Source organism: Neptunomonas qingdaonensis (assembly GCF_900113275.1).
GTDB lineage: Bacteria > Pseudomonadota > Gammaproteobacteria > Pseudomonadales > Balneatricaceae > Neptunomonas > Neptunomonas qingdaonensis.
The window spans coordinates 1-115,343 of the sequence record NZ_FOOU01000005.1 but is presented as its reverse complement, the minus strand read 5'-3'; the positions used below and the strand labels follow the sequence as shown (position 1 = coordinate 115,343).

Here is a 115,343-nt window from a genome sequence, read left to right as displayed (position 1 = left end):
TCATATAAGAATCTTACATATCAGATGCTTACTGGTTTGTTGATTCTATCGGCCTTAATATCGACAGCTTAGTGATATTGTTAATTAATTACAGATGGCCGTAAATGACCAGTGGGCTGGTAACAGCAATTCCCGTAATACCTGAGAAATTCTACTTAATTCAATAGCCAGCTCTTTTTGAAGACAGCTTTTATGAGGACAGCTTTATGAGTACAGGCCTGCAGGAACAGATTGATCTAATTACTGATTCACTTGAGAAAAGCTCTGAGAGCGGAGCTGCCTGCTTGCTTGAGTCCATGTCACCAGCAGAAATATCCCGCGCTATTGAATCGCTTCCCGGGGATTTGAGAGACCCTTTGTGGGCACAGGTGCCGCGCTTAAAAAAAGGTGAAGTGCTGCTGGAGCTAAAGGGCGATTTACGTAGGAGCTTAATTAAGCAAACGGATGAACAAGAGCTGATCGCGTGTTTGTCGGTCATGCAAATGGACGAAATTGCCGATCTGGATGATGATCTGCCGGTGTCGGTGGTGAATGCCATGGTGACGGCAATGGACGTTCACCGCCGGGAACGCTATGAGCAGGTTAAACTTTACCCTGATGATGTTGCGGGCGGGTTGATGGATGTAGACGCCACTGCTGTACGCGGTGATGTTACCCTTAATGCGGTTTTACGTTATTTACGCCGCTTGCGGCAGCGCGAGGGCTCCCTACCTGAGCATCTTGAAAGCCTGATGGTCATTGATAGGCATAACCGGTTTATGGGGATTCTTCCTTTGAGCCTGTTGGTCTCATATGACTTATCGACAACCGTGAGTGAAGTCATGTCGCCTGACGTTGTAGGTATTAAACCTATGACCCCGAATGTTGAAGTGGCGCGAATCTTTGAAGATCACGATTTGATGTCAGCCCCCGTCATGGATGATGAAGGCTATCTTGTGGGGCGTATTACGGTAGATGACGTTATCAATGTGATGCGTGACCAGGCTGATCGTGAAATATTAGGGCGTGCCGGTTTAGATCAGCATGAGGATATGTTTGCGCCGGTAATCAATAGCTCGGTGCGCCGTGCCTTGTGGCTCGGCATAAATCTGCTGACGGCCTTTTTAGCGGCGTGGGTAATTGGCTTATTTGAAGGTTCTATTGAGAAAATGGTAGCGTTGGCCGTGCTGATGCCGGTGGTTGCCAGCATGGGTGGTGTGGCGGGGAGTCAAACCCTGACCCTGGTAACGCGAGGCATGGCGCTGGATCAAATTAGCCGGCGCAACGTATGGAAGTTAGCAGCGCACGAACTCACTATCGGTTCGCTTAATGGACTCTTTTGGGCCGGCGTGGTGGCCGCGATTGCATACTACTGGTTCAATGATCCGATGCTGGGTATGGTCTTTGGCGCAGCTATGTTGATCGTTATTTTTACCGGCGCCTTAGTCGGCACCTTTATCCCGCTGATATTGAAACGAATGGGGATTGATCCAGCGTTGGCGGGGGGTGTAGTGCTGACAACAGCGACCGACGCCATCGGCTTTTTTGCGTTTCTCGGCTTAGCCACTGTCATGTTATTGTAACGCCGCAAGAATCAATAGAGATAAACTACCTTTAAAGGGCACTGATCGGTGGTAGAAAAGCTGTTTTATAAGTCTTATTGGTTAGGCAAGTACTTCGGTAATCGATTTGAAGAGGTCCGTTTAGACGATGCAGGCCTTGTACTGACGTCTACCTATCAAGCGCCAGTCATAGTCGCCTGGTCGGATGTCAGCAGTCTTGTCAGACATACGCCAGGCATCATATTCGACACGGTTGTCTTTGAGTCGGCGGGTCAGAGAATATCCGTTGGATGGTTACATAAAAGCAACGCAATATCTTTGGCAAGGTTATTTACAGAACAATATTACACCCACCATTCTGACTGCGCTGCAAAAGCACTGGGAAAAATATCCAGCTATCTGCAAAAAAGCGGCTATCTCAGAACAAGTCACTGTCGCGCTATTCGTGACTTTGTCAGCACAGCGTTACTGGAAATACCGTCGTCCTCTGAGGCGTTAAGTCTGCCCAATACCAGCAAGGATATTTTCGCTCAGCTTAAACAATGGGCCGAGTTAGATGCTGCGATGATCGACGACATAAGAGCGCGCTATGTCGTTGAGCAAAAGCAGTGCTACCAAGCGCTTTTCGACAGGATTGAATCGAACCCGTTAACCGAGAAACAGCGTGAAGCCTGTATCATTGATGATGATAATAATCTTGTTTTAGCCGGTGCCGGCACGGGTAAAACCAGTACCATGGTGGGCAGAGTCGCTTACCTGTTAGACAGTAAGCAGGCCAGCGGCCACGAAATTTTAATGCTCGCTTTTGGTAAAAAGGCCGCACTGGAAATGCGTGACCGGGTCTCTGAAAAGTTGACTGATACATCCGTCAGCGCATGGACATTTCATGTATTAGGCCAGATGGTTATTTCAAGCGTGGAAGGTCAAAAACCGGCTATTTCGCCCTTAGCAACAGATGAAAAGCTGCTGAATAATCAGGTAAATCAATGGTTTTCAGACTTACTCGAGAAACCCGACTATAAAGAATCAACCCTGAAGTATTTTGAAAAACACCTTTTCCCAGAAGCCAACCCCTTCGATTTTAATACCCAGGGGGAGTACTTCAACTATATCCGGGCAAATGAAATAAGAACGCTGAAGGGCGAGGATGTGACAAGCTTTGAAGGATGCCTCATTGCCAATTGGTTGTTTGCTATGGGAATTGAATATAAATACCAACCATCCTACCTCGAAAGCAATGCCAGAACGCCTGATTTTAAACAGTATAAACCTGATTTTTACCTCACTGAGTTTGGCATCTATATTGATCACCTGGGTATCGACCGAGAGGGAAACACAGCGCCTTATATTGATAAAGAAAGCTATCACGCGGGCATTCAGTGGACACGTCAGCTACATAGTCAACACGCCACACGACTGATTGAAACATACCACTATGAACAGCGCGAAGAATGTTTGTTATCCAATCTGGAATCAAAATTAGCGAGTTTGAGGGTTGTGTTCGAGCCTTTGCCCGCTGATTCGGTGTTACACACATTGCGTGAGTTTGGAGCGATTGATCAGTTCTCTGTCTTACTCTCGAGCCTGTTAAAGCGTTATCGCGCTAATTGTTATATGCCAGGCGAGTTAGAGCGATTAGCGGATCATTTAGAAACAACTGGCCAGCTAAAAGCAGCCATGGATTTACTCAGACCTATCATTGAACGTTATGAGAATTTACTGGCATCAAACAACGAAATCGATTTTGAAGATATGATTGCTAAAGCCATTGGTTACATTGAAGAGGGAGCATTCACATCGCCGTGGTCGTATATTCTTGTTGATGAGTTTCAGGATATATCCCAACCCCGTGCGCGACTGGTTAAGGCATTAAGAGACTCCAGAAAGGGTACATCCGTGTTCTGTGTAGGAGATGATTGGCAGGCGATTTATCGTTTCACGGGCAGTGATGTAGGGCTCACCACCGGTTTTGAGTCTTTGTTTGGGCCTACTCAAACCACCTCGTTAGATAAAACATTCCGGTTTAACAACAGTATTAACGATGTGGCTTCACAGTTTGTTATGCAGAACCCATCTCAGGTGAAGAAGCAGATCACGACACATAACCTTGTGCATTCGCCTGCTGTGTCGCTGGTAATGAAGCCCATCACAAATAATGGAATACTCAAACACCTCATTGAGATACTTCAGAATATATCAGGCATGGCCAGGCAGGGGGCTTGTGTCTACTTACTCGCCAGATATCACTTCAGGTTATTAGAAGCAGATCAACTGGCACAGCTAAAGCGTTCGGTTCCGGCGCTTAAGATTGAGCAACATTCGTTTCATGCATCTAAGGGTAAGGAAGCTGATTACGTTGTCATCCTCGGACTGGATAATACGAAAAATGGATTTCCTTCACGCAAGCTGATCGATCCTCTTTTAGAGGTGTTATTGCCGACAGAAGAACCCTACCCGGATGCGGAAGAAAGGCGTTTGTTCTACGTAGCCATGACGCGTGCCAAACATCGCTGCTACCTGCTGACAGACATGAACAAAACATCGGACTTCGTAAAAGAATTATTGGCAGATAACTACGCGATTGAACTCAATGAATTCTATACCGAAGCATCTCAGTTAATGGCGCCAGAACATGAGTGCCCATCCTGCAAAACAGGTAGACTCGTCAAGAGGAAAGGGCCTTATGGTTCTTTTATCGCCTGTAGCAATTATCCACTTTGTCAGCATAAAAAGAGTACTTGTCCGCAGTGTTCTGCTGACATGGAAACATCAGGTCGGTTTAGCGTTTGCCTTAATCATGAATGTGGTGGATGGGTACCACTATGCCCGCAATGTGGTGGGGATTTAAAGCATCGGGAAGGGCGTTACGGGAAATTCTGGGGATGCAGTAACTACAGATCGCAAGAGCCCAGTTGTAACCATAAAGAACAGGAGATTACCTATTCTTAACATGACTGAACTCTTAACTGACCTCTTAACTAGTCACTAAACTGACAACACATACTTGCTGAGTTGAATGAGTTCCCAGCTCAGCAAGGTGTGGGGTGTCAGGTCTGGACGGAACGAATACAGGTTAGCGCTTTGATTTACCTGCGCCGTAATGTTGTTTACCTTTTCGGCCCTTCGCTCTGCCTGATCGCTTATCATCAGGTTTAGTCGCCAGTTCGAATTCAATTTTACGCTGATCCATATCGACCCGCACAACACGGATATTAATGCTATCACCGATACCAAAGCTGGTGCGGGTGCGCTCACCCACTAAACGCTGCTGGGCTGCATCAAACTGATAATAATCGTTGTTCAGAGAAGTCACATGTACCAGGCCTTCGATCAGCGTATCGTCAAGCTCAATAAACAAGCCGAAGCTGGTCACACTGCTGATTACACCGCCAAAAGTATCACCGACATGATCCTGCATATATTCGCATTTCAGCCAGGCTTCTACGTCCCAGCCAGCTTTGTCGGCTCGACGGGATACCCGCGAGCAATGATCTGCCATCGACTTCATTTTATCCAGATCGTAGGGGTAGCTTATGCCGACCTCTAAACGCGTGGCACTTTTAACCCGGTGTACTGAATCCGAGCCCCTGCCGGTTACCTTCTTCAGTGCCCGCTGCAAGATGCTACCACTCTCACTACGGCGGATGACCGAGCGAATGGCGCGGTGAACTAACAGGTCAGGATAACGCCGAATCGGTGAAGTAAAATGAGCATACGCGGGATAAGCAAGGCCGAAATGCCCCTGATTATCTGCACTATATTCCGCCTGGCTAAGCGAGCGAAGCATCATCATGCGAATAACCTGAGCGTCGTTACGCTCGTTAATGCCGCGTAGCAGAAGGTCATAATGCGCAGGTGTGGGTTTATCACCACCCGACAGATTAAGGCCTCTCTCACCGAGAAATTCACGTAGATTAGTCAGCTTCTTTTCACCGGGACCTTCGTGCACCCGATAGAGGGCAGGCAGGTTTAACTTTTCCAGAAATTGAGCCGTCGCCACGTTAGCGCAAAGCATAAACTCTTCGATCATCTTATGCGCATCGTTACGAATAACCGGCACTATCTGATCAATTTTTCTGCCTTCGGTAAATTTGAATTGGACTTCCTGTTTTTCAAAATCGATCGATCCGCGCTTAGTTCGGGCCGTTCTTAATATGGCATAAAGTTGATGCAAGGCATGAATATGTGGCACGACAGCATGATGCTTCTTAGCAACCTGTTTACCGACGCCCTGTTGCGGAGACGATAACAAAGCGCCTACCTGATGATAGGTGAGGCGGGCATGTGAGTTAATGACGCCTTCGGAAAATTTATAAGCGGATATTTTTCCACTGCGACTAATCGCCATTTCACACACCATGACTAATCGATCGACATGGGGATTGAGCGAACATAAACCATTGGAGAGTACTTCCGGTAACATCGGCACCACATGACCTGGAAAATAGACCGAGGTGCCTCGCTCTTCAGCTTCCTGATCCAGGGCGCTATTGGGTACGACGTAATGTGAAACATCAGCGATAGCTACATATAAACGCCAGCCACCGGATTTTCTTTTTTCACAGTAAACAGCGTCATCAAAATCCCGGGCATCTTCACCATCGATGGTGACAAAGGGTAAGTGTCTCAGGTCAGATCGATGAAGTTTATCAGCGTCTTTAACCACATCCGACATCGCCTTAGCTTCATCTAATACAGCCTGCGGCCATTTATGCGGAATGCCATGGCTACGAATAGCGACATCGATTTCCATGCCAGGCGCCATTGAATCACCAAGGATTTCAATAACTTTACCTTCAGCGTTAAAGCGATTACACGGGTATTCGGTTATTTCTACGGTAACGTATTGGCCTACCTGCGCACCGTTTAGCTGGTCATCTGCAATATCAATCTCGTTACGAATACGGCTGTTTTCAGGCTGTAAAAAATAATCACCTTCTTCATGTACTAAACGGCCGACAATCTGAGATGTATTTTTCTCGAGAATATCAACAATCTGTCCTTCCTGGCGGCCACGACGATTAACACCGCTGATAAGAATACGTACCTTGTCACCATTAAAAACTTTAAGCATCTGGCTATCATGTAGGTAAATATCATTACCCGCACCATGCTGTGCCATAAAGCCAAACCCGTCGGGATGTCCGATGACGAACCCTTCAACAAAATCTTCAGCGCGTAACAAGCTATAACCATTTCTAGGGTCGAAAACTAACTGGCCATCACGCTCCATCGCCCGAAGACGCCGTCTTAAGGATTCTTTATCATCACTACCGGACAGCTTTAACAGCTGGCTGAGTTGATCCCGATCCAAGGTTTTGCCTGGTTCATCGAGCAATCCCATAATATATTCCCGACTGGGAATCGGATTGCTGTATTTGTCATAATCGGCGGCATTAATTGCCTGTTGTGAGTCTTTGCTCATATATCTCTCAAATAAAGACAGCCTTGTATTATTTCGAACAGTTACTCAATCTTTAATCTGGATAGATCTCAGTCATAACAGGGCAATACGCAGGCGGTTATCACTCAATTTAGTCGAGTGAAAAAAATTGTATTCTGCTGATCATTTCTTATTCTGTACTTTTTCGGGCTGAATCTAGCCTAATCTCAACACGGTAACTAAACAAGGCGCGTGTGAGCGGACATATGAAAGAACATAAACAATCAAGTTAGCGAAAAAATAAGACGGGAATTTAAAACGGTGATACGAGGATACTAACGAGTAATACAACGATAACAAGTGGTTAAAATGCGCTTTTTCTAGGCTGGGTATCACTATATAGAGTTACTGCGCTTTGTCAATGAAACAGCTTTTTTAGGTGTTTATTGAATTACACTCAAGCTGATTGTTTAAGCTCTTTGCAAAAGATTAAACCTTTCGGGTAAATGATACGGAGCAGTGTATGAAATTGAAGGAGAAAATACGTCTGATTATTGCCGTAGCGATAATTTTTGTAGTCCTGGACGCTGCAGTGATTGCCTATATCTATTTTCAGAAGTGAATCGCCATTAGGTCTTTAGACACTTGTCAGCCGTCTTCCACACTAGTTTTCATACTTATACGCAGCATACCTAGGGTTAACTGAGGGGCAAGCTTGTTGTTGGCGGTGTGTAGCCTCAAATAATGGCTGAAGGGTTTTTAGTAAACCAGTGGCGATTTAGTTAACCATTCAAGCATCTTCCTCATGCATTTGTCCATCGATCAACATCATTTGCTCAACAGACGCCTCATCATGTTTTGCCAGCCTATAGCTGCCATTAAACATATATTCAAGGAAGATGCACTCTCCATCAGAGGCCTCAAGATGTTTGAGGACTTCAGGTGGTAATTCCACCCCCAACCCAGTGCCGACAGGTAGTATCTTAAGCTCAATCATGATGGTACTCCTCTTTTATAAGCGTACATTTAAACGACAGTCGTCATTTCAAACAGAACGTAGCTCTCTAAATTAGGTACTGTCAAATTAACACGAGCTACGAGATAATTCAAAGAGGAATTCATCCCTGTCTGAGTACAAACGCCATCGTTTTCCGTCAGAAATTCCGGGGACAGTTTACTTAACCAAGCCTACTTTAAGGAATTAAGTAAACTGTCCCCGGAATTCAAAAAATGTTTTACAAATTTCTTACAAAATCGATAACTTTATCTGACTTTCTTCTGTCTGCTTGAACGTAGAGTAAATACAGCGGTGGTTTTGATCCACTATACTCACAATTCAGGAACTTCATCATGAACACTCAAATAGAAAAACCTATGATAAGACGAATAGTACGGGCATTCGGGTTTGTTTTACTGAGCCAGCTACCGATTCTGGCGCAAGCTAATCAGGTGAATTTGAATATTAATCTGGCCACCCCGGTGATGGAGGCTGAGCAAAGTCACAGGGCTTTTATAAAAGTTTCTTTGGAAGGCTTTAAACAACAGGATAAACAGGCACGCATACCTGCCAATGTTGCCATTGTGTTGGATAAATCTGGTTCAATGGGTGGTGATAAAATTAAGTATGCCCGCGAGGCAGCTATTATGGCGATTGAACGACTTGATGAGCGGGATATTGTTTCAGTAGTTAGCTACGATTCTAAAGTTCAGGTGGTCGTGCCTGCGACTCAGGTACGTAATCATCAAGCCATTTATAACGCGATCCGTAATATTCATGCAAATGGAAATACAGCGCTGTTTGCCGGCGTTAGTAAAGGTGCGAATGAACTACGTAAGTTTCTGAGCAGAAATAAAGTCAACCGGGTTATTTTAATGTCCGATGGTTTAGCCAATGTAGGGCCTCAATCTGCTTCTGAATTGGGTGAGCTAGGCGCTTCGCTGGCGAAAGAAGGAATTAGTGTAACCACTATTGGTTTAGGGCTTGGCTATAACGAAGATCTAATGACCCGATTAGCCGGCTTTAGTGATGGTAACCATGCGTTTGTTGAGAATGCCGAAGATCTGGCGTCAGTTTTTCAGTATGAATTCGGTGATGTTCTCTCAGTGGTAGCTCAGGGGGTTAATATAGAAATCCGCTGCCGAAACGGCGTAAAGCCCATTCGTCTGCTGGGTCGGGAAAGCCAGATTATTGGTAACCGGGTAACAACCCGATTGAATCAGCTGTATAGCCAGCAGGAGAAATTCGTTATTCTTGAGGTTGAGGTTCCTGAGCAACAGGCTGAAACAGAGCTTGAGCTGGTGGCAGTTAATGTCAGCTACGATAATTTGTTTACTCAACATCAGGAAAGCTTATCCGGCCAAAGTGTTGCCCGGTTTAGTCGTTCTAAGCAGGAAGTCAAAGCTGCCCGCAATGACAAGGCATTTGAAGATGCTGTTGAGCAGGTCGCTAATGAATTTAGCCGAAATGCCATTGAAGCCCGTGATAGTGGTGACTTAGAAGGGGCGAAGAAGATCCTTCAGGATAGCGCATCCTATCTGGGTTCTCAGGCAGAATCGCTCAGCTCTCCGCGTTTGCAGGAACAAAAAGTGGAAGCCTTAAAAGATGCGGATGCATTGGAAACAGAGCAAGACTGGAATAAGCAACGTAAAGAGTTGAAAGCACGACAGTATAAGCGAGCGACTCAACAAACGTATTAATACATCTACACCTAAAATATGTCATCGGAATGAACCTGTGAAAAGACGAACGCCGCTAATTCTAGCTGTCATTATTGCACTGCCACTATTGTTGCTAGCGTGGTTTGGCGTTCGTTTTCAACTGGATCAACAACAGGTAGCGGCACATCAATTAAGCAATCTGGTAACCAGTCGATTACAGAGTATTGATCAGCAGTTTCAAGAACATTTTTCCCGGCTGCAACAGCATTTCATCCTTCGGGCAGCATCATTGCAGCGGGAAACAGAAGGGCATTATAACGTTGATAGCGTGCGCAATTTCATTAGCCAGTCGGCTGTGGTAAAGCAAGTTTTTGTCTTATCCAAGAGCGGAGAAAGACGCTATCCCCCTCAAGATCAGCCGTTGAATCAGCAAGAGCAGGATTTTGTAGAATTAACCCGTCATCTGTTGAGCGAGCCCGAGCGTTTTACTATGCCTGTTCTGGACCCGGCTCCTCCTCAGCGTGTTGCTAATCAGCGTTATTCCGGAGCGAGAAATGATGAGATACAGAGTGCCAGGTTGAGCAGCTCCGTCTCTGAAAAAGCGGGTTTCAGTGCGGATTCTTCAATTTCGGAGTTATCTACATCTGTAAAAGAGCACGCAGCAGACAGGCCTCATGGTTGGATTGCTTGGTACGCTGAAGCGGGGTTGCAACAGATCTTCTGGTTACAAGATAGCGACGGTAACATTGTCGGCTTTGCTCTGAATTTATCACGCCTTCTATCTGATTTGATTAGCTTATTACCGTCTAGCTCTGTTGCAGGCTCCGGTGTCAACGCTGAACAGGAAAATGACAGTGAAATTCGCCTTATTAATGACCGAGGTGAGCTTGCCTATAGCTGGGGGAGTCAAGACGCTGGCCCAGAGGCAGAAGCTGGCAAGAAACCGTTGCAGACCCTGTTTTTGAGTCACCCTTTGGCCAGTTGGCATCTTGATTACTATACCGCTGGCTTACCGACGCTGATAACGGGTTGGCTGGGGTTGTTCGCATTATTACTCTTACTAGCCATAGGTTTGTCTACTCTGGCTTATTTGCTATATCGCGAACATAGCCGCGAGCTAAGAGTGGCAGAACAACGGGTAAATTTTGTAAACCAGGTCTCTCATGAGCTGAAAACCCCCCTTACCAATGTTCGTTTATATACTGAGATGCTTGAGCAGGAACTACCCGAGGAGGAGGTGGTTGCACAGCGTTATCTGGGAGTGATTGGAAGTGAAGCCGCCAGGTTGTCGCGTCTGATTGAAAATGTACTGAGCTTCTCACGGTTGAAGCGTGAGGGCGCGAGCATCAGGTATCAACAAGGTGTAGTTGATAAATGTATAGAGCAGGTTGTTGAGCTATTTACGCCGGTTTTGAACTCACGAAAATTAAAGATACGTTTTGTCGGTAAAGCTAGCCAGTTATGCCATTTTGACAGTGAAGTGTTGGAACAGATTTTAAATAACCTGCTGAGTAACTGTGAAAAGTATGCAGCGGATGGACAGTTTGTTGATATCAGTAGCTGGCAAAAAGAGAGTTCAGATAGCTTATATAGCTATATCCGGATTAGCGATTTTGGCCCGGGTGTACCCGCAAATGAATCTGAAAGATTGTTCGAACCATTTTACCGAGGCAGCGACAAGCTGACTGAGGGCGTTAGTGGTACTGGTATAGGGCTGGGGCTAGCGCGTGACTTGGCCAGGGCTCATCAGGGTGACTTGATTGTGGAGCAGTCAGCCCCGACGGAGGATGTATCGGGAGCCAGCTTTTTACTAACCTTGTTTACGCCCATTGCGTTAACAACAACGAAGGCAGTATCAACAATGATGGCTGATAAACCGGATGACTAGACGGAAAGCGTTATGAAACTGTTAATTGCTGAAGATGATTTACATATTCGCCAAGGTCTGGCGACTTTACTCGAGTCTGAAGGTTATGAATGTATAGAAGCGGCAGATGGAGATGAGGCGTGGAAGTTGTATCTGCAACATGAGCCTACTCTGGTGTTGCTGGATATCATGATGCCTAAGCAAGACGGTTATTCGGTTTGTCGTCGCATTCGCCAGCATAATGAGCAACTCCCAGTGATCTTTATTACTGCAAAATCAGAAGAGATCGATCAGGTTCTTGGATTAGAGCTAGGCGCCGATGATTATATTAAAAAGCCTTTCGGTAGCCGCGAAGTTATCGCCCGGATTCGGGCGGTAGCACGGAGAGCTTTGCGTCCGGCTGCTGGTATAATTGAAAATGACTGCTTTGTTATGGATGACCTTCAAATCAGGCCATCAGAACTACGTGCGCTGCGAAATAATCAGGTAATAGAGCTAAGCTTAAGGGATTTGAAAATACTACGATTGCTGTTTGAACAGCGGGGTAAGGTGGTAGATCGCGATGCATTGTTTAATCATTGCTGGGGGCGGGATTATTTTGCTAACAGCCGTACCTTGGATCAGCATATATCCAAACTGCGTAAGGTGATTGAACTGAACCCCAAAACGCCCCGAATTATCAGCACGGTACATGGAATAGGTTATAGGTTTGATAATTAGTGTTGTTCAGGAATTCCGGGGACAGTTTACTTAACCAAACCTATTTTAAGGAATTAAGTAAACTGTCCCCGTAATGGCCAATAGCTCAGGCGCAGAGATTTTTAAGTGTTCATGCAGTGGTTCAAAACCTTTTCAACCTTGGTAGGGGAGACGGTTTCAGCATCGAGCTATCGAAATTTCAGGGAAGGTGCGTTTAATGAATGGAGAAAAGAGACTGCTTAGGGCTTCTCGCTTGATTCTGGTGTGGGTGATGAAGTTAACTTGTCGATACAATTCCAATAGTATGCTCGTTCGACTCCCCCATATTTTGTCTCATGTTCGACTATCACTCTAAGCAGTTTACCATTCAAGCATCTTCCTCATGCATTTGTCCATCGACCAACATCATTTGCTCAACAGACTCCTCGTCATGTTTTGCCAGCCTATAGCTGCCATTAAACATATATTCAAGGAAGATGCACTCTCCATCATTGGCCTCCAGATGCTTGAGGACTTCAGGTGGTAATTCCACCCCCAACCCAGTGCCGACAGGTAGTATCTTAAGCTCAATCATGATTGTACTCCTCTTTTATAAGCGTACATTTGAAACGACAGTCGTCATTTAAAAAACGTAACTCACTAAATAAGGTACTGTCAAATTAACACGAGCTACGAGATAATTCAAAGATGAATTCATCCCTGTCTAAGTACAAACGCCATCGTTTTCCGTCAGAAATCATCCAGTATGCGATGATTTAAATCAATAGATCAGGCGCAGAGATTTTTAAGTGTTCATGCAGTGGTTCATAACCTTTTCAACCTTGGTAGGGGGATGGTTTCAGCATCGAGCTATCGAAATTTCAGGGAAGGTGCGTTTAATGAATGGAGAAAAGCGATTGCTTAAGGCTTCTCGCTCGATTCTGGTGTGGGTGATGCAGTTAACTTGTCGGTACTCTTTTCTAGCTGAACCCTGGGTATTTTTCCGGCTATTATCTAAGTATTTTGCCGAATGCTCCAGGAGGTGCTGTTCTCAATGCGTTAATTAACTACACGAAAAAATGCCCGTAGTTCTGGAATGTTCACAGATTGCACTTGTACTGTTAACGATTGATCTAATTCAGTATTATCCTGACGTTGTAACTTAGGCTCTATAGCAAGGTCTGGCAAAATAACTGTAGTCTTTCGCTCATCGTGCAGAACGACGACTGCTTCTCCTTGCCAATTACCATTGCCTTCGCCTTGCTTCGTTTTATATTGATTAAGGTAGAGCATGGTCCAATGCTGATTAGAATTACGTTCAGCTTTACGTGCTGCAAATGATGCTTCATCCGCCAGACCGATCCTTTCTACAAGCTCCTCGTGGCCCAGCAGAGGACGTTGTGGTTGTTGTGAATGCTGCGTTAAAAATGCCCTGAGCTGTTGGTGCACGATTAAATCCAGATAGCGTCTGATAGGGCTGGTTACCCGTGTATAAATTGGCAGTCCAAGCCCAAAGTGTGCAGCCGGTTCTGTAGTATGCCGGGATGCCTTAAAACAACGCCGGTATGCATAATGCTCGGACATTTTTTGCGGATGCTGAATTTCTACGGGTTCGGGTTGATAGGCATAGGGAATCGGGATGTTATTTTTATGCGCAAATAATGCCACGGCCTCACCCGCCGCCAGCATCGCCTCTGTGACTATCTTACGACTTCCACCTTGCCTATAAGGACGTATCGAAATTTCTCCATTATCGACACTGATGTTTACCTCGGGTAAATCCAGCATTGCGGCGTTATTATTGATTCGGCGTTGATGAAAACGATCTGTCACTGATTTTAATTCAATAAATGTGCTGTCCAACTCCTTGTCGGCATCGTCGTAGGTGGTTCGGGTAACTTGAAGTAATGAAAAACAGAGTTCTATATCTTCTATTTCTCCATTTTCTCCAATAGTAAAGCCAATAGAGAGAGCATTGCTTTGTTCTTGCAAGCCAAGTCCAAGTTGTTGTGTGATGCCTGACGGCAACATATGAATGGTCTGATCAGGCAAATACACGTTGGTGCCGCGAGAACGCGCTTCAATATCCAACTCAGAACCTGGAATTACCAGTGAGGAAACATCAGCGATATGTACCCATAAACGGTTTCCTTCCAATGAGATTGCGTCATCAGGATCTTGATTGCCGACATCATCAATCGCCCAAGCCTGTAAGTGTTGCAGATCACGTCGACTGGTTTCAACTGCCTCAGGAATGGCTATCTCAGGATTACTCATGGTGACCCCCATGCGACGCGGCCAAGGGTTGTATTCTTGTGGCCAATAACCGAGTTTAATTAACAGCGCATGCGCGGCTTCTTTGGTCTCTTGAATACCAGCTGCTTTTAAGATTCGGCTATTTTCCCGCTCACCACAGGCTAGCTGTTCAACCTCAATAAGCTGGGGGTAATCTGTTTCTTCAATGTGACCATTGCTTATGCGCTTGATCAATGTATCCCAGGCTTCTTGCTGTTGAACCCGCGACTCTCGTTTTTCTTTATCAGCAGCGATGAGTTCTTGCGGCCGAGCCTTTATAAGATCCTCTCCAGCATCTTTCGCGTTTTCATCAGCAAGCAATTCAAAATAAAGGCCATCCATCACCAGCATCCAGCTAGACCATGCGCTTTGCGGAGAAAATTCCCCGTATAGAAAATCAGATAATTCACTCAGGGAGACCGCTTCTTCTTCGAGTAATTCCAATGTTTCACTTAAGGTTTCAGGAGGATCAGGCAACTCAATATCGAGAGTAGAAATATCGCCTACCGGACCAGGGTGTAACAGTTTGATGTCTTTATTACGCACCCGTTTGGTTGTTTTTAAGATTGAAATTTCAATCTTGTCATCCTTATCACCAATGGCATCTACTCTTGCAGCTTTACTTTTATAGTAAACCAATGCGCCTATTTTAAACTCTGACATACGTAATACTGACACTTTTTTTAAAGAAGATGATATAAACATACCCCTCCAGTTTTTGCCACTTTTAGTACTTTTATTACATTCTTTATAGATCTAGAATAGCCCGTTACATCGAGGAGTACTTTATCCCCAAAAAACCATACTTCGAAGCTATCGGTACGGAATTACGGGGAAAATTACGGGGACAGTTTACTTAACCAAGCCTACTTTACGGAATTAAGTAAACTGTCCCCGGAATCCCCGTATGCAGCCGGTAGTTATGTGATTTGGCAGAGAGCTGAGAAGGGGTAAATGATAACCTAGTGACTCATCGCTCTTAATGCTTCAGCAATCGCCAAAACCACCCGATATTGACTCTCATGCGCAATCCTGAACGCTTCCCCATAAACCGTCTCATCCGGCGCTTCGGTAATGATTTCTATCGGGTAATCGGTCTTGTGATACTCGTTAATCATGTAAGGCACAGCGCCATGGGCGACTTCAAAGCCTGCATTTTCCACAGTACTTAAAAAGCGTGTCAGCATCTGAATATTCTGTTGCCTCTGAAGGTCAAAACCAGCGACTGCATCAATGGCGGCATGCAACATGGCTTCTGCCTTTGCTTTAAAGCCGGGGTTATAACGGCAAATAACAAAAAAGCCTTTGGGGATCGTCCACGTTGCAAAACCTTCCGGCACATAGCCAGACAGCGGACGTGTCCACTCGTGTGACGGATAGCCATGTAAATTCACATGCACATCCGCTGATAAATGATGTTTTGCCTCACCGCGAATCAATGATTCATAGTCCGTGCCGTAGGTTAAATCATTACCTGCACTGGTGTAACGTGCGGCATGGTGCATATGTTTTGGGTTGGACTGGCAGAGCTGGCGGAAGAGGGCATAGCCGTCGGGATTTTCTAAGGGGCACACGGTAAAATCCGTATTGCCTTGTGCTTTTAAGGTACAGGCGGCACGTAATGCGCCAACAATACCACTGCTTTCATTCGAATGTTGTCCGCCGGAAATGGCCAGTTTTACTGATGAGCCATTAAGGACTGCACAGCCCTCTACCTGACGACCCTGACGCGATGTTACTGCAAATAACTGGCCGTCTAATTGGCTTAGTTGTGCTGAAATTTGCAGGGGTGTTAGCCAATGCTCAACCTGATCTAAACCTGTAGTGAGCGTTGTGGTACCGATTTCCTCAGCATCAGGCGAGCCGCTTTCGTTTGTTATGCTCAGGCTCGGCTGTTCAGCATAAACAACCTCCGGTACGATCTGTCCCGGCATTAAGCTTCTGTCGTTGGCTGGCAGACCTAAACGATGTTGGAATATTTCTATGGCAGAGAAATAAATATCCTCATGCATAGCCTCAGTTAACGAGATGGCTTCATCACCGACAGGTAATTTAACATCCTGCATCGGTAAACCAATACGCAGCGTTAGACGCTCAAAAAAGGGGCCGTTTGCTTGGTGCTGATGAAGCGGTTGGAGCGGGATGTCAGATAAATACTGACAAGCATCGTTATAAAGTTCATCAAATTCGGTAGGCAGATAGCGTCCTTCCCCTTGCTGATTAATTACCCAGCCACAGGCAATGAGCTGGCGCTTCTGACTCAGGCTGTTTACCAAGCGGACAGGCACGGGAAGTCGCAGTGTTTCTGTTTTTGTGACTACTTCGTAAAAGGGCAATTCGCCTTGTTTAATTGTTTGTTCCAGTGCTTCAAAGCTAACTTCCCCTTCGAACAAGTCAGTGAGCGGGTAACACTCCAGACGAAAACGTTGTGGTAAGTCACTCGCGATAACAGGGTACCTGATCAGAATGTCATTGGTGCTATCAAGCTGTTGGCTTTCAAGTAGACGGTGTAACAAAGACTTGTAGGCACTGTGGAGTTTGATGGTTTTGCCTTGTTGAGCCCACGCCTTTTCAACGCTTAGGCGCGCCTCATGTGATTCAAATAACCAAGCTTCAGTGGTGTCAGAGGGCAAGTTATACAAGGTACGGATGTACGTACGATTCATGAGTAATACCGGGATTGCTGAAAGAGAAGCGCCACCCGCGCAAATACGAGTGACGTATTGAAGTAGATTTAAGTGTTGGTTTTACCTAAAGGATCAAGGTAATCACGCAGCCAGTCGCCGAGCAAGTTTAAGCCTAAAACGGTAAACATAATCGCTAATCCCGGAAAGATGGTAATCCACGGTGCGGTCTGAATGTAGTTGCGTCCATCAGCCAGCATGCCGCCCCAGCTTGGGGTGAGAGGATCAATCCCCAGACCTAAAAATGTCAGGCTGCTTTCCAGGAGAATATTATTGGCGACATTTAACGTGGCCAGAATAATCAACGGTCCCATCGCGTTCGGCAGGATATGACCGAAGATGATTTTCCGATCCGGCAGACCATAACTCTTGGCGGCTTGTACATATTCCGCCTCGCGTAAACTTAAGACGGAAGCACGAACCAATCGGGCATACTGAACCCACTGCGCGACAATCATTAGTATAACAATACGATCAAGGCCCGGGCCAATAATAGCAATCACCGTAATGGCTAACAGAATAAACGGCAGCGCTAACTGGATGTCGGCAAAGCGCATCAGGAAGCTATCCCAAAAGCCACGGTAGTAACCTGCCAGCAGGCCGATAACCGTCCCCAATGTGACCGCGCCTAAGGCTGAGAAAATACCCACGATAAACGAGATCTTGCCGCCAACGACTACGCGTTCCAGAATGTCCCTGCCCATGGGATCAGTACCCAACCAATGAGCCTCATTAACGAAGGGCGGTGTCAGGCGAGCCAGAAAGTCCATGGTTTTACCGCTGTCCGGAAACAACCAGGGTGATAAAGCAACCGCACCACCCACCAGCGTTAACAAGACAAGGCCAGCCAAAAATTCAAAGCGAAATAATGCGCGCATAGTCTTACTCCAAACGAATACGGGGATCGAGCATGACGTATGCTACATCCACCAACAGGTTAACAAATACAATCAGCATCGCCAGAACGGTAACCACTGTTTGTAAAATGGGGTAGTCGCGTTGCGCAATGGATTCGATGGCTAAGGTGCCCATGCCGGGCCAGTTAAACACCAGTTCAACCACGACCAATCCGCCCATCAACGCCCCAAACTGCAAGCCCAGATAAGTGATAATGGTGATGGCGCTATTACGTAGTGCATGACGGTAAATTACCCGATGCTCACTCAAACCTTTGGCGCGTGCCACCATCACATATTGCGAGTTCAATACTTCCAACATGGCGCTGCGGATTATGCGCAAGTTACTGGCGGTTAAGATTATGCCAATGGTGAGCGCGGGTAAAATCAGCGATGATGCACCGGAAAATCCTGATACCGGCAACCACTTCAAAGTGACGGAAAACAGCAGCATCAACATGATGCCTAACCAGAAGTTTGGGAAGGACAAGCCGGTCAGCGAGAGAATCCGGATGCACTGATCACCCCATGAGTTTTTATGGCGAGCCGCATAAATCCCCAGTGGCAGCGAGATCAACATGGAGACACCCAGTGAGATGATTGCCAGTAGCATGGTTGCTTTCATGGCCTGCCAAATCAGCGGAGCAATCGCACCTCGGAAGAAGCTGTCGCCAAGATCACCACTGAACAAGCCGCTCATGAAGCCCCAATACTGCACCAGAAAAGGACGGTTCAGCCCCATCTGCTCGCGGATATTGTGAAGGTCAGCTTCAGTAATGTTGGCGCTTTCTCCCAACATCATCATGGCCGGGTCGCCGGTCATGCGGATGGCAAACGCCACCAACAATGACACGACAACCACAACAAACGCCGCCTGTAAAAATCGCTTAATAAAATAAGATACAATCGGCATGATTATCGATTACTCCTCAACTGTGGTGGTCAGATAACGCATACGACGATCAGGTGCAGGCACGAAGCCTTTTACTTTCTTCGAAACAGCATAAATCGTATCTTCATTGTAAAGCGGCAGGTGGTAGGCATTGTCATGTGCTAATTGGCCGACTTGACGCAAGATCTTCAGGCGCTCATCCTGATCAACAATGCTGCGTTGCGCTTCTAGCAACTTATTCATTTCCTCAGATGTGCCATATGGATTCCAGCGCTCGCCATCGTGGTAAATCAGGTATGCCGTATTATCAAAGTCAAATGTCCAACCGCCCCATGTGAACTGGAACAGCTCATCCGTTTTACCCTTTGGCACGATGTCATTAAGGAAAACGCTGCTTTCAATTGGCTTCAACTTGGCATTTAAACCAACATTTTGCAGGAAGGAGGTCATTGCTTGCGAGATTTCCCCGACTGCTGCATTGTTTGCACGGTAATCAATAGTGATTTCTGTACCAGGTTTTACGCCGGCTTCTTTAAGCAATTGCTTGGCTTTTTCAGGATCAAATGGGTAGCCTTTTAAGTCAGGGTCATAACCGAAGGATAATTTGCCTTGCAGGCTATCAATCGGGGTACCGTATCCACCAAGAAACGCATCAATCAGTACCTTTTTATCGACTGCCATATTAATCGCCTGACGCACTTTCAGGTCTTTGGTAATGCCCGCTTTGGTGTTGAACTGGTAGCTCATAATGCTAGGGCCAGCGACTGAAACAATCTCGATGCTATCGTTTTCTTTTACGGTCGGAATGGCACTAAAGGCAATATCATGCACGACATCGACACGACCCGCCTGTAATTCTGCTAAACGCGTAGCATCTTCACGGATAAAGCGATAAGTCAGATTATCGAGCTTTGGCTTTCCACCAAAATAGTCCGGATTGATCACCAACTCCAGCTTGTCGCCCTGAGTGTATGACTTGAATTTAAATGGTCCGGTACCAACCGGATTCATATTGAAATGAGCGTCGCCTTTTTCCGTAATGTACTTAGGTGGAACGATCATTGCGCCATAGCCAGCCAGCTTAGTTAGCATGACAGGGTCAGGAGCATTCATCACAAAATCGACGGTGTGATCATCAACCACTTCAATTGACTTAATGCTCAGATAATTAGAGCGTTGCGGCCCCTTAGCGCCTTCCTCACCCAGTAAGCGGTCAAAGGTAAACTTGACGGCATCTGCATTGAAATCTTCACCATTATGGAATTTAACGCCTTCGCTCAGTTTAAAGCGCATGCGCAAGCCGTCTTCTAAGATTTCCCAGCTTGTTGCCAGCCCAGGCTGAAGCTTGAGGTTTTCATCTCTGAGTACCAGACCATCGAACAGACTACCGCCGGCTGATGACCAAGCCACTAAAAAGGTATCAATCGGGTCCCAACTATTGGGATCCTGACGTTGAGCAACCGTCAATGACGTGTCTGCCCAAACTGACGATGAACTGACCACTAATAGTGTGGCAAGCGCAAGTTTTTTGAGTGAATGGTGTTTTAGCATGAGTTTCTCCTGGGTGGTTAAAACAGCACAAGGTTTTCAGCAACGATGTGGCCAATGTTGATCTCTCGATAGGTGTGTATGAGAGGTGGGTTCTCGATGGCCCGAATCGGGCTGGGGATTTCAACATCCAGTATTGGGCGTTGTGGTTTACGTAGTGGGTCCATCATAGGGACTGCTGATAACAGGCGCTGTGTATAAGGGTGTTGTGGATTTTCAAATATTTGCTGGCGTGTGCCCATTTCAACGATCTGACCTAAATACATCACTGCAACACGATGGCTGATACGTTCGACTACTGCCATATCGTGACTAATAAACAGATAAGACAGGCCGCGTTCTTTCTGTAGGTCCATTAACAGGTTTACGACCTGGGCTTGCACCGATACATCTAAGGCGGATACCGCTTCGTCGGCAATAATCAGTTGTGGCTTGCAGGCCAATGCACGGGCGATACAAATGCGCTGACGCTGACCACCTGAAAACTCGTGGGGATAGCGAGACGCAAATTCCGCCGGTAGTTGGACGGACTCCAACAGCTCGGCCACCTGACGTGCCGGGTCAGATACCAGACCGTGGTGATACATGGGTTCTAACAAACTGGCTTTAATGGTTTTACGTGGATTGAGTGAGCCGTAAGGGTCTTGGAAAACGTATTGAATTTCACGTTTAAAACGATCACGAACCTCTGGCGGTGCAGATAACATCTCTTGTCCGCGAAACAGAATTTCCCCGCCTGCGGGCGTGACTAATTGTTGCAGTGTTTTCCCGACTGTGGATTTGCCGCTGCCAGACTCACCAACCAGCGCCACTGTTTCGCCCGCATAGATATCGAAGGAAATACTTTCAGCGGCATGCACACGGTGGCGTACCTTTCCCCAAAAACCAGAGCGAATAGGGTAGTGCGTGGTGACTTTCTTAAGGGAGACCAGAGGGGAATCATCGTTATCAAAAGGCTTGTTGTCTGGCTTGCTTGTCGGTTCAGCTTGCTGAGCGGTTTCGGGCTTTCCGCTCGAACCTGCCTGTTCCGACTGGCCAATCAGGTCAAACTTTTCCGGTGCGGATTTACCGGTCATTGCACCAATTTTGGGTACCGCAGCCATTAGCTGGCGCGTGTAGTCGGTACCGGGTCTGAGTATGATTTCTTGTGCGCTATTGCTCTCAATCATATCGCCACGCTTCATCACGATAATATCGTCGGCCATCTCCGCCACAACACCCATGTCATGGCTGATAAAAATAACGGCGGTATTGAGTTCAGACTGCATGTCCCTGATGATCTGCAACACCTGAGCCTGAATCGTCACATCCAATGCGGTGGTTGGCTCATCGGCAATCAGTAGTTTTGGATTACAGGAAGCCGCCATGGCAATCATCACCCGTTGGCGCATTCCGCCGGAGAGTTGGTGCGGATAGCGTTTGAGTTGTGCTTTTGCATTGGGGAGGCGTACTAAGTCGAGTAAACGGGCGGCTTCATTTTCAGCCTCAGCACCTTTTAGACCGCGATGCAGTTCAAGCGCTTCGGTAATCTGGCTGCCAATGGAAAAGACGGGGTTGAGGGAGGTCATGGGTTCTTGAAAGATCATCGCGATGTCATTACCGCGAATGCGTCGAAAGTCATCATCGGATAAGCTGGTTAGCTCATGTATTTTACCCTCATCCTTAAACTCAATCGAGCCGCTGTCTACCCGGCCACCGATGTGAGGCAAGAGACCCATAATGGCTAGGGAGGTCATCGACTTACCAGAACCAGACTCACCAACAATCGCTAATGTTTCCCCCTGATTGACAGTGAATGAGAGGTCATTAACAACCGGCATTTTACCAAAAGCCAGCGTTAGATTTCGAACGTCGAGAATGGGGGTCAACAATGAAGTCATGCATCCGTCCTAGTTTGAAAAATTGATCTTCCATTTCACTTTATCCAGTTAAAAAGTTAATATCCATTCATATTGTCGAATTAACTATAACCTAATGTTATTGAATTATGATGAGATTTAGACAGATTGAAGCGTTTCGTTATGTCATGTTGTGCGGCACAACATCGGCAGCGGCATTTGAAATGAATGTGTCACAGCCTGCGATTAGCCGGCTAATTAGTGATCTGGAATATGCCTTAGGCTTTGCGCTGTTTGATCGGCGCAACGGTAGGCTGAATCCTACGCAGGAAGCCACTGAGTTCTTCAGTGCGGTAGATGAAAGCTTTTTGGGGCTTGATAGACTGACAGCGCTAGCCGAACAGATTCGCACCAAGCAACCGCTGCAATTAAAAATTTCATGTACGCCATCGTTAGCGGCGTCCTTATTACCTTTGGCCATGATGGAGCACAAAAAGTATCACCCTGAAGAGAGTGTGATTATTTACACGGACAATATCGGCCCGTTAGTGACTAAGTTACAATCGAATGCGGTTGATATCGCCATTGGCCTACAACTGCCGGGTTTAATAGGAGTTAACAGTGAGCCTATTGGTGATGCACGCTATGTTTTTGCGGCGCGCCATGATCATCCCTTAGCAGCAAAATCAGTGATCAGGCCGGAAGATTTAATTGGCGAAACCATCTTGTCTGTGATCTCGGATAAGCATCCCAATTATTGGAATAAACTGAATGATAGCCTTAAAGGTGTGAGTGCTCAGGTTAAAAAGACCTTTGAAATTGATGCGGCGCATACCGGGTACTCTCTGATTGCGGCGGGTATGGCTGTTGCCGTGATAGAGCCTTTTTCGGCACGTATATGGGCGGGATCAGGTGTGATTACCCGCCCCTTTGAACCTATTGTTAGTTATGGCTATGACTTGGCATTTCCAAACGGCAAACAACATCATCCATCAGTGCTCTCATTTGCTGAGACGGTTAAGAAAGTGGCGCGGGGTATGCCTGAGTTTGCTGGCTGATTTACGGTGAAAGGGGGGTAGGTTTTGCATTGTGCAGCTTTGGATATGTTGAGTGATTTTTTTATACGGTTTATATATTTAACGGCTTATGGTTTAGACCCCAGTAATGATATTGGCTCCGACAAGGCCAAGGATTAAAAAGAAGAGTGTCTCTCGATTATTCTCAGGCGTCTGAATGAGCTGTTTATTACGTCAGCGGCCTGGTGCTGATCGAAGAACTTACGACGGGCATGGGCCAGGAAAAGATTTCGGTGATGCCGTTGCCGAATGTATTTAAGGAATTATAACGAAGACTATCGGAATTAAAACGAAGACAATTCGTTTTGCCTGAATTCAAAGATTCTAGGTTCTATGGGCCTTTGGGATTGAAAAAGTCTTCGTTTTTAAATGTAGCACGGCAGGTTAGTGCCAAAAGCGGAATTTCAGATATTGCTAATGTGGCATCGAATCAGCTAACCAACAGCTCCAAAAGCGGACATTTAATTTAGAACTGTTAAAGAATGAGCATCAAGCATTTGATTACAATTCAAAGGATAGCAGCGTGTGCTTTACATCAAAATCCGACCCGTCCTTTCTGACATGTGTTGTCTGAAATCGTTTGCAAGGCACAGTATCATCTATATCAATCGGCCCAGATTTCAAAGTCCCTTTATCGGAATTTGCTGCTATTGACGCCTCTACCTTTTTCTTTGCATACAGTTCCTGCCCATCCATGACATATCCGAGCATACAGGCCATTGGGAGAAAACGAGAATATTGCTGAGTAATATATCTATTCAAACCTTCGGTCACATAAACTGTTGCCAAAGATGATCTTTTTCCTTTGTGAATGACGTTCAGCCTTTTGCACTCATAAGCCAAATACACATCCCTGTCTTGGTCTATAATAACGGCTATATCTATATACCCTTTACCCTCCACAGCCTCTGTATCTGCGATAGGCTCAAAAGGAACAAACTGCGCCTCGGGCCAGCCAATACGTCTAACAACCGGATCTTTGCATAGTCTATGCACTAGATTGTTAGTAATATCATCTTCCTCAGAGCTTGAACTTAGCGCCTTTCTACACTCTGGCCAATGAACGGCAATTCTCTGTGTGAATCTTTGCTCTACACCTCGAAACCGCTTTATCCACTGAGTCATATTCCCTTGCGACATCTGCAAAACTTAATCCTTCTCTGCGACCAGATATGACTGGATGTCCATTACAATTGCATCTGCATCTTCTAATGCCGAAGATCTCATCCAATGCAATCTACTGAGCGGCTTCACTAGGTAGAGTCTATTTTCTATGAATAATCTAAAATCTGGAATAAGAGTAAAGTTTCCTGGCAACTCTATATTTGCCGAACTAGCGAGTTTTTTTATGACTTCTTTCAGATCAAGCTGCTTCTCTTGGTATCCCATCTTCTCATTGTTATTAGAATTGGCTATTGCCAACTCCAGAAGACCAAAGTCTTCACTCTTTCCCAATAAGCAGGCAGTTATACCATCGCTCTGGTCGAGCCAGTTTTCTAATTCCGAAACTAAACTTCGGGCGTACTCTTCTCTATTATCTTTGTTAGTAGCTCCCCATATATACGGAACGGTATTTTGATGGGGTTGAGAGGCAGGAATAATGTAGTTTACTGTATCCTCTACAATTGAAATTTCTTCGCCAGAGAGCCCAAAATATTGATACATCAGTGCATCAATTTTCTCCAAACAATGTTGAACTTCATTCTCTGAAGAAAGCATTTTTGATGATTTTTCTTTAAATCCATCAATTATTTGAACAATTTCTTTTTCAATTTCCTTTCCAGAGTCATCCAGCGCTTCCGAAGAAGGAAATGGCAACTTTAGAAGCTCAGATTGTTGAACCTCTGGCCTACCTGAACCAAATGATGCGGTCCCATGAAAAGCAAACCATAGAGCAAGCTTACTATTCAAATAAGCAGTTAAAACTTTGGCCTTTTTGCTTTCGCGCTCGGGAAAAACTACTGCCATCAGTATGTGCTGAAATACCATTGGGCTATCACAATACGCAGCCTTCAATCTCATCTGAGAAGTCCCCACCCCTCTTGAGATTAAAATCTTCTTCTGCCCATATGAAGCTTCAAATCCCTTCCGCCTTACATGTGTTGAAGACCATGGCTTTAGCGTTGGCGATTTTTGATACAGCATTTCCAGTGACTGAACAGGCAAATATGGATATTTGACTACCTCATCACTTATATGAGGGATTGTTGATGAGCGCCCATCATTAAAGGGCTGAAACCCCTGACCAATAAACCAGCCGACGTCTTTTTCATTCGCTGCGTGATTAGAGCTTTTAAATGGCTTTATAAAATCCCCTAACCTTTCAAAAGAGGACAAATACTTATATAGCTTCTGGTCTACTGGTCGCATCCATAATCGAGATTTTAGCGAAAAGTAGTCTTGTTTAATTTCATTCGAGGAAATAGACACACGATCACGACTCGAAATAGTTATATTTCTCTTAAGCTGTAAGTTTAAATCTGCTTTTGGCGTCCAATATTCGATGCTGTAAACGTCTGAAGGCGACGTATTTTCTCCAAATATAACCAAGGCTGTCGGACTTGTAGCTCCTCCAAACAACTGAAAACGCAAATCCGAGAAATTTATAATCCGAGCTATTTTTGCTTTCTCTACAAAAAGCGCTCTGGCATTAAATGACTTGGGGTTATGAAGAAATCCCATTGCTGGCACTAAAAACGAAATCAAACCTCCTTTCTTTACATGATTGAGAGACTTCCATGTAAATGCCCATGCATCCTCATTACCCGGCATTGGACATTGATTGTCTTTACACCACTTGATAGATTTTCGATTTGGATTTCTTCTACTCGCCCAAGGAGGATTTCCAACTATCACATCATATTGATGAGCGGAATCAGATGAGGCTGCAAAGAAATCTTGTTCTATTAAGGTTTTTCCCCATAGATCAGGAAGCATTTTTCCTTTATTGATCAGCTTTTTTATATCCGGCGGAGAAACTTGCTCTAAAAGAGCAATGTATAATGAAAAAATAGCAACACGTACCGCGCTTCCATTTATATCCCACCCATGAACCCGCTCTAGGATTAGGCACAAATTAGACCATTGTACTGCTTGTACATCCCTAGACTGCTTCCACTGCTCACATAGGAGCTGAAAAGACCTGACCAAAAAAACGCCTGACCCACATGCAGGGTCTAAAAAACGTCCCGATTTTTTAACGGATTCAGAAATACTATCCCAGAGCTGAGCCATTACCGTGTCGGCAAGAAACATAGGAGTATAATAAGCACCCAAGTCTCTTCTTTCACTTTCCTTTTCACCTAAAAACCGATCATAAACAGCGCTAATAAGCTCAACAGGTATATATTGAAAGTTATACCCCCAAAAACTCCTTTGGCCACTTTCCATATCTTCGTTGCCTGATCTAAAGCGGCTCAGTATGTTGAGATGACATTCCGTTACTTTAACTTTGTTTTTCTTTGAATCAAATGAACTCGGCGAGACAAAAACATTTCCGTTGAAGTCCCTTGCTAGGACTTTAAACAACCGCTCCAAATTGGATGTTTTGCCAGATGAAAGAACATCAGTTAGAGAAGAAGATTTCCCATCAAAGATAGACTGATAATATTTCTCAGTAATGATGGCTCTATCTTCAAGATATGAAATGAACATGGTCTGCATAAGAAGTGCTTGTGCAGAATCCGTATCCAAATCTTTTACCAATTCATCATGAGATAGAATCAGATTTTTTAGCAGGTAATAATCAACTCGTTCGTTTAGCTTAAAAAACTCCTTATGTTCCTGCCACAGCCTGCCCGTCTCAGCCCCAGAAATAAGGCTCTTTATTCTTAATGTTTTCTCGCTTAATTTAAGGGCTTCAATGAGACAACTACCTTCAAAGTCTTCATCAGAGGTTCGAACAGGCAACTTAGCAAGTGAAAAGAACCTGAGCGTATCGCCCGTAATGACAAGTAAAGCGCTCGCTAGGCCTTGATTCCATAATTTTGCGTGGATTTGCATTACTTCAGCTTGGTCATACTGATCTTGAACCAAGTAAGCAAAAGTTGGCACGCCTTGTACACAAAACAGTGCAGACAAACCAATTTTCTCAAACGAATCCCTTATCGCCCCCGCATGAGATGATCCTGCTACAGCATCGCTTGGGAAATATACTTCAGGAGCACTTCTGTTTTCGAAACCAAAGGCTTCGATCCATTCAGAAGGAATTTCAATTTGTCTTTGAGCGCCCATTATCTACCCTCACTTACCACTAAGTGATCAGCGCTAGAGGACGGCATTGCTAATATTAGTTGTCCTTGGGCATATTCATTTTGCATTTCCATTATGTCAGCACGCAATTCATCTATGACAACTACGAGAGGGATAACAATTAGCACATCTGCACTAATTTGTTTGTCTAGTAATCGTGACGTTGAACAAGTGTTGTTTTTCAAATCAATCAGAAGGATCAGAGGTTCCAGCTCATCGAGAGATACGCTGTTACACAAATCAAACAAAGCTTCAGATATGCCAGATAAGCTTCCTATTTTTATTGAGCAAATATCAGTCAAGCGCTTTAGAATCGCTATGGCCAGTATGTCACCTATAAGAAACTTAGCTGAATGACCATTGATCGAAGAAAGTGAAGGCAGTACTGTCTTCCAATGTCTGTATGCTTCAGGGCTAAGACCTACTGCTTTACGTAACTGCCCCGGTGAATATTGCATTGCTATGAATCCATTCTTGTTGTTAACAACAGATTATTATGTTGTTAACAACAAGTCAATACTGATGACTGATGTGGGTCAGACATGATCGAAAGACAAATGCAATGATGTCAGCTTCGGGTCGACAGCTGCCAGATTTCACGTACAGCGAGTTAAAAGCAGCCTGTATTAACTTGCGTTTTTTCCTTCTGGCTATAGAAAATCAAACACATCATCCTTGGCTTCTATATTTATTTTGTGATTTCTCCTATTTCCACATAACGCGCTAATAGAGCAGGGGAGAATACAAGGGTGACCGGTGATAGGATAAAGAAGCAATCCACTTCCTAATATGCAACTTCTTATTTCATGGAAAATATTAAAAAATTACTTAAATATCAGTTATTTATAATGATTTATCGATAATTAACATAACTAAATACTCATAGCTGCAAGATAAAGTTCATTAGCAACTCTAAAAAGCCGTGTGTCACTCAGATGGAAATACTGCTAGCAACAGTAAATTACGCACTTTAAGTGTTTAATATGCTAATCCAAAATTATAAATAACCATCATGATAATAGGTAACATAAGAAGGCATACAAAACCTAAATCTGTATTAAAAGTACATATATATCGATACATAATACATATTAATTACATTTTTAATGTGTTTTCTAGCATGGCGTCGATAGATGACAAGCCAAATGCACGTTACATCTAATGGTGATTAGTCTGGAAAAAACATTCTTCGAAACTCTCCGCATCAGTCACGAAAAAACAGAAGCGTTTAGTCTGCGTATAGCTAGGTGACATTTCCGACAGACGCTGAGGGAAATCCTTAGAAGCCCAGTGTATCGAATCGTGACAAATTAGCCGGATAGACAAGCGATGTCACATTTCACACAGCATCATATTATCCAGGAAAAACTATTCTTCGAAGCTGTCCGTAGGGAATTTGTGCTTTGAAACTAGCGTCTCAGATCTCATAGAGCGGTAGATTACCCACAAAAAATAATTCTTAGCGACTCTCCGCACGAGTGGGCTTTGTCACCATGAATGAGGCGTACGCTAATTTCAATGGACAACTGATGAAGGAGGATTGAATACACAATAATGCGAGTTTCACATCGGTGGAAAAAATTGCAGGTGAAATCAAAACCTACAACATGTGAATTCCAGACTTTACGTAAACTCGGTTTATAGATTCTGCGGGGGCTAGAGAGGAGGTGTTTCCAAACTCAATTTAGAAGTTGAAGAGCTCAAGCGTAAACTTCAACCTTTTTTCCAATTAAAGCGTAAACTTTACCGAAAACTCTAAAAAAATCAGTTAGTTGGTTTTATTTACAATTGTTAATAAAATAACACTTAATAAAAGGGATGGCAAATAATAGAGAGAGGGATGAAGCATAAGAAAAGGGAAGGGAAGGGAATTAAGGCCTGTGACAATGTATCAAATAGGGGTTATCTGATACCAAAAGATTTAAGGCGATTTTGTCTTCTTGTAAGAGATGAATGAGAAGTATTGATAAAGGCCCAAAGAGAGCTTCCAATAATTCGGTTGGCCGTACTGCTATGCCGTCCAAGCCGAAGGGTGCCATTTTTAATCAGAGCGGTCAGTTCATCCCGCGATATTCGCAAAATACGCAAGGCGCGCTGAATGGGTATTAACCCTGCACAACTCTCTTCCAGTAAAGATTCTAGGTGGCTAACCAGCCTTTTTTTCTCAACATAGATACAATTGAGATTATTGCTATATACAAATCGGTATACAGATCCATCAACAACTGCCTTTGAAAGTAACTGCCCATATTTTGCATCGTATAATCCCAATAACCCAGATTCCGCACTGACTTCGATATATCCCTCAGGGCAGGAATCAATCACCTTCACATTCTTGATTAGCCTATCAGCATCCCTTATGTTAAAAAGCATATCTCGCACGACAGGCGAATTATAGATTGGCGTGATCAAGTTCGATTGCACCAAACTGGTTACATCAACTGGTTTTATCCCAAGAGCAAGAGCAAAGCCGTCCTGTCGGATATGTTGATTAATGGTATCTTGTAATTTAAGACGACGAGCTTTAACGAATCCTTCAGGAGGCCATTCCATCTGCTTCTGATCAGGATCATACGCTTGCTTAACGAGAGCTAGAATATTAGTCGTTTGTGCAGGGATTGAATAGATTGCATCGTGGTATTGATCAAGAGGCCGTGCAGACTTGATAACTTTTTCGCAGAAGGAATCAAGCCAATCAAGTAACTCATTTTTATTAATCTGGAGGAGTGTTTCAAATTCCTGTTGCCAAAATGGAATATTAGAAATCTCAGTGGTGTGGTCATGCCAATCAAGGCCACACGCATTACATGTACGAAATATGTCAAATGTCCACTCAAGTTGTGTATTACAACCAGGGCAGGAATCTATCAGTACACTTGAATGTTGCGTGCAATGAGTGACGGGAAGTAAAGCCCAATGATTATGGATAAATGGTTCTTCAGCCTGGACACAACATTGTATACAAATTCGGGGCTGTGACAGCGTTATACTCCTGATTTTACGAGTTTCATTAAATACCCAGGAATTAATAAACTGCTCTTGAAAGTGGTTAACTAAACTCTCAACAGGGTAATTGATCATCGGAGCTATCAGCTGGCACGCATGCTCCATTGCCTGCTGATGACTAGCGAAAAGGCTGGCTTTTTCATCGAGTCCAATCGGCCCCAGTAGTTCATTAACCGTTCTGCGGCCGTTATAGTCTGCCAATCGTATTAGGTATCCGGCAAAAGACTCGCCAGGCAACGGTCTATCTCTGACTGATAACTTCATAATTTTTTAGCCTTATTAGCCAAATAATTACGAACTTTTCTCATTTGGGCGCGGAACGGATTGAATTTTAATCCCAGAGGGTTAGAGCCTTCAATATCAAACCCCAAGGCGTAATTTTCTAATGTTAATCGCTGACTCAGATCAGAAAACTCCATCGTTGATACAATCAATTTTCTAATTTCCCGGGGTATTCCACCCGTCGCGAGATACATTCTTAACACCATGATTTCACCATTGAGAGGAATGGTAGGCACAACCATGAGCAGCTCTATTTCCTTCAAGTAGTTCTGAAAATACTTAATATCCTCTGGTGTCGAGCAATTCATCGCTGCCATCGTAAATACACCTGAAAACCTACTCTTTATGGCCGGGTGGTCATTCTTCAAAATTACGGTATCAGGCTCACCCGCCATAATCATTGGCCGCTTGAGCAAGTTCATCAGCATTTTAATGGTATTGGCGATGGTGCTAGTTAAGCCTTCACCTCGGCCCGGCAAAAGGTTATGAGCTTCATCAAACACCACCAGCTCAACTCCTTGTGTATCGAACAGTCGTTTAATTCTGTCTTTTTTTGCACCGTTCGTTCCTGCGCTGGGATCAGATTCACCCAGTGCATCAAGCATAGCTTCGTAGAAGTCTCTGACGCGGCGAATAGCAGGGGTCTCGACAATCAATACAGTTCGATAATCCCTGATATCATCATTTATCCGGCCGACAAGGTCTCGGTAATGCTGAATCAAGCGTGTCTTTCCGAGTCCAGGTTCTCCGGTGAGTATCATCCCTTTGGCATTACTGCTGTGCGTGCGATGAATACTGTTGATTGCCATCAACGCTTGTTCAAACAGCGGGTGTTCCACTGTCCCTTCCTCAAAATTGATCGTTTCAGGTTTGTTTTTCATCGCCAGAGTGAGATTACTCATCGTTAGGTTCTCCATTTTTAGACTGCTGAATGGCTAGTGCATACGGATTCGTTGAAATTTGATCATCCTCGTCGGCTTCAATATCTTGCTCGGGTTCCGTCGGGAGCTGCTGATGCTGCGCAATTTGGACTGCCTGCACTGTTTTCGTGTTTTCAGTTACGGGAGCCTGAGGTTGACGTCTTGTGACACCTGATGGCTTAGGCTTGACTGGAGATGCCTCAGCGTTGCTCTGAGTATGCTGCCATACACCAAAATCGACATGCGAGTTAGTCGCATTGTTCTCATCTTCTGCTAACCGGATGGCACGCTTCCGCTTAGCGTCGTATTCCGCAAGCGACATACCTTCAAAAACAGGAATGTTCTTAGTGCGTCCGCAGGTCACTACAAACAATTCATCCCCGTGCATTACTGTGATTTGAGAGATGTCTCCAGGGTTATACAAACAGTGCATTTTTATAGGGCCACTTTTCTGATCCCTTTTTTTATCGGAATATATCTGCTTCAAGCATTCGTCGTTGTACCAAATGTTTTTAATACGTAATCCGTTCGTAAGGTCATATGTAGGTTCAATCCAATTACCACGAAAACGCATTGCAAACTCGAGCCCTGCGGGTTCAACCGGCGGCATCATTTCAGCGGCTTCAGCCCAGACATTATGAGGAGAACGTCCGAAATGATGCGAATGAGGGGCCTGGTTGTAGTCGTCGACGATGTAACGCGTAAGTTGCTCTTCGAATTCAGAAAGAGTGAGGGTTGCCGCTTTTTCTAATGTGATATCGTGGCCTTTCGGGTTAGATCGTTTACCAATATAACCCGGTAAATGATCTGCGAATTGAGTCCTGCACGTGCCATTGAATCGTTCAATAACGCCATTTAACCAAGGAGTTCTCGTCTCATTTGCTTGGCGTTGAATCCTCATAGCGGCTAAAAGCCCGCCGACAGTCTGTGCCATATATGCAGCGCCGCCATCATTGCCGACCATGAAGGGTTTACCGAACATGATCCATACATTTACCGTGTAGGGATGGTCCGAGCTATGGATTTTGACCCGAAAAGCGTTCTTCAGGCACTCAACGACGCCGGCGGCTGATTCACTACCGATCTCTATTGAAAACCCTAAAATTGCTCGTGAATAAACATCAATTGCAAAATGAACGACCGGGTATCCTAGAAAGTTGCCATCGTCATCTAGCAAGCCAACTTGCAGGTGCAGCGCATCTAACTGCACTAAATCAAGTATGTTATGTGCGAGAATTTCATCTAATGCTGCACGCATCAACGCTTTTGCAGACCGGGGGCCTTCTCGGCTTCCTACGACGTCGATCGGACAGAGCCGCTTAATACGGTTGTAAAATGTACTTTTCATACGCATCCCAATATCTTCGTTGAAGTGTTCAAAGTAATAGTGACGAAATATTTTATAAGCATGCATTCTTGATTTTTGATCTAGTTGCATCCAAACATCGTCAATGACATCCCGCATAAGGTTTTCCACTTCTTCAGAGATGCGAGAATCATTTTTACGTTGCTGCGCCGCTAATCCAATTTTAGGATTAGCGTCTTTTCCAATGGTTTCAGCTTTTTTGATCCATTTGTAAACGGTGTTCCAGCTCTTGGGCGGCTTTAAATCACCAATGCGTTGGGCTGTTTTGCGCATAGAGCCCTCAATGACACGCTTGGATCGGTGATTCGGTAATTTCTGTGCATCTGCAACATAAGCAACCTTGCGGGTTAATTCCCACTGTTTTTGCTCATCCAACAGTGTCTCACTGAAGAAAGCCGGGGGCTCATCTTCAACGGCATGCAGCTGATTATTTGCCAGTGCATTATGCAGTGCATGCCGCGTCACTACGGTGCCAGGGCCGTCGTCGTATACGACGGCCATTTGATCAGTGCCGGCGGGAAAAAGGTTTGCCATGCGACCTTGCAGACATACACGACTGTTGGGTGCGAAAATCTGCTTCATGATGCTGACGTGACCTCCATGGCATTTGAAATGTGTTTCAAATAGTCGTAATCAAGATACCCATACGCAAGTAGTTGAAAAGCAAATGTGGGTGGATAACGACATTCATGCAGACGGTGTTTTAGTTCCTCCCAGGACATGTTGATAGTCGAATGTTTTGCCTGAAATCTATCCAATTGATTGGAGTTCAGTGGTTCAGAGAGATATCGATATAACAGCCGGAAATTACTCACTGCATCACCGACATAGACTTCACGATCGGTGGTGAGGCTGAGTGTTTCACCCATGCTAGAAAAAAGATGGGTAAGTGCGCCATATTTCAATTTGAAATCATCTGACTGGCACTTTGAAAACGGTTTAATCTCTTCCAGGTTAGATTTTTCTTCCTGGAACACACGCAAGTCAGGCGTGTAACGCCGTTTTCTACCTTGAAAGTAATACTCGAAAGAATCCGGTTGTGTTTCGTAATATGTAATCGCGTCGTCAAACTCCAACCACAGCAGTGCATTCACTTCTAAGGCGCTTTCACAGAAAAACACACGATTGCATTTTACAGATGAAAACATTGTGATTTTCTTTACTGGAGAAGTTCGTTCTAAGGGACGTTTCAACATTGTTATTTCCTCTTATATGGATGTGATAGTTCATAAACCCTAGGCGTAAAGCACAATACAGTCAACAGATAACTTATTGATTTATATACATAATATACGTTATATTAAATCAATCAGCTGTCAGTTATTGGCCTGTCACTATAAGTAACTAAAAAACAACGAGAATCCGTAATATTATTTTTCATTATTATTCATTTAATTATTTCGAACATAAATCTTGCTCACGAAAAATGCTTTTTAGGTGAAAATAAGTACTTATGGTCTATCCTCTAAAAGGACGGTTTTTTTATGGTTATGTAAGATTTAGGGTGGTTTATGGAAGAAAAAACACTTAAACGCGCGGTGGAAAACCGGCTCGGTGAGATGGCTACACATCCAAAAATGCAGGAAAGAGCAACAAAATTGGTGGATCGGAAGCTTGGGGCAATGCTATATACCGCTGGTGAAGCTAGAGAAATAGCCGCTGACGCGATTAGTGATAGCGTTGTTAAGCTATTAGCAAGCTTAAACGAGGGGACGAGCAAACTTTTACTGGATGATGCGAGCAAACCAATAACCGAAGATATTCTTAGCCACCCGCTATCAAAATACCTTCAGTTTTCGGTCAATAATTACTGCAAAACACGCCTCGACCGTTGGAGCTTAGATAAAAATAATCACGATCCAGCAGGGAGTGGTGAGAAACAGCCGAAGGAATCAGGTGTGCGCTCGCGCTACGAAATTAATTCAGAAAAGACAGATGACACGGATTTTTGGGACCAGCACATCCAGCAGACAGATAATCACTCAAGTTTAGATGCCCCCAAAGTAAAGGGGATGCTTGTTCAAAGGGGTCTTAAAGAACAGCAAATCTCTCGAATTCTGCTTTACCTGGGTGGGATGAGCTTTGCTGAGATGGCCCGCCAACAGGGCGGCAATGAAGCAACATATCGTCACTCTGTTAAAACGGCTCTTAATAAAGCAGACCTTCAAGATCTATATACGGGATAATTCCACTGTATAGAGATTTACTAGGTTCGAGGAAAGCACAACGAATATTTGATCCAGTCTTATCAACAATAAAATCATTGAGGGTGGTTAAAGTATAACCTTCAATGGTTTTGTTTAATTATCAACTTAAAAGAAGTGTTTGCTCGAATTTATGGAATTACTAAGGATTGCGGGCACTGATTTGACTTTTATTGGACTTTTTATATGAAATAGATTATATATATAATCACTAATATAAATAAGTCAAGTCATTGATTTTTATGTTAAAATATGATAATATTAATTATATAACTGACTATAACAGTTGTTTTGCTTCTCTCTAAACTTCCCTCACTCTTCTTTTATTCACAACTGGCTTCTTTCTCGCGATAGCGAGGCCTTTTAAAGATTCTTTGAAAACAAATAAAGCACTTGATACTAAAAAAATTAGCTGATGTAGCGTATCCTCTTACAAACTCATGCCTGATTTCCCTCTAGAACTTAATTTTAAAAACGAAGTAAGTTATTGAAAATAAATAGCTTTATATAGTTACATGGTCGGTTATGATTGGAGTTATAATCTCAAAGATGCGCAATAATAGGAGCCCAATGGGTATAAAGGAAACCGGTAGATATTTGTTCACTTTAAACCAAATAGTATATTGCGGGTTACAACGATGGACAATGAAATAGAAAGAGAGCTTTTCAATGAAGCAGTTCAGTATTTTGGCGACAAAGAAGCCGCACTTTTATGGTTTAATACACCAAATATAACGCTTGGCGGTCATAAACCGGGGGAATACTGCAAAAAGGAGTTTGGCTATTTGAAAGTACGCGACCTAGTTAATAGAATGAAACACGGAATCACAGCATGAGCGATTTTCGTTCTCAAAATTGAACGAACGATGCGTTTTTCACAGCCTAGATTATACGATTCTCTCCAGTCATCTAGATACCATGTAGTGGTCTACTAAGGAAGGTACGATCAAGTTAATATTTTAGAGCCTTGCAGCTAAAAACTGCTTTAATCGACAATTTAAGCCAAACACTGACTGTTTTTCATCCATCCTTTGCGTCTAGCCTATCAAGTAGGCGGATTACTCCCGCTACGATTTTAATAACTGCCCCACTCGAACAATATTCGCGAGTGCGAACATGACGGATAGCTTGTTGTCATTTTTCATCAGGCCACGGTAACGCGCCTTGATAAAGCCGAACTGACATTTAATGATGCGGAAGGGATGCTCAACCTTCGCTCGAATACTGGCTTTCAGGTACTCGGTATTAATCAGTACTGTGTTGATGCGTGGACGTTCCTTAAGCACTCTGACTTTGCCTGGACGTTCTGCTATATACCAGTCAATCTTTTTGTCTTGAAGGTTCTCACGCTTTTCTATGCCTCGGTAACCCGCATCGGCAAAAACAAACGTTTCTTCACCATGCAGTAATTTGTCTGCCTGATTCAGATCATGCTCATTGGCCGCTGTCGTGGTCAGGCTATGCGTTAGGCCTGTTCGGGCATCAACACCAATGTGAGCCTTCAACCCGAAGTGCCATTGATTTCCTTTCTTGGTTTGGTGCATCTCAGGGTCACGTTCACCTGTTTTATTTTTGGTTGAACTAGGGGCTTCTATGATGGTTGCATCCATCAGTGTGCCTTCTTTTAAGAGCACACCTGCATCAGCTAGCCACTGGTTAACATCGTCGAATATCTGGCGGCCGAGGTTATGTTTTTCCAGCAAGTGGTGAAAATTCATAATGGTGGTGTGATCAGGGATCGGCTTATCCATACGTGCGAGGAATTTTTCTTTGCGAGTGCGAGTGCGAGTGCGATGGCGCTTATGGCGATATTCGCTGTCGGCGAAGCTCAGTTGCTGCTCCATGCTTAAATCTCTGTCTGTTAGTGGTGAAGGAAGATTGATTATCTCATGACTGGGGACTTATTCGCACCGTCCCTAGTGCTGGCAACACACGCGACTGCGACCAGTACGTGAATACCCAATCTGATCAGGTTTCTTACTTTATTTGAGCCACTGTGGCCAATCAGCCATCCGAATTCAGCGTCTGATCGAGTGATCTAGATCGGTTTTTTAACACCATCAATTAATGACGAGGGTTACTGTCGGCTGAGCCCACCATCCAAAACATACACCTAATACGTGGCACTAAATGTATATATTTGTTTCATATGAGGGTACACAGAAGATAGGTTTTATATTTTTATAAGATTAGTGTGTATGGAGTACCTTATGAAAACTGAAGACTACTTCGCGTGGTGGAATGTCGAAAATTTATTCGAAGAAAACAATTCACCTAACCGTCCAGACTGACTGCAAAAAAAGCTTAACAGTGAGCTTAAAGGCTGGGGAAAATCTGAACTTCAAATTAAGCTGAAACAACTGGCCTCTGTAATCAATGCAATGAATGACGGGCAAGGTCCAGACCTATTGGGACTTAACTTATCATCGTGCTGCTTGGTTTACCGGTCTCGTCGGTGATGATTATTTTTTAATAGAAAGTGACGCCTTACTGTGTTTTTCTATGCGACCTTATTTTTGAAGGACCCGAAAGTAATTTAGCTTCGAAAGTATATTCCACCTGATTTTTTAATTCAGAATAGGGACGTATCGGCTTTTCTAATATCGTATGAAAAACAAGTGGCAATTTAGGTTCCTGTTTCTCCGATTCTAATAAAAGTGGTGCATCACGATAACAGTGAAGCAACTGATAAGCCACTTCAGTAGTAACCTCAAGGCACAGTTTCCGATATGGCTCAAACAAGCTCACACGCACCTTTAAGCTATCTTCAAGGAGTGAGTCAATTCTTACAGGCATAAATCCGCGTAGCTCTAGGCTAGGATAATCGGTACGCAGGTAACATTGATGTTTTGGCCATGGCGGTCCCAGTGCATCAAAAACGGCTTCTCCGCCGTTATCTGAACGATAGTAAAATACTTCAGCACCGCACTTACATTGAAAGGGGCGAGTATAGGATTCATTGTTTCTGTAGAGCCTATGTATACAAGGACCATGCTTATGGGGCGTATGTACCTTGCCGTTCCGCTTAAAGAACGTTATAGACCCGCGACAGATACTACAGAAGTCCATTTTTTAATCTCCAAATTTACCCTTTTTCCGCCGGCTCCGAGGCTCAAGATCAAGCAGGCATTTACAATGCTTCTTGTTTCAACTTCAGTTTTTGACGTTTCTTTTCCGCAACATCTAATGACCTATAACGTCTGATATCTTCGATAATAGCTTTGTAGCAATGATGTGTAGACATAATTTCATCCGTTACACGTTCTTGAATGAGTGCATGGTTTTTTTCTTCATACAAACCCCACACACTGGTGCCCGACGAAAACTTAGTTCCGTGCTGATATTTTATAAGAATATCGTTTTTGACCTTAGGGTATAAAAAATCCACATTAGAATTAAACATGCCAATCGCCAATTGGGACAGGTCAATCACACGAAACTTATTCATGAACGCAAAGACACCAGCATTATCTAAAATTTGATAACGACGAAACAAGTCACAAAGGATCAGAACATCTGAAGTGGTAATACCTATCCCGCATAGAACAGGGGATAATTTTCCGTCATGTGCTCGGTGAACAATTACCAGAGCTTGTTCAAGCAGGTCATAGATTTGTTGCACCAGAGCCTTTTCTGAATCGCACTCCCAGCACCAAACAGACTTAATGCGTTTACGAACCAGCTCATCTCTAAGTTGAATGTCTTTATCAGGATTGGCAATAAGAAAGGAGCCTCCAATCAACTTACATGCTTTATCCCAGGGGTTATAGCTAAACCCTTTCTCAAGGCGGCTGGTTTCGGGTACGTAAAACTCCAGATCAAAAAAAATTGTTCTGCATTTGCCTAGTTTTATTTTGTAATGACTCATGTATGTTCCTTGTCTTTAACAGACGCATCATGTCTGCGGATAAATTCCGTTTTGAAAAAAGGTATATGCAACGTCCAGTTCTTCTTCAGTAGGGTTTTCATTACCAACCCAGCGCACTCTCATACCTATGTAATGCGCCCATGCAATAGCTTTTCTGAAGGCTTTCTTTTGTTTCGTTTTTGCACACAGCTCAATATACAGGTTTACAAGTGGATAATGTCTGTTGCCCCCAGAATACTTGACCTGCTGGTATGCCTTTTTACAATGCCGGTGTGCTTTTTCAAATGATTCCTGACGGTAATACATAACTGAGTATAGCCAAGAAACATACCAACCTAGAGCGTAATTAAGTGATTTCTGTTGGAGGCGCTGCTCGAATGCATTAATGGCTGATTCTTCTAAGTCTCGCGTTTTCCTTAACTTCTCAGCTTCGATGAGTTCATCAAAAAAAAGCTCAAGAGGTGGGTATTGGGCCTGAATGGAGTAACTGTCAATCAGAGAGAGTCCATAAAAACGACCAAAATTATGTATGATTTCTTTCTGTTCCTCAGGTGTGTATGGCTGACCGTGCCTGCTTTCCTGATGTCGGCGGGCCTCTAAGGCGTTTCCAAAAGCTATTCCAACATCCGCTTTATGCTTCCAGTAGGCGGGAACCACTTCAGATAACAACGCACCACGTAAATGTTTTCTATCCAACCGGTTTTGGCAGTCTTTCTTCATTGCTGAATCCACATACGCTAATACTTCAGCGTGATCCTGTGCTAAGTACCCTGTATAGCTCATATAGCGTTGAAGCAGCTGTTTCAGAAACGTTTGACCATACTCACGCTCAATTTCTTGGCACACATAGGTACTAAATCTGGCTATACATGCAACGGTCATTACAGACGATTTCTGATGCGCTGAGAGAGTTCGGTGGTGTGCTGATGTACATTGTTCCATCGCGTCGAATGACTGTGTTAGGTTAGCATTGAGACCATGCCAACTGGGAAGGTGCCTTCCTTTTCGCCAATTACGTGCATTCGTTTCGTTAAGATTTAACGGGTAGACTTCTTCCGTTATTGTCTTATCAGGGTAATGAAAATGCGTCAGTGACGTATCCGCTAACAGGTAGGTCCATTCCAGCGCTTTTTGCAAAGGCCAAGTTACACCGTCCTCTGTAAACGTAGGCAGAAACCAAAAAGCATCATCAGGTGTGAGCCAGTCCTCATCCTGGATATTAAGCCTTAGATAGTTTTTTTGAGGGGAAAGAATCAACCGATTAATAAACCTAGTGTCTAACGCCCACTTTACTGATTCTTTCTGATTGAAATATGTGCCTTCCTCTTTCAGTAAGTGCCTATACTGGTCATAGACATCTTCCACAGAATATAAAATGGCGTCAGCTATTTTTGTTGAAGGAATGATCTGCTGAATTTGCTCACTAAAAATAGTCAAAACATTATTAAAATTTTCAGAAAAATTGCCTTCTTCGGCTACAAGTCTATCAAGTACTTTCTGTAATCTTTTCCGCTCTGCATCAGAGAATCTGCCATCCTCTTTAGCTGCTTTCTCTGCTAATAACCCAGTACTTTCAAACAAGAATTTTGCTAGTTTTCCTAACGGAGGAAAGCCTATATCCGATTTCATATATAATCCATTATCAATCGGCTCTCCAGAGGAGAGCCTGATATTCCTTTAATTATTTGCGATTAGGGTTCAACTGCTTACCCCGGTTACCATTTGCTTTGCCGTTTGCAACGTTATTACCAGAAGTGCCTTGGTTAGTGTTTTTGATATTCGCCTTATGATTATTATTTACCTTAGTCGACATAGTTCTCACCTTTTGTTTACGTTAGCGTTATTGCTGGTGAAAATTTACAGAAATGTTGACTGCGGGTAACCTTCTGTTTTTGAGACGCATTTTTTTACATTTATATCAATCACTTAAATATTAGACTGATAATGCTATCTCTTTTATAAACAGGGTCTAATCTCGTAGACATACGGCTCATTTGATTTTTTTGTAGCGACAACGATTCTGTCGTTGTCGAGGTAGGCAACACGTTCCCCTGGATTTATCGTGCAGTAGCTGTGCTCATCAGACTCAAACGAATAAGCAAACCAACGTGTAAATGATGCTAACGCTTCAGTGTATGAATCATTATTTTGTGAAAAATGCATGGCAACGGAGATAACAGCAACCAGACCGGATAAACGCACAAGGTTAATTATAATCCCAATAACTGAGATTTCATCACCTTGATGCCAGCTTGTAAGGAAGCTTTTGATTGAACTAACCCTATAGGGAATAATGCTCAACATGGCGCCTATAACGATAAAAATCACACCAGAAAACGCCAGACAAATAGAGAGAGTGAGTGGGGCGTAAAGCACGGCTAAAATGGACTGAGTTATTGGAAATGCAGAAGAGGGGACATGTAATTCCCCATTAATCGTTAGTCTGGCCAAGGCAAGACTAACACCACTTCCAATCACCAAAATCCCGGATATCACTAACTTGCCTGCCCCTGAATCGATAAAAGGCTTAGCCAGTGTATTTACGAAAACTAAGAAGCCATATATCAAAGTTATCACAGCAAGGTAATAGAACCCTTTAGCGTGATTTTGAAGTCCTATCGCTTTCCCCATCAGGAATATCAAAAATGCTAGAAGTGAAAAAATATAACCGAAGGTTTCTTCAGTCTGCTTCTTCAATGACAGAACTAAAGACTGTTTGAGTGACTGTAGCAAGGTTCCTTCCCGCTTAATAAATATGATCGTAGACTATAAATTTAACATGCAACATCAGTAAAATATACTGATCTATTAGCACATTGACGGCTGTAATAAGATTCCTATAGCGCATTTTATTTCAATAAAAGCAGAGGGAGCGGGCGTTTCATTTTTCAGATCGTGGATCTTCTTATATGCTGTCTGTTGATGCAATAAAGAAAACAAAAACGAAAATAGCGTGTAGTAAGGCCAAGCTCTGGAGTGAAAAGATGTATTCAGTTGCTTATAAATTGTCAGGTGGCGATGACAGCCGTATGAGTACTATTGGAAGCGCTTTAGGCGTTATCAGAGAAGGTTTGCCAATGACAATGTTCTACATTGCTGCAAAAGTGAACGGTAGCCAGCCCGCCATATTTGCTGCATTGATTGGTACTAGCTTACATAGTCTTCGACGCAAAAAAACGATTACTTAACACCTAAGCAATCAGATCATGCGCTTGCAATAATGGATGTTTTTTTAACGAGTACTTTAGCGACAAGGAACAAGCCGTAGTATAAATGCATACGCCACAGATTATTTTCTGTAATCAGTGTGCTTTTGAGTATTTAGTCGGCCCTGAAAAAATCATAACCAATTGTTTACCTTGATAATATCTCTATTTTTAATAGAGAATTTCGACCAGAGTTGATAAAATTAATACTCAATTTCTGGTCGAAATTTACTGTTTATGCTCCCCAATAGCCCTGTTGATTCAGCTCAAACCGGCTTCTTCGATATTGCCAATCAACTGAATGCTAATCACCCTTTACTGGCACTCGGTCGTGCGATTGACTGGTCATTACTCGAACATGAGTTCAAGCCGCTTTATAGCGCCAGAGGCCGAAACGTAAAGCCCATCCGCCTGATGAGTGGTTTGCTCATGCTGAAACAACTCTACAACCTCAGTGATGAAGCGGTTGTCGCTCAATGGCAGAATGAACCCTTACTATCAGGTTTTCTGCGGTGAAACGAGCTTCCAAACGCAGCCTCCCTGCCATAGCACGGAATTGGTGAAGTTCCGGCAACGATTAGGGGAGCAAGGGGTGGGGCGGTTGTTTGAGCTATCCGTCGCGCTACATGGCGATGCCGCCGATGATCCCGTTGTACTGGTCGATACTACCGTGCAGGAAAAGGCCATTACCTATCCGACAGATACTAAACTGGCCATCAACATCATCAACCGCCTGAATAAACTGGCAAAGAAGTACGGCATTCAACAGCGCCGTACCTTTATTAAAGAGGTAAAGGCATTACGATTGGTCTGTCGCCACTTCCGTCATGTCAAACGCCGTAGTAAAGCCAAAAAGGCCTTGAAACGATTACGTACTATCGCGGGTATTCTGTTGCGCGAGTTACGCCGTAAATTGCCGGATAGTCTTCTGCAAAAAGAAACAAACAACTTTGACCTGTATGAACGGGTGTTAGCACAACAACCCAAAGACAAGCATAAAATCTACAGCCTGCATGAACCCGGTGTTTATTGTGTCGGTAAAGGAAAAGATCATAAGCCTTATGAATATGGCAGCAAGGCTTCGGTTGTGGCGACACTTAACCATCATATTATTGTCGGTGTAGCGAGCCATGACAGTCACGAGCATGATTCAAAAACATTAAAGACAGCTCTCGCGCATGCCGAACAGTGCCGGCAGCGTCCGATAGAAACTGCCGTGGTAGATCGAGGTTATCGGGGCTCAAAGCGCTCAGTGGAGTGTGAAGTCATTTTACCCAGTGCGCCCTTTAAGCGTGATAGCGTCAAAGAGCGCCAGCGTAAAAGGGGCTTATGTCAGCAACGATCTGCGATTGAGCCGATCATCGGTCATTTGAAACATGATTATCGTCTTTCTCGAAACTGGCTTAAGGGTCACCAGGGAGATGCTATCAATCTTTTAATGGCCGCCTGCGCGTGGAACTTAAGGAAGTGGATGATCGCTTTCTTTTTGTTCGAATGTAAGGATGAAGTGTGGATGCTGTTAATACAACGAGATGTGGTATGGGGTCATGGATGGGTGTGGGCTCACTTGCGGTAAAGGAGCCCACATTTACGGTGTATGATAAAATCGGTATTTTTTAGGGCCGACTAATTACCCAGAACACAAGTCAGGGTTGATGTACGAATAAATAAGGAAAAAGTCTACAGTAATCACTCTGCTAGCAATTTTGTGTAATACTTATATCCAAATGTATTACGATCACAACAAGGATAGGAAAATTTCATGGAAGTACTCATCTCGTTTGAAGGGATTGCCGTTTATTGTGCAGCTCTGATCTTCTCCGCATTCTTTACCTATATTCGATTCACACAACGTATAACGCCTCTTATTACTGAGCTTAAACAAGCTACTCTTGAAATCAATAAATCAGAACGTGATAAAGAGGCGTTTCCAGCACGTTACTATGAGTTCAAAGAGTGGATGGAAGAAACCACGTATCTGAAAGATAGCTGGCGTGAATTTGAAGAAACATTACTTCTTCCTGGTAGTGATTATGACGATGATAAAGAAATCATTTTAAACACTCGCCCCACTGGAACATTTTTCAACCAGCGTAATATTCTGCGGCATAAAGTGAATATGCGGTTCTATAACACATTCCCTAATATTCTCACTGGTATTGGTATTCTCGGTACATTTATTGGTTTAGTTGTGGGTATTTATCTTGCCGCTCCAGGACTAGATTCAGAAGAAATTAAAGACGCGAAAAAAGCGCTTAGTTTTCTTTTAGATGGGGCGTCATTGGCATTTATAACTTCAATATGTGGTTTGGGTACGTCACTAGTATTCTCTTGGTTAGAAAAAATGCGAATACATGATTTTGATAAAGCATGCTTCATTTTAGTAAGCGGTATTGACGCCCGAGTTGAATATTTTTCAGCAGAACGCCTAGCGAATAAAGCGTTGCAAGAATCTAAAAGACAAACTTACTCTATGGAAGCCTTTGCCGATGATTTAGCTGTTTCAATGGCGGGTGTAATTGAAAAAAATGTTTCTCAACCAATGATCCAAGCAATAAACGATTTAAAAGATTCGCAGCAAGCAACAAGTGATGAAACGCTAGAACGATTAATTCGTGAGTTCTCTGAGTCGATCTCGGGAGCCGCTGGTGACGAGATGAAGGCTTTCGCAACAACCATCGAGACGATGAACAAAGCCCTGTCAGATCAGGTCACTTCATTGTCCGAAGGACAGCAGGCAATGCAAGACACTTCCAAAAAGGCTGTCGAAGAAATGATGACTGCTATGGCCGATGGTTCTTCTAAAATGAAAGAGGAAGTTAACATAGCCGTTACGGATCTTATTGCTGGGGTTAAAAACTCTGTTGATTTAGTTACGGATAAGCTTTTGTCAGCAGCTGAACAGTCAGCGACTCAGATGGAAAAGGCTACTGCTAATTTTGATTCAGCTTTGGATAAACTTTCTACAGCTGTTAACGAAATAGGTGATATTGAAGTCGCTACTCAAAAACTACTCGATGGTCTAAATCAAGCACTGTCTGGTACAAATGTCGCCATAGAGTCTGTGAGTAGAATAGGCGAACATTTGTCAGCAACGTCAACCAAAATGGAGTCGACGGCAGATAAAATCCTCCAGTCGACAGATAAGGTGCTGGATGCCAGCGACCAAGTTGACCTAATAGTTAACAATTTGAAATCTATGAATTCTGATATCAAAACATTATGGGAGTCTTACCATGATCGCTTTGATGGTGTTGATAAATCAGTAGCGACCCTGTTCGAAAAATTGCAGGAAGGTTTGGCAAATTATGCCCAATCAACCAACGACTATGTCCTTGGTCTGGATCGTCATGCCGCTAAGGTAGTGCAAGAACTCGCTTCGGCCACAAAAGAGCTCACCGATACGGTTGAGGTTATCGGCGATTCTATGGAAGAGCAACGCGCATTACTTGCTCGCAAGGTAATTATGCAAGATAAGGTGAATGAGGCTCTTGCATGAGTTACGAGCAAGACTTCATGGAGGATGAGGGGGCAGGTTATTTAATCTCTGTCAGCGATATGATGTCAGGACTACTTTTTATTTTCATAATCACATTAGTCGCTTTCATCATACATTTTCAGGATGCCAGTCAGAAAGAAATTGAAGCAATGATGAAGCAGAAGAAAGAAGCTTTGACTCTCCATGAAAAAATCAGACAACAAAGTGAAGATGCAGCAAAGCAAACAAAAACACTTAATGATGCGATAAAACAGCAACAGGAGATTACAGAAAGACAGGAGCTAATCGTTGAAAAGTTAACTAGCTCTAATGATATGAGAACAGAGCTCCTTATTGCATTACAAAAAAAGCTAGATGCTGCAAAAATTTTAGTACAAATTGATGCACAGCATGGTGTGCTACGTCTTACTGAAAAAGCCATCAGATTTCAATCAGCAAAAGACACGCTTGATCAAACGAATCTAGCCAACCTACAGATAATAGGAGATGTTTTTTCTGAGGTACTGCCTTGTTACAGCAGTGCGCCACCGAGTGGCCATCAATGTGCTGGAAAGATAAATCTTAAAAATCAGTTAGATGCAGTTTTTGTAGAAGGTCATACGGATAACGTGCCCATGTCGTCTCGACAGTATAAGGACAACTGGGATCTTTCTGCACAAAGAGCAATTCGCACTTTCCGTTTACTGGCTCCGCCTAGACCTCTATTAAACTCTATGATTAATACAAGCGGGCAGCCTATATTTTCAGTTAGTGGCTATGGCGATGGTCGTCCTGTACAAGGACATGAATACTCTGAACCTACTGCGGACGCTGCTAATCGTCGTATAGATCTTCGTTTTATTATGACACCGCCATCTTTGGTCAATGCTCAAAAGGCTGTAATGGAACAAGGTGTCCGCTAATGTATACCAGAAGAGCTACTGAAGATTTTGATTTCAAGCCTCTTAAAGACGGCCCTTCATTACAGCATTCGCAATTGAAATTAACGGCTGAACGAGTGTCTAATCAGTTGTTTTTTTCTGAACTGAAAGAACCAGAGAATAGGAGTGTGCTTGAGGTTTATAATTACTTATTGAGATTATATTCTGAGCAAAAAAACCTCAATAACCTACCGTCTCGCTATGTGGCTACTACTCCTTGGGCGCTATTGATCCCCCTGGTGGAGGGACAACAAGAGCTTGCAGCGTTACCAGGATTTCTGGATCTATATTTCAAGTTCTTACTAGAACGAACACCAAGATCAGTACTTCCGCCTCTTATTCACGTTTTTCTTTTTTATTACCCAGTAAAAAAAAGCTATTTCGACGAATTTAGAACCAACATACAATCGTTACTCAATGTAATTTCGTCATTGCGCGCTAATAAACTTCGGGAAGAGTTATCGAGCTCTGGCTTTCTATCAGGAAAAGGGCACACAAAGCTGGTAGCTGATCTGAAAGATACCCGATCAATATCAAGAACCCTTCAGCTTTATCGTTTAACAGGGGCACTTGAAAAAAGCCAATTCACCGAATTCTGCTTTGGTCATTTTCTAACAGAGGTAGGCGGTCTACTAAATCAACAAAATGAGCAGAGGGAATTAGACTTCGTTAACGACTTGTTGGGATTTATTTCCGATGGGAAGAATATGGATTTTCCTAGTCTTAGAGTTCAGATAGCTGATTCATTACTCACACCGTTTCAGTTTCAACAACCCTACAAGCCTGTCCAAGAGCGATTGAAAGACTTTTTCATGGATCAGTATGGCGACCCACGTTTGAATGTATCGAGATGGGTAGGGGTATCCGATAACAGTATGTCTGTTATTCGGCAGTGGCTTGTCGAAGATACCTTGGAAGACTTCTTTGCATTGTTGAGTCATGTTGCACGTAATGATCCTATGGCAGATCGACATTGGGCTTACCGAAAGCGTTTCTGGCAGGCTTATTTACGTAAGGGATTTATTTCAGAAGCATGGGTGGCGTTAGGGTCGAATGCGAATCTGGCTGCCAGCGAATTTTTGGGAGCAAACAAATCTCTTTATGCGAGTTTACGTGCAGCGGACAGTAAGCACAGCTCGCTTATAATGAAGATTGGCGATCTTGTCATTACCGAGTGGAGTCATTCGGGTAGTTATCGTGCATGGCATGAGTTTAACAATCCACCAAGGTTTTATCGCTCACAATACACTCGCGATGACTTAATTAAAGCACCTGACTTTGAAGGTGCTCACCATGGTAGTCAAACTGGCGGGTGGCAGAAGAAACTATCCGACATTATCCAAGACAACACAGCTTTAAGAGTTAGCCGCAGCGAGTATATGCATGACTAAAAAGGCAGAGTTGAATTGGGTCAGATCAAACAAGCAATTCATTTTTACGCTTGTTTACCAAGGCCACACGGTTCCCGTTGATGAATGGGGGCTATTTGATATTGTCCATGCTACGGGTAGTGCCAATATTTCTTGTCTCTTCAGAGAGCTAGAACAAGGCTCAGCCTATAGGACAGCGGAAGAACAGATCATCTGTGAAGATCAGTTTATTGCTAGTTTAACCGAGGTTGAAATTATGCACCTTGGATTATCATCACCATCACAGTGTCGTCTGCAAATCAAAGGTCAGGGGTTAATCAGTCAACCTGGATTCACCCTGCAATATAAATTGCTTCGCAGTGATGGTCGCCCCTATATGGGTGTGAAACGAAATGGAGTCGTGTTAGAGGCAGGGGGCAAAGAATTACTTATTTTAGATCCTATATATACCCTGATAGAAAAAATTGATGCCTACAGAATATCTCCTGCTGAGGATCTAGATGAGCGTTTTGTCCGATGGGGTGAAGTACAAGAGTTACTACCAGAAGAAACCGTCATAGAAGGTCGGCTTAGTCATATCACCATCTGTAGGGCGGACCGAATAACATTAGATGTTAAGCCTTCTGGTAGATTTGAACCCGTACTTATCAAACCTAACGCAGATAAAGATCTCGATATTCAGGGACAGTCTGATGTAGAAAACGCTATCCCTACCGCTAAACAGAAAGAGTTCGAAAAGCAATTTAGTAACAGGCAGCAAGTGAGGTCCAATTATGCTGTTGGCGGCGGTACCTATGTAGTATTACCTCCGAGAGTTGTTAACGTCCTTAAAGTCATTAGACACTATCAGACACAAGACCGAGATCGGCGACTGGCCTTCATTGCAAACCCCCATCAATTCATAAACGAAGCTTTGCAAGAAGGAGTCTCACAAGACGAAGATCTCGATTCGTTATTTGTAGAGACCCCTGAGTTTGTAAGCCAGCGTATAGAGTGTATTGGTGTCTGGGAGCCAAAAATATGCGCCTACAAAGTTGAACGTAATGGAGACTGGCTACCAGAAGATGGTGAGAGGCTCTTTATACCGCTGGGCGACTTACTCATCCAGTTATCTGTGATTGATGCTAAAAAACTACTGATAATTATCGCGGAAGCACTTGATGCTGAAGTCCCCGTTATCGTTTTTAACGAGCAAAAAATACCAGCTAACCTCGAAATAAAGAATCAACTTATTCATTTTTTAAAGCCTTTCGAAGAGCTGAAGGAAGAAAAAGCTCCTGGCACCGTGATTGCGCCAATACTCAAGGATAATATAGAAGATGTTGAGTTTAATGTCCTGACAAGTAGTCCGCGTGCAGGGCTGAGCCTCGAGCCAGAATTGCTAAAAACAAAGCCATTATATCCATACCAAAAGCTTGGAGTTAGCTGGTTAGCTGATCATTGGTCAGTAGGGTCTCTTGGGGCATTGTTAGCAGATGACATGGGCCTGGGTAAGACTCTTCAAGCATTAACGTTTCTGGCGCTGTTACAAGAATCAATGCGGGCAGGCAAAACACCAAACAAACCCGTTTTAATAGTCGCTCCGTCTGGGTTACTAAAAAACTGGATGGATGAGGAGCAGATGCACCTTCATCGACCTGGCTTAGGAACACTATTTGAGGCATACGGACCAAACCTGAGAACTTTCGCAAAGCGCAGTATGATTGAGCGCAACAGCATCGTTTCACAAGCGGGCTGGGTGATGACAACATATGAAACCTTACGGGATAAAATCAATTACTTCATCTCGATTGAATGGGCAGTGGTTGTTTTTGATGAAGCACAAAAAATAAAAAATCCTAGCTCTCGAAACACCGAAATGGCTAAATCGTTATCCTCAGACTTTACTCTGATTGTCACAGGAACCCCTGTAGAGAATGAACTTAAGGATTTGTGGTGCCTCATTGACACAGCACAACCAGGATTATTCGGCTCATTGAGAGAGTTCCATAATCGATATGTTGTGCCTGCCGAGTCAGACCCCACAGAAGCAAGAGCACTTAAAAATATACTGGTAGAACAAACTAAACCCGCGCTAATGATGCGGCGTATGAAAGAAGACCATCTTGAAGGTCTCACCGCTAAATACCTGCATGACATGCCTATTCCTATGCCCAAGCTTCAAGCAGAAGCTTATGAAGGAATTATAAAAGATGGGCAGCGTCTACGTGGGACACCTGGTGGAATGCTCAAAATTATCCAGCAGATGCGACGCGCTTCTTTAGTGGCAGAAAACTTTGATGAAAATGGCATTAATGACGGGGTTATCAGACGCTCCGCTCGTCTTTCTGGGGTCATAGACCTCCTCGACAGCATTAGCAAGAAGAATGAAAAAGTTTTAATTTTTGTCGAGCAGTTGGATGTACAGGAGCATCTTTCTACGTATCTCCAGCAAAGGTTTCAACTGCCAAAGCGACCAATGACGATTAACGGAAAAATTGATGGGGTTACCAGGAAGAAGTATGTCGATGTTTTTCAGACAACTCGGTTAGGTGAGTTCGATGTTATGTTGCTGTCACCTAAAGCAGGTGGGGTCGGGTTAACAATAACCGCTGCTAATCACGTCATACATTTATCTCGTTGGTGGAACCCTGCGGTTGAAGATCAAAGTACTGATCGGGTATTTCGTATCGGACAAAAAAAACCAGTGCATGTATATTTCCCAATGGCGATCCACCCGACTTATCAGCAGCGATCGTTTGATGCAAATCTACACCGTTTATTAACCGCAAAAAGGGAATTAAGCCACAATGCGTTACTATCAGGCTCTGCAACTAACGAAGAAATAAAGCAGCTTTTTGAAGACAGTCTTGAAGAAGGTTAGAGCGTAACTATTATTACTAAAGGTTGCTTTCAATCCTACAGGATGGGGGGACTGCTTTTTTTTTAATCCAAGGTATTCGTATGGTTGTATTTGGCGCATGTAATACTCAAATGATACAAACGTAAGTTGTTTAACCGGACTATTTACTAACTGCTACAAGGAAAAGGCTATTCAATGGATTCTGATACTTCTTATTGGTTTGTAGGTGCACTTTGGGGCGGAAACGGTGATCAAACCCAGCGCTTCATATCCCAAGGCATCTGGGAAAATGGATATGACGACAAACATCTAGATCTTGTTAAAGCAATCAAGCCTGGCGACAAGATAGCAATCAAAGCGGCTTTCACTCAAAAAAACGATTTGCCATTCCAAAGTAAAGGCTCTACAGCTTCTGTGATGGCTATAAAGGCACGTGGTACCGTTACTAGTAACGAAGGTGATGGCCGGTTAATTCACGTAGATTGGGAGCCTCTAACGCCTGAAAAACGGGGTAAAACCAGAGGTAACCTTAAAGCCTGAAGGGAAGGAGGGCTAGGTACAAATGCCATTCAAATCAACCTTTAATTAATTTGGATCAAGTAGATTAAGGAAACTATGATTACGAATTCTGCATCGATAGACTTCTCTAAGCAGGCACAAGCGCACTACGCTACTACACCTGTGATTATTTTAGGCAGCGGGGCCTCTGCCGCTTTTGGTATGCCAGGGATGTGGGATCTATCCCAGCACTTGATCAAGCATGTCGATCCGTCGATTGTGCCCCCGAAAGATCAAGAAGAATGGCGTAAGTTCTGCGGATTATTGGATGAGGGGGTTGATCTTGAAACAGCTCTTCATCGTGTACATCTATGCGAAGGTCTGACCAATTCTGTTGTAAAGGCTACTTGGGAGTTATTAAACCCAAGTGATATCAATGTCTTTAACAAGTCACTTAACGATAACGGTTTGTTTCCTCTTGGGACATTACTTCGATCGATGTTCAGAAGCACGCGTAAAGCAGTTGATGTAATCACAACTAATTATGACCGTTTAGCGGAATACGCTTGCGAACAGGAGGGGCTTCATCACTACACTGGGTTTTCACACGGTTACAAACGAACACTTACAGATGCAGAGCATTTGCTAAGCCAGAGACAGGTAAATATCTGGAAAGTACACGGCTCTTTGGACTGGTATAAGTCTCTTGAGCACGTTGTATGCGCGCTTCCAAATTTATTAGAAATGCCTGAAGGGTATGAGCCGATGATTGTTACACCTGGGGCGGAAAAATACCGCATAACTCATGGTGAACCATTCAGAACAGCAATCACTCGATCAGATCGTGCGATTATCGGTGCAAATTCCTACCTTTGCATTGGCTTTGGTTTTAATGATCAGCATATACAAGAAAAACTGATAGAAGGCTGCATACAGCATAAGAAACCCGTCACAGTGATCACCTATGGATTGACTGAAGCTGCTAAAGAATTTCTTTTTAATCAAGGGGTGATCAACTATCTGGCTATTGAGCGCGGCGAGCATGACGATCAATCTGTAATCCATAGCTCTTTGGCAGATAAACCGTTACGTGTAGAGCAAAACTTGTGGTCAGTTGCTGGCTACTTAGGACTTATTCTTTAAGGAGGAAGACATGTCATTATTTGATTACCAAGATGCGGATGCCTTAGGCAAGGTTACTTCAGTCGATACAACCAATGTGATCGTCGACGTCGCAGATCTAGAAGCTTTAAAAGGGTTGCAGGTAAACCGATTGGCCGTTCTTCAAAGCAGTAAGCTCGGCCAACACTTAGTCGGCTTAATTACACAGGTCACTCGAAAAAAACTCACCAATATTGATGATAGCCAGCCTGAGGCTCAAACAGAGCTGAATTTGTGCAAGGTTGCTCTGATTGGAACGTTATTGGACCGTGATGGCGAAAACCATAACGTCTTCCGTAGAACTCTTGAAAGTGTCCCTGAAATTGATGCAAACTGCTTTGCTATGGAAGGAGCCGCCCTGACTAGTTTCATGCGTGTTATCGCCCATGCAACCGCAGATGGCAGTTCACTAACACTTGGACGGTATACATTGGATGATCAGGCGATCGCATATCTCAATGGCAATAAGTTTTTCCAACGCCATGCCTTCATTGGAGGTAGCACTGGGGCGGGGAAATCGTGGACTACAGCAAAAATCATTGAGCAAATGGCGGCCCTTAGAACGGCTAACGGAATTGTTTTCGACCTTCATGGAGAATACGCACCACTCCAAACTGATGGTATCAGCCACTACAAGGTAGCTGGCCCTGCTGATATTGAAGCTGGCCGCACTATTCAAGATGGTATTATCCATCTTCCATATTGGTTACTCTCCTATGAGGCTCTAGTCTCATTATTCGTTGACCGTAGCGATCAAAATGCACCGAATCAAGCCATGATTATGGCGAGGGAAATCAATGCCGTTAAGCGAGATTACCTAGAGGCGGGTGGTTATCAAGACGTTCTCGATAATTTCACCGTTGATAGCCCCGTACCATTCGACTTAGATGCGCTACTTAAAGCTCTCAACGACATAAACTCTGAGATGGTCGATGGGACTAGAGGGGCAAAGCAGGGGGAATTTTACGGTAAGCTAAGTCGAATGATTTCTCGACTTGAAAACAAAGTATTAGATCGCCGTTTAGGCTTTCTCTTTCAAGGTGGAAAAAACTCACTGCGCTTTGATTGGCTAAACGAGATTAGCAATGCGTTACTCGGAGCCACTAGCGAAAATAAAACGGGCGGAGTCAAAATAATCAATTTCTCCGAAGTTCCCTCAGATATCCTGCCTCTGATCGTATCTCTAGTGGCACGGTTGGCTTTTTCTGTGCAGCAATGGACGCCGTCAGATCTGCGGCATCCCGTTGCTCTTCTTTGTGACGAAGCGCATCTGTATATCCCGCAGCGTACTCAAGCCGATGCAGCTGATGATATTTCTATTCAAATATTTGAGCGTATCGCCAAAGAAGGCCGTAAGTATGGTGTCAGCCTGGTGGTGATTAGCCAGAGGCCTTCAGAAGTTAATAAAACCATGCTTAGCCAATGCAGTAATTTTGTTTCTATGCGCCTGACAAATGCAGAAGACCAGGCTGTCGTAAAGAAACTGCTTCCTGACAGCCTTGGTGGATTCGCAGATATTCTTCCAACGCTCGACACAGGCGAGGCGCTTGTTGTGGGCGACGCAAGTTTGCTTCCTAGCCGCATAAGGATTGATGAGCCAATTAACAAACCAAACAGCGGTACGATCAATTTTTGGGATGAGTGGCAAGATGACGTGCCCGAAGCACGACTAACTACCGCGATTGATAACTGGCGAAAGCAGAGCATACAGTAAGGGCAACCTTACACAGAAGAGGGGCTGATAGAACACCTGCTATTAGCCTTTTCAGCCAGCTGAACTGAAGACAGTGACCTGCTGGAACGTGAGTTTTGGCGAAGCGGGGAAGCAGGGGAAGCAGAAGGGGAACCCATACGGATGTAATTTCAAAATGCGCTGAGTAATCTTAACTGACTGTCCGTGAAAACAGGGTAAAACCAGATAAACCAAACGGGGCATTATCACCGAACAAACGCTGTAGATGCTACCAGCAACTCGACTAAAGGTTATCAATAGATTTTCGTGATGGATAACTCATTTCGTCTTGTACTAATTAGGAATTATGATGCCGAAACAACAGGATGTTGGGGTAAGAATCGCAAGCTTTTATGAACTGACGAATGCCCATTGCCCTTTGGCGCTTGACAGCTATCAACGCGCTTATGTGTGGGGCGAGAAAAAAATCGTTCAATTGCTAACAGATTTTCAACAGTTTATTGAAGCGCAAGCTACACAAAATAAAAATTCGTACCCACCTACTCACTATTATATGGGAAGTATATTGCTTCATAAGCACTCAGGTGCTGATGGTATTAGTTGCTTTGTAATCGATGGCCAGCAACGGCTTACCAGTTTAGCGATAATGTATTGGCTATTAAAAAATGAGCTGCCTAATCACATCCAGTTTTGTTTTCGCTCGCCGCGCTCTATGGTCAACATTAAAAAGGCCAAACAGACCATGCTGGCGTTATTAGAAAAAAATGCATTAAGCGTAAAGATATTTGATGTTCTGCGCTTTACTGTGATCACCGTAATGCGCGAAGATTTAGCCTTTACTTTTTTTGATACGCAGAACAATCGGGGAGTGCCTTTAGGTGGAACCGATCTGCTAAAAGCATTTCATCTACGTGCTATTCACAGCGATAAAATAAACTTGGTTGAACAATTACAAAGCCATTGCGCTCGACGTTGGGAGCAGGTGCAGACACAAGGCAGACTGGGCCAATCCAACTTAGGTAACGACTTTGCCCCTGAGCTTTTTCACTATTATTTATGGCGCAGTCGTAACTGGACGGGGACAGACGTTGTTGAATTAGAGAGCCTTGATGAGTTGCTCATCCATTTTGGAGATCGTAGTGCTGAGGCCGAAATTGGTGAAGTAGTGTTATACCCCGCAAGCAATAATCAATGGGGTAAACAATTACGATTAACGGCCAATAATGATTACATGCTGCAACCTAGTACTTTCAATATTGGTAATAGCGCAGCTTACTTACCGTTTGCGTTGCGACAACCGATCAGTCGAGGGGTTGGATTTTTCTTGTACGCCGAGAAATACTCCGCGCTGCTAAATTTATTGCTGAATAGTCAAAGCCCTGATCCTGAAGTCCGAGCAATGCAGGTATTTTATGAACAAGTAGTGACAAAGCTTTCCGCATATTTGCAAAGCCTATATCGCCTGGCACTGCTGGCTTATTTTGATCGTTTGGGTAGCAAAGGCTTATTGTCGTTTGCTTTGTGGTTAAATCATCGCTTTGGTGCAATTCGATTACGGCAGGCGGATATTCGCCGCGAAACCCCGTTAAAATTTTTACGCGATGCCAAGCGTAATCTTTTAGATGTAATTGCCTTCGCCTACCGTGGTGAAGACGTTATTCAGTACTTGAAGCAAGTTGATGTCAGTAAAGCCTATGCTGATAAAAACGGTTGGCTTAATGAAATTGTATCGGGCCGCCTAGTGCAGGAGCGGTATGCAGCAGCTTTGGCAAAATACTATAACGTTGAAGCCTTGACCTCTATAGATAAACGTATCGACGATACAGTTGAAATCAAATTGGCTGAACAGGGAGGTAAGCATGACTGAATTTCGTTCAACACTGATCACCTTGCAGGATGTAATCAATAATCATTACTTTTTTAACATTCCAATCTACCAGCGTTTGTATGTTTGGAAGCGAGAGCAGATTCATACCCTACTTGATGATATTTTTCAGGCCTACGATGAGAGTAAAAATGAGTTTTACCTAGGCGGTACTCTGGTGATAGAACGTGACTGCCAACAACGCAACGATGGTCAAACTGAATATTTATTCGACTTGATTGATGGCCAACAACGTTTTACCACCTTATGGTTAGTAAGCGTCGTTTTAGGGGAGCAGCTGACGGAGTACAGTCAGGGGCGATCTGAGCAAGGTCTGCGCCCTAGAATTGGCTTCGCCATCCGCCCGCAAGTCACCGATTTTTTTGCTCGTATTTGTCGAGATGAGAGCGCCAGTTTGCCCGAAGCACGACAGTTAGAAGACGCTTTGCAAGAAATTCGTGCGTTTATAAATAATTATCAGGAAGAGAATATCAGCTTAGATTTAGCTGCACTTTCAGTGTTCATTCGTGACAATATTCAGCTTGTTTTAACTCGTGTGCCTAAGAATACAGATCTAAATAAGTTGTTCGAGGTTATCAATAACCGTGGTATTCAGTTGCAGCATCATGAAATTTTAAAATCAAAGTTATTAGAAATATTGCCTAAGGATGATCAAAATTGTTACGGTCAACTTTGGGATGCTTGCGCGGATATGAATGGCTATGTGGAGCGACACCTTCGCGCCGTAACAAAAATTGATACCGTTACATTATTTGAAGATCAAATAGACGGCACTGAAAAGTTAGCTATAGCGTGCAATGTCATTGCAACCCTCCAGAAAAAGCAACAAACACATTCACTGCAAGAGTTAACCCTTGAAAGCATTCTTAATAGTGAAAATACCTTTACGGTGAATGATGACGCTCTAATCCGCGAGGATGAGGGTAATCAACTGCCTGATAGAGTAAACAGTATTATCAGTTTTTCTATGCTATTACAGCATGTGTTGCGAATTTATTTGCACGAACATCCTAAATTAGCTGAAATGGATATCGCGAAAGTATCTGACAAAGATTTACTGCTGATCTTTAAGGAGTATTGGTTAAAGAATAAACCTGATGCTACTCAAGTAAAGCAGTTTATTGAGTTGCTTTGGGAAACCCGTTATCAGTTCGATAAGCACGTGATCAAATGGGTATTAGTCGAAGAAGAGAAGGTTCATGCCATTCGTCGGCCGTATGTAAATCGGAGCAGTAACAAAGGCAAAGCATATTTACAACGTTATACCACTGATGCAGCCCCTGATTTTGCAGCACTACAAAGTATGCTTTATCACTCGCAGCAAATGACCACACAGTATTGGCTAACGCCTTTATTGAATTTCTTATTGAAGCATGATGAAAAGTATGCAGAACTTTACTTACAGCATTTGGATAATCACTTATTATGCAGTGAGCCAGATGCATCGTTAATCCAGCGAACTCGCCGCTTTTTGGATAATATTTGGCATACTGAAACCTTACTTAGTGCTAACGACAGCTTAAACAAAAAGTTTAAAAATGGTACTCAATATCCTCATTATTGGTTTTACAAATTGGAGTATGTACTTTATTTACAAATGAAATCAGACTCTAGGCGTAGCCGCTTAATTGATAGCTTCCGTATGACAGCTAAAAATTCAGTTGAACATATTGCACCACAACACCCTGAAAATGAAATGGATAAAGTAGAAGCCGAAGTATTGCACTGCTTTGGAAATTTGGCTTTAGTTACTCGCAGTATTAATTCTGAAATGAGCAATAAAGGTTTTGGCATTAAGCGAGCAGAATTTTTACATCGTCACCAAGGTAAGGGGGTATCGCTGAAGCTAGAACATGTATTTGAGACTGAGCAATGGCTAAAGCCTGACATACAAGTTCACCAGGATCAGATGATTCAATTATTTGATGATTATATGAAGGATGTGACGGTGCAGGTCGGCACTATAATCAGCAGGTAAATTTAATGGATCGATTATCAGGCTTCAAATGCATATAGCTTCATTCCTTGATAAAAGTTGATCGATCACTTTAGCCGCTTATCGATGATTTGATTCCCGCATTGTGGCCTTTCTCAGCGTAGTAATCTACTCCGAGTGTTTCACCTGTAGTACACTGATTTCCAAACAAAATTGAGGCAGGGGACGCTTCATCTGGTTATTCCCCTGCGTATCAGAATTAAGGCATACGCATTAATGGATAACTTTTCTCAAACAGCTGCATTTATCTGGTCAGTAGCTGATCTTCTTCGCGGTGATTTCAAGCAAAGCCAATACGGTCGTGTGATTCTGCCTTTTACTCTGTTGCGTCGTCTTGAGTGTGTATTGGAAGCAGACAAACAAGCGGTTCTGGATTAGCTGCTGTGCGGCAGATTAAATGCGTGCTTAGATGAAATGACAAGCCAATAAGCTACGGATGTACGTTACATGTAGCGGTACTTTATCCACAAAAAACTATTCTCCAAGCCTGTCCGTCCGGAGATATCCGCACGAAGATCTCTGTATACAATTAACCGAAGCAAGCACACAAAAATGCAAACGCAGTATATCTATTATATTTACGTGGCGACGCTGAATGACGAAGAAGGAATTTTCCTAGGGTATTAAACCATGGGAATTTGAATGGCATCACATTCCACGCAGCGGTAGATTACTCTCAAAAAAATATTCTTCGAGGCTGTCCGTACGGAGTGTAAATAAACGCTGTGTTTACAAATGTTTGGAAAACGTAGTTTAGTAAGTATGTACTGAAATCAGCTACAGCTTAGATAACATGCTGGGTAGAGCTTTTCCAAACTTAGGTAAACCGAGTTTACGTTTACTGTGGAATTCACAAACAATCGATTTCCATTATTTAATAGAATAATATTCAATTTAACATAATATACATTATGCGAAGTTAATATTATAAGAAATATGACGGTAATTTAGAGCTTACAGAAACAGCAAGTGCCTACTAACTAATTGCATTTAAAATCATTTAGTTCCCTAAAACCGAGCAAAACAGATCTGATAAATGATGGAGAGATCAAACGAATTGGATAAACACTGGCTAAAGGCAATCAAGCGGAAACATCAATCTTTGCTTTGTATGGGAATCACGAGGAATATCATGCGGTGGAAATTTACAGAAAGGAGTCTAGAATCAAGTCTTCTAATCAGGGAGATATTGAAATGGGTATTCAGGACAGAGAGTGGTATCAGGAAGCGCAAAAGAACAAACATAGGAAGCAAAACAGTAATCAATGGAGTACCACCAACCATAATAATAATAACCCATTTAACAAAACTACCCTTTTGTATCTTTCATTGTCCATAAACGTGATGCTTGGCTTTGCACTTTACTACATAGTTTAAATAATAAGGCTCAATTATGAGCCTTATTAATAATGTTTGTCCGCTTCAGTATGCGAGCCAGAGCCGCTAAGAATAAAGTTTTGCGTGCTGTGTATCACTGAGCAGCACGTACGGCACGGTTTTAATAGCGGCTAATTTCGCTGTGAATCACTTCTTATAAGACGCTGCTAAATGATCGATTGGTTTTGTGGCTGCTGATTCGTGTCGCTCCACTCGCGTGGTATGCAGGTATTGTGATGTGGTGTCGATACTGTCATGGCCGGCATCTGCCTGGACGTGCGATAACGGTCGTCCGTTGATATTGATGTCATGTGAGATTCCGGTGTGACGTATGCTGTGCGGTGTCATTTGTCGCATTTCAAGTGCGTCTTGCTCAAACCCTTCATTGTGTGCCGCGTTGGCTGCCAGGTTAACAACAGCGCTGATTTGTTCGCGTAACTGGCGTATCCCTAAGTTGGCATTTAATAAACCGGTATCGCGGCCACGTCCTGCAGCACGGTGGCGAATAAATAATGGTGTATTTTCATTGGGTGCCGGCAATAAGCTTAAGCCAAGAAATCGCCGATAGCGTTGCAGTGCTTTTAGTAATTGATTTGATACGGCTACGGTTCGCTTTTTACCGCCTTTGCTGCGCGGTATATGAAACCCCCAGACCGCTGTTTTTGAATCACGCCTGAATTGCCCCATGACAGGTGAAAACCCTGGGCGTGCAGCTGCTTCTGAAATACGCAGATAGCAGCTGTACATTAAGCTCATCAAAAATAGCGTACGCTCATGTATTTCTGGTTCAGATTCGGCTAGTTTCAGCGATGTTGATATAACATATGACCACTGCAATTCGGTAAATGAACGAACTTCTTCATCATCTTCTTTCATCACTAAATTCTGTGAACCTGACTTGAAACGTCCATTTTTCATCAGCATCATTGCGGGGTTTCGCTCGGTGTATTCCTCATTAATCAGGTAACTGAAAAACGATGAGAGTATTGCCAGCTTTGTCTTTAGGGCCTTATCTGTGATTTTATAGGGCTGTTCGACTCCCTCCTGTTTTTTGCCTAAAAACTGACGCCAGTCAGGATTAGGCACACGTTCCTCAATATCTTTATCCATTACAAACTGCGCTACATTACGATAAGCAATTAAGTGTGTCGGCGGTTTCGTGCAGTAATCGATATATCGCAATAAGATGCGCCGCGTGATGTCAGCAACGGATACGCCTTCTTCAATAAAGCTCCAATAAAGAAAGGTGGTTAATTCGCTTCGATAAGTTTTGTAGTTATTCTCGCTATGTCGTTGTTCTAGCAGCCAATCTACCGCGTGTTCATAGAGTAAAGCGGCATCATTAACCTGATGTATTGTGACGTTAGCAATGAATTGATTAACGGTTGGATTGCCATCTTCCAGATGCTTAATGGAATCAAATAAAGGCAGTGCCGGAGGTAAGGTTTGCATCAATGTTACACCCGAATAATTTAAACTAGTATAACAAAAACAATACTTTATATGCGAATGCCGATAAATAGCATTATCGGCATCACAAGATGATATTAGCTGTTCTATTTGCCATTAAGTATGTCGCTAACGTGATCCACACATTCGCCGCAACGAGGCTGTAAACCATGAACAGCAAAGATTTCACGATATTCAGTTTCTCCGAAATTAATAGATTCTTGTATATCGTTTATAAATAAGTCATTACAGGTACATACTAATGTTGGGTCTTTCTCTTTACGATCGGCGTTCATGAGACTTTCCGGATAAACCTGGTTAAAAATGTATCTTATAAGTATTTTTTATTATCTGCAGTGAATTCGATGCAATTACATTGGTTTCAAATTCATACTCATTCTTATCGCTCAATGACTTTGGTCACTTTAATTAGTCTGTTTTTGTACATTGGGTATGGTAGGCCCACAGAGGTACTTACAAACAAGTTGCTCCAACACACCCGCTTTTTCTAATCGTAAAATACTTGCATTCATGTCGTTAACTATTTCTTTTTCTAAGATATTTACACGAAAAGATACCGCATTAGAGGCATATGGCAGAGAGATTTCATAATTCAGATTGTGCTTGCGCTGATAATATAGTGCCACCTCCTCTTTCATTAAACCTATGTTATTCCAGCCCCGGTGAACGCGTTGTGCAATTTGCCATTCATTGGTGAAGTCTTCACGGATAAGGTTATCAGGAACGGTATTACCACGAACGGTCGCTACATGCTGTCCTGCCAGGTCGTTGAGGATAAAGACGGGGAACGACAGTTCGGGGCGATAAATAATGACTTCATTTATCACATTAAATGGGCGAGTGAAGATTGATACTTTTTTTAGTTCTGGCCTATCTTCAATGTTATCTTTAACGCCCATCTCTATATCAATCTCACCCATTTCAAAATGCCGTCTTAAGCGCGCTTGCGATAACGGCACAAACACTAAAGACCGATGCAGGTCGGCAGCCACTAAGCGCAGAGTGTCTGGATATATACCTTGATACTCCCCTGCTTCATCTAGCCAAAAAAAAGGAATTTGCCCTAGGGTAGGAATACCGACCCGCAATGAGTCAGCTAAGCTAACATTAGTGAATAACAGTAAGGCTAGCGTAAAAAAAGATGATTCTAGTCGTCTCAACATGGCACATAAGGACATATTTTTTGAAATCTCTATGGTAGTCTTAAAAAGATACTATCCTAGTAAATCAAAATAAAAGACTCTTTTCATGCCAGCATCATTTATATGTCTGTGATAACTGCGAGTGCCAAGCTTTTAGAGCCTGTTTTTCAGTTGGCCCAACATTATCGGATGGAGCCAGCCATGGTGCTGAGCTGTGCTCAATTATCATCCGAGGAGTTTGCCAAGCCCGGCGCACGTTTCCCCGCTGCTTATTTTAGTCATGTATTACAAGCACTGGTGCATGCATCGAATAACCCTCGGATTGCATTAAACCTTGGCGAAGCAACCCAACCCCGGTTACTCGGTTCTATCGGCTTTATTATGTCTACGGCGCCTACGTTAGATAAAGCCTATCAGACACTGGTCGATTATTTCCCGCTGCTTTTCGAAGGCGCCGTGTTACAGATGGAGCAAACGGTTGAAGGTACGCTACTAACTATTGAGATGAACCAACCCGATCTGCAAACGATCGAATATTTTCTTGCATGTCTGGTAAATTGGCCCCGATGGCTAACCGGCCAACAAGTCCCTGTCAGCTTTGTCCATCTGACATTTCCTGAACCGGAAGACATCCAACCCTATCAGCGTTTTTTTGCTGCTGAGGTTGAATTTGATGCACCCTCTAATCAAATATTATTACATAGCCAATATCTGACGCACAGTTGCTTAGATGCCAATGCTGAAATGCATCAGTTGCATCGCGAATTTGCTGATTCTTTACTCAGTAAATCCAATCAACAGAGCGCCTTGGTTGCACAAACCCGTCACTTAATACGCCAGCAACTTAATGAAGGTGGTGGTTCTGTACGCCGTGATCAGGTAGCCGCCAGCGTTGGGCTAAGTTTGCGGACACTGCAGCGAAAATTAGGTGCACTGGGAACCAGCTTTCAGGATATTTATGATCTGACTCGCCGTGAAGTTAGCTTACAGCATATCCAGCGAGGGCAACTCAGCTTTGGTGAGATTGCTTTTCAGCTGGGGTTTTCTAATCAATCGGCTTTTCAAAAAGCGTTTAAACGCTGGATGGGCGTTCCTCCCAGCACATATCGTCAGCAAATTAGCCCGGTGGTTTTTGCTGATACGGTAACGCTCCCCGCTCAAAAGCCAAGTGCTAAAGCCTGGCTGGAAAAAGATAACATTGAAGAACAGATAGATGCGCGAATTACGTCCTTAGGCGGTTCTACCTTAGAGTTGCTCAAATGCGCATCCTTGTTAGGCGACAGGTTTGATCTGATTGAACTCGCAAAAGTAACAAGCAATCCGGCAGCACGCGTAGCTATCCACCTTTGGCCTGTTGAGCAGGCCGGACTCATTGAGCCTGAACTACAGATAGCACCCGAGACAGCACTAGAGACAACCAAGGAAAATACCAGCAGCGATGACCTGGCCAGTTACGCTTTTACACATAAGGCTATTCGCAATGTACTGCATGAGCGAATGACGGATTCTGTCATCATGCAATGGCATTTGCTCATTGGTCAGGCAAAGTTCACCTCTCTATCATCTCCGCCTTTTTCTCTTGAGCAGTTAAGGCCTGTCCTTTTTCATTTAAATAAAGGTGCATTTTCAAGCGGGCAGTTATCGGATAGCTATCTTATACCAACAGATTTACAAGCATTAAATATAATGGCTGCCGATCTTGCTGAGCAGCACCTGGATTATCAAAGCGCAGATGCATTCCTTGGATTTGCGCAACGCCAGTCAGCCGTGAATGATGAAAATCACAAAACTAAACTGTTGCTGCAACGTATTCGTGTGTCGTTATTGGCTGGTAATATAGAAGTAGCAACACAGTGTTTACAGCAGCTTCCTGCCCAGATGTCGATTGAAGAGCAGATAAGTGCGGCATTGATGCAGGCTCAGATATACCAGCACCAGGGTTTACATGCACAGTCATTAATTTATTTACTGAACAATCTGGCAACACTGGATTCTCCCCTGCCTGATAATGAGACTGAACAATTATCGCTTCTGTTGATACAGCTGTCAGATATCAATGTTCAATTTAACGCTCTGCCCATAAAAGACATGAATGAAATCTGCGATCAGAAGCAACTGCTCAGATTACATTTATTAGAGCAGATCAGTTTAGTCGCACGCCAACAAAGCAACCCTTTATTGGCAGCGTGTGCTATCGGTCGAATGACCATATTGAGTCTTGAACATGGTCGTAGCTCTTTAACCGCCTTTGCTTTTGTTAGTTATGCGTGGGTGGCTAGTTGGTTTTGTGCGGATTATGCATTGGCACAAAGGCTTGCTGCGCAAGGGATGATACTGGCTCACGAGTACGGAGCACTAGCTGCTCCGCAAAATCACGAAAGCCTTATCCAACAGCATGAGGCGGCCATCAGTGCTGTATTGCGGCATAGCAGTCAGGTTCTACATTGGTTCTCCCCTGTTGAGAACGCTATTTCACAATTGCAGCATGTTGACCAGGTTGCCACTGAGCAAAGCCAGTGGTTAATTCAAAGTGAATGCCGATTAGTGCAGCATCAATTAATGTTTTTTTCAGCAATTCCTTTAAGTAAACAATTACACCACTGCCGAAAAGATCAACAGCAGATGATTGATCAGGCCCAACCGTTTCAGGCAACACGGTTAACTGATTCAACACTCATATTGCTTGAGTATTTGCACGAAGAAAAGCCGTTCCCAGGCTGGGTGCAATACCAGCATGGCTGGCAAGCCGTCAGCACTATCCTGGGTGCCCTGTTATTAGATAAACAGTCACTATGGCCTGAGTTATGCTCGTGGGAAGCATTATTTGAAAATGAACTTGCCGGATATTTCTGTGTAACAGAAGCGCTTTTCTGTACGGCCATGATGCGATTAATTCAGGCGCAACAACAACACGCACTGAGCCGTCGTCGCCGTATTGAAATAGAGCATATAGAATTACGTCTGGAGCTTTGGGCCAGACATTGCCCCGAAAACTTCAAGGGACAATGGCTATTACTCCAAGCAGAAAAAGCGCGCCTTGAGGAACAAGGAACCTCCTCTGAAAATAAGCCTCAGGAAAAGCCCTCTATATTATTTGAACAAGCGTTAAAGGCAACAGAGATTCATGCGTTTGGATTTCACAAAGCGCTTTGTTATGAACGTTATGCCGACTACTTACACGATCAGGGGCAATTTCGTCTTGCACGGTTTTGCCTGAATGAAGCGAGTTATCTTTATCAACAATGGGGGGCGAGCGCAAAAGTAAATCAACTGCGACAGAGCCACATTTTACTGGCAATATAACCGCCGTCTAATTAAAAAGAATAGTGAATACTCAGATATGGTTCCATGGAAAGTACTAGTTATTGATGACGAAGAAGGAATTCACGGTATCACCCGTATGGTATTTCGTGGCTATGAGTTCGAGCAACGCCCTATTGAGTTGATCAGCGCAATGAGTGGTGCTCAGGCACGAGACCTTCTTGTGCAACATCCTGATATTGCATTGGCGCTGCTCGACGTTGTTATGGAAACAGATAGCGAAGGCTTACAATTAGTCGAGTATATTCGTAATGAACTGAATAACCGTGACATCCGGATTATCTTGCGCACAGGCCATCCCGGTTATGCTCCTGAAGCACAGGTGGTTGTTAATTACGATATTAATGACTACCTGAGTAAAGCGGAGCTATCGGCGTCACGATTACTCACCTCGGTTGTGGTCGGGTTACGTTCATATCGGGATATCAGAAGCGCCCGCGTACAGCAGTTTAATGACAGCACGTCGTCGTTTCCGGATCATCAGATTGTTGCTGATCAGTTGCAACGACAGATGGCGCCGATTTTAAAACAAAGTCAGCGTTTACAACAATTTGATCTCAACCCGGTGGCACAGGACATTACCGTTAACCTGCATGCTCAACACCAGCGGTTGGATAATAGTATTGGCCTGTTAAATAATGCCGATCAGCCTTTCCTGAGCGAATTTATTGAACTGGTAGATTTGTTAAACGACGTGTTACATATTTTTTTGCCACAAAGCCGACGAGACGGCTGGCTACTGGATTACCGCCTGGACAATCGCTTACCGGCGCAATTAAAAAGCGATCTGAACCGCCTCAAACAATTATTGATCAGTGCCGTTGAGTTAGCCATTTTATCGGCCGATGGGCATGATATTAAATTAACGCTGCAACCCGCAAGGCAGTCTGGTTATCTGATGTTGAGCGTGGAGCAAGACAGCGGCCTGCCAGTCTTTACGGCAACACCCTGGTCTCACTTGCTACAACAATATTTACAGCGATTAAGTAATGAGTTACAGGGGCAATTAATAGAAAGGGATGAAAGCGGCACTATTCATTGTTTACTGCCGTTGTGATAATAAAAAGCAGCGGTGCTTGCAACACCGCTGCTTTACTACTTCTCTTTTGCCGGTATTATTGAGCGTGTGCTAACTCCTGCAATTCCCTGATGGCGACAGCGAATATTGCAAAATTTGGCTGAGGAGTACTACGAATTTCACTGAGTAAACGCTGCCAGCGTTTCATCAACGCATCACGACTTTCCAGCCACTGATTTACCAACAAGTCGCCCTCTTCCGTTTCTGCACCGGTCTTCAACACATTAACGGTAATAGCCTGCTGATGTTTAGTCAGATCTTCACGGAAACCATCCCGGGACATCGACTCCCAATGGCTGTTCGCTTCAATCTCTTTGATCTGATGATCAAACCAGTGTAGCTCCAAGCGGTCACCCAAATTAAAGTGAATCTGTGCGACCCGCTCAATTGACTGCCCGGTTTGCTCTGCTGCCTGGATAATACTCAACAGTGAATACAGGTTATCGGCCCCGGCAACAACGCTTGCCAACGCCGTTGGCACGCCTGCTGCAACCAGTTCATCATGTTTTTGCTGCCAACGGGCGCGTGGTTCACCTTTCAACAGATCTGCCATCTGATTACTGATTTGCATGCTACCCGGACGGAATTGAGCAACCGCTGCACTAACATTTATCTTGGATTTCTGCTGACGCAGGAACCAATAAGTAGCGCGACGAATCAAACGAATCAGATCCGCCATCATCTGTTGTTGCAGTGCTGAGGGTACCTGGTTATCGAGTGCTTCAATATCAGACCAAAGCTGATCAATTCCAAACACATCCCGGGCGATAACATAGGCAGCCGCAACATCCGCTAAACTGGCACCACTAATCTGACACAGGCGCTCAGTAAAGGTAATCCCCATACTGTTAACCATGCCGTTAGCCACTTGCGTTGCGATAATTTCACCACGCAGGCGGTGGTTTTCAATCTGCTGATTGAATTCTTTTACCAGACGCTGCGGGAAAGCCGTAAAAATAGCGCGGCTCAAATAAGCATCCTGGGTGATGGATGGCACATTAAGCTTCTCTTTTAACTCACCTTTGGTATAGGAAATCAATACAGAGAGTTCCGGACGAGTTAAGCCTTCGCCTGCTGCTTTACGCGTCTGCAATACCTCATCAGAAGGGATATATTCGATCTCACGATTTAGTTTACCTTCTGATTCTAAGCGATTGATAAGTAGTATATATTCATCAATAGAGCGGCGCGCATGAGTATGCGCCACGCTGATCGCCTGGGCTTGTTTATAATTGTTCTGCAATACAAGAGAGCCAACTTCATCGGTCATCTCACGTAGTAAAGCGTTACGTTGCTTAACCGTCATATCACCGTTTGCTACGACTTCGTTGAGCAATATTTTGATGTTCACTTCGTGGTCGGAACAATCAACCCCACCGGCATTATCGATAAAGTCTGTATTGGATTTACCGCCATGCATACCAAATTCGATACGGCCCTGTTGCGTAAATCCAAGATTGCCTCCTTCGCCCAGTACCTTGCAGCGTAATTGGCTACCATTGATACGCAGGCTATCATTAGCTTTGTCGCCGACATCCGCGTGTGTTTCGTGAGTCGCTTTCACGTATGTGCCTATACCACCATTCCAGATCAAATCAACAGGTGCTTTAAGCAGCGCTGTGAGCAGATCATTAGGCGATAAGCGGTCGGCACTAATATCAAAACGCGCTTTCATTTGTGGTGAAATATCAATCCACTTAGCGGCTCGGGAGAATAACCCACCGCCTTCCGAAATCAGTTCGGCGTTATAATCTTCCCAGCTTGAACGCGGCAAGGCGAACAGTCGTTGACGCTCAACAAAGCTGCTGGCGGTATCTGGCGTAGGGTCGATAAAGATATGTAAGTGGTTAAAGGCTGCACATAGCTCGATTTTATCAGACAGCAACATACCGTTACCGAATACATCACCCGCCATATCGCCTATACCGATTACGCTAAAGGCTTGTGTTTGCGTATTCAGTCCTAATTCACGGAAATGTAGTTTGACCGATTCCCATGCTCCTCGTGCGGTAATCCCCATGCCTTTATGGTCATAGCCTTGTGAGCCGCCCGATGCAAATGCATCGCCCAGCCAAAAACCACGATCCTCCGCTATTTTATTAGCGATATCCGAGAAGGTTGCTGTGCCTTTATCCGCGGCTACCACAAAGTAAGGGTCATCTTCATCGTGACGAACCACGTCAACAGGCGGTACTACTGCACCACCGACGAGGTTATCGGTAATATCCAACAACGCACTGATAAAGATCTGGTAGCTGGCGATCCCTTCTGCCATAAACGCTTCACGGTCACCGTTTGTTGGTAGTTTTTTGGCAACAAAACCGCCTTTAGCACCTACCGGTACGATGACTGAGTTTTTTACCTGCTGTGCTTTCACCAGCCCCAGTACTTCGGTACGGTAATCTTCTAAACGGTCAGACCAACGCAAACCACCGCGGGCTACTTTGCCTCCGCGCAGATGCACCCCTTCCACCCTTGCTGAGTAAACAAATACTTCAAACATCGGACGTGGTAATGGCATCGCGTTAATTTTGCGCGGGTTCAGCTTAAAGGCGAAATAATCTTTCAGCTTGCCGTGTTCATCACGTTTGAAAAAGCTGGTACGCAGAGTGGCTTTAATCAACTCAAGGAAGCGGCGTAAGATCTGATCGTCGTTGATATTCGCTACTTTATCCAACGCATCAATAATGCTGCTTTCGATACGATCAGCCAGCGCCGCTACCTTAACACTACTCTGTCGGTTAGGTTCCAGACGGGCACGGAATAACGCTACCAACAGTTTAGTGACCTGAATATGGCGCGCTAATGTACCGGCTATATAAGGCTGTGAAAATGCAGAGCGAATTTGCTTGCTGTAACGCGCGTAGGCTCGCAGCATGGATACTTCACGCCAGCTGAGGCTGGCACCAATAACAAGATGGTTAAACTCATCATTTTCGGCATAACCGCTCCAGATACTGGCAAAAGCGTTGTGGAAAACGTCTTTTACTTCATCCAGTACAACAGGCTCAGCACCTTGATAAATCAATGTGAAATCGTGTATCCAAAAGACCTTGCCGTCATTACGATTTATGGCATAAGGGTGCTCGCCAAGAACCTGCATTCCCAGGTTTTCCAGCACCGGAATCACTTCAGAGAGTATTAATGGCTGATCCGCAGTAAACAGCTTGAAGCGTAAAATATCCTGGCTTTGTTCAAGAACACGGTAAAAACTCATCGTCACACGCGTATGACTATTGAGTTCTTCGATACGCTGGATATCAGATGCTGCACTGGTGACTTTAAAGTGTTCCCGATACGCGCTGTTAAAGGCGTTACGATACTTGTTTTGGAGATGATTGCCCTTCTCTTCACCACAGGCATCCATCAATGCTGTATGTAGCTCATCACCCCAATCTTGTGAAATATTGATCACTGCGGATTCAAGTTCGGCCAGGTCTACTTCAACCGGATTATCCGGATCTAAACGCAGGACGAAATGGACTCTTGCGAGGATCGATTCACTGAAGGTCGTTGTAAATCCTACATCACTTGAACCACACGCTTTTGCCAACAGCGCCTGAACCTTCATACGTAGTGCCGTATTAAAAATATCGCGCGGAACATAGTAAAGAAAAGTAGCAAACTGGTTACAACGATCCTGGCGATATAACAATCGAATACGGCGGCGATCATGCAGGCTAAATATGCCTACAGATATTTCAAGCAATTCATCCTCAGTAGCGAGCATCAACTCATTACGCGGCAGATCATTCATGATCTGCATCAGTTCTTTACCATTGTGACTACGACTATCGAAACCAGCGCGCCTCAGTATCTTTTCTGCTTTGCGTTGCATAACAGGTATGGTGGTGATGGATTCCGAATACACAGGTGATGTATATAGTCCGTAAAAACGGCATTCCCCGATGACATTTCCCTTTGCATCAAAACGCTTAATATTCACGCGATCCATGTAGGCAGGACGATGCACGCGCGAGTATTGCGCATCTTTGGCAAACATAATCACGCTAGGCTCTAGCAATAGTGCCTGCTCTTCTTCGCTCAAATCATCAATGGCGCATTCTTTGAGTTTGTCTGGCGAATTTTTGGTTTTAAGTATGCCTAGCTCGCAACCAGGAACACGGCTAACTTTACCATCAGCGATGCTGATTTCGTCATAACCTAAAAAGGTAAAGCGGTTATTCAGCATCCAGTTAAGAAAAGCCAGTGCGTCCTGTGCCTGCTCTCCCAGATCTTGGGAAACAGGAGAAAGCGCAGATAACTCGTCTAACAAGGCATGAGCGCGAGATTGCATCTTCGAAAAGTCTGTAACAACGGTATTTACTTGATTAAGTACTTGCTGCAAAGATTTGAGAATAGCTTTTAGTTCAGCCGCATCACTGGTGCGATCGATCTCAAGATATATGAGCGCTTCCGCAGATGCGTCCTTATCAGAGGCATCACATAACTTCAGTAATTTACCATCATCTCTCCGGGTCAACATAACCTCGTTAAGGATGGTATGGATCACCAAACCACGTCGATTAAGTTCAATTCGCACGGAGTCGACCATAAACGGCATATCAGACTGCAAAATTTCAATAACAGTATGCTGTGCACGCCAGCCATGTTGTTCTAAATCAGGATTGTAGACGTGTATTTTTGGTTGTTTAGCATCAAAGTTTTGCAGGAACTGCCAGCAAGAAAGTGTTGCACCATACAAGTTATCCAACGAACGCTCACTTATCTCTTCTTTCGTCGTTGATTGATAATATTGATATGCAAAACTGGTTACAGCAGCCACGCTATCGGTAGGCAATTTCGAATTGAGTAGATCAACGAGAGGAGCCAGCAATGGATTGTTGTTGGAGGCTTGATCAGGCATAGTTATTTATTTTTTAACCCAGTTAAGATGAACGGTTTAGCTCTGTAACGCTAAGCAGTTTAGGCGTTACAGAGCTTATGATTTAGCACGTATTAATTGTTATCTTTTAGCAGGAGAACAGAGCATTTAGCCCGTTCCGCCACTCTGGCAGATACTGAACCCAGAAAAAACTCATCAATTTTAGAACGATGATGCGCCGGCATAATCACCAGATTAATTTCTTTAGCAGTAATGTAATCGACAATCGTCTCTGCAGGAGAACCTTCGTATACACGCAGTATTGGATGGACTCCCTCCGGCATCACTGTATGTGAGTAATCCTGTAATTTACCGGCTATCTTTTTTACCGCGTTAATGTGGTCTTTTTCACTAAAATAGGCCGCGACAAATGAATTAGTAAAGCCGGGAACAACGGTGAGCAAGTGTAACTCAGCTCCGTTGTCCTCTACTTCTCGCAGTGCCAGTTTCAGCGCTTCTTCTGCGAAAGCGGGTTCATTCAGATCAATGGGGACGAGTACTTTTTTAAACATTGCTCATACCTCTTATAAACCTGATAACTCACTGCGATAGCAAGTTACCAGGTGATTTATAGGACAGCTTAGCTAGCTTCTAGCTAGCATTTGCCGCATTACTTATCGCTGCTGAAGGCTTTTTACGGCGACGCTGCAATAAGACAATCAATGCAAATATGGCCATTGCGGGTATGTACATCCACTCCTTAGCAGGCTGTGCTTGTGGCACATCCACCGCCGTAATAACCTGATCAAAATCCAGTCCGGCTTTTTCTGCAGCGCTGTCAAACCCAATGGAATCAACAATCGTCTTACCGTTCTTGGTTAGCAAACCTAAGCCTGCTGACTCCAATCGTGATGCCCCATCTTCGCCCTCACCTAATTGCATACTGGCCATAAATGAGCGGTCGTCACCCACCGCATCTTCACCCTTAATCCAGAGGCGCAACTCAGTTCCAGCCACCATTGAGTCTGCCGCCTGAAGAAGCTCTGTCGGTGCAATTTGCTTATGAGGCGGTACGACTTGATCCATCCAGAAACCCGGACGGAAAAGCGAAAATGCGATTAAGATCAACACCAGTGACTCATACCAACGGTTGCGCACGATAAAGAACCCTTGCGTGGCCGCAGTAAATATCAGTATGGCGATAGTAGCTACAATAAAGACCATTATCCCTTGAAGCCACGTCACATTAATCAGCAAAAGATCCGTGTTGAAGATGAACAAGAAAGGCAGAACGGCCGTACGCATACTGTAGTTGAAGGCAACAAACCCGGTACGAATCGGATCACCACCGGACACCGCTGCCGCGGCAAACGACGCCAAACCGACCGGCGGCGTTACATCAGCCATAATACCGAAGTAAAATACGAACAGATGAACGGCAATCAATGGGACGATCAAGCCCGACTCTTGCCCGAGGGTGACCACGACCGGTGCTAATAGCGAGGACACTACAATATAGTTAGCGGTCGTGGGTAATCCCATCCCCAGAATCAGACTCAATATGGCTGTCAGAATCAGCATGAGTAACAAGTTACCCATCGAGAGAATCTCAACCAAATCAGCCAGTACAGAGCCCACACCGGTTTGCGATACTGCTCCCACAATAATACCGGCGGTGGCCGTAGCGATACCGATACCGATCATGTTACGGGCACCGACGATCAGTCCGTCAATCAGTTCGTTAGCCCCTCTTCTCAGTTGTGTGCCTATCCCCCCTTGGTGGCGAAAAAATGCCATTAACGGGCGCTGTGTCACCAGTATAAAGATCATCAGTACGGTTGCCCAAAAAGCAGAAAGCCCCGGAGACAAACGTTCAATCATCAAGCACCATACCAGTACCACTACCGGCAATAGAAAGTGCAGACCGGATTTAACCGTTGGGCCCACTTCAGGAAGCTGAATCATCGGAGAATCAGGATTCTCTTTTTTCAGATCAGGTACGGCCGCTGCATAACGCACTAAGTAGAGGTAAGTCACTGTTAATAATGCAGCAATTACCCATCCGGCATATTCACCGAAGGTAGGCTTAATCCAACCAATGCCATAGTAAACGACAGCGGCAATAACAGCCGTCACCATAAACCCGGTCAATAAACCGATCACACGCAGGTGCCAGGGCTTAATCGCGCCACGACGTGGCAGACCCTGCATATCCAGCTTGAGTGCTTCCAAATGCACAATATATACCAGTGCAATATAAGAGATCAGTGCTGGCAAAAAGGCATGGGTAATGACATCTACATAAGAGATACCCACATATTCAACCATCAAAAATGCTGCAGCACCCATGACCGGCGGCATAATCTGTCCGTTAACAGAAGACGCCACTTCAACGGCGCCTGCTTTTTCAGCGGAGAAACCAACACGTTTCATCATCGGAATGGTGAACGTACCGGTGGTGACCACATTGGCAATGGATGAGCCTGAAATCAGCCCTGTCAGGCCTGAAGCAACGACCGCCGCTTTAGCCGGACCGCCACGCATGTGACCTAATAACGAGAATGCGACCTGTATGAAATAGTTACCTGCTCCTGCTTTATCCAACAGTGCGCCAAACAAAACAAACAGGAATACAAAACCGGAAGACACGCCAAGCGCAATACCAAAAACGCCTTCAGTGGTTAGCCATTGGTGATTGACAAGCTCTTTAAGTGTAACGCCTTTATGGGCAATGATATCCGGCATATAAGGGCCGGCCAGTGAGTAGGTCAAAAATACAATCGCCACGATCATCAATGGCGGACCCAGTGTTCTGCGTGTCGCTTCGAGCAATAAGATAATCCCGGCAACAGAGACCACTAAATCCTGCGTATTGGGAAGGCCTGGGCGACTCACGAGTTGCTCATAAAACAGGAAGATATAGGAAGCACAAAAAGCAGCCACAACACTGAGTATCATATCGTTAAGTGGGACACGATGGTGTGGTGAGTGAGCAAGGGCCGGATAGGCCGTAAATGCCAGGAACGTAGCAAAACCCAAATGAATAGCGCGGACTTCGGTGTCGTTGAAAATACCAAAGCTGCCGATAAGAGGCCAATCATAAAAAGGAAGGGGTGATGCTATCCATAGTTGAAAAAGTGACCAGACGAGCGCGGTGCCTAACAGTAGTTTACCCTGCCAACCGTGCGGGATACGTGCGCCAGTATCACTGGCTGCGACCATTTCCTGGAGTTCTTTTTCATCGAGTGCTGTTTGCGTGTTTTTGTTCTGTTTGTCTGAATCCGTCATATTCATCTCCCAACACTGGAATCAGGAATAAGAAAGAAGGGATGCTACACATCCCTTCTTTGGCTAGTTGAAAATTACATCCAGCCTTGTTCTTTGTAGTAACGAACAGCGCCTTCATGCAAAGGTGCAGACAAACCGTTAGCAATCATCGCCTTAGGATCTAGGTCAGCAAACGCTGGGTGCAGCTTTTTGAAACGATCAAAATTATCGAATACAGATTTAACCACCAGGTAGACAGTATCAGCGCTAACGTTAGCCGATGTCACCATTGTAGCGGCGTTACCAAACGTTGCTACGTCTTTGTCGGTACCCTCATACATGCCGCCTTTGATGATTGCTGGCGCGTAGAAAGCATTTTCAGCGAGAAGCGTATCGATAACGCCACCGTTTACCGGGATCACTTTTGCTTCGCATGACGTGGTTGCTTCTTTGATGGCTCCGGATGGATGGCCTACAGAGTAAATCATGACATCAATTTTGTTATCACATAACGCCTGAGCCTGTTCAGATGCTTTAAGCTCTGCTGCCAGCTTGAACGTATCCTTCGTCCAGCCTTTTCTTTCCATCAGTACTTCCATCGTACCGCGAGTACCTGAACCCGGGTTTTGCAAGTTGACACGCTTACCGGGTAAGTCATCAAACGTTTCGATGCCTGAATCGGCACGGGCAACTACAGTAAAAGGCTCATTATGTACAGCAAACATGGCGCGCAAGTCTGTAAATGGTCCCTGTTCTATAAATGATTCATGGGTCGTACCTTCAAGCGCATAGTTCTGCCAGTCTGACTGTGCCAGGCCCATATCCTGCTGATTCTGACGGATTGCATTAATGTTAGCCACAGAACCACCCGTTGATGGTGCTGTACATTTAATGCCGTGCTCATCTGTACCACGGTTAACCAAACGGCAGATCGACTGACCAACAACGTAGTAAACTCCCGTCTGACCACCGGTACCGATAGTTACGTATGTTTGTTCGGCTGCCATTACGCTAAAAGAAGCGGCTAGGCCAACAGCTGATGACAGCAATGTCGTAGCAAGTTTATTTTTAAGTGACATGGTAATCCTTCTTATCGTTATATTCCCGTTTGGGAAGTGCATGAAGTAAATGCGTGAAGTACATTTCAGCCTTGTATGAACTGAGCGTTGCCTGGTAAACACCATGCAACATGACTTCTTGCTCCTCTACTTGAGGAGATATTTACACGATACGAGAAACAACACAGGCGGAAGACCGCCTTCCATGCCAATAATACCTCCTGGCGTGCCAATTTAGTAAAATTAAGCACTTAGCTAGGTTTTTCATCGGTAAAACACAGTTTGATTGTGCTTAAGTAAGGTCAAATACAGCTAAAGCTTCATTCTTATTAGTGCTTAGAAGTGATATTGCGGAACAGGCAGCTAGCATAGCTGCCCGGTATAATTTATTACCACTCGCGCCACTGCTCTGTTAAGTCTTCTTCATAATCATGGCCTGCATGTGCAATGACCAAACTGATCAGCGCACACAGATCTTCGCGCTGATGAGTTTCCAGCAGTTGATGCTGATGTTTTTCATTAAGTATATTGAGTGTTTTCACCAGTCGTTCAACCTGAGATGAAATCCAGGCAAATTCGGACTTGTGCTCACTGCCGTCAACAGCATTGATAAACGCTGTGAGGATCTGATCACACTCGTCGACATCTTTCTTTTGATAAGCCGGCTCATCGTCATCTTCGATGAAGTCGTACATCCAGTGAAGCAGATACTTCTTTTTCTCTTCTATTTCAGTGTTCATTGCTAACATCTTCCGGCGATATTGTTTGAAATGCTGAATGACAGCGATAGACTGACAAGCCCAATGAATTATATCAGTCTAAATGTTCACTCAGGTAATCTAACAGCACCCTCACTTTCGGGGACAGGTGGCGGTTATGCGGATACAGTGCCCAGACCCCTTCATCTGATGGCTGATAGTTTTCTAATAACGCAATCAACTCACCGCTTTGAATATATTCCTGCACATAGTAGTCGGGCAATTGAACAATCCCCAATCCTTTTAAGGCGGCATCTAATAAAGCCAATCCACTGTTATAGCTGAGACTGCCATGTGTTTTGATATTACGTTCCTGGCCTTTCTCCTGAAAACGCCAATATTCAAGCGTGCCCTGTAAACAATTATGATGCTCCAGCTCCGATACGAGGTGAGGTTCACCATGCGTTGATAGATACGCATGAGAAGCACAAACAAACAGACGACGTGAAGAAAGACGTTTAGCCATCATACTGGAGTCTTCTAGCTTTCCCAGACGAATAGCCATATCAAAACCGTTTTCAATCAGATCGACTTTTTGATTCGTAAACTGGCAATACACTTCAAGATCAGAATACTGGCTGACAAAACTATTAATTAATGGCGCAATTTTACTTTCACCGTAGGTCGTCGGTGCTGTTATTCTAAGCTTACCGCGCGGTGCACTTTGCAGATTACTGAGTGCACGCTCTGCATTCTCAAGACCATCTAGTACCTGGCGGCAGTGCTGATAGTAGATCTCCCCTGCTTCCGTTACTGATACCTGTCGTGTGGTACGGTAAAACAGCTTGGTTGCCAGCCGACTTTCCAACGCACTCACTTGGCGGCTCACTTGCGCAGTAGAAATACCAAGTTGCTTCGCGGCGGCGGTGAAGCTTTCTTTTTCGGCCACAGCAACGAACTCAGTGACACCTTCCCAATTAAACATGATTCAAGCTACACATTATTACCAGCTCGTAAAAGTGATTTGATAAAATGCTAGATTATAAACATCTGAGAAACAACTACACTAGGCTCATCATCATTAAATTAACAACCAGCTAAGAGAGTCGACCATGAGCGGAAATATTATTAAATCAAAAGCGGCTGTTGCCTGGGCTGCAGGCCAACCCCTCTCTATCGAAGAAGTCGATGTAATGCCTCCGCAAAAAGGAGAAGTCCGTGTACGCATACTTGCCTCGGGCGTGTGCCATACCGACGCTTTCACTCTGTCGGGCGATGACCCTGAAGGTATCTTCCCGGCAATTTTAGGTCACGAAGGTGGCGGTATCGTTGAATCAATCGGCGAAGGTGTCACTAGTGTTGCTGTCGGTGATCATGTCATTCCTCTGTACACGCCAGAGTGCGGTGAATGTAAATTCTGTAAATCCGGTAAAACCAACCTCTGCCAAAAGATCCGTGAAACACAGGGCAAAGGCTTAATGCCGGATGGCACGACCCGCTTCTCTATCAATGGCCAACCTATTTATCATTACATGGGCTGCTCTACTTTCTCTGAATACACCGTATTACCTGAAATATCGTTAGCAAAAGTTAATAAGAAAGCGCCACTGGAAGAAGTCTGCCTGCTGGGCTGTGGTGTAACCACCGGTATGGGCGCGGTCATGAATACCGCTAAGGTTCAGGAAGGCGATACGGTTGCTATTTTCGGTATTGGCGGTATCGGTTTATCGGCGGTCATTGGCGCAACCATGGCTAAAGCCAGCCGAATTATTGCGATCGATATTAATGAAAGCAAATTTGACCTGGCCCGCCAGCTTGGCGCTACCGACTGCATTAACCCGAAAAACTACGATAAGCCTATTCAGGAAGTGATTGTAGAGCTAACCGATGGCGGCGTTGATTTTTCCTTCGAATGTATCGGTAATGTTGATGTGATGCGATCTGCTTTAGAGTGCTGCCACAAAGGCTGGGGTGAATCGGTCATTATTGGTGTTGCCGGTGCAGGACAAGAGATCTCGACCCGTCCTTTCCAGCTCGTTACCGGGCGAGTCTGGCGTGGTAGTGCCTTTGGTGGTGTTAAAGGCCGTACAGAATTACCTGAATACGTTGAGCGCTATTTAAAAGGCGAATTCAAGCTGGATCATTTCATCACTCATACGATGGGGCTTGAAGGCATCAACGACGCGTTTGATCTGATGCACGAAGGTAAAAGTATTCGTACTGTGATTCACTTCGATAAATAACCGAGCTAATGCAGCGGCCTTTTTGTAACGGATAACTCTACATTATCCAGGTGCACGAAAAGGCCCTACGGAGTGCTGTATGACAATAGAAAACATAAGCCGTAATAAAAGCTTTGGCGGCTGGCATAAGCAATATAACCACCACTCAACACGCTTAAACTGCCAGATGCGCTTTGCTATCTACTTACCTCCTCAGACACTGACGGGCGCTAAAGTACCTGTGCTGTACTGGCTGTCAGGTCTAACCTGCAGCGATGAAAATTTTATGCAAAAAGCCGCTGCTCAGCGTATTGCTGCTGAATTGGGCATTGCCATTGTGGCGCCGGATACCAGCCCACGTGGTGACGATGTCGCTGATGATGATAGTTATGACCTGGGCAAAGGTGCTGGCTTTTATGTCAATGCCACACAAGTGCCATGGAAAAGCCACTATCAAATGTACGACTATGTCGTGTCGGAACTGCCTGACCTCATCGAAAAGACCTTTCCGGTGACTCAGCAGCGCGCGATTGCCGGACACTCCATGGGAGGACATGGCGCTCTGACGATTGCCATGCGCAACCCGGAACGATACTGCTCCGTCTCTGCATTTAGCCCCATCAGCAATCCGATGAACTGTCCGTGGGGAGAGAAAGCTTTCTCTGCTTATTTAGGCAAAGATAAAGAAGCATGGCGTCAACACGATTCCAGCGAGCTGATGCGCTCGGCAACACAGCATGTACCTGCGTTAGTTGACCAGGGTGAAGCCGATGATTTTTTGGCTACGCAGCTTAAACCTGAAGCATTGCTGGCGGCAAGCCAGGCAAGTAACTACCCGTTACAACTGCGCCACCATGAAGGCTATGACCACAGCTACTACTTTATCGCCAGCTTTATTGAGGAGCATCTGCGTTTTCACAGTGAATATTTGAAAGCCAGATAAACAGTAAGCATTATGCCTGCACTCAACAACCTACTGGATAAATGGGTGCAGGCTGGTTTTCTGGATATTTGCCAGCAGCCTTTTAAATCATTATTCCGTAAAGCTATCAAAATATTTTCTTTTATAACTAAAACTCTATCGCTCATAGTAAATCAATATTAGCCCTGTACCACTGACTCCGTATAATGCTGCCATTCATAGCGGTGTTGCCTGCTCAAAACTGACTACACCCTGTATTTAACCTCCATTTCACAAGAATGATAGGTTTTTTTTCTGATTGTTTACCTACACTCTATTTACATTCCGGGAGCCTAAGATGAGAGCTAATCCGCTCGCTCTACTACCTCTATTGTTATTTCTGACCTTGTTTATCGGCAGCGGTGTTTACTACCAATCAGTGAATGCTGAATACGCTTTTTATCAGATCTCTGCACCGGTAGCGATCTTGCCTGCAATTGTTCTGGGATTACTGCTGAGTAGCGGTGATCTGAACAAACGTCTGGAAACCTTTATCAAGGGTGTAGGTGACAACACCATCATCACGATGTGTCTTATCTATCTGCTGGCCGGCGCTTTTGCCAGCGTTGCCAAAGCCGTTGGCGGCGTCGACGCTACCGTGAATTTCGGTCTGAGCATTATTCCATCAGAATTGGTACTGCCGGGTCTGTTCGTTATTACTGCCTTTATTGCCACCGCTATGGGCACCTCGATGGGAACCATCGCGGCGATGGCACCTATCGCCGTTGGGCTCACCGAAGTCAGCGACCTGTCTCTGCCCCTTTGTATCGGTGCGGTCGTCGGTGGTGCGATGTTCGGTGATAACTTGTCGATTATCTCTGATACGACCATCGCCGCGACCCGCTCTCAGGGCTGCGATATGCGCGACAAGTTCCGTATGAACGTTAAGATCGCCGTTCCTGCTGCTCTCGTTACCCTTGTCTGGTTATACCTGCAGGGAGTGAATGCAAGCATTCCCCAAGCGGCAGATTATGAATTGATCAAAGTGCTACCCTACCTCGCTGTACTGGCGCTGGCATTATCCGGTATGAATGTTTTGCTGGTACTGTTCAGCGGTATCGTGCTGGCGGGCGTAATCGGCCTGGCTACTCTGCCTGATTATGCCATCGCACAGTTCTCCAAAGATATCTATGCGGGCTATACCGGCATGCAGGAGATCATGATTCTATCGATGCTCATCGGCGGGCTGGGTGCGCTGATGAAAGCACAGGGCGGATTAGAATTCCTTGCTCAGCAGATTGAACGTTTAACCACGAAAGGCCAGAACAACGCCCCCAGTACGCGTGCGGGCGAAGCTGCCATCAGCGCCGCCGTGGCACTGACTAACGTCTGCACCGCCAATAACACTGTCTCCATCATTATTTGCGGCAGCCTGGCCAAAGATATCGCCCAGCGCCAAAACGTTGATCCCCGCCGTAGCGCGTGTCTGTTAGATATCTTCTCCTGTGTTGTACAGGGGCTGCTACCCTATGGTGCTCAGGTATTACTCGCCGGATCCATCGCCGGACTATCGCCATTGCTGATAATCGCTAATATTCACTACAGCTGGTTGTTGGGGCTGGTTGCACTAGGGACTATTATTTTCAGAGCAAAATCTTCAGATCAGGAAGACCGCACGCTGGACGCGCTGAAATAACAGGATAACGCTTTAACAAAAGGAGGTTAAGAGTTCAGGTCCCTAAAGGCGTTGAGTTTAGACACTAACGCTGTTGATATATTGGAACCAACAGAAACACAACGACAGTTGAATATCAGGGAACTGGAAGTAGAACATGTCATCGTTGAAGTCGAAGAAATGCTTCCTGTTGGTTGTATTCCTCCTGACGATTTACCTTCACTGGGTGATTATAGAATATGCCTCACTGGGTTACCGGCTATAGCGGCCCAAATAGATAGCAGATCCTGTTTGGTTGCACAATTACCTCGGATCTAATTGGCAACCAAGGTCCCAAACATCGCTGTTGGCTGCGAAGTATTTACGTTGCTGACACAGCTAAGGGTAGCCTAAATCTATCCATAGATTTACTCGATTGTTAATGCGGTTACAATGGCACAATAATAACAGGGACTTTGCTTTCCTGTAATACTCGCTGCGCCGTTGAGCCCAAGAAGAGTTTCTTTAGGCTAGAGTGAGTGCGCGTTCCCATAACAATCATATCGACACCAAGGCGCTCCGCCTCTTCAATAATTACTTCTTCAGGTCGCCCCTGCATTACCAAAGCTTCCGGATAACCTTGCGGATATTCAAATCCATCAGGCAGCTCCTGTTGGCAAAAAATTTCAATGCGATGCTCAATTTTTTTCTTCAATGATGTAAGGCCATCCTCATTAATTTTTTTCAGCGCTCCCTCTGATAAATGCTGAGCCATCATCTCCTCAGTCGTCTTCCCTATTGGCTCAAGAACGTTGAGGAAGGTGATATGAGCCTTATTATCAAACGCCAGCTTTGCAGCCAACCTAAACACTTCACGTGAGTTTTTGCCAAGATCTGAAGCGTACAAAATATGATTTATTTCGGGTAACATCGTACTAAACTCCATTGTAATTATTATTTACTTCATTTATAAAGCGCAGTATTTTGTGAATATATAAGTCTATATACATCGTCTAATTTCAAATAATAAACGTACTTTATCGAGAACAAAGACCGATTAGCGAAAACTAATCGGCCAAACTAGTCGTTTAAAAAAGTAAACGTTAAATCCTGATTTAATTCAGAATTCCGATTTCACGATAATATTTTTCAGCACCGGGGTGTAATGGCATATTAAGATCATCAAACACTGTTTTCAAACTGATATTACGTAACCAAGGTGATGTCTCGTATTGCTCTTCCAGATTTTCCCAGAAAGTTTTCGTCATTCGATAAATCATCTCATCTGGAACATCTTTATGTGTTCCGATACCAACGGTCACACCCAAAGTATATACATCTTCCGTATTCAATTGGTTTTCACCATAAGTACCGACTTTAAGTTTGTAGAACTGATAACCGGGTCTATTGATAAGATTTTTAACTTCTTCATTATTCGCAATATCTTCTTCCGGAATACCAATAAACCGTATCTTATTAGTCAGAGCTATCTGGCTTATGACGGGGCTAGGTGCATTTGTTGGATTAAAGTAAACATCAAGATTTCCGTCCTGAAAAGCCTGCGCCGCGGAATCCCATCCTAGTTTAACCGATGTATAATCTTCACCGGGTTCGTACCCAGTGACTGCTTGTATCATTTTTTCTACAGTACGACGAGAAGCGCCACCCGGTGGGCCCGCAAATACTCGTTTCCCTTTAATACCTTCAAGGCTTGTTATACCCGAACTTTCATAAACTGTTCCATGGTAGAAGCCCATTGGAAAATTGAGAACGGCACGTAGATTTTCGGATAAACTCTTCGCATCTTTTATTTTTTTATACATCGCTTCCTGATTTTTCATCAAATGCACGATGATTGGTGAGGACATATAAAAATCTGTTTTTCCTTTGGCTGTGTCTAACTGGTGTTTAGTCGCAGCTCCGGTGGCATTTACAACAATCGAATACTCAGGAATGTTCTTATTTATGGTAGTCGCAAAAGTTGTCATCACCATATAAGGACTAGTGCCTGGGCCTAGCGTTGACATACGAAAGGTTTCGGCCACAGATGCTTGTATTGCACTACACGACAACAGCAAACCAAGAAAACCTGACAGCATTGCTCGTCTTTTATTAATCATTAAAAACTTCATTAAGTACTCCTTTTTATTTTATTTTATTTTACTTACAACAAAAGAACTCTTTTTCATATTCCTTAAACACAAAAATATAACCAAAGCAACCGCCGCTGATTGCGCCATGATAAAGGGAGAAATTGCAGCAAACCCCGTAGCAAGATATAACCAGCGAATGGCTTCTTTAGTGCTGAAACAAGCTGAGATAAGATATATAGCCGATACAGTGGTAACTAACGCTATAACCAGAGAACCGATACTAAAACTATCAGTTATTAGCAATAGTGATGGTTGATAGACAAAGGCAAACGGTATGAGGAATCCAATGATAGCTAACCGAAGAGAAGTAATACTCACTTTAATAGGATTTGCCTGAGCAATAGGCGCCGCTGCAAACGCAGCCAACGCTACCGGTGGCGTTACGGATGAAAGTACCGCGTAATAAACAACAAAAAGGTGCGCAGCGATAGTATCAACGCCTAGCGCTTCCACTGCAGGCCCCATGACCAGGATAATAATTAAATAAGCTGGCACAGTAGGCATCCCCATACCGAGCACTAAACAGCCTAAGGCCATCATGATTAACGAAATGAACAGACTACCTTCCCCTACGATCTGAATCGCTTCAGCAAAGCGCAGCCCGAGTCCTGTGTTATTCATTACAGCAATGATAATCCCGACAGCAGCAACCGCCACGGTGATGGTCGAAGCAGACTTGGCGCCGTTTACCACCATCTGCCATAAACGATTCGGCTCTCGCAGTAGCTGTGGTTCAATTATCAATCCAAGTACCGAAGCAGCGATAACCGCCCAAAAACCCGCCAAGGCCGGACTGCTACCATTAATCATCAGCACTACAATCAAACCTAAAGGAATCACAAACGGCAGACACTTTAGTTTCTCTTGTGTCGTCAGTGGTATCGTGGCTTCATCTTTCTTTGAGCTCATACCCAAGCGGTTTGCCTCACAAGAGATAAAAGCGAATAGGCTAGCGTAATAGAAAAACGCTGGGATTAGCGCAGCTAAACAGATATTAAGATAGGAAATCCCTGTAACATCAGCCATGATGAAGGCCACTGCGCCCATAATAGGAGGCATTAGCTGCCCGCCACTGGAAGCAACCGCTTCAACAGCGCCCGCAAAACTGGCAGAGAAGCCACGTTTCTTGATCATCGGAATAGTAATAACCCCAGTTCCTACAACATTGGCAACCGCACTTCCGGAAATTGTGCCAAACAAGCCACTTGCTAGTACCGCAGCATGGGCATCACCACCGGCAAAGCGGCGCGTCAGGCCAAATGCCAGTTTTAACAGCACATCACCTACACCCAATGCTTCTAGTAATGCACCAAATAAAATAAAAATCAGAATCGTCGAGGTAACAACGGCGATCGGCCTGCCAAATACCCCATCGAAGCTATACCAAACAGTGATCAATAGCTCATTGATATCGATACCTGTATGCCCGACCGCACTCGGTAAAAAATTGCCATAAAGTGCATAAGCAAACACAACCGCACAGACGATAACTAGTGGTGTCCCAACAACCCTGCGAACTAACTCCGCAAGCGCCGTTAAACCGATCAATGCATAGATAATGTCTATGTTTTCCAGTTCGTACAGCCCGCTCTCTAGCTCCTCTGCCACCCAGAAGTAGCGGTAAGTCGCTGCTGCGATGCCGGCGATTAATATTAAATCAAAGAGGCGTCCATACCAGGATCGCTGACTCGCAATACACTTGGCATAGAGAAGAATGACGGATGCAAGACAAAAGGTACCTACACGTATAAGGGTATCATCATAGATACCCCATCCTGCGGTATAAACTACAGAACTTACCATGACAATAAAAAGTGGAGCCGCTATCCATTTGCCAACCCCTCCTTTTATATCGAAAAAATTTCTAGAAAACATAGTTCTACCCTGTTTTATTATTCTTAGAAGTCATAAATTACTTAGTCATTAATAGCGCTTACCACAACCCAAACAGGTAGCCCCTGGAGTGGGCTTTCCCAGTTTGTTGCGCAACCGTTTCATTACTTACGGTGGTTCGGATTTTCCGGTGACGATACCAATCGTAGAGCGCTGCTTCCATTTCTACGCAGACGTCTCTATGACTCTCTTTTTCCGCTAAATCGATCTGCTCCTGAGGATCATTTTTCAGGTCGAATAATTGCGGACGAAAGTGTTCATAATGGATATATTTCCAACGCTCATCTGTGATCATGACTGCACGTGTCTGATCTGGAGCTAACGCCAATTCATTGCGCGCTTCGCGCCACGCATAATCAGCCTCACTAATCGCATAGCGGCGCCACTTAGTCTTGTCTGACTGGCCGTTAATCACAGGTATTAACGAACGCCCTTCCAAGATGTGCGAACAGGGTTCGGCACCAGAAATATCAAGAAAGGTCGGTAGCAGATCTATAGCTTCAATCAGGCGATCATCATTCACCCCGCGAGTGCTCTCAGCAGTGCTTCTAGGGTCGTGGATAATCATCGGAATACGCGCACTAGCTTCATGGAAGAGCTCTTTTTCACCCAACCAATGATCGCCCAGATAGTCACCGTGATCTGCTGTAAAGACCACTACAGTGTTGTCGTATTCTCCAATTTCTTTAAGGTAATCAAATAAGCGCTTCAGATGGGTATCCAACTGAGTTATTAGTCCCATGTAAACTGGGATAACGTTTTCGCGCACTTCCTGACGGGAAAAATTAACGGATTCATGATGGGTCATGAATGCTTCAATCACCGGATGTAAATTATCTTTTTCTGCTGTTGTAGCGTTACAAGCCAGCACATCATCAGCGGAGTACATATTGTGGTAGGGTGCCGGAGCTATATAAGGCCAATGAGGTTTAATGTAACTCAGGTGCAAACACCAGGGCTCATCCTTGGTCTCACGAATAAAGTCTATCGCGCGGTTAGTCGTGTAAGCCGTTTCAGAGTGCTCCTCTTTTACACGCGCAGATAAATGACTGTTTCGCATATACCAGCCACTTTGCACATCGCCGTTCTCATCCTGTCCTGAATTAGCATATTCATGCCATGGATTATCTCCCAGATAACCCTGCTCTCGTAAATAGCAATTATAAGCGAGATCCGGTGACACGCTCTGGTCGGGGTGAAGTCCGTCATCACGTTCGAACGGCTCAAATCCACATTGGCTGACCAATACTCCCCGAGAGGACTCGGGATCTATACCAAGACGCGCCATACCTTCGGCATCTTTCTTCATATGGGTTTTACCTACAAGTCCAACACGATAGCCCTGTGGACGAAGATAATCCCCGATGGTTTTTTCCGACAATTTTAAAGGTACATTATTGTAGGTTGCGCCATGAGAGCTGGCGTAACGGCCGGTATAAAACGACATTCGAGAAGGCCCGCAAACGGGCGCTTGCGTATAAGCACGAGTAAAATTAATACCCTTTGTTGCAAGCTCATCAATGGTTGGGGTTTTTATTGTCGGATGACCGTTACAGCCTAAATAATCAGCTCTTAGTTGATCCGCCATGATAAAAAGAATATTGGGTTTGCTTGGCATAATATAAAAACACCTTTCTTATTAGGTTACAGATCTTCCAGCCAGCGCATTCGGTTTTATTAACAGGCATGTCAAACTAAGCGAAGGACTGAAATATAATCAGACTATATATAAACTTGATATAAGCAGAACTTTGCATTTCACTCAGTGAAACGGAGGCAGTAGCATTTGACGCAGAGAGTTAAGGATCTAGATTTTTTTCATTAGCTTGGCTAGCTGGACAGCACCGGCGCGCAGGCTAGGGTATAAATGATTGACAATTTCATCTTGACCTACAGCTCCCTGTGGCCAGGCAACTGATAATGTCGCTGTTACATTTTCTTGATCAAACACGGGAACAGCAATCGCCTCAATGTATTGTCCACTATTAGAAACAGTACCAAAGAAGGCAGGCTCTCGCTGCCCATAGCCCTGGTCTTTAGTTTGTTGCAATAACTTGTTCAACCAAATCTGATCATGAGCTAACTTCCCTTCTTTACCTCCAGCAGATTTAAGACCTGAAATTATCTCTTGCATCTCGTCGCTTGGACAAAAAGCAAGATAAGCTCGACCAATGCCCGAATAAAGAAAGGGAGGGCGTACCCCTAAAACCTCTCTGTTAAGGCTAAAGGCAGCTAGAGGTCGGGTAGTTTCTATAATTTTCATCGCCAGGCCATCTCGCTTAGAGATATCTACAGGCCAAGGAATCTCGCCCTGTAACTTTTGTATAATTGGCGTAGCCAGCTCCACTATAGAATCTGAAGAATCGATATTGCTGGTAATCGTCTGCAGGGTATACGACAGCCGATACTTCGAATCACCTAATGCTCTATATACCCAACCAGACTCCTGCAAGGTTTTTAGAATCCGCAACAAAGTTGCTTTATTGATAGAGGTTTGGTGATGTAGGTTTGCCAACGTAGTAGGCGATTTAACCCGTAGCACATCCAGTACCAACATAGCCCGAGATACAGCATCAATTGACTTGACCATATGTTTGCATCTCCTTTTTGCCGCAGTGAGTTCAATCAGCGTCAGTAGTAGGTACTTTATCTATAAACCTAATGGAGCAACTTCAATAATTGCCTAATTAGATCATAATGTTCACCATGCAGCGAATAAGCCGCATAGGCTCTCATTTCAATTAACGGAGCATCTGTTACAGGATAAAGCCTTCCCTCTTTAATCAAAGAGACAACCACTGCTTCCGGCAGGTAAGCAGCCCCTCCGCAACTGAGCATCAATTCCAAGGCAATTCGACCACTGTTTACTCGAACGGGTGCCAGTGGGCGTTGTGGAAATAACTTTTCGTGTTGCCGGTTAAAAGCCGTTCCCCATTCCACTCTTACGTATCCTTTTGCAACGGCTTCATCCGGCAACTGATTGCCACAACTGGATACCAGCTGGAGTTTTACACTTTTTACTTCTTCCACTCTAAAGTCAGCCAGCTTTGGTTGTTCATACATGAACCCAATATCAATTAGGCCACGATCAAGCTTCTCAACAACCCGTAATGGTGTACTTTCTTCAGCCCTTAGCCCCACATTTGGCATCTGACTGTAAATATTACTCAGCCATTCTTGAAGAAAAATATCCCACAAGCTTGATACACCAGCAATAACCAGACGCTTATTCAGGCTTGCATTTAAGGCAATATCTTCGTATGCCCGCTCCCATGCATCAATAATAAATCGAGCATGGCGTTCCATACGCTCACCCTCAGGTGTTAGGCCTATTTCGTGATGGCTACGAATAAACAACGACAGCCCTAACTGCTGCTCCATCTGTTTGATGCGAGCACTCACTGTAGATGGCGCGACACATAGGTTATCAGACGCCTTGCCAAAATTTCGGGTGCGCGTAACTTCAAGAAAAGTTTTAAGCAGTAAAGTATCCATAATCAATCTTCAGCTTTTTTGTTCATTATAGCCAGTATTTTTCGCTTTTCAGCACACCGGATATTTATTAGTGTTTGCCTCTGCCATGTGGGTGTTCCAATCACGCCTGTAATCGTCAGCTTATAAGTCAAACAATTTAAACCGCCGGTTTTAAAGCAAACGGGCACTTTAGAGAATTACAATGAACCGATGGATACTGCAGCTGCTACCGTTTCTTGTTTGGGGACGACAATTAAAAATACAGAACATTATTGATGATTTGATGGCCGGTATAACCGGTGCAGTTATCGTCCTACCACAGGGAGTCGCCTATGCGTTTATTGCGGGCCTTCCTCCAGAATACGGACTGTATACCGCAATTATAACCCCTGTTACTGCAGCACTTTTCGGCTCCTCCTTCCACCTGATCTCAGGCCCAACCGCGGCTATCTCTATCGTAGTGATGAGCGTCGCAAGTGGTATAGGAGATCTAAATCTGAGTCAGTATATTGCCGCCGTGTTGACCATCACCCTGCTTGCAGGTCTTATACAACTAGCTCTGGGGCTGCTTAGAATGGGCGCAGTGGTTAACTTTATTTCCCATACAGTAGTGATCGGTTTTACCGCAGGCGCCGCGGTTCTGATTTCCGCCAGCCAACTCAAACACTTATTCGGTGTTACTGTACCCAATGGCCTTTCTTTTACGGAAGGCATGAACCAGTTAATCGGTCAACTTGGAGACACCAACCTATATTCCGTGTCTATCGGCATCCTGACGCTGGTTTCAGCCCTGATTGTCCGAAAGATCAACAAAAAACTACCGCACCTGTTAATCGGTATGTTGATAGGTAGCGTTAGCTGCCTTGTATTGGACGGTGCCAACAATGGCGTATCTCTGGTCGGAGCATTGCCTGGCACGCTGCCTCCGTTTTCAGTGCCTGACCTGTCGGTGGATACCGTTCAATCACTTGTCTCGGGCGCTTTCGCGGTCGCTCTCTTAGGTTTGATCGAAGCCGTTTCCATCGCCCGAGCTATCGCCATACGCTCACACCAACAGATCAATGGCAATCAGGAATTTATTGGCCAGGGGCTTTCCAACATTGTAGGCAGTTTCCTATCCTGTTACCCCGGCTCAGGATCATTCACCCGCTCGGGGGCAAATTATGACGCTGGTGCCAAAACGCCAATGGCCGCTATCTTTGCAGCGGGTATCTTGGCTCTGATTATCGTGACTGTTCCTGGCATAACCACCTACCTGCCATTACCCGCTATGGCTGGGGCTATCCTTTTGATTGCTTGGAACCTAATAGACTTTCACCATATCAAGCAGATTCTAAAAGCAAATAAGAGTGAAGCATCTGTTCTCATGATAACGCTATTATCTACACTGCTTATCGAGCTAGAGTTTGCTATTTATATAGGCGTTTTTATGTCGTTGGCCTTTTACCTTAGACGAACTTCTAAGCCAACAGTCATGGACGTAGCACCCATACAAAATCACACGAAACGATCTATTAAAAACATTAATCGTTACAACCTGGAACAATGCCCGCAGTTAAAAATCATTCGTATCGACGGCTCATTATTCTTTGGTGCTACCGACCATATACAAAGAAAGATTCGTCAATTAACCAACCACACAACCGAAGCCAACTTTATTTTGATCATCGGTAAAGGTGTTAACTTTATTGATGTAGCAGGAGCCGAGATGCTAATTCAGGAAATAAATAGATTAGAGCAAAAGGGAGGAGACATACTCTTTAGCTCATTCAAAGGGACGGTAATGGATGAGCTCGATAGGATTGGTTATCTGGATAAACTAAATAAAAAACGTTTTTATGAATTCCCTGAGTCTGCACTGAGGGAAGGTATCGAAAGATTAAATACGATACGTTGTCAAAACTGTACTGCCAATATATTTCGTGAGTGCCCCAAAGGATAGTGAGTGCATAGATTTGATGCTTATTGAGCCTTCTTTCACCACCTTCATAGTCACGTTAAGCGGGAAAGCAATAATACACACAATAAATGATCACCTGAGGATGTAGCGTGATATAAATTGAACAGATCCATCACGTCGCATATCGCTGTAATGGCAAAAGAAACCATTGAGTTCTATCCGGATATGCTCAATATGGAATTAAATCTTTAGAAAGCTGCTTAGTTGCGCAGTCTGATATCGAATTCGAATTGCCGGCCACCATTGCTGACTACACCGATTTTTACACCTCGATTCACCATGCCACTAGCGTCGGTAAATTGTTCCGTCCCGATAACCCGTTACTGCCCAATTACAAATGGGTACCGATTGGCTATCACGGTCGTTCATCCTCGATCGTCGTATCTGGCCAGACCTTCCATCGTCCGGTAGGAAAAACCAAAGCACCTTATGCTGCAGTCCCGTCGCCAGGCCCCTGTAAACGTTTGGACTATGAGCTTGAGCTGGGGATCTATATAAGATGGGAAAAACTAGAGAATTCACGGTTCACTCTTTTATCACAGTAATCGTTCTAAAGGTTAAATTCACTCTGGGTTCACTGACTTTTTTAGTCGGCGGTACGCGATGTAACCAGTGGGTTTGTGTTGTTCCTTTCATGACCAGCAAGCTACCGTGTTGCAGATCAATAGAAAGCGTTTCTTTAGACTGTTTGTGCTTTAAAGAAAACTTACGTTCAGCACCCAAGCTGAGTGACGCGATCGCGCCGTTACGTTTCAAGTCTTTTTCTGCGTCACTGTGCCACGCCATACCTTCACTACCGGTCTGATATAAATTGAGTAAACATGAGTTAAATGTTTCTCCTGTCAGCTCTTCAATACGGGCTTTGAGTGCCGATAGCTCTGTGGTCCATGGCAATGCTCGCCGGCTGATCTTCGAGTAGGTGTATTCAAACGGCTGGTCAGCGTACCACGCCACTTTTCTCTGGGTAACAATATGTTTACCAAAAATGACCGCTTCGTCATGCTTCCACTCAATATGTTCCAATAAGCGGCGTAAGTAGTTATCCGCGTCCTGTGGCGGTATTACCGGCCCGTAGTAATTGACGATGCCATCTTTGGGTAAGTAATTTTCAGATGGGTCAATCTGCTCATCAAATAAGTCATAAGATCGGTCATGAAAACCGGTTTTTTTTGACATGACGCTCTAGCTCCCCACAGAAAATTCATTAATCACACTCAAACACAGGCAAATCACTCAACCGAGTGGTGTACTGCGGCGATAAAAACGCACGCTTCATGGCAAACTTTTGCTCGATGCCCTGACCGGCCAAATGGACCGTATTGCGTCCATATTTAGCGTTGATCACGTCCAGGCATTTCATCAGTTCTGCATTATCTTTGCTGGTGTTAAACAGATCTCCCTGATAGTTTTTTGTACTCACAAGATCAACTAAACCTATACCACAACGATAAAACCGAACACCCTCTTTGTGGATCTTATTCATCACGCTGGCAATCGCATTGGCCATCACCCGTGAGTCACTGGTGGGTGTCGTAAAACGATGTAACACAGAACCACGATAATAAGCTTCCTGATCATGCGGTGAGCTACTGGCGAACACCATCATGGCACTGGCAAGCCCCGCCTGTCGACGCAGCTTTTGCGCGGCGATGCCAGAATGCGTTACCAAAGCGTGCCTGAGCGATTCTTTATCGGTAATACGCTGGCCGAATGAGCGCGTGGAATAGATTTGCTGCTTGGGAGCCCTTACGTCATCCCAGGATAAACGCACACTGCCGTTCAGCTCATGCACGGTATTTTCCACCAACACGCTAAACTGTTTTTTCATCAGCGCGGGCCTGGCTCTGGATAGATCCCATGCCGTATGAATACCGATATCACATAATCGCGCACTTAACCTGCGGCCGATACCCCAGACATCGCCTACCGCCATCTGCTTAAGAATCTGCCGACGCGCCTGCTCATTATCAATAACAGCAACGCCGCGATAACCCTCTATTTTTTTAGCGGCGTGATTGGCTGCTTTTGCCAGCGTGGGAGTTAATCCCACGCCCACACCAATCGGTAATCGTACCTCTTTCCATACCGTGCGGCGAATAGCCGCGGCATGTGCCTGCCAGCCTTCTGCAGGCACATAGTCAAGCTGAGAGCCCGCACCATAATAGAGAAAGCATTCATCAATTGAATAGATATGAATGTGCGGTGCAAAGCGTTCACAGGTTTCCATCATCCGCTGAGACAGGTCCGCATACAGCTCGTAATTAGAACTGCGAATCACAGCCCCCACCGCCGCCAGCTGATCCTTTACCTGAAAGTAAGGAACAAACTTTTTTCCTACACCCATACGTTTAGCAATATGGCAGGCCGCACAAATACAGCCATCATTATTAGTTAAAACGACAACCGGCTTATTTCTGATCGAAGGATCAAACACCTTCTCGCAGCTGGCATACATTGAATTCACATCACAAAGCGCATACATCAGAACAGTCCGCGTTTCAGTGGCCGGTGAAAGCGTACCGAGCGTGTTACCACACCTTCAATAATAAACTCGTCTCCCTCGCTGAGCTGGTAATCCTTACAGCCAGGTGAAGACGATACCAGGCGTTTCTGTTTTATATCAGCAATCTTGCAGACAAACCCGCCATTTAAGGTTGCCACAATGACATCACCGTTAATGACAGTTTCTGCACGTGACACCACAAGGATATCATTTGGGAAGATACCCACGCCTTTCATAGACGTGCCCTCGACAAAACCCAGATAGGTCGCTGCCGGATCATCAATCAAAATCTGATCAAGGGTAAGCCTGAGTTCGGTATATTCGGCAGCGGGTGATTCAAAACCTGTGATGCCCGCACAAGCTCTAAGAGGAATAAAAGGAAGCATCATAAAAAAGCCTATACTGTATGTATGAACAGTATAAGCTTAATTATTTTTCTATCAAGTGATGGTGGATCTATTATCCACTGTGCTGGTCATAATCTTTCAGGTAATCCAATTCAACATTGATACCATATTGAAGTGACTCATACCCTTTGTTGTCCCATGGTTCGATCTCACATTTACCGCTGTTTATGATCTCTTGTACCCAAGGCGTGTAACGCTTACTGGCTACCGGCACATCATCGTTTGGATCGTCTGGTTTGCCTATTTGTATCGGACATTTCTGACCTATTCGCTCCAATACGCTGGCATGGATAATGGGTTTTCCATGTTTGTCATCATCCCAGAAAATTTCTCTGCTGACCTGATTGAATAAGAATTTGTCTGTGCGTGTCATGCGTGAGTCGTGGATCACTTCTTCTACATTTTGATTAAGCGTGACCCAGTTAAACGGATACAGCCTTAGCGGATGCGCGAGTACTTTATCGTCGGTGGCTCTGTCTAACATCCAGCACAAAGGTATATCAGAAACGCCACTTTGCTTATAACCACCACCTACATCGGTATGCACACCGCTGAACCATACTTGCTTAACGGTTTGTTTGCGGTCTCTGCCTTTCTGCGCACTGGTGTCGCCGTCTCGTGGATCTGTCATTACGTTTCCAAGAATCGACTGACCATTTTTCATAGTTTGCCAAGGCAGTAATTCAAAAGCGTCGCGCTCCTCATCAATCGACATGGCGTGATAGGCGTGCTGGACGCGGGCGCTGAGCTTGAAGTCATGAAAGGAGTTTTTGAAATAAGGTATTTTATCAAAGAAAGCGTTGACCGCTTTAACCGGTACGCCCAGTGCTGCCACGGTGTCCCACACACCCAGAAAATCGATATTGCAAAACGTCGTATTGTTACGTTCGATAAACGTCCGTGCTGCCTCTTTGCGCTCGTCAGGATCAGAAATACTGTAAATATCCTTGTAGGCCTTTTGAGCTAACTCGGGCCGTGACTGTGGAAGAATGCCAAACAGTGAGATAAAGCCGGAAAGGCTGCGTACTGTGGCTGCACCACGGCTGAAGCCAAAAAGAAACAAACGATCACCCCATTGATAATTATCAGAGATAAATTGATAACAATCTAAGACGTTTTTATCAAACCCGGCACCCAGAGCATTGCCTGTTATTTTCCTGATACCGGTACCTAATCCACGGTCATAAAATGCAATTTGCGCGTTGGTACGGTTTTCAATCATGTTAAATAATTTGTATACATTGGTGTTGTGTTTTTTTCCTCCCTCCTGGCCCGTTCCATCTGAAAAAATCACAATGTTCTTACCGGTTCCCGCTGCGCTATTTTCTGACATCGACGTTCTCCGAATCTTATTTTTATTATGTGGCGAGTAATCGATTGACCATTAACCAATGATGCTAATGTTTACAGCGTCTTCGAATATTCCCCAGCTCATGATCGCTTCCCTGTAAAAGAGTATCCGCCCATGAGTAACACCTTTAAGAGAGGGTAGCCAGGCGTTTATGCTTTACTCACCCAAGACAAACTCTTGATGAGTATCTAGCCACAGCGGGTATTTGAACATGGCTTGCGCATAGAGCCTGCTTTGCAACTGATTGTTTAGCCAGTGCTGTAGGTGAGTATAAGGGCCGTTTAAATATAGCTGTCGATTCACTTTAGAGAACTGCCTGACAAAAGGCAGTAACGCATAATCGAGCAGGCTGGGAGTAGCGCCCATAAAAAACTCGTGTTGCGCTAAGCGCTGCTCCAGACGCTGAATAAACGGTTCACATGCCAGGCGATATTGCTCTTCAGTATCTTCGTGGAAACGCTTGGCGTGTTTGTATTGTTCCAGGCTGGGCTTAAACTGTTTGTCATTTTCTTCAATGATTTTCAGCATCTCTGGCAAAGCATCCGGATGCTGAGAACGGAGTAAATCCTGCGGATCGTTGCGCTTCAGCGCCCATAACATAATATCTAAGCTTTCATCTATAATGCTTTGATTATTAAGTTTTAAATCATAATTTTCGGCACCATGACCGGCTTCAGTTTCGGCTTCGAGGACTAAAACAGGCACTGTTCCTTTAGGTGATACCGCCAGCATTTTCGCTGGTTTATTCTTCATCACGATAGGCCGCAGCATGACGCGTTGCCGGGCTAATAATATCGCCAATCTTGCACGCATCGCGTACGGACAGTTCTGTAATGAGTACAAAATTGGCAATGTCATGACCATTTCAGAAGCACCTCAAAAGCATTTCACATCCATGCGCCTTACAAGCCCTGGCTATATTGTGCGTTGGTGGATACCGTAATCATACTGCTCAACTGCTGCTGCGCTTGCTGATCACCCTTTAGGAAATTCTCAAAGTGCGTTACTAACTGCGCTTTGTCCTGCTCCGCTTTAGAACCCGCACCAATATTTGTCAGATCGATAAAGAACTCATCAAACTGGTCAGCCAAATCATTGACGATGTCAAAGTTCAAGAACTGCTCGTCATTATAGATACTGGGGTAACCGCCCTTCTGTTTATCAATGGAAAAAGAAACGCCCTTCACATTGGTAATCGTGGTGGCTTTTTCGCACTTAAGCATACAGCCATCTTCGATACTGGGCTTTTTACAACCAACGGTTTGCTGGAAGAAACACTGACGACTGGTCATCATCAGAATCGGGTGATAAATGCTGTAGAGCATTTTGAAGTTATCCGGGCGTGCAATGTTTTTGATTTGCATCCGGTTAATTTCATTAGAAATAAATGCCCCGGCACAGTTCAACTCTTCTTTTAACGTTAATAATGCATAAGAGTTAGTTGTATTTAAGAACGGGCCAGCAATCCACTCAATGCCCATTTCAAAAGCTTTGTAGGCAACACCGGTATTATTGCTGACAATACGTGTGGGACGAACCTGTTCGAGTAATCGCACAGACTCGTCATAATCTTTACCAATGAGTACCGCTGGAAACCACGGAATCAGGCGAGGATTGTTGAGGAAAATATCGATTTGTTTGTTACAGTCTTTTTTCCAGCTTTCCGGCAATTTAAAATACACATCAGCGTCTGTCAGATCACACAAGTGCATATCTTTTACATCAGCAATTAATATCGACATGCCCGGCTTGCTGGTGGTTTTCTTATGACTCGGTAACGGCGCTACATCAACGTGCGGAATGATCTCGACTGAATTGTTAAGCAACAAGGCTGCCTGGTTTTTCAAGCGTGTCAGTTCTTTGAACGGTAAACTGACATCATCACTCAAGCCACTACAGTCAAAAGATTGGATAGTGTAATCGCTGCTGGCAAAGTTTTTAAAGCGCTTTTCCAATACTGCCTGATCAATAGGTAACTGAGTCACGGCAGCCAGCTGCGATTCCGTTTGCAGCGTATAGACTTTGTCGTTGTCACCAATGGTCATGGTTAGACACAAAGGCTCATTCAGCTTACCGGTAAACGCTAATGCCAAGGGTTGCCTTGCGATACTCAGGTATTTGATTTTTTCAGCCAGTTCAACGCCAAGATCATTTCTCTGGGCGTAAAGTTCCTCTCTCGCTTCCTGGACTTGAACCACAGAAATGGCATTACTTTTTTCAACCGCGTGGTGAACACTGTAATCACGAGGATTGTCGATAAACATATCCTTAGTGAGATTGCCTTGTAAAAATGAGTTGGTAAAGTCGCGGTTAAAAACGCGGTGCAAATTAGAATCGTCTGCTAAAAGCTTACCCGTCTCGACAAATTGGTCGACCTGCTTGCGCCAGGTATCGACCACGGTATACACGTAGTGTGCGCCTTTAATGCGACCTTCTATCTTCAATGAGTCGACCTGAGCATCGACTAACTGCGGCAGATCAAAATACGCTGAGTTATCTTTCAAGTTCAGCGGGAAGCGATTACCCGCCGCGGTTATCTCATATTCATCGCGGCACGCCTGGCTGCAACGGCCACGGTTACCCGAGTTACCGACACTCACTGAGCTGGAATAGCATTGGCCTGAGAAAGCGATGCATAATGAACCATGAACAAACACTTCTGTGAGTACGTTGTGCTCGTGCGCCACAGCCGTTAAAGACTTGATTTCAGCAAGGTTCAACTCGCGAGATAAATTAACACGTGACGCGCCGATTTTTGCCAGGAACAGAATTTGTCCTTCGTTATGCGTCGTCACCTGCGTTGAAGCATGAATATCGAGCGTTGGAAAATGTTTCTTAACGAGGTTAAAAACCCCCAAATCCTGCACTATGATACCGTCAATGCCTGAGTTAACCAGCTTATTCAGCAGCTTGATCATTCCCGGTATTTCATGCTCAAGGATGACGACGTTTAAGGTCAAAAACACTTCGCAATCGTATTTATGCGCTAAGCGTAAGATGCCTGTTAAGTCTTCAAAAGAAAGGTTAGTTGCCCGGTTTCGGGCGTTAAAGGTATCTAAGCCACAATAAACGGCGTTGGCGCCGGCAATAACGGCAGCTTTAATGGCTTCAACATCCCCACCGGGTGCTAATAATTCAATCTTTCTACTCATGTGGCAAACTCACTTAATTCTGAAAACAACGCGACAGGCGGGGTAACCCGAAATTTTAACGGGAACGCGTGAGTAATGCTATGGACAGACAATAAGAGATCCGCTTATTTGTATAAGATATTACCTGCTGCGCTGTAATTATCATGCAGGATCCCGAAAACCAAGATCTGTATAAAACATCCTATAGCGATCAAAAGCTATTACGAATAACAATTAATACATAAGATAACGCACCAAAGTAATGCACCAAAGTAATGCATCAGCCCCATGTTAATGCAGGCAGATATGGGCGAATTCACACTTGCTGGTCTAAAGCCCAATTGAATTATTGAAAGACTAATAAGAAACAATGAAATTGTTACTTTCACCGCCTTTATGCATTCTGGCAAGTTTTTTGCATTTAATTTTAAAAATTAATGCAAAAATTTAGTATCAGGGGAAAGTGAATGAGTGGTAATGAATCGCGTTTAAAGGCAATTTATGAAATTACTAACACCGCGCCTATTGAAGCAAAAATGACGGAGCCTTTGAACAAAATCTGGGCAAGCGATGTTTTTGGTTTGCGTCAGATGGAAGAATCATTATCAAAAGCTGCATTTAAAGCTATCAAAAAAACAGTAGAAACAGGTGCCGAGTTAGATTCTGCAACAGCCGATGTGGTTGCAGCAGCGATGAAAGACTGGGCGATGTCTAAGGGCGCTAAATTCTTCTCTCACATTTTTTACCCTATGACCAACGCCACTGCGGAAAAACATGATGGCTTTATCGTCACAAATTCCGACGGCGCAGCTATTACCGAATTTACTGGCAGCCTGCTAATCAAAGGTGAACCAGATGGGTCATCATTCCCAAATGGCAGCTTGAGGATGACCAATGCCGCCCGTGGTTATACTGCCTGGGATCCAACCAGCCCAGCTTATATCATGCACACAGCAAATGGGGCTGTGCTGACTATTCCTAGTGTATTTATTTCCTGGACGGGTGAAGCACTCGATAAAAAAATACCGTTGTTACGCTCTAATGCCGCGATGAATGCCGCCGCGCAGAAAGTATTGTCTTTAATGGGCGAAACTGACATTGCAACACTTAACTCAAGCTGTGGTGCTGAGCAGGAATACTTTTTAATAGACGAAAACTTTGCCAATGCCCGTCCGGACTTACTGTTAACCGGCAGAACATTATTTGGTGCCCCATCACCTAAAGGGCAGCAATTTGATGATCACTACTTTGGTGCCATTCCAGAGCGTGTTCAGGTATTCATGCAGGATTTCGAAGATAAGCTATACCGACTCGGCATCCCTGCTAAAACACACCATAACGAAGTAGCACCAGGGCAATTTGAAATTGCACCCTACTTCGAATCAGCTAACATAGCAGCTGACCATCAGCAGCTGTTGATGACCGTTCTGAAAAACACCGCTAAAAAACATGGATTTCTTTGTCTGTTACATGAAAAACCTTTCGCTGGCGTCAATGGCTCAGGTAAGCATGTTAACTGGTCAGTAGGTAATAGCACACAAGGTAACCTGCTGGACCCTGGCAACACACCAAATGAAAACCTGGACTTCCTATTGTTCTGTGGCGCAGTTATCCGCGGTGTTCATAAGTTTGGCCCATTGCTGCGTGCTGTTATCGCTACAGCATCGAACGATCATCGTCTGGGTGCTAACGAAGCACCTCCGGCAATTCTTTCTGTGTATCTTGGCGATCAGCTTGAAAAAGTATTTAATGATATTAAAACAGGCGCCCTTCACGTTCCTAGCGACGGTGGCACTATGGATTTGGGCTTGTCACAAATTCTTAAATTCAAGCGTGATCCGGGCGATCGTAACCGTACATCACCTTTTGCATTTACGGGTAATCGCTTTGAATTCCGTGCGGTAGGCTCACAACAATCCGTATCGGGTCCGCTAATAGCGATGAACACCATGCTGGCTGATTCGCTGGAATGGATTGCTGCAAAACTAAAAGCTGAACTGGATGGCGGTGCAGAAACTCCGGCAGCTGTATTTGCGGTCATAAAAGAAATCATGGAATCACACGGCAATGTAGTATTTGGTGGGGATGGTTATTCTGCTGAATGGCATAAAATGGCTGCTGAAGAACGTGGTTTGAAAAACCTGCCGACATCAGCTGAAGCGCTTCCTGTCCTTAAATCACCGGAGGTTGTTGAATTATTCTCCAGTACTGGTGTTTTATCGCCTGTAGAACTGGCCAGTCGCTTTGAGGTGTATGCCGAACAATACGTTTTAGCGATTGAAGTTGAAGCTAAACTTGTTGTCGAAATGGCAACAACGATGATTTATCCAGCCGCTGTGAGCTATCTATCGACGTTGGGTTCTGTTAATGCAAAACTGATAAACTCACCTGCGGATGCTGTCACTAATGCAGCTAATGCAATGATGGCATCGGTTGATAAATTAACCACAGCCATAGAAAAAGAAGAGTTTAATTCTACAGAAGCACATCTGAGCTTTTTAGCAGGGGATGTTTGCGGTCTGATGCTTGAAGTGCGTGCTGCTGCAGATGCGCTTGAAGGTCTTGTTCCGGATAGTGTGTGGCCATTACCGAAATATCGTGAAATGTTATTCATTAAATAATGACGTAACGCGCCTCTGGATCACAGGGGCATTCACTACACTTGCAACACGGTGAGCCTGATAATTCAGGCCACCGTGTTTTTCGTTTTAAGAGCCTGAGTTAAAAACTTCTAATCAGGCTGCCCGGAAAAAAACTAACCTTTAGTCTTGGCATTATCGTCACTTTTTTGCTCAGGTACATTCGTTTGCAAATCCGAAATTTTTGGTTCACGGCGGCGTCGGGTTTTAGCCGGCACCATTCCACGCATGGATTCAAGCTTACCAAAACACAGCAACTTGTCGTTTGATTCCAGAATGCGATCTTCACGCGGATTTGGGATACTTTTAGCGCCTCGGTATAAGGTAAGAATATTAATATCCTGTTCGCGTAAATTGGTTTCTTTTATACTTTTTCCAACAAACTTTGAGCCTTCAGGAATAAAGATTTCACTGACACCGTAACCTTTGCTGACCGTGAGTCTCTGTCGCACATCTATTTCAGGGAAGTCCACTTGGGCTGCTATATAATCAATAACGGCACCGGCAACATCCAGCCCTGTACAGGTTTCAATTCCTTCCAACCCCGGCGATGAATTAACTTCCATTATTTGAGGGCCGGTTTTACTTTCAAGCATATCCACACCGGCAACACGCAGCCCCAGTATTTGAGCCGCTCTTACGGCTGTTTCTATATATTCTGGTGAAAGCTCTACGGCTTCGGCTACCCCACCGCGATGGACGTTGCTGCGAAACTCCTGGCCTTGGGCGACGCGCCGCATCGCAGCGACTACCCGGTCACCGACGACAAATGCTCTTATGTCTTTACCTTTACTTTCTGCCACAAACTTCTGAATTAAAACGTTTTGTTTCTGGCTTTGTAATAACTCGATAATCGATTCAGCGGCGGTCTCTGTTTCCGCCAGAAGCACACCAATACCCTGAGTCCCTTCAATTAATTTGATAATAACAGGGGCACCACCAACGCGTTTAATCGCGGGTAATACGTCTTGTTTATCACGCACAAAGGTGGTTCGTGGGATGCCGATATGATGTCGGCTGAGTATTTGCAAACTTCGGAGTTTATCGCGTGAATTACTGATTCCGTGCGATGTATTCGCACAAAACACATCCATTTCCTGAAACTGGCGGACAACAGCGGTACCAAAATACGTTATCGACGCACCAATACGTGGCAAAACAGCATCGTAATGGCTTAAGGGCTTCTGCCGAAAATAAAGGTCGGGGACACCTCTCTGAAGATCAATAGAAAACTTGAGTGTATTTAATACCTTAACGTCATGACCACGCTGAAGAGCGGCCTCTTTAAGGCGCATCGTACTGTATGATTTTGGTCCGCAAGATAAGATCGCTAGCTTCATGTTAATTACTCCGGTGATTGTCCGTATAACGCTACATAATTAGAGAGTCATGCCCAATATTCGTTCATTAGTCGCTTTTATTCATACGGATTCATTTTCATTCGATACGAGGAAATCATGACTCGGATCAACCAATATTCGATCCTTCATCGCCTCTCGCCCTAACAGCATTAAATACGTCATTGTTGAACGATCGGTTAGCGTTAGTTGAATCGGCCAACTATCCTGCCCAATTTTAATGGTCGTGTTGATCACCACTCTTTTCTCTTTATCGGCGGATGAACTTTTCACGACTTTTTTTGCTTGCAATGGTGCGGTAGTGGTCACTATTTTTTTGACATTATGAATATCAGGATGGATATCAAACCGGACCCAGCGCTTTTTCTCTTTTACAAATTCCTCAATATTATCGACGTGTAAAGATGAGGTGGTCGCGCCTGTATCAACTCGCATCTGCAGATGAGATATGCCCAGGTCAGGAAGATCACAGCATTCAAGTGCGCCAATAATTATTTTTTCTTTTCGTTTAGTCATTGTTCTTACTTAACCTGGTATTGATAAATTTAAATCAATTATTAGTGCGGCTATTAATAATAGACCCGCGCTACATCCAAAAAGACACAAAAAAACACAAAAAAACACAAAAAAAACGATTTAAGCAAAAAACCTAAACAGTTCAGCGGTGACTTCTTCAGGCGCTTCTTCTGGCAGAAAGTGTCCGCAATCTACCCCTCGTCCCTGTACCTGTTCAGCTCGCTCGCGCCATACATTTAAAACATTATAAGTACGCTGCACAAATCCTTTCGTACCCCATAAGACAAGCAGCGGGCAATTAATTTTTTTATCTATATCTTCTTCGTCATGTTGCAGGTCGATACTCGCGGCAGCACGATAATCTTCGCAGCTGGCATGAATCGATTCGGCTGTACTGAAGCAGCGTATATATTCAGCCATGGCCTCATCGTTAAAAGAGGCACCGGGCGCACTCCAGCGTTTCATTTTTTCAGTAAGATAATAAGCGGGATCTGCACCGATCATATGCTCGGGCAGCCCATTAGGTTGAATAAGGAAAAACCAGTGATAGTATCCGGTGGCAAAAGCCTGATCGGTATTTTTAAACATATGATAGGTAGGTGCGATGTCCATTACACAGGCTTTTTTGACCTTCTCGGGATAATCGAGTGCCATGCGGTGTACGACTCTGGCACCGCGGTCATGCCCCGCCACAAAAAAATCCTGGTATCCCAAAGACGCCATAACCTCGACCATATCCTGAGCCATCACACGCTTTGAATAAGGAGTGTGATCCTCTGTACTAGGCGGCTTTGAACTATCGCCATAGCCGCGCAGGTCCGGACAGATGACATGGAAGTCATTCATGAGATGTAAGGCCACTGCTTGCCAGATAACATGAGTTTGAGGGTAACCATGTAAAAGAAGCAGTGGCCTCCCTGAACCGCCGTGTACCAAATTGATTTCAGCGGAGGCCGTTTTTACTCTCGATTGCGTAAAACCCTTTCCGAATATCATGTCCAAACTCCTTTTCCTGTCGATGTAATACAGCAAAAATCTTTGGTGTAGATCTCCTTGTTAACTGCTAACAACCTCCAGATTTTTAATACCTTTCCAGTCAAGACTATACAGATCCATACGGCGATCTTTTAAGTTATTGACAGATCCTTCACTGCGTACTGATATCAGTTTATCCAAGTCTAAGTCACTCAACATAACCATTTCTGTGTTCGGTGTTGTTTCGGCCATAACGGCATCATGCGGGAAGGAGAAATCTGATGGCGAAAACACCGCGGCTTGCGAGTATTGTATATCAAGATTTTCTACTTGCGGCAGGTTGCCACAGCTTCCGCATATAACCACATAACACTCATTCTCTATCGCACGAGCTTGTGCACAATGGCGTACGCGTAAGTAACCATTTTGGGTATCCGTCCAGAACGGTACAAAGAGAATATCCATATCCTGCTCGGCGAGTATCCGGCCTAATTCAGGAAACTCAACATCGTAACAAATCAGAATACCGATTCGGCCCGCATCTGTTTCAAAAACACGTAATTGATTACCACCCTCTATTACCCAGTCACGGCGCTCATGTGGCGTAATATGAATCTTGCTTTGTAACTCAATCGTACCATCACGGCGGCACAAATAACTGACATTGTAGAGCTGGTCATCCACTACCAGGGGTAAGGAGCCGGTAATAACGTTAATGTTATAACTCACCGCCATTTGCGACATTTCGTGTTTGAAGCGCTCGGTAAAGCCTGCCACAAAACGAATCGCCTCGGTCTGATTACGCTGGTTAGGACTCAACCCCATCAACGGCGCATTGAAGAACTCGGGAAACAGTGCAAAGTCACTTTGATAGCTCGACAGTGCATCAATAAAATATTCTACCTGTCTGAGCATTTCCTCAACGGATCCCACTTCGCGCATTTGCCATTGAATCGCACCAATACGCACAATAGTTTTGCGTGTATCCAACACACTCCTTTTCGGTTCATAGAAGATATTCCGCCATTCTAATAAGGTGGCATATCCTTGGGACTTTTCATCTTCAGGCAGGTATTGCTTGAGTAAACGTGTCACCTGAAAATCATTAGATAACTGGAAAGACAGAATAGGATCATAGATGCGTTTATGATCTACCGCTTCTATATACTCAGCCGGCGACATCTCATCTGAATACTGATGATAATTAGGGATACGACCACCCGCTAAAATCGCCCGCAGGTTGTGCTGCCGGCATAACTCTTTACGGGCTTCATATAAGCGCCGGCCTAAGCGAAACCCCCGATAATCCTTATGAATCAGAACATCTAAGCCATAAAGCGCATCGCCTTCGGGGTCATTAAGAATGGTTTCCTTAGCGCTGATCAAGTCATCATACGTATGCGGGTTACTGAAACGCAGATAATTGACCTCTACCGATAACGCTACACCCACAATAACATCTCGATCAACTAAACAGATCTGCCCCTCAGGCAGATCCGCCATCAGTTTGAAGATTGTATGTTCCGGCCACGCCCCACCAATATCGTCATAAATAGAATCCATCAACAATTTGAGCTGCGGATAATCAGATTTTTCAAGGATGCGTATTTTCAGGTGCAGGTCTTCTAGCATGATGTTCCCTTCTTGTATTTCGCAAAAGCGGAGGGCACTAGTATAGCCAGCGGCAATGGTTAATGAATAGCGTTGAAATCGTTTTACAAAAACAGATCTGAAAAAACAAGTGAAAAATAGGGCTGGATCACAGTGCTAGCTCCGCCTTCACTATCAAGAGTAAGCCCGAAAGGGACACCAGGTTAAGCGTCTACTGTTGCCATCTGGCTCTCGCGAAGCTCAGCAAGCCCGCTGTCCAGCGCTCGTAGTTCTTCAACTATATTCGGTGTTTCAATTTGATGTAGTGTTCGATAACGCACCTCAAAACCACGATACGCTTGCACTAGTCGACGGCATTCGGCTTGATGCGCATCACAATCTAATCCCTTGTGAACAGCGCCCAACAATGCAGCTACCAGAACCCAGAAACCCATCCAGACTGAATGGGTAGATGAGAACAAAGCCGATCCGGCAATAACACCGAGCAAAGAAGGAATAAGCACGGTGATCCAGTTTGTCCTGGAGAAAAGTCGCAACCGGCTATCAAAATAAGCGGCACGCTCACCACATTCCGTTGCGCGCTCAGCCGCAAGACGTTGGTAATTAGCAGTCATAGTTGCAGTAACCCCGATCTATTCAACAAAACATACGCTGTAGGATAAACTCCGTACACTTCTGGAGCGCTGATCCGCTGTTTGCTTCACAGCAATGTAACAGGATTAGTTTCCGATTTCTTGGCCAAACATTATCCGATGTCCGTCATTTGTACGCACGCCAAACTCCTTCATTCCCCAAGGCTCACTTTTCAGTGGCTTTATCAACTCAGCTCCGTTCTCGACAATTTCAGCACAGTACTCATCAGCGTTATCTATGACAATGTATGCAAAGTAAGAATGATCACCTAGTTCATGGGCAGGAATTGAATCAGGACAATGCCCTGCCATTATCTGACATCCGTCCCGCTCAAATAGACGCCAGCCATCATCCCCAATCTCTCTTATTGAGAACCCAAGCACATCTTGATAATACACAGCAGCTGCCTGCAAACTCTGAACAGCAATCACGTACATGTTACGTTTGATCATAATTTATCGCCTAACGTTACCAACTTAACGTAACGCCATGTTCGATAGCTAACCGATTAAAAAAAGCGTTATGCCTTTGCTAAATTTTGTGGTTTTCCTTGCGCAAAAGCCACGACGTTTTCAAACGCAATCTTGAAGTAAAGTTCATAACTGCCCTTTTCGACATAGCCAAGATGAGGTGAGCAAAGTACATTAGGTAACGAAAGCAATGGCTCATTCTCTTTCGTTGCCGGCTCCATTAAAAACACATCCAATGCAGCGCGTTTGGTTTGATTCGCTTTCATTTCGGTATACAAGGCATTCGGCTCGATTAACTCAGCGCGGCTGGTATTCACAAATAATGAATCCGGCTTCATCAGTGATAAATCTGATTGCGTCACACAACAGCGGGTCACTTCATTTAACCTCAAGTGAAGTGAAACAATGTCGGCCGTACTGAAAAATTCCCGCTTGGAAGATGCGGGAGCAAAGCCATGTGATTGAGCCAATGCTCTTGATGACTCACTACCCCAGACCACAACCGACATACCAAATGCTTTTGCGTACTGCGCTATACGTTGACCAATTTTTCCGTAACCCCAAATACCTAAGGTTAATCCATTCAATGTTCGGCCCAGTCCGAGTACTCCTGATTGCTGCCATTGATCATGTGAAAGATGCGCTACGTATTCTGGAATATTTCGTGAAGCCGCCATGATTAAAGCCCAACAAAGCTCGGCAGGCGCTACGGGAGAACCGGTACCCTCAGCAACAGAGACACCATACTTATGACACTGCGCTACATTCAAGTGATTGCTCACTTTGCCCGTTTGGCTAATAAGCTTGAGATGTGGGAGTTTTGATAACAACTCTTGCGTAATGTGAGTACGTTCCCGAATTAACACTAATGCCTCAACATCAGATAGTTTTAACGCAAGTTCATTGGTATCGCTAAACGATTCATTAAAAACCTGAACATCGTGACCGCTGAGTATGTTGAAACAATCCAGAGTGCTAACGACACTCTGGTAATCATCTAAAATTGCAATTTTCATTACGCTTTTCATCCTGACATACAGGGCCTGATATGCCCCAGTATTGACATTAACTCATCAAGGAATTTAAAAACCTGGGGCAAATCCGGCTAAATGCCTGATCAGAACATGGAATTGCCGTTCTTCGTATAACTGGGCACCTGCTGTATCGAATCCCAATGCTCGACTATCTTTCCATTTGCATCAAAGCGAAAGAAATCCATAGTTACATATTCCTCGTTTCCAGGCCACGTTTGGTGCGTATGCAACGCCACCAAATCGCCTTCAGCAATAGCCCGGACAAATTCTATCTCTTTGTCGGGATATGATGCAGACATCTCTTCAAAATATTCGATAAATGCCGATTTCCCATCGCCAACCAAAGGATTGTGCTGTTTGTATTCGGCCCCCACATACTGTTTCACAGCACCGGCTGGATCACCTAAATACGCCGTTCGATAAAATGCAATCGCGTTTTTTTTATTCGCTTCAGAATCGTGTTTCATTTTTTCTCCGCCATTTTTTTCGCTGACACTTTTTTCTGATACATAGAGGATCGCGGTATTAAAAGGTATTTATAGTTAAAGGCGGACCATATATGACCCTTATTGAAAATCATTCAATCGCGACTCTAACAGCTTTGCGTGTTCGTGTGTTGTAGGCAACAACTGCCCCAGACGAGACACCCATACCCGTCACAGCCTCGATTACTACTTGATGCGTGACCATCAGTGTAAGACTATTTTGGTTGAGTTCTTCAAGCTTTTCTTGGAGTAACTTTAGTGTTTGATTGCGATCAGCATGCTCTTCAAAAAATGAGTTCAGTCCAGCGAATTTTTCAACTACGCCAAGTTGTAAAAGTTCGGCGGTTTCGATGCAACGACACCAATAGCTTGAATACACTTTATCAACCACTATATTCGACTGCTTTAGCTTCTGCCCCAATGAGATAGCTTGACTTCGACCAACGGCATCCAAATTTCGCTGTGTATTGCATTGGTTAATAACAAAATTATCAGGATCACCAAAACCAGGCGCAATAGCATGACGGATAAATAGTACGTTGGCATCGATTTCACGTAGCTTATCCATAATGGAATCGCGATTTGTCGTGGCGAAGGCGTTCTGCACGCTACCCGATAACATAATAAAAACTAATAATAAATTCCGTGCTAACATCTGTTTTGATTCACTGGTGGTTGAAGATTATAGTTTTTGACCAATACAGACCAAAAATACTCAATTAATCTTCGAATATGACTTTATCAGATAAGGGGGGCAAGTCTTGCTCCTTGCAGCCTTTCTGATTAATCGGCTTACAGTCGAATAACTACCTTTTTCCACTAGTATCGCTTTAGAGCACCTTGGTAAAGATGCCCTACACGCCGGTGAGTTCTGTTGAAGTATTGAGTATAAACGCCGTTAAGCTGACGCATTCCCCTTGAAAGGGTGGCATCCCCTGTCTCAACCAATAGATGATAGTGATTATCCATAAGACAGTAGGCATGGCATGCCCAGTTGAAATCATTACAAACTTCGCCCAATAGCGCTAAGTAATTCCGACGATCGGTATCGTCACAATAAATGACACCGCGTGCGTTTCCTCTTGATGTAACATGATACAGCGCACCTGAAAACTCTATTCTCAAAGGCTTAGACATCATCCACCTCCCTGTGAATTAACCTCTAAAGATAATAGCCTTTAAATATATAAATTGGTTAAAACTCACCCAGTTTATTCAAAGATACACAATGCAAGACCTGCCCCCTTAGGTTTATCGCTAGAATAGCTGCCGCATTAACGCTACTTACATGAAAGAGTAAGCGAGTTGATTGGTTTCTGATCACACATGCAGCTTACATAAGAACCGCCTAGCTCTTTATCATTAAATACCGCCTGCAGTTCTTCATTATGAAACCCAAAGAAATAAAGACTTTTTCCTGTATAGCCACCATAGCTGTTTTTAGCATTAACCGCTGCGCACACAAAATAGCCGAACTGGTCTCCTGAATAGTACCAGTGGCCCTTTTTTGGGGTGTCGATATATTTAACGCGCTTTGAGTCCGGATCTTTTAACGAGTCATTCAGGTAGTTATCCACAGTTGTATCGTAAGAAGTGGGTAGCGTGCCGTAATTTGCGTTTTGTAGCTGTTCTTTGGTTACGTTGGTCGTACATCCGACCATCATTGTTATTGCGACCAGAAGCGTTAAAATCCTTTTCATTCGTGTCATTCCTCTAATTTACACTAAGTTTCTCTCAAAGACGGAGACAGCTTGGCCGATAATCTTAATCTCATCAAGCATATATACGGATATTGTGAAATCTGGATACAGATCTTTGCTTTCATGGTCACTAGATACTAACCAGGAATCCAGCGTTTCGTTAAACCGCTTGATACTTACTCGGCCATCAAACTCAAAGTATAAGGGGTCAGGTCTTGCATCTTGCAGCCTTGTTATTTTCCAACGTACTTTTTCTCCTGCCATATTATTTTTTTGTGAAATCAACTCAGGCAGATAACGTGCAAGTGTTATTCATCCGATAAAAGAAAGTTTTTGTTCTGTGCCCGATTTTCAATCACACCGTCTTGGGTGCGATCCTTAAGGTTCACCCCCGAGAGCTTTAAACGCCGCGCTTCACGCAGCAGAAATAATGCCCGTCTAGCTGCTTCTTCATAAACCAAACCTGCCGGGCGAATATTCGAGATGCAATTACGACTCGCGTCATTCAGGCCAGTTTTGGGCTGCCAGGTTAAGTACAAACCAAGACTATCCGGAGAGCTAAGGCCCGGTCGCTCGCCGATTAACACTAATACCACTTGAGCATTAAGCAATTCACCTACATCATCACCAATGGCGACCCGGCCTTGCTCTACCAGCGTAAAAGGTGCCAAATTCCAGGGTTGTGGATCATCTTGTAGCAGTGTCACTAAGTTTTGAATAAAGGGCACGGCATTTTGTTGTACCGCTAAAGACGACAAACCATCGGCGATGACAATCGCCAAATCATGTTTTAGCTCGGCCTCACCACCCTGTTCTGCCATATAACGGTGTAACGAATTTCTTGACGCGTCATTGAGCTTTCTACCCAGATCAGGCCGCTGTAAATACGTCATTCTGTCGTACGCCTGACTATGCAATGCAATCGGTGGGCACGGTGTGCAACATTTAGCAGGTTCTGTTTGTGCGGCGCGTGCTGGTTGGCTGTCGCGACCTGCGCTAAACGTACTGAGCTTTTCGCGTAGTGTTTCAATATCTAACGGTAAATTGACAGCATCCCGCGCTTGGGCATGTGCCAACTGAAAACCAAGCATTTCTGAGGTAGGCAAGCTAATACCTGCACGGCCTAACCCTATCCTCGCATCGGTATAGCTGCGCAACGTACTCCAAGGATTTTCTACCACCTTGCCATTTTCCTGGTGTGACTTTTGCTTGGGTGAGCCTATCAATTCACTTGTTTTTGAAGTTGATTTTTTCAACGCAGACCTCCCCCTACTGATTTCAGAGAGCGGGCAAATGGCCCGGGTATAGCGTCGGATAAAACATGTTTACCCCCACTGCCCATAATTTCCATCTTATGTAACCAATCTTCAAATTCTGGTGCAGGACGAGAGCCAAGTACCCGGCGAACATATAGGGCATCATGAAATGAGGTAGTTTGATAATTAAGCATGATGTCGTCTGAACCCGGGATGCCCATCACAAATGCACAGCCCGCCACGCCAAGTAAGGTAAGCAGATTATCCATATCATTTTGGTCAGCTTCCGCATGATTTGTGTAGCACACATCACAACCCATCGGCAGGCCGAGTAGCTTGCCGCAAAAATGATCTTCAAGCCCTGCGCGGGTAATCTCTTTTCCATCAAACAAGTACTCTGGTCCGATAAAACCCACCACGGTATTCACCAACAGCGGATTAAACTTGCGTGCCACAGCGTACGCCCGTACTTCACACGTTTGCTGATCCAGGCCGTGGTGTGCATTAGCAGAGAGCGAACTGCCCTGTCCGGTTTCAAAGTACATCAGGTTGTTACCCACAGTACCTCTTTTCAGGCTTTGGGCGGCGTCTTGCGCTTCAGCCAACGTGGCTAAGTTAAAACCAAAACTGCTATTGGTCGCCTCTGTACCGCCGATCGACTGAAACACTAAATCAACCGGTGCACCGGCCTCAATGCACTCTATGGTATTGGTAACATGGGTCAGCACGCAGCTCTGGGTAGGAATGGCGTACTTTTGAATCACGTCATTCATTAAATGCATTAATTTGATTGCCTGAGCAACATTATCCGTGGCGGGGTTAATGCCAATGACCGCATCACCATTGCCGTACAACAAACCATCTAAAATACTTGCTGCAATACCGTTCACATCGTCCGTCGGGTGATTAGGCTGTAGCCGCGTAGACAAGTGCCCGGGTAGCCCGATTGTGTTACGAAATGCGCTGCTCACATGGCATTTCTTAGCCACTAAGATCAAATCTTGGTTACGCATAATTTTACTAACCGCAGCAGCCATTTCCGGGGTTATACCCTGACGCATTTGTGCCAGCACCTCACTGGTTGCATAATCGCTTAACAGCCAATTTCTAAAATCCCCCACGGTTAAATGGGCAATAGGTGCGAATGCCGCACTATCATGTTCATCCATTATTAAGCGGGTAACTTCGTCCTCTTCATAAGGCACCAAGGCTTCGTTTAAAAATGTTTTCAGTGTTACATCGGCAAGAGTAAGCTGAGCTACGGCACGCTCTTCTGCTGACTGGGCTATCACTCCAGCTAATCGGTCGCCGGATCGCTGTGGTGTTGCTTTGGCCATTAATTCAGCCAGATCTTTAAATTGATAGGTATGACTGCCCAGGATATAGCGATAGGTATGACTCATAAATGTACCTCTTATGGTTAACCGCCGATTCCGTCATGGAACAGCTTTTGCGCAAAACATCTCCTATTGCCTAAGAAGACATAATCAGAGAATAAGCGGAATAAACGTCCTTTTCATCTACTAATCGACTCAGAAGAAGCCCATCGGATTAATATCATAGCTGACCAGCCTATTTTTGACCCGCTTCTGCAGCGTAACCGCTTACAATGTTGATCACGGCTGGCGGCGATTCACTAGCGGGCAAACTTTATTGCTCTACACACGTGCCCTGAGGGTTTATTAATTCTGCCTACGACTAATCAAACCCGACGACGTACTTATCGTCTTTGATGTCCGCCAGGATGTGCAGGACTGCGCCTGCAGACAGATGCGCCATTATGCAAAGGCAATGAATGAGTAGAAAGTGGGTAGAGGATTACTTTATAAATTCATTGAGTGTTACTGGTTTAGAATACAAGTAACCCTGAGCATAGTCACATCCCATTTCAGTAAGCACCCTCTCCTGAGCTTTGGTTTCAATCCCTTCGGCGATCACTTTAATTCCCAGTCTATGCGCCATGACAATGATAGATTCGCATAGCACCCTTGAGTCAGTAGATTCAGGTATTTGTCTGACAAACTCTCTGTCTATTTTTAAATAATCGATATCGTATTGCTGAATATACGCCAGTGAAGAATAGCCAGTACCAAAATCATCCAGTGCGACCTGGATTCCGGCATCTCTGAAATGTAGCAGAGTCGATAAACTCTCTTCGCTGCTGGTCATCAGGAGTCCTTCCGTAATTTCGATAACGATAGATGAAGCGTTTAAGCCCTGACCGGTTAATTTTTCAAGCCATGGCAGGAGTCCGGATTTGGAATCCAAAAATTGAACGGGAGATACATTGATACTTAATTCAAAATCGGAGCCAAACGCCTGTTGCAGCTTTTTAAGTGAACGGCAACCTTCATTGAATAGCCACTCCCCTATGCCAGTGATGAGCCGCGTCTCTTCTGCCAGCGGTATAAATTCACAGGGTAAAACTACGCCATGAAGCGGATGATTCCAGCGAATTAAGGCCTCGGCTTTTTGTATTTTTCCTGTTTTCAAACAGACAATCGGCTGAAAATAGAGCAGAAACTGTTGAGCCTCAAGCGCAATATGCAGATCGTGAATTAATTGCATACGTTGCACCACGCTTTCCTGCATCGAGGGGGTAAAACAGTGGTAACAGTTTCGACCAGACTCCTTGGCAGCATACATTGCCTGATCGGATGTTTTCAACAGTTCAGTACTATTTGTACCGTCAAGCGGATAGAAGGAGATACCAATACTGACCGAGATGTATACTGTTTTTCCTTCAAGATCGAAGGGTTCGCTGAAGCTTTTTTTGATTTTTTCAGCGACTCGAATAGCAGGCGTCAGATTAGGCAGGCTCCCCATAATAATTATAAATTCATCTCCCCCTTGTCGGCCAATAAGATCTTCTGAGCGAACACTACTTGCTAGCCGGGTAGCAACCAGTTTAAGAAGCTGGTCTCCCTTGTCATGGCCAAGCGTATCATTGACGTGTTTGAAATCATCCAGGTCCAGAAACAGAGTCGCCAATAGCAGATTATGACGTTGAGCCTGAGTAATCTCGTGACTCATATGATCAATCAGGGTGTTGCGGTTAGGCAAACCGGTAAGGTGGTCAAAGTGCGCTTGCTGCCATATTAAATCGGCGGCTTTTTTCTGTTCCGAGATATCACGATAAAGCGCGACATACCGCACGACCTGATGACTCTCATCGTAGATACTGTTAATACTCAACCAAACGGGAAATACTTCACCATTTTTTTTGCGGTTGTATATTTCTCCTTTCCAGCAGCCACTGTCTTTCAAGGCTTCCCACAGTGTATGGTAGAAGTCCTGATCATGATGGCCTGACGATAAAATGTTCGTTTTAAGGCCACGAACTTCTTCTTTTGTATAGCCGGTAACTTCGGTAAAGGCCGGATTGACATTAAGGATAAAGGTGTCTTTATCGGTAACCATCATGCATTCACTGCTATTTTCAAACACAGATGCTGATAACAGCAGTGATTCTTCATATTGCTTTCTTCTTGAAATATTTCTTATGACGATAATCATATCGTTGGACTGATGTATCGCATTTGCACGTGCTTCAAAAAACTCGCGTTTACCGCCAATATCTAAGGGATACTCCCATGTGGTTAACTTCTTATTCGCAACATGCTCAAGAATTTTCTGCTGAAAAAGCTTACCGATTTCAGTTGGCAGAACATCCAACATGTTGTGGCTAAGAAACAAGTCTGGTGACGTATAAAGGTCGCCCGGAGAGGATGTTCTGTATTCGAGAATGATAAAATCGCGATTTAATTTAAAGTAAAGGTCAGGTAACGCACTGAAGACAGAATCTAATTCATCACTGCGCTTCTTAGCGCTTTCTTCAGCTTTTAAACGCGCTTCAGCCATTTTTTTAAAGCGCTCGCCGAGTATCGACAGTTCCCTGGCTCCATTAGTGGGTAAGTTTTCAATTAACTCTCCTTTTTCAAGCCTGGCCGTGGCACCCGTAATTTGTTGCAGTGGTTGTAAAATACCAGAACGTAGTCCCTTAATAGCCAAAACAGTCACGGCCCCTAAGAAGATCAAAAAGTACAAAAGATTAGTGACGAACTGATAGTTCGCTTGCGCTAAAGCGCTATCTATTGGGATGCCCACGCTAACGGTTACGGTTTTTCCATTGGCTTAATGAGATGGTTCCCCTCGCTTTTAACCAGCTATGCTGGAAAGGTGACGAAACCAACAAGGAGAACCATCTCATGTATATCAAAGTCCTTGGAATCGATTTAGGCAAGTCTTCTTTTCATTTAATCGGTTGTGACTCCCACGATCAACAAGTCTGTAAAAAGAAACTTTCTCGTCAAAAACTCATAACTTTTATCGCTCAACTACCGCCGTGTCTGATTGCATTTGAAGCCTGTGGTGGTGCGCATTGGTTAGGCCGCCTCTGTATGGAGCACGGTCATGACGTTCGATTAATCCCACCTCAATATGTTAAACCTTTCGTTA

The 115,343-nt window shown here is 44.4% G+C and carries 85 protein-coding genes and 3 pseudogenes; 31 read left to right on the top strand and 57 right to left on the bottom strand.

Annotated features, from left to right (window positions below):
- Window positions 1-206: 206 nt before the first annotated feature.
- Together mgtE and BM099_RS09115 are read left to right on the top strand one after the other, a co-directional pair.
- Window positions 207-1,562: a magnesium transporter gene (gene mgtE, locus BM099_RS09120; protein WP_090727029.1), complete on the top strand. Its 1,356-nt coding sequence runs from the start codon at window positions 207-209 to the stop codon at window positions 1,560-1,562.
- A gap of 48 nt (window positions 1,563-1,610) precedes the next feature.
- Window positions 1,611-4,490 carry a UvrD-helicase domain-containing protein gene (locus BM099_RS09115; protein WP_090727026.1) on the top strand — a complete coding sequence of 960 codons (2,880 nt, stop codon included), beginning with the start codon at window positions 1,611-1,613 and terminating at the stop codon, window positions 4,488-4,490.
- A 124-nt stretch (window positions 4,491-4,614) separates the two neighbouring features.
- On the opposite strand, the gene rnr is transcribed toward BM099_RS09115, so the two are convergent.
- Both rnr and BM099_RS09105 read right to left on the bottom strand, forming a co-directional pair.
- A complete protein-coding gene (gene rnr, locus BM099_RS09110; protein WP_090727024.1) occupies window positions 4,615-6,966 on the bottom strand; it encodes a ribonuclease R in 2,352 nt (783 codons plus the stop codon).
- Between the two features lie 748 nt (window positions 6,967-7,714).
- Entirely contained in the window at window positions 7,715-7,921 is a 207-nt protein-coding gene (locus BM099_RS09105) for a hypothetical protein (RefSeq protein WP_090727021.1), read from the bottom strand.
- A gap of 353 nt (window positions 7,922-8,274) precedes the next feature.
- Here BM099_RS09105 and BM099_RS09100 point away from each other — a divergent pair, with 353 nt between their 5' ends.
- From BM099_RS09100 to BM099_RS09090, 3 genes are read left to right on the top strand one after another with little or no spacing between them, the layout of a single operon-like run.
- The gene (locus BM099_RS09100; RefSeq protein ID WP_090727019.1) at window positions 8,275-9,621 is read left to right on the top strand and encodes a vWA domain-containing protein; all 1,347 of its coding nucleotides are present in this window, start codon (window positions 8,275-8,277) and stop codon (window positions 9,619-9,621) included.
- A 37-nt stretch (window positions 9,622-9,658) separates the two neighbouring features.
- On the top strand, window positions 9,659-11,470 hold the full coding sequence (locus tag BM099_RS09095; protein ID WP_090727017.1) for a sensor histidine kinase: 1,812 nt from the start codon (window positions 9,659-9,661) through the stop codon (window positions 11,468-11,470).
- A gap of 12 nt (window positions 11,471-11,482) precedes the next feature.
- The gene (locus BM099_RS09090) at window positions 11,483-12,169 is read left to right on the top strand and encodes a response regulator transcription factor (RefSeq protein ID WP_090727014.1); all 687 of its coding nucleotides are present in this window, start codon (window positions 11,483-11,485) and stop codon (window positions 12,167-12,169) included.
- Window positions 12,170-12,515: 346 nt separating this feature from the next.
- Here BM099_RS09090 and BM099_RS09085 read toward each other — a convergent pair whose 3' ends face one another.
- The 7 genes from BM099_RS09085 to BM099_RS09055 all read right to left on the bottom strand — a co-directional run bounded on the left by BM099_RS09085 (window position 12,516) and on the right by BM099_RS09055 (window position 22,322).
- Window positions 12,516-12,722, bottom strand: a complete 207-nt coding sequence (locus BM099_RS09085) for an AbrB/MazE/SpoVT family DNA-binding domain-containing protein (protein ID WP_090727012.1) — start codon at window positions 12,720-12,722, stop codon at window positions 12,516-12,518.
- 464 nt (window positions 12,723-13,186) lie between these two features.
- The gene (locus tag BM099_RS09080) at window positions 13,187-15,127 is read right to left on the bottom strand and encodes a ribonuclease catalytic domain-containing protein (RefSeq protein WP_090727009.1); all 1,941 of its coding nucleotides are present in this window, start codon (window positions 15,125-15,127) and stop codon (window positions 13,187-13,189) included.
- Window positions 15,128-15,384: 257 nt separating this feature from the next.
- Window positions 15,385-17,088, bottom strand: coding sequence for a M14 family metallopeptidase (locus tag BM099_RS09075; RefSeq protein ID WP_090727006.1), 1,704 nt, complete (start codon window positions 17,086-17,088; stop codon window positions 15,385-15,387).
- 68 nt (window positions 17,089-17,156) lie between these two features.
- The gene (locus BM099_RS09070) at window positions 17,157-17,984 is read right to left on the bottom strand and encodes an ABC transporter permease (protein WP_090727004.1); all 828 of its coding nucleotides are present in this window, start codon (window positions 17,982-17,984) and stop codon (window positions 17,157-17,159) included.
- A gap of 4 nt (window positions 17,985-17,988) precedes the next feature.
- Window positions 17,989-18,915 (bottom strand): ABC transporter permease, encoded by a 927-nt coding sequence (locus BM099_RS09065; RefSeq protein ID WP_198064115.1) that lies wholly within the window; start codon window positions 18,913-18,915, stop codon window positions 17,989-17,991.
- Window positions 18,916-18,924: 9 nt separating this feature from the next.
- On the bottom strand, window positions 18,925-20,445 hold the full coding sequence (locus BM099_RS09060; RefSeq protein ID WP_090727001.1) for an ABC transporter substrate-binding protein: 1,521 nt from the start codon (window positions 20,443-20,445) through the stop codon (window positions 18,925-18,927).
- A 17-nt stretch (window positions 20,446-20,462) separates the two neighbouring features.
- Window positions 20,463-22,322: an ABC transporter ATP-binding protein gene (locus BM099_RS09055; protein ID WP_090726999.1), complete on the bottom strand. Its 1,860-nt coding sequence runs from the start codon at window positions 22,320-22,322 to the stop codon at window positions 20,463-20,465.
- A gap of 107 nt (window positions 22,323-22,429) precedes the next feature.
- Here BM099_RS09055 and BM099_RS09050 point away from each other — a divergent pair, with 107 nt between their 5' ends.
- Entirely contained in the window at window positions 22,430-23,338 is a 909-nt protein-coding gene (locus BM099_RS09050) for a LysR family transcriptional regulator (protein WP_232348949.1), read from the top strand.
- A 519-nt stretch (window positions 23,339-23,857) separates the two neighbouring features.
- Here the strand turns inward: BM099_RS09050 and BM099_RS09045 are convergent.
- From BM099_RS09045 to BM099_RS09015, 7 genes are all read right to left on the bottom strand, one after another.
- On the bottom strand, window positions 23,858-24,502 hold the full coding sequence (locus BM099_RS09045) for a hypothetical protein (protein ID WP_177201131.1): 645 nt from the start codon (window positions 24,500-24,502) through the stop codon (window positions 23,858-23,860).
- 3 nt (window positions 24,503-24,505) lie between these two features.
- Window positions 24,506-27,589, bottom strand: coding sequence for an HsdM family class I SAM-dependent methyltransferase (locus BM099_RS09040; protein ID WP_090726992.1), 3,084 nt, complete (start codon window positions 27,587-27,589; stop codon window positions 24,506-24,508).
- Window positions 27,589-28,065, bottom strand: coding sequence for a hypothetical protein (locus tag BM099_RS09035; RefSeq protein WP_090726989.1), 477 nt, complete (start codon window positions 28,063-28,065; stop codon window positions 27,589-27,591). The genes BM099_RS09040 and BM099_RS09035 overlap by 1 nt, the downstream gene beginning before the upstream one ends.
- 1,444 nt (window positions 28,066-29,509) lie before the next feature.
- Window positions 29,510-30,877, bottom strand: coding sequence for a TniQ family protein (locus BM099_RS09030; protein ID WP_090726986.1), 1,368 nt, complete (start codon window positions 30,875-30,877; stop codon window positions 29,510-29,512).
- The gene (locus BM099_RS09025) at window positions 30,874-31,797 is read right to left on the bottom strand and encodes a TniB family NTP-binding protein (RefSeq protein WP_177201130.1); all 924 of its coding nucleotides are present in this window, start codon (window positions 31,795-31,797) and stop codon (window positions 30,874-30,876) included. Before BM099_RS09025 ends, BM099_RS09030 begins: the two co-directional genes overlap by 4 nt.
- Window positions 31,790-33,682 (bottom strand): DDE-type integrase/transposase/recombinase, encoded by a 1,893-nt coding sequence (locus BM099_RS09020; protein ID WP_177201129.1) that lies wholly within the window; start codon window positions 33,680-33,682, stop codon window positions 31,790-31,792. Before BM099_RS09020 ends, BM099_RS09025 begins: the two co-directional genes overlap by 8 nt.
- Before the next feature lie 77 nt (window positions 33,683-33,759).
- Window positions 33,760-34,329 (bottom strand): hypothetical protein, encoded by a 570-nt coding sequence (locus BM099_RS09015; protein ID WP_090726979.1) that lies wholly within the window; start codon window positions 34,327-34,329, stop codon window positions 33,760-33,762.
- Between the two features lie 363 nt (window positions 34,330-34,692).
- On the opposite strand from BM099_RS09015, the gene BM099_RS09010 reads away from it, so the two are divergent.
- Together BM099_RS09010 and BM099_RS09005 are read left to right on the top strand one after the other, a co-directional pair.
- Window positions 34,693-35,367: a hypothetical protein gene (locus tag BM099_RS09010; RefSeq protein ID WP_090726978.1), complete on the top strand. Its 675-nt coding sequence runs from the start codon at window positions 34,693-34,695 to the stop codon at window positions 35,365-35,367.
- 656 nt (window positions 35,368-36,023) lie between these two features.
- Window positions 36,024-36,221, top strand: a complete 198-nt coding sequence (locus BM099_RS09005; protein ID WP_090726975.1) for an MbcA/ParS/Xre antitoxin family protein — start codon at window positions 36,024-36,026, stop codon at window positions 36,219-36,221.
- 231 nt (window positions 36,222-36,452) lie between these two features.
- On the opposite strand, the gene BM099_RS09000 is transcribed toward BM099_RS09005, so the two are convergent.
- The 5 genes from BM099_RS09000 to BM099_RS08970 form a co-directional block, all read right to left on the bottom strand.
- Window positions 36,453-37,229 (bottom strand): IS5 family transposase, encoded by a 777-nt coding sequence (locus BM099_RS09000; protein WP_090726972.1) that lies wholly within the window; start codon window positions 37,227-37,229, stop codon window positions 36,453-36,455.
- Window positions 37,230-38,515: 1,286 nt separating this feature from the next.
- The gene (locus BM099_RS20555; protein ID WP_090726964.1) at window positions 38,516-39,253 is read right to left on the bottom strand and encodes a hypothetical protein; all 738 of its coding nucleotides are present in this window, start codon (window positions 39,251-39,253) and stop codon (window positions 38,516-38,518) included.
- A 27-nt stretch (window positions 39,254-39,280) separates the two neighbouring features.
- Window positions 39,281-40,882 carry a hypothetical protein gene (locus BM099_RS08980; protein ID WP_090726961.1) on the bottom strand — a complete coding sequence of 534 codons (1,602 nt, stop codon included), beginning with the start codon at window positions 40,880-40,882 and terminating at the stop codon, window positions 39,281-39,283.
- 52 nt (window positions 40,883-40,934) lie between these two features.
- On the bottom strand, window positions 40,935-41,066 hold the full coding sequence (locus BM099_RS08975) for an alpha-amylase (RefSeq protein WP_090726959.1): 132 nt from the start codon (window positions 41,064-41,066) through the stop codon (window positions 40,935-40,937).
- A 143-nt stretch (window positions 41,067-41,209) separates the two neighbouring features.
- Complete coding sequence (locus tag BM099_RS08970; protein ID WP_090726957.1) at window positions 41,210-41,986, bottom strand: hypothetical protein; 777 nt, start codon at window positions 41,984-41,986, stop codon at window positions 41,210-41,212.
- A gap of 176 nt (window positions 41,987-42,162) precedes the next feature.
- On the opposite strand from BM099_RS08970, the gene BM099_RS08965 reads away from it, so the two are divergent.
- From BM099_RS08965 to BM099_RS08910, 13 genes are all read left to right on the top strand, one after another.
- Window positions 42,163-42,441 (top strand): hypothetical protein, encoded by a 279-nt coding sequence (locus tag BM099_RS08965; RefSeq protein WP_143083754.1) that lies wholly within the window; start codon window positions 42,163-42,165, stop codon window positions 42,439-42,441.
- Window positions 42,442-42,696: 255 nt separating this feature from the next.
- Window positions 42,697-42,975 (top strand): transposase, encoded by a 279-nt coding sequence (locus BM099_RS20550; protein WP_198064116.1) that lies wholly within the window; start codon window positions 42,697-42,699, stop codon window positions 42,973-42,975.
- A complete protein-coding gene (locus BM099_RS08960) occupies window positions 42,917-44,035 on the top strand; it encodes an IS5 family transposase (RefSeq protein WP_342351365.1) in 1,119 nt (372 codons plus the stop codon). The genes BM099_RS20550 and BM099_RS08960 overlap by 59 nt, the downstream gene beginning before the upstream one ends.
- Before the next feature lie 186 nt (window positions 44,036-44,221).
- The gene (gene zorA / locus BM099_RS08955) at window positions 44,222-45,958 is read left to right on the top strand and encodes an anti-phage ZorAB system protein ZorA (protein ID WP_090726952.1); all 1,737 of its coding nucleotides are present in this window, start codon (window positions 44,222-44,224) and stop codon (window positions 45,956-45,958) included.
- Window positions 45,955-46,860, top strand: a complete 906-nt coding sequence (locus BM099_RS08950) for an OmpA/MotB family protein (RefSeq protein ID WP_090726950.1) — start codon at window positions 45,955-45,957, stop codon at window positions 46,858-46,860. Before zorA ends, BM099_RS08950 begins: the two co-directional genes overlap by 4 nt.
- The gene (locus BM099_RS08945; RefSeq protein WP_090726948.1) at window positions 46,860-48,269 is read left to right on the top strand and encodes an EH signature domain-containing protein; all 1,410 of its coding nucleotides are present in this window, start codon (window positions 46,860-46,862) and stop codon (window positions 48,267-48,269) included. The genes BM099_RS08950 and BM099_RS08945 overlap by 1 nt, the downstream gene beginning before the upstream one ends.
- Window positions 48,262-51,111 (top strand): DEAD/DEAH box helicase, encoded by a 2,850-nt coding sequence (locus BM099_RS08940; protein ID WP_090726946.1) that lies wholly within the window; start codon window positions 48,262-48,264, stop codon window positions 51,109-51,111. The genes BM099_RS08945 and BM099_RS08940 overlap by 8 nt, the downstream gene beginning before the upstream one ends.
- Window positions 51,112-51,285: 174 nt before the next feature.
- Window positions 51,286-51,630 carry a hypothetical protein gene (locus BM099_RS08935; RefSeq protein ID WP_090726944.1) on the top strand — a complete coding sequence of 115 codons (345 nt, stop codon included), beginning with the start codon at window positions 51,286-51,288 and terminating at the stop codon, window positions 51,628-51,630.
- A 75-nt stretch (window positions 51,631-51,705) separates the two neighbouring features.
- Window positions 51,706-52,731, top strand: a complete 1,026-nt coding sequence (locus BM099_RS08930) for an SIR2 family protein (protein ID WP_090726942.1) — start codon at window positions 51,706-51,708, stop codon at window positions 52,729-52,731.
- Between the two features lie 10 nt (window positions 52,732-52,741).
- Window positions 52,742-54,463 carry an ATP-binding protein gene (locus BM099_RS08925; protein ID WP_090726940.1) on the top strand — a complete coding sequence of 574 codons (1,722 nt, stop codon included), beginning with the start codon at window positions 52,742-52,744 and terminating at the stop codon, window positions 54,461-54,463.
- Between the two features lie 328 nt (window positions 54,464-54,791).
- Complete coding sequence (locus BM099_RS08920; RefSeq protein WP_090726938.1) at window positions 54,792-56,309, top strand: DUF262 domain-containing protein; 1,518 nt, start codon at window positions 54,792-54,794, stop codon at window positions 56,307-56,309.
- Window positions 56,302-58,305 carry a DUF262 domain-containing protein gene (locus tag BM099_RS08915; RefSeq protein WP_090726936.1) on the top strand — a complete coding sequence of 668 codons (2,004 nt, stop codon included), beginning with the start codon at window positions 56,302-56,304 and terminating at the stop codon, window positions 58,303-58,305. Before BM099_RS08920 ends, BM099_RS08915 begins: the two co-directional genes overlap by 8 nt.
- Before the next feature lie 234 nt (window positions 58,306-58,539).
- Window positions 58,540-58,701, top strand: a complete 162-nt coding sequence (locus BM099_RS08910; protein WP_232348950.1) for a type I restriction-modification system subunit M N-terminal domain-containing protein — start codon at window positions 58,540-58,542, stop codon at window positions 58,699-58,701.
- Window positions 58,702-59,847: 1,146 nt separating this feature from the next.
- On the opposite strand, the gene BM099_RS08900 is transcribed toward BM099_RS08910, so the two are convergent.
- From BM099_RS08900 to BM099_RS08890, 3 genes are all read right to left on the bottom strand, one after another.
- Window positions 59,848-61,152, bottom strand: a complete 1,305-nt coding sequence (locus BM099_RS08900) for a tyrosine-type recombinase/integrase (RefSeq protein ID WP_090726930.1) — start codon at window positions 61,150-61,152, stop codon at window positions 59,848-59,850.
- 104 nt (window positions 61,153-61,256) lie between these two features.
- Complete coding sequence (locus BM099_RS08895) at window positions 61,257-61,445, bottom strand: (2Fe-2S)-binding protein (protein ID WP_090726928.1); 189 nt, start codon at window positions 61,443-61,445, stop codon at window positions 61,257-61,259.
- Between the two features lie 129 nt (window positions 61,446-61,574).
- Entirely contained in the window at window positions 61,575-62,333 is a 759-nt protein-coding gene (locus tag BM099_RS08890) for a substrate-binding periplasmic protein (protein ID WP_232348951.1), read from the bottom strand.
- A gap of 102 nt (window positions 62,334-62,435) precedes the next feature.
- Here BM099_RS08890 and BM099_RS08885 point away from each other — a divergent pair, with 102 nt between their 5' ends.
- Complete coding sequence (locus BM099_RS08885) at window positions 62,436-65,615, top strand: AraC family transcriptional regulator ligand-binding domain-containing protein (protein ID WP_090726924.1); 3,180 nt, start codon at window positions 62,436-62,438, stop codon at window positions 65,613-65,615.
- 37 nt (window positions 65,616-65,652) lie between these two features.
- A complete protein-coding gene (locus BM099_RS08880; RefSeq protein WP_090726923.1) occupies window positions 65,653-66,690 on the top strand; it encodes a response regulator in 1,038 nt (345 codons plus the stop codon).
- Between the two features lie 58 nt (window positions 66,691-66,748).
- Here BM099_RS08880 and BM099_RS08875 read toward each other — a convergent pair whose 3' ends face one another.
- The 6 genes from BM099_RS08875 to BM099_RS08850 all read right to left on the bottom strand — a co-directional run bounded on the left by BM099_RS08875 (window position 66,749) and on the right by BM099_RS08850 (window position 77,544).
- On the bottom strand, window positions 66,749-71,578 hold the full coding sequence (locus tag BM099_RS08875) for an NAD-glutamate dehydrogenase (RefSeq protein ID WP_090726921.1): 4,830 nt from the start codon (window positions 71,576-71,578) through the stop codon (window positions 66,749-66,751).
- Between the two features lie 92 nt (window positions 71,579-71,670).
- Entirely contained in the window at window positions 71,671-72,108 is a 438-nt protein-coding gene (locus BM099_RS08870) for a universal stress protein (protein WP_090726919.1), read from the bottom strand.
- A gap of 79 nt (window positions 72,109-72,187) precedes the next feature.
- The gene (locus BM099_RS08865; protein WP_198064118.1) at window positions 72,188-74,824 is read right to left on the bottom strand and encodes a TRAP transporter permease; all 2,637 of its coding nucleotides are present in this window, start codon (window positions 74,822-74,824) and stop codon (window positions 72,188-72,190) included.
- 74 nt (window positions 74,825-74,898) lie between these two features.
- Window positions 74,899-75,882 (bottom strand): TAXI family TRAP transporter solute-binding subunit, encoded by a 984-nt coding sequence (locus BM099_RS08860; RefSeq protein ID WP_090726917.1) that lies wholly within the window; start codon window positions 75,880-75,882, stop codon window positions 74,899-74,901.
- A gap of 368 nt (window positions 75,883-76,250) precedes the next feature.
- On the bottom strand, window positions 76,251-76,601 hold the full coding sequence (locus BM099_RS08855; protein ID WP_090726915.1) for a hypothetical protein: 351 nt from the start codon (window positions 76,599-76,601) through the stop codon (window positions 76,251-76,253).
- A 73-nt stretch (window positions 76,602-76,674) separates the two neighbouring features.
- Complete coding sequence (locus BM099_RS08850; RefSeq protein WP_090726913.1) at window positions 76,675-77,544, bottom strand: LysR substrate-binding domain-containing protein; 870 nt, start codon at window positions 77,542-77,544, stop codon at window positions 76,675-76,677.
- A gap of 127 nt (window positions 77,545-77,671) precedes the next feature.
- Here BM099_RS08850 and BM099_RS08845 point away from each other — a divergent pair, with 127 nt between their 5' ends.
- From BM099_RS08845 to BM099_RS20295, 4 genes are all read left to right on the top strand, one after another.
- Window positions 77,672-78,802: an S-(hydroxymethyl)glutathione dehydrogenase/class III alcohol dehydrogenase gene (locus tag BM099_RS08845; protein ID WP_090726911.1), complete on the top strand. Its 1,131-nt coding sequence runs from the start codon at window positions 77,672-77,674 to the stop codon at window positions 78,800-78,802.
- Between the two features lie 79 nt (window positions 78,803-78,881).
- Window positions 78,882-79,724: an S-formylglutathione hydrolase gene (gene fghA, locus BM099_RS08840; RefSeq protein ID WP_090726909.1), complete on the top strand. Its 843-nt coding sequence runs from the start codon at window positions 78,882-78,884 to the stop codon at window positions 79,722-79,724.
- Window positions 79,725-80,040: 316 nt separating this feature from the next.
- Entirely contained in the window at window positions 80,041-81,378 is a 1,338-nt protein-coding gene (locus BM099_RS08835) for a Na+/H+ antiporter NhaC family protein (protein ID WP_090726907.1), read from the top strand.
- A gap of 51 nt (window positions 81,379-81,429) precedes the next feature.
- The gene (locus BM099_RS20295) at window positions 81,430-81,675 is read left to right on the top strand and encodes a hypothetical protein (protein ID WP_143083753.1); all 246 of its coding nucleotides are present in this window, start codon (window positions 81,430-81,432) and stop codon (window positions 81,673-81,675) included.
- Window positions 81,676-81,784: 109 nt separating this feature from the next.
- On the opposite strand, the gene BM099_RS08830 is transcribed toward BM099_RS20295, so the two are convergent.
- From BM099_RS08830 to BM099_RS08805, 6 genes are all read right to left on the bottom strand, one after another.
- Window positions 81,785-82,267, bottom strand: coding sequence for a universal stress protein (locus tag BM099_RS08830; RefSeq protein WP_177201128.1), 483 nt, complete (start codon window positions 82,265-82,267; stop codon window positions 81,785-81,787).
- A gap of 184 nt (window positions 82,268-82,451) precedes the next feature.
- Entirely contained in the window at window positions 82,452-83,468 is a 1,017-nt protein-coding gene (locus BM099_RS08825; protein ID WP_090726902.1) for a TAXI family TRAP transporter solute-binding subunit, read from the bottom strand.
- Between the two features lie 18 nt (window positions 83,469-83,486).
- Window positions 83,487-85,364 carry a TRAP transporter permease gene (locus BM099_RS08820; protein WP_090726900.1) on the bottom strand — a complete coding sequence of 626 codons (1,878 nt, stop codon included), beginning with the start codon at window positions 85,362-85,364 and terminating at the stop codon, window positions 83,487-83,489.
- A gap of 58 nt (window positions 85,365-85,422) precedes the next feature.
- Complete coding sequence (locus BM099_RS08815; protein ID WP_090726898.1) at window positions 85,423-87,000, bottom strand: sulfatase-like hydrolase/transferase; 1,578 nt, start codon at window positions 86,998-87,000, stop codon at window positions 85,423-85,425.
- A gap of 189 nt (window positions 87,001-87,189) precedes the next feature.
- Window positions 87,190-87,972, bottom strand: coding sequence for an IclR family transcriptional regulator domain-containing protein (locus BM099_RS08810; protein ID WP_090726895.1), 783 nt, complete (start codon window positions 87,970-87,972; stop codon window positions 87,190-87,192).
- A gap of 68 nt (window positions 87,973-88,040) precedes the next feature.
- Window positions 88,041-88,877, bottom strand: a complete 837-nt coding sequence (locus BM099_RS08805; RefSeq protein WP_090726892.1) for a LysR family transcriptional regulator — start codon at window positions 88,875-88,877, stop codon at window positions 88,041-88,043.
- Between the two features lie 181 nt (window positions 88,878-89,058).
- Here BM099_RS08805 and BM099_RS08800 point away from each other — a divergent pair, with 181 nt between their 5' ends.
- Window positions 89,059-90,798: a SulP family inorganic anion transporter gene (locus BM099_RS08800; RefSeq protein ID WP_090726890.1), complete on the top strand. Its 1,740-nt coding sequence runs from the start codon at window positions 89,059-89,061 to the stop codon at window positions 90,796-90,798.
- A 206-nt stretch (window positions 90,799-91,004) separates the two neighbouring features.
- A pseudogene (locus BM099_RS20915) lies at window positions 91,005-91,313 on the top strand (fumarylacetoacetase); the annotation flags it as partial.
- A 28-nt stretch (window positions 91,314-91,341) separates the two neighbouring features.
- Here BM099_RS20915 and BM099_RS08790 read toward each other — a convergent pair.
- From BM099_RS08790 to BM099_RS08765, 6 genes are all read right to left on the bottom strand, one after another.
- Window positions 91,342-91,992: an alpha-ketoglutarate-dependent dioxygenase AlkB family protein gene (locus BM099_RS08790; RefSeq protein ID WP_090726887.1), complete on the bottom strand. Its 651-nt coding sequence runs from the start codon at window positions 91,990-91,992 to the stop codon at window positions 91,342-91,344.
- Window positions 91,993-92,020: 28 nt separating this feature from the next.
- Window positions 92,021-93,298 (bottom strand): Y-family DNA polymerase, encoded by a 1,278-nt coding sequence (locus tag BM099_RS08785; RefSeq protein ID WP_090726884.1) that lies wholly within the window; start codon window positions 93,296-93,298, stop codon window positions 92,021-92,023.
- A complete protein-coding gene (locus BM099_RS08780; protein ID WP_232348952.1) occupies window positions 93,298-93,708 on the bottom strand; it encodes a LexA family protein in 411 nt (136 codons plus the stop codon). The genes BM099_RS08785 and BM099_RS08780 overlap by 1 nt, the downstream gene beginning before the upstream one ends.
- 70 nt (window positions 93,709-93,778) lie before the next feature.
- Window positions 93,779-95,059, bottom strand: coding sequence for a DUF2235 domain-containing protein (locus tag BM099_RS08775; protein WP_090726882.1), 1,281 nt, complete (start codon window positions 95,057-95,059; stop codon window positions 93,779-93,781).
- Window positions 95,060-95,233: 174 nt separating this feature from the next.
- Window positions 95,234-95,935: a glutathione S-transferase gene (locus BM099_RS08770; protein ID WP_090727486.1), complete on the bottom strand. Its 702-nt coding sequence runs from the start codon at window positions 95,933-95,935 to the stop codon at window positions 95,234-95,236.
- 44 nt (window positions 95,936-95,979) lie between these two features.
- The gene (locus tag BM099_RS08765) at window positions 95,980-98,229 is read right to left on the bottom strand and encodes a peptidase U32 family protein (protein ID WP_090726880.1); all 2,250 of its coding nucleotides are present in this window, start codon (window positions 98,227-98,229) and stop codon (window positions 95,980-95,982) included.
- A gap of 446 nt (window positions 98,230-98,675) precedes the next feature.
- Here BM099_RS08765 and BM099_RS08760 point away from each other — a divergent pair, with 446 nt between their 5' ends.
- Complete coding sequence (locus BM099_RS08760) at window positions 98,676-100,829, top strand: glutamine synthetase III family protein (RefSeq protein ID WP_090726878.1); 2,154 nt, start codon at window positions 98,676-98,678, stop codon at window positions 100,827-100,829.
- 134 nt (window positions 100,830-100,963) lie between these two features.
- Here BM099_RS08760 and BM099_RS20670 read toward each other — a convergent pair whose 3' ends face one another.
- The 15 genes and pseudogenes from BM099_RS20670 to BM099_RS08685 form a co-directional block, all read right to left on the bottom strand.
- Window positions 100,964-101,299, bottom strand: coding sequence for a cation:proton antiporter regulatory subunit (locus tag BM099_RS20670; protein ID WP_244889932.1), 336 nt, complete (start codon window positions 101,297-101,299; stop codon window positions 100,964-100,966).
- A gap of 30 nt (window positions 101,300-101,329) precedes the next feature.
- A pseudogene (locus BM099_RS08755) lies at window positions 101,330-102,187 on the bottom strand (ATP-grasp domain-containing protein); the annotation flags it as partial.
- An 81-nt stretch (window positions 102,188-102,268) separates the two neighbouring features.
- Complete coding sequence (locus BM099_RS08750; protein ID WP_090726874.1) at window positions 102,269-102,721, bottom strand: ATP-dependent zinc protease family protein; 453 nt, start codon at window positions 102,719-102,721, stop codon at window positions 102,269-102,271.
- Window positions 102,722-102,841: 120 nt separating this feature from the next.
- A complete protein-coding gene (locus tag BM099_RS08745) occupies window positions 102,842-103,717 on the bottom strand; it encodes an alpha/beta fold hydrolase (protein WP_090726872.1) in 876 nt (291 codons plus the stop codon).
- A 60-nt stretch (window positions 103,718-103,777) separates the two neighbouring features.
- On the bottom strand, window positions 103,778-105,328 hold the full coding sequence (locus BM099_RS08740) for a carbon-nitrogen hydrolase family protein (protein WP_090726870.1): 1,551 nt from the start codon (window positions 105,326-105,328) through the stop codon (window positions 103,778-103,780).
- Between the two features lie 182 nt (window positions 105,329-105,510).
- Entirely contained in the window at window positions 105,511-105,921 is a 411-nt protein-coding gene (locus tag BM099_RS08735; protein WP_090726868.1) for a hypothetical protein, read from the bottom strand.
- Between the two features lie 105 nt (window positions 105,922-106,026).
- Window positions 106,027-106,392, bottom strand: coding sequence for a VOC family protein (locus BM099_RS08730; protein WP_090726866.1), 366 nt, complete (start codon window positions 106,390-106,392; stop codon window positions 106,027-106,029).
- A 68-nt stretch (window positions 106,393-106,460) separates the two neighbouring features.
- Complete coding sequence (locus BM099_RS08725) at window positions 106,461-107,426, bottom strand: D-2-hydroxyacid dehydrogenase family protein (RefSeq protein WP_090726864.1); 966 nt, start codon at window positions 107,424-107,426, stop codon at window positions 106,461-106,463.
- Between the two features lie 101 nt (window positions 107,427-107,527).
- Window positions 107,528-107,911 (bottom strand): nuclear transport factor 2 family protein, encoded by a 384-nt coding sequence (locus BM099_RS08720; RefSeq protein ID WP_090726861.1) that lies wholly within the window; start codon window positions 107,909-107,911, stop codon window positions 107,528-107,530.
- Window positions 107,912-108,020: 109 nt separating this feature from the next.
- The gene (locus BM099_RS08715) at window positions 108,021-108,584 is read right to left on the bottom strand and encodes a histidine phosphatase family protein (protein WP_090726859.1); all 564 of its coding nucleotides are present in this window, start codon (window positions 108,582-108,584) and stop codon (window positions 108,021-108,023) included.
- Window positions 108,585-108,748: 164 nt separating this feature from the next.
- Complete coding sequence (locus tag BM099_RS08710) at window positions 108,749-109,066, bottom strand: transposase (protein WP_232348953.1); 318 nt, start codon at window positions 109,064-109,066, stop codon at window positions 108,749-108,751.
- 143 nt (window positions 109,067-109,209) lie between these two features.
- Complete coding sequence (locus BM099_RS08705) at window positions 109,210-109,629, bottom strand: hypothetical protein (RefSeq protein WP_090726856.1); 420 nt, start codon at window positions 109,627-109,629, stop codon at window positions 109,210-109,212.
- Window positions 109,630-109,937: 308 nt separating this feature from the next.
- Entirely contained in the window at window positions 109,938-110,852 is a 915-nt protein-coding gene (gene eutC, locus BM099_RS08695) for an ethanolamine ammonia-lyase subunit EutC (RefSeq protein WP_198064123.1), read from the bottom strand.
- 29 nt (window positions 110,853-110,881) lie between these two features.
- The gene (locus tag BM099_RS08690; protein ID WP_090726849.1) at window positions 110,882-112,288 is read right to left on the bottom strand and encodes an ethanolamine ammonia-lyase subunit EutB; all 1,407 of its coding nucleotides are present in this window, start codon (window positions 112,286-112,288) and stop codon (window positions 110,882-110,884) included.
- A gap of 415 nt (window positions 112,289-112,703) precedes the next feature.
- Window positions 112,704-114,896 (bottom strand): bifunctional diguanylate cyclase/phosphodiesterase, encoded by a 2,193-nt coding sequence (locus BM099_RS08685; protein WP_177201127.1) that lies wholly within the window; start codon window positions 114,894-114,896, stop codon window positions 112,704-112,706.
- A gap of 197 nt (window positions 114,897-115,093) precedes the next feature.
- Here BM099_RS08685 and BM099_RS08680 point away from each other — a divergent pair.
- Window positions 115,094-115,343 (top strand): annotated as a pseudogene (locus tag BM099_RS08680) (hypothetical protein); the annotation flags it as partial.

What these genes read in the sequence shown, in the direction of transcription:
- mgtE (WP_090727029.1), top strand. Translation starts at nt 207, where the DNA reads ATGAGTACAGGCCTGCAGGAACAGATTGATCTAATTACTGATTCACTT.
- rnr (WP_090727024.1), bottom strand. Translation starts at nt 6,966, where the DNA reads ATGAGCAAAGACTCACAACAGGCAATTAATGCCGCCGATTATGACAAA.
- BM099_RS09105 (WP_090727021.1), bottom strand. Translation starts at nt 7,921, where the DNA reads ATGATTGAGCTTAAGATACTACCTGTCGGCACTGGGTTGGGGGTGGAA.
- BM099_RS09100 (WP_090727019.1), top strand. Translation starts at nt 8,275, where the DNA reads ATGAACACTCAAATAGAAAAACCTATGATAAGACGAATAGTACGGGCA.
- BM099_RS09090 (WP_090727014.1), top strand. Translation starts at nt 11,483, where the DNA reads ATGAAACTGTTAATTGCTGAAGATGATTTACATATTCGCCAAGGTCTG.
- BM099_RS09085 (WP_090727012.1), bottom strand. Translation starts at nt 12,722, where the DNA reads ATGATTGAGCTTAAGATACTACCTGTCGGCACTGGGTTGGGGGTGGAA.
- BM099_RS09080 (WP_090727009.1), bottom strand. Translation starts at nt 15,127, where the DNA reads ATGTTTATATCATCTTCTTTAAAAAAAGTGTCAGTATTACGTATGTCA.
- BM099_RS09075 (WP_090727006.1), bottom strand. Translation starts at nt 17,088, where the DNA reads ATGAATCGTACGTACATCCGTACCTTGTATAACTTGCCCTCTGACACC.
- BM099_RS09070 (WP_090727004.1), bottom strand. Translation starts at nt 17,984, where the DNA reads ATGCGCGCATTATTTCGCTTTGAATTTTTGGCTGGCCTTGTCTTGTTA.
- BM099_RS09065 (WP_198064115.1), bottom strand. Translation starts at nt 18,915, where the DNA reads ATGCCGATTGTATCTTATTTTATTAAGCGATTTTTACAGGCGGCGTTT.
- BM099_RS09060 (WP_090727001.1), bottom strand. Translation starts at nt 20,445, where the DNA reads ATGCTAAAACACCATTCACTCAAAAAACTTGCGCTTGCCACACTATTA.
- BM099_RS09055 (WP_090726999.1), bottom strand. Translation starts at nt 22,322, where the DNA reads ATGACTTCATTGTTGACCCCCATTCTCGACGTTCGAAATCTAACGCTG.
- BM099_RS09050 (WP_232348949.1), top strand. Translation starts at nt 22,430, where the DNA reads ATGATGAGATTTAGACAGATTGAAGCGTTTCGTTATGTCATGTTGTGC.
- BM099_RS09040 (WP_090726992.1), bottom strand. Translation starts at nt 27,589, where the DNA reads ATGGGCGCTCAAAGACAAATTGAAATTCCTTCTGAATGGATCGAAGCC.
- BM099_RS09035 (WP_090726989.1), bottom strand. Translation starts at nt 28,065, where the DNA reads ATGCAATATTCACCGGGGCAGTTACGTAAAGCAGTAGGTCTTAGCCCT.
- BM099_RS09030 (WP_090726986.1), bottom strand. Translation starts at nt 30,877, where the DNA reads ATGAAGTTATCAGTCAGAGATAGACCGTTGCCTGGCGAGTCTTTTGCC.
- BM099_RS09025 (WP_177201130.1), bottom strand. Translation starts at nt 31,797, where the DNA reads ATGAGTAATCTCACTCTGGCGATGAAAAACAAACCTGAAACGATCAAT.
- BM099_RS09020 (WP_177201129.1), bottom strand. Translation starts at nt 33,682, where the DNA reads ATGGCCGTCGTATACGACGACGGCCCTGGCACCGTAGTGACGCGGCAT.
- BM099_RS09015 (WP_090726979.1), bottom strand. Translation starts at nt 34,329, where the DNA reads ATGTTTTCATCTGTAAAATGCAATCGTGTGTTTTTCTGTGAAAGCGCC.
- BM099_RS09010 (WP_090726978.1), top strand. Translation starts at nt 34,693, where the DNA reads ATGGAAGAAAAAACACTTAAACGCGCGGTGGAAAACCGGCTCGGTGAG.
- BM099_RS09005 (WP_090726975.1), top strand. Translation starts at nt 36,024, where the DNA reads ATGGACAATGAAATAGAAAGAGAGCTTTTCAATGAAGCAGTTCAGTAT.
- BM099_RS09000 (WP_090726972.1), bottom strand. Translation starts at nt 37,229, where the DNA reads ATGGAGCAGCAACTGAGCTTCGCCGACAGCGAATATCGCCATAAGCGC.
- BM099_RS20555 (WP_090726964.1), bottom strand. Translation starts at nt 39,253, where the DNA reads ATGAGTCATTACAAAATAAAACTAGGCAAATGCAGAACAATTTTTTTT.
- BM099_RS08980 (WP_090726961.1), bottom strand. Translation starts at nt 40,882, where the DNA reads ATGAAATCGGATATAGGCTTTCCTCCGTTAGGAAAACTAGCAAAATTC.
- BM099_RS08975 (WP_090726959.1), bottom strand. Translation starts at nt 41,066, where the DNA reads ATGTCGACTAAGGTAAATAATAATCATAAGGCGAATATCAAAAACACT.
- BM099_RS08965 (WP_143083754.1), top strand. Translation starts at nt 42,163, where the DNA reads ATGCTGTCTGTTGATGCAATAAAGAAAACAAAAACGAAAATAGCGTGT.
- BM099_RS20550 (WP_198064116.1), top strand. Translation starts at nt 42,697, where the DNA reads ATGCTCCCCAATAGCCCTGTTGATTCAGCTCAAACCGGCTTCTTCGAT.
- BM099_RS08960 (WP_342351365.1), top strand. Translation starts at nt 42,917, where the DNA reads ATGAAGCGGTTGTCGCTCAATGGCAGAATGAACCCTTACTATCAGGTT.
- zorA (WP_090726952.1), top strand. Translation starts at nt 44,222, where the DNA reads ATGGAAGTACTCATCTCGTTTGAAGGGATTGCCGTTTATTGTGCAGCT.
- BM099_RS08950 (WP_090726950.1), top strand. Translation starts at nt 45,955, where the DNA reads ATGAGTTACGAGCAAGACTTCATGGAGGATGAGGGGGCAGGTTATTTA.
- BM099_RS08945 (WP_090726948.1), top strand. Translation starts at nt 46,860, where the DNA reads ATGTATACCAGAAGAGCTACTGAAGATTTTGATTTCAAGCCTCTTAAA.
- BM099_RS08940 (WP_090726946.1), top strand. Translation starts at nt 48,262, where the DNA reads ATGACTAAAAAGGCAGAGTTGAATTGGGTCAGATCAAACAAGCAATTC.
- BM099_RS08935 (WP_090726944.1), top strand. Translation starts at nt 51,286, where the DNA reads ATGGATTCTGATACTTCTTATTGGTTTGTAGGTGCACTTTGGGGCGGA.
- BM099_RS08930 (WP_090726942.1), top strand. Translation starts at nt 51,706, where the DNA reads ATGATTACGAATTCTGCATCGATAGACTTCTCTAAGCAGGCACAAGCG.
- BM099_RS08925 (WP_090726940.1), top strand. Translation starts at nt 52,742, where the DNA reads ATGTCATTATTTGATTACCAAGATGCGGATGCCTTAGGCAAGGTTACT.
- BM099_RS08920 (WP_090726938.1), top strand. Translation starts at nt 54,792, where the DNA reads ATGCCGAAACAACAGGATGTTGGGGTAAGAATCGCAAGCTTTTATGAA.
- BM099_RS08915 (WP_090726936.1), top strand. Translation starts at nt 56,302, where the DNA reads ATGACTGAATTTCGTTCAACACTGATCACCTTGCAGGATGTAATCAAT.
- BM099_RS08910 (WP_232348950.1), top strand. Translation starts at nt 58,540, where the DNA reads ATGGATAACTTTTCTCAAACAGCTGCATTTATCTGGTCAGTAGCTGAT.
- BM099_RS08900 (WP_090726930.1), bottom strand. Translation starts at nt 61,152, where the DNA reads ATGCAAACCTTACCTCCGGCACTGCCTTTATTTGATTCCATTAAGCAT.
- BM099_RS08895 (WP_090726928.1), bottom strand. Translation starts at nt 61,445, where the DNA reads ATGAACGCCGATCGTAAAGAGAAAGACCCAACATTAGTATGTACCTGT.
- BM099_RS08890 (WP_232348951.1), bottom strand. Translation starts at nt 62,333, where the DNA reads ATGTTGAGACGACTAGAATCATCTTTTTTTACGCTAGCCTTACTGTTA.
- BM099_RS08885 (WP_090726924.1), top strand. Translation starts at nt 62,436, where the DNA reads ATGTCTGTGATAACTGCGAGTGCCAAGCTTTTAGAGCCTGTTTTTCAG.
- BM099_RS08880 (WP_090726923.1), top strand. Translation starts at nt 65,653, where the DNA reads ATGGTTCCATGGAAAGTACTAGTTATTGATGACGAAGAAGGAATTCAC.
- BM099_RS08875 (WP_090726921.1), bottom strand. Translation starts at nt 71,578, where the DNA reads ATGCCTGATCAAGCCTCCAACAACAATCCATTGCTGGCTCCTCTCGTT.
- BM099_RS08870 (WP_090726919.1), bottom strand. Translation starts at nt 72,108, where the DNA reads ATGTTTAAAAAAGTACTCGTCCCCATTGATCTGAATGAACCCGCTTTC.
- BM099_RS08865 (WP_198064118.1), bottom strand. Translation starts at nt 74,824, where the DNA reads ATGACGGATTCAGACAAACAGAACAAAAACACGCAAACAGCACTCGAT.
- BM099_RS08860 (WP_090726917.1), bottom strand. Translation starts at nt 75,882, where the DNA reads ATGTCACTTAAAAATAAACTTGCTACGACATTGCTGTCATCAGCTGTT.
- BM099_RS08855 (WP_090726915.1), bottom strand. Translation starts at nt 76,601, where the DNA reads ATGAACACTGAAATAGAAGAGAAAAAGAAGTATCTGCTTCACTGGATG.
- BM099_RS08850 (WP_090726913.1), bottom strand. Translation starts at nt 77,544, where the DNA reads ATGTTTAATTGGGAAGGTGTCACTGAGTTCGTTGCTGTGGCCGAAAAA.
- BM099_RS08845 (WP_090726911.1), top strand. Translation starts at nt 77,672, where the DNA reads ATGAGCGGAAATATTATTAAATCAAAAGCGGCTGTTGCCTGGGCTGCA.
- fghA (WP_090726909.1), top strand. Translation starts at nt 78,882, where the DNA reads ATGACAATAGAAAACATAAGCCGTAATAAAAGCTTTGGCGGCTGGCAT.
- BM099_RS08835 (WP_090726907.1), top strand. Translation starts at nt 80,041, where the DNA reads ATGAGAGCTAATCCGCTCGCTCTACTACCTCTATTGTTATTTCTGACC.
- BM099_RS08830 (WP_177201128.1), bottom strand. Translation starts at nt 82,267, where the DNA reads ATGTTACCCGAAATAAATCATATTTTGTACGCTTCAGATCTTGGCAAA.
- BM099_RS08825 (WP_090726902.1), bottom strand. Translation starts at nt 83,468, where the DNA reads ATGAAGTTTTTAATGATTAATAAAAGACGAGCAATGCTGTCAGGTTTT.
- BM099_RS08820 (WP_090726900.1), bottom strand. Translation starts at nt 85,364, where the DNA reads ATGTTTTCTAGAAATTTTTTCGATATAAAAGGAGGGGTTGGCAAATGG.
- BM099_RS08815 (WP_090726898.1), bottom strand. Translation starts at nt 87,000, where the DNA reads ATGCCAAGCAAACCCAATATTCTTTTTATCATGGCGGATCAACTAAGA.
- BM099_RS08810 (WP_090726895.1), bottom strand. Translation starts at nt 87,972, where the DNA reads ATGGTCAAGTCAATTGATGCTGTATCTCGGGCTATGTTGGTACTGGAT.
- BM099_RS08805 (WP_090726892.1), bottom strand. Translation starts at nt 88,877, where the DNA reads ATGGATACTTTACTGCTTAAAACTTTTCTTGAAGTTACGCGCACCCGA.
- BM099_RS08800 (WP_090726890.1), top strand. Translation starts at nt 89,059, where the DNA reads ATGAACCGATGGATACTGCAGCTGCTACCGTTTCTTGTTTGGGGACGA.
- BM099_RS08790 (WP_090726887.1), bottom strand. Translation starts at nt 91,992, where the DNA reads ATGTCAAAAAAAACCGGTTTTCATGACCGATCTTATGACTTATTTGAT.
- BM099_RS08785 (WP_090726884.1), bottom strand. Translation starts at nt 93,298, where the DNA reads ATGTATGCGCTTTGTGATGTGAATTCAATGTATGCCAGCTGCGAGAAG.
- BM099_RS08780 (WP_232348952.1), bottom strand. Translation starts at nt 93,708, where the DNA reads ATGATGCTTCCTTTTATTCCTCTTAGAGCTTGTGCGGGCATCACAGGT.
- BM099_RS08775 (WP_090726882.1), bottom strand. Translation starts at nt 95,059, where the DNA reads ATGTCAGAAAATAGCGCAGCGGGAACCGGTAAGAACATTGTGATTTTT.
- BM099_RS08770 (WP_090727486.1), bottom strand. Translation starts at nt 95,935, where the DNA reads ATGACATTGCCAATTTTGTACTCATTACAGAACTGTCCGTACGCGATG.
- BM099_RS08765 (WP_090726880.1), bottom strand. Translation starts at nt 98,229, where the DNA reads ATGAGTAGAAAGATTGAATTATTAGCACCCGGTGGGGATGTTGAAGCC.
- BM099_RS08760 (WP_090726878.1), top strand. Translation starts at nt 98,676, where the DNA reads ATGAGTGGTAATGAATCGCGTTTAAAGGCAATTTATGAAATTACTAAC.
- BM099_RS08750 (WP_090726874.1), bottom strand. Translation starts at nt 102,721, where the DNA reads ATGACTAAACGAAAAGAAAAAATAATTATTGGCGCACTTGAATGCTGT.
- BM099_RS08745 (WP_090726872.1), bottom strand. Translation starts at nt 103,717, where the DNA reads ATGATATTCGGAAAGGGTTTTACGCAATCGAGAGTAAAAACGGCCTCC.
- BM099_RS08740 (WP_090726870.1), bottom strand. Translation starts at nt 105,328, where the DNA reads ATGCTAGAAGACCTGCACCTGAAAATACGCATCCTTGAAAAATCTGAT.
- BM099_RS08735 (WP_090726868.1), bottom strand. Translation starts at nt 105,921, where the DNA reads ATGACTGCTAATTACCAACGTCTTGCGGCTGAGCGCGCAACGGAATGT.
- BM099_RS08730 (WP_090726866.1), bottom strand. Translation starts at nt 106,392, where the DNA reads ATGATCAAACGTAACATGTACGTGATTGCTGTTCAGAGTTTGCAGGCA.
- BM099_RS08725 (WP_090726864.1), bottom strand. Translation starts at nt 107,426, where the DNA reads ATGAAAATTGCAATTTTAGATGATTACCAGAGTGTCGTTAGCACTCTG.
- BM099_RS08720 (WP_090726861.1), bottom strand. Translation starts at nt 107,911, where the DNA reads ATGAAACACGATTCTGAAGCGAATAAAAAAAACGCGATTGCATTTTAT.
- BM099_RS08715 (WP_090726859.1), bottom strand. Translation starts at nt 108,584, where the DNA reads ATGTTAGCACGGAATTTATTATTAGTTTTTATTATGTTATCGGGTAGC.
- BM099_RS08710 (WP_232348953.1), bottom strand. Translation starts at nt 109,066, where the DNA reads ATGTCTAAGCCTTTGAGAATAGAGTTTTCAGGTGCGCTGTATCATGTT.
- BM099_RS08705 (WP_090726856.1), bottom strand. Translation starts at nt 109,629, where the DNA reads ATGAAAAGGATTTTAACGCTTCTGGTCGCAATAACAATGATGGTCGGA.
- BM099_RS08690 (WP_090726849.1), bottom strand. Translation starts at nt 112,288, where the DNA reads ATGAGTCATACCTATCGCTATATCCTGGGCAGTCATACCTATCAATTT.